At 62.9% G+C, this 112,295-nt stretch carries 104 protein-coding genes, 1 tRNA gene and 2 riboswitches (1 of these 107 running past the window's edge); of the genes, 58 read left to right on the top strand and 47 right to left on the bottom strand.

The genetic code is table 11. The features are described from left to right. Both AC1DX6_RS06940 and AC1DX6_RS06935 read right to left on the bottom strand, forming a co-directional pair. Nucleotides 1–283 carry the 5' portion of a DUF1636 family protein gene (locus AC1DX6_RS06940; protein WP_477312002.1) on the bottom strand. The gene continues 146 nt to the left of window position 1, outside the view, so 283 of the gene's 429 nt are visible here — the first part of the coding sequence; its start codon is at nt 281–283; its stop codon lies beyond the left edge, outside the window. A 39-nt stretch (nt 284–322) separates the two neighbouring features. Next, a riboswitch (cobalamin riboswitch) is annotated at nt 323–526 on the bottom strand. Between the two features lie 29 nt (nt 527–555). Then, nucleotides 556–1,755 (bottom strand): winged helix-turn-helix domain-containing protein, encoded by a 1,200-nt coding sequence (locus AC1DX6_RS06935; protein ID WP_477312001.1) that lies wholly within the window; start codon nt 1,753–1,755, stop codon nt 556–558. 332 nt (nt 1,756–2,087) lie between these two features. Between AC1DX6_RS06935 and AC1DX6_RS06930 the strand changes: the two genes are divergently transcribed. The 17 genes from AC1DX6_RS06930 to AC1DX6_RS06850 all read left to right on the top strand — a co-directional run bounded on the left by AC1DX6_RS06930 (nt 2,088) and on the right by AC1DX6_RS06850 (nt 20,733). Beyond that, entirely contained in the window at nt 2,088–2,453 is a 366-nt protein-coding gene (locus tag AC1DX6_RS06930) for an NADH-quinone oxidoreductase subunit A (protein ID WP_477274832.1), read from the top strand. Then, on the top strand, nt 2,444–3,025 hold the full coding sequence (locus tag AC1DX6_RS06925) for a NuoB/complex I 20 kDa subunit family protein (RefSeq protein ID WP_027025969.1): 582 nt from the start codon (nt 2,444–2,446) through the stop codon (nt 3,023–3,025). The genes AC1DX6_RS06930 and AC1DX6_RS06925 overlap by 10 nt, the downstream gene beginning before the upstream one ends. Before the next feature lie 5 nt (nt 3,026–3,030). Next, nucleotides 3,031–3,636, top strand: a complete 606-nt coding sequence (locus AC1DX6_RS06920) for an NADH-quinone oxidoreductase subunit C (protein WP_477312000.1) — start codon at nt 3,031–3,033, stop codon at nt 3,634–3,636. Between the two features lie 9 nt (nt 3,637–3,645). Next, nucleotides 3,646–4,836 (top strand): NADH-quinone oxidoreductase subunit D, encoded by a 1,191-nt coding sequence (locus AC1DX6_RS06915; RefSeq protein WP_477311999.1) that lies wholly within the window; start codon nt 3,646–3,648, stop codon nt 4,834–4,836. Continuing rightward, nucleotides 4,837–6,129: an NADH-quinone oxidoreductase subunit E gene (locus AC1DX6_RS06910; RefSeq protein ID WP_477311998.1), complete on the top strand. Its 1,293-nt coding sequence runs from the start codon at nt 4,837–4,839 to the stop codon at nt 6,127–6,129. A 10-nt stretch (nt 6,130–6,139) separates the two neighbouring features. Further along, on the top strand, nt 6,140–7,444 hold the full coding sequence (gene nuoF / locus AC1DX6_RS06905) for an NADH-quinone oxidoreductase subunit NuoF (RefSeq protein WP_477311997.1): 1,305 nt from the start codon (nt 6,140–6,142) through the stop codon (nt 7,442–7,444). Nucleotides 7,445–7,526: 82 nt separating this feature from the next. Next, nucleotides 7,527–8,237 (top strand): NADH-ubiquinone dehydrogenase, encoded by a 711-nt coding sequence (locus tag AC1DX6_RS06900; protein ID WP_477311996.1) that lies wholly within the window; start codon nt 7,527–7,529, stop codon nt 8,235–8,237. Nucleotides 8,238–8,354: 117 nt separating this feature from the next. Further along, entirely contained in the window at nt 8,355–10,436 is a 2,082-nt protein-coding gene (nuoG, locus tag AC1DX6_RS06895) for an NADH-quinone oxidoreductase subunit NuoG (protein ID WP_477311995.1), read from the top strand. 2 nt (nt 10,437–10,438) lie between these two features. After that, entirely contained in the window at nt 10,439–11,482 is a 1,044-nt protein-coding gene (nuoH, locus tag AC1DX6_RS06890; RefSeq protein WP_477311994.1) for an NADH-quinone oxidoreductase subunit NuoH, read from the top strand. 244 nt (nt 11,483–11,726) lie between these two features. Beyond that, nucleotides 11,727–12,218: an NADH-quinone oxidoreductase subunit NuoI gene (gene nuoI / locus AC1DX6_RS06885; protein ID WP_292638722.1), complete on the top strand. Its 492-nt coding sequence runs from the start codon at nt 11,727–11,729 to the stop codon at nt 12,216–12,218. Between the two features lie 122 nt (nt 12,219–12,340). Further along, nucleotides 12,341–12,961, top strand: coding sequence for an NADH-quinone oxidoreductase subunit J (locus AC1DX6_RS06880; RefSeq protein WP_127267204.1), 621 nt, complete (start codon nt 12,341–12,343; stop codon nt 12,959–12,961). A gap of 1 nt (nt 12,962) precedes the next feature. Then, entirely contained in the window at nt 12,963–13,271 is a 309-nt protein-coding gene (gene nuoK, locus AC1DX6_RS06875) for an NADH-quinone oxidoreductase subunit NuoK (RefSeq protein ID WP_477244897.1), read from the top strand. 11 nt (nt 13,272–13,282) lie between these two features. Next, the gene (gene nuoL, locus AC1DX6_RS06870; RefSeq protein WP_477311993.1) at nt 13,283–15,256 is read left to right on the top strand and encodes an NADH-quinone oxidoreductase subunit L; all 1,974 of its coding nucleotides are present in this window, start codon (nt 13,283–13,285) and stop codon (nt 15,254–15,256) included. Continuing rightward, complete coding sequence (locus tag AC1DX6_RS06865; protein ID WP_477311992.1) at nt 15,256–16,761, top strand: NADH-quinone oxidoreductase subunit M; 1,506 nt, start codon at nt 15,256–15,258, stop codon at nt 16,759–16,761. Before nuoL ends, AC1DX6_RS06865 begins: the two co-directional genes overlap by 1 nt. A 19-nt stretch (nt 16,762–16,780) precedes the next feature. Next, entirely contained in the window at nt 16,781–18,217 is a 1,437-nt protein-coding gene (gene nuoN / locus AC1DX6_RS06860) for an NADH-quinone oxidoreductase subunit NuoN (RefSeq protein ID WP_477311991.1), read from the top strand. A 2-nt stretch (nt 18,218–18,219) separates the two neighbouring features. Continuing rightward, the gene (locus AC1DX6_RS06855) at nt 18,220–19,041 is read left to right on the top strand and encodes a biotin--[acetyl-CoA-carboxylase] ligase (RefSeq protein ID WP_477311990.1); all 822 of its coding nucleotides are present in this window, start codon (nt 18,220–18,222) and stop codon (nt 19,039–19,041) included. Nucleotides 19,042–19,062: 21 nt separating this feature from the next. Beyond that, on the top strand, nt 19,063–20,733 hold the full coding sequence (locus AC1DX6_RS06850) for a ribonuclease J (RefSeq protein WP_477311989.1): 1,671 nt from the start codon (nt 19,063–19,065) through the stop codon (nt 20,731–20,733). A 13-nt stretch (nt 20,734–20,746) separates the two neighbouring features. Here AC1DX6_RS06850 and AC1DX6_RS06845 read toward each other — a convergent pair whose 3' ends face one another. Further along, nucleotides 20,747–21,721, bottom strand: coding sequence for an MBL fold metallo-hydrolase (locus AC1DX6_RS06845; RefSeq protein ID WP_477311988.1), 975 nt, complete (start codon nt 21,719–21,721; stop codon nt 20,747–20,749). Between the two features lie 16 nt (nt 21,722–21,737). On the opposite strand from AC1DX6_RS06845, the gene mce reads away from it, so the two are divergent. The 6 genes from mce to AC1DX6_RS06815 all read left to right on the top strand — a co-directional run bounded on the left by mce (nt 21,738) and on the right by AC1DX6_RS06815 (nt 28,081). After that, nucleotides 21,738–22,142: a methylmalonyl-CoA epimerase gene (gene mce, locus AC1DX6_RS06840; RefSeq protein WP_112618677.1), complete on the top strand. Its 405-nt coding sequence runs from the start codon at nt 21,738–21,740 to the stop codon at nt 22,140–22,142. After that, nucleotides 22,139–22,423, top strand: coding sequence for a DUF1467 family protein (locus tag AC1DX6_RS06835; protein WP_477311987.1), 285 nt, complete (start codon nt 22,139–22,141; stop codon nt 22,421–22,423). The genes mce and AC1DX6_RS06835 overlap by 4 nt, the downstream gene beginning before the upstream one ends. Nucleotides 22,424–23,030: 607 nt before the next feature. Beyond that, nucleotides 23,031–24,359 (top strand): proline--tRNA ligase, encoded by a 1,329-nt coding sequence (gene proS, locus AC1DX6_RS06830; RefSeq protein ID WP_477311986.1) that lies wholly within the window; start codon nt 23,031–23,033, stop codon nt 24,357–24,359. Further along, nucleotides 24,356–25,657: a lipoprotein-releasing ABC transporter permease subunit gene (locus AC1DX6_RS06825; protein WP_477311985.1), complete on the top strand. Its 1,302-nt coding sequence runs from the start codon at nt 24,356–24,358 to the stop codon at nt 25,655–25,657. Before proS ends, AC1DX6_RS06825 begins: the two co-directional genes overlap by 4 nt. Further along, complete coding sequence (locus AC1DX6_RS06820; RefSeq protein ID WP_477311984.1) at nt 25,654–26,337, top strand: ABC transporter ATP-binding protein; 684 nt, start codon at nt 25,654–25,656, stop codon at nt 26,335–26,337. The genes AC1DX6_RS06825 and AC1DX6_RS06820 overlap by 4 nt, the downstream gene beginning before the upstream one ends. A gap of 493 nt (nt 26,338–26,830) precedes the next feature. Further along, a complete protein-coding gene (locus AC1DX6_RS06815; protein ID WP_477311983.1) occupies nt 26,831–28,081 on the top strand; it encodes a site-2 protease family protein in 1,251 nt (416 codons plus the stop codon). A 9-nt stretch (nt 28,082–28,090) separates the two neighbouring features. Here the strand turns inward: AC1DX6_RS06815 and lipB are convergent, their stop codons facing one another. Together lipB and AC1DX6_RS06805 are read right to left on the bottom strand one after the other, a co-directional pair. Then, nucleotides 28,091–28,834, bottom strand: coding sequence for a lipoyl(octanoyl) transferase LipB (gene lipB, locus AC1DX6_RS06810; RefSeq protein WP_477311982.1), 744 nt, complete (start codon nt 28,832–28,834; stop codon nt 28,091–28,093). 231 nt (nt 28,835–29,065) lie between these two features. Next, nucleotides 29,066–29,150 (bottom strand) — tRNA-Leu (locus AC1DX6_RS06805). A gap of 358 nt (nt 29,151–29,508) precedes the next feature. On the opposite strand from AC1DX6_RS06805, the gene AC1DX6_RS06800 reads away from it, so the two are divergent. Next, nucleotides 29,509–30,435 (top strand): TauD/TfdA dioxygenase family protein, encoded by a 927-nt coding sequence (locus AC1DX6_RS06800; RefSeq protein WP_477311981.1) that lies wholly within the window; start codon nt 29,509–29,511, stop codon nt 30,433–30,435. 60 nt (nt 30,436–30,495) lie between these two features. Here AC1DX6_RS06800 and AC1DX6_RS06795 read toward each other — a convergent pair whose 3' ends face one another. The 7 genes from AC1DX6_RS06795 to AC1DX6_RS06765 form a co-directional block, all read right to left on the bottom strand. Then, nucleotides 30,496–33,180, bottom strand: a complete 2,685-nt coding sequence (locus AC1DX6_RS06795) for a phosphoenolpyruvate carboxylase (RefSeq protein ID WP_477311980.1) — start codon at nt 33,178–33,180, stop codon at nt 30,496–30,498. Nucleotides 33,181–33,243: 63 nt separating this feature from the next. Beyond that, complete coding sequence (locus AC1DX6_RS06790) at nt 33,244–34,212, bottom strand: 2-hydroxyacid dehydrogenase (protein ID WP_477311979.1); 969 nt, start codon at nt 34,210–34,212, stop codon at nt 33,244–33,246. Between the two features lie 86 nt (nt 34,213–34,298). Continuing rightward, nucleotides 34,299–35,198 carry a succinate--CoA ligase subunit alpha gene (gene sucD / locus AC1DX6_RS06785; protein ID WP_477311978.1) on the bottom strand — a complete coding sequence of 300 codons (900 nt, stop codon included), beginning with the start codon at nt 35,196–35,198 and terminating at the stop codon, nt 34,299–34,301. A 13-nt stretch (nt 35,199–35,211) separates the two neighbouring features. Beyond that, a complete protein-coding gene (locus AC1DX6_RS06780; RefSeq protein WP_477311977.1) occupies nt 35,212–36,396 on the bottom strand; it encodes a malate--CoA ligase subunit beta in 1,185 nt (394 codons plus the stop codon). 18 nt (nt 36,397–36,414) lie between these two features. Beyond that, the gene (locus tag AC1DX6_RS06775) at nt 36,415–37,377 is read right to left on the bottom strand and encodes an HpcH/HpaI aldolase/citrate lyase family protein (RefSeq protein WP_477311976.1); all 963 of its coding nucleotides are present in this window, start codon (nt 37,375–37,377) and stop codon (nt 36,415–36,417) included. Nucleotides 37,378–37,388: 11 nt separating this feature from the next. Then, on the bottom strand, nt 37,389–38,579 hold the full coding sequence (locus tag AC1DX6_RS06770) for an aminotransferase class V-fold PLP-dependent enzyme (protein ID WP_477311975.1): 1,191 nt from the start codon (nt 38,577–38,579) through the stop codon (nt 37,389–37,391). A gap of 134 nt (nt 38,580–38,713) precedes the next feature. Continuing rightward, the gene (locus AC1DX6_RS06765; RefSeq protein WP_477311974.1) at nt 38,714–39,388 is read right to left on the bottom strand and encodes a LuxR C-terminal-related transcriptional regulator; all 675 of its coding nucleotides are present in this window, start codon (nt 39,386–39,388) and stop codon (nt 38,714–38,716) included. Between the two features lie 274 nt (nt 39,389–39,662). Here AC1DX6_RS06765 and mgtE point away from each other — a divergent pair, with 274 nt between their 5' ends. The 3 genes from mgtE to AC1DX6_RS06750 all read left to right on the top strand — a co-directional run bounded on the left by mgtE (nt 39,663) and on the right by AC1DX6_RS06750 (nt 42,137). Next, nucleotides 39,663–41,081: a magnesium transporter gene (gene mgtE / locus AC1DX6_RS06760; RefSeq protein ID WP_477311973.1), complete on the top strand. Its 1,419-nt coding sequence runs from the start codon at nt 39,663–39,665 to the stop codon at nt 41,079–41,081. A 75-nt stretch (nt 41,082–41,156) separates the two neighbouring features. Further along, on the top strand, nt 41,157–41,594 hold the full coding sequence (locus tag AC1DX6_RS06755; protein ID WP_477311972.1) for a hypothetical protein: 438 nt from the start codon (nt 41,157–41,159) through the stop codon (nt 41,592–41,594). Nucleotides 41,595–41,750: 156 nt separating this feature from the next. Further along, nucleotides 41,751–42,137 carry a MerR family transcriptional regulator gene (locus AC1DX6_RS06750; RefSeq protein WP_006335629.1) on the top strand — a complete coding sequence of 129 codons (387 nt, stop codon included), beginning with the start codon at nt 41,751–41,753 and terminating at the stop codon, nt 42,135–42,137. A 27-nt stretch (nt 42,138–42,164) separates the two neighbouring features. Here the strand turns inward: AC1DX6_RS06750 and AC1DX6_RS06745 are convergent, their stop codons facing one another. The 5 genes from AC1DX6_RS06745 to AC1DX6_RS06725 form a co-directional block, all read right to left on the bottom strand. Then, a complete protein-coding gene (locus AC1DX6_RS06745; RefSeq protein WP_477311971.1) occupies nt 42,165–44,309 on the bottom strand; it encodes a beta-galactosidase in 2,145 nt (714 codons plus the stop codon). A gap of 26 nt (nt 44,310–44,335) precedes the next feature. Continuing rightward, nucleotides 44,336–45,481: an ABC transporter ATP-binding protein gene (locus AC1DX6_RS06740; protein ID WP_477311970.1), complete on the bottom strand. Its 1,146-nt coding sequence runs from the start codon at nt 45,479–45,481 to the stop codon at nt 44,336–44,338. 73 nt (nt 45,482–45,554) lie between these two features. Beyond that, on the bottom strand, nt 45,555–46,406 hold the full coding sequence (locus AC1DX6_RS06735) for a carbohydrate ABC transporter permease (protein WP_477311969.1): 852 nt from the start codon (nt 46,404–46,406) through the stop codon (nt 45,555–45,557). Beyond that, nucleotides 46,406–47,290: a carbohydrate ABC transporter permease gene (locus AC1DX6_RS06730; RefSeq protein ID WP_477311968.1), complete on the bottom strand. Its 885-nt coding sequence runs from the start codon at nt 47,288–47,290 to the stop codon at nt 46,406–46,408. Before AC1DX6_RS06730 ends, AC1DX6_RS06735 begins: the two co-directional genes overlap by 1 nt. Nucleotides 47,291–47,454: 164 nt before the next feature. Beyond that, nucleotides 47,455–48,726: an ABC transporter substrate-binding protein gene (locus AC1DX6_RS06725; RefSeq protein ID WP_477311967.1), complete on the bottom strand. Its 1,272-nt coding sequence runs from the start codon at nt 48,724–48,726 to the stop codon at nt 47,455–47,457. A 114-nt stretch (nt 48,727–48,840) separates the two neighbouring features. On the opposite strand from AC1DX6_RS06725, the gene AC1DX6_RS06720 reads away from it, so the two are divergent. After that, nucleotides 48,841–50,019 (top strand): ROK family protein, encoded by a 1,179-nt coding sequence (locus tag AC1DX6_RS06720; protein WP_477311966.1) that lies wholly within the window; start codon nt 48,841–48,843, stop codon nt 50,017–50,019. Between the two features lie 42 nt (nt 50,020–50,061). Here the strand turns inward: AC1DX6_RS06720 and AC1DX6_RS06715 are convergent, their stop codons facing one another. Then, complete coding sequence (locus AC1DX6_RS06715; protein WP_477311965.1) at nt 50,062–50,538, bottom strand: methyltransferase family protein; 477 nt, start codon at nt 50,536–50,538, stop codon at nt 50,062–50,064. Continuing rightward, a complete protein-coding gene (locus tag AC1DX6_RS06710) occupies nt 50,535–51,533 on the bottom strand; it encodes an acetyltransferase domain-containing protein (protein WP_477311964.1) in 999 nt (332 codons plus the stop codon). Before AC1DX6_RS06710 ends, AC1DX6_RS06715 begins: the two co-directional genes overlap by 4 nt. Before the next feature lie 214 nt (nt 51,534–51,747). Here AC1DX6_RS06710 and AC1DX6_RS06705 point away from each other — a divergent pair, with 214 nt between their 5' ends. Further along, nucleotides 51,748–52,947 carry an MFS transporter gene (locus tag AC1DX6_RS06705; protein ID WP_477311963.1) on the top strand — a complete coding sequence of 400 codons (1,200 nt, stop codon included), beginning with the start codon at nt 51,748–51,750 and terminating at the stop codon, nt 52,945–52,947. A gap of 139 nt (nt 52,948–53,086) precedes the next feature. Here AC1DX6_RS06705 and AC1DX6_RS06700 read toward each other — a convergent pair whose 3' ends face one another. Next, on the bottom strand, nt 53,087–54,268 hold the full coding sequence (locus tag AC1DX6_RS06700; protein ID WP_477311962.1) for an aromatic ring-hydroxylating oxygenase subunit alpha: 1,182 nt from the start codon (nt 54,266–54,268) through the stop codon (nt 53,087–53,089). A 151-nt stretch (nt 54,269–54,419) separates the two neighbouring features. On the opposite strand from AC1DX6_RS06700, the gene AC1DX6_RS06695 reads away from it, so the two are divergent. The 5 genes from AC1DX6_RS06695 (at nt 54,420) to cobO (ending at nt 57,546) form a co-directional block, all read left to right on the top strand. Then, nucleotides 54,420–55,097, top strand: a complete 678-nt coding sequence (locus AC1DX6_RS06695; protein ID WP_477311961.1) for a gamma-glutamylcyclotransferase — start codon at nt 54,420–54,422, stop codon at nt 55,095–55,097. A 68-nt stretch (nt 55,098–55,165) separates the two neighbouring features. Further along, a riboswitch (cobalamin riboswitch) is annotated at nt 55,166–55,362 on the top strand. A gap of 37 nt (nt 55,363–55,399) precedes the next feature. After that, the gene (locus AC1DX6_RS06690; RefSeq protein ID WP_477231387.1) at nt 55,400–55,579 is read left to right on the top strand and encodes a CbtB domain-containing protein; all 180 of its coding nucleotides are present in this window, start codon (nt 55,400–55,402) and stop codon (nt 55,577–55,579) included. A 15-nt stretch (nt 55,580–55,594) separates the two neighbouring features. Then, complete coding sequence (locus AC1DX6_RS06685; RefSeq protein ID WP_477311960.1) at nt 55,595–56,395, top strand: CbtA family protein; 801 nt, start codon at nt 55,595–55,597, stop codon at nt 56,393–56,395. A 22-nt stretch (nt 56,396–56,417) separates the two neighbouring features. Beyond that, nucleotides 56,418–56,915 (top strand): bifunctional adenosylcobinamide kinase/adenosylcobinamide-phosphate guanylyltransferase, encoded by a 498-nt coding sequence (gene cobU / locus AC1DX6_RS06680; protein WP_477313619.1) that lies wholly within the window; start codon nt 56,418–56,420, stop codon nt 56,913–56,915. Between the two features lies 1 nt (nt 56,916). Further along, nucleotides 56,917–57,546 carry a cob(I)yrinic acid a,c-diamide adenosyltransferase gene (gene cobO, locus AC1DX6_RS06675; RefSeq protein ID WP_477311959.1) on the top strand — a complete coding sequence of 210 codons (630 nt, stop codon included), beginning with the start codon at nt 56,917–56,919 and terminating at the stop codon, nt 57,544–57,546. Between the two features lie 12 nt (nt 57,547–57,558). On the opposite strand, the gene cbiB is transcribed toward cobO, so the two are convergent. Then, a complete protein-coding gene (gene cbiB / locus AC1DX6_RS06670) occupies nt 57,559–58,536 on the bottom strand; it encodes an adenosylcobinamide-phosphate synthase CbiB (protein ID WP_477311958.1) in 978 nt (325 codons plus the stop codon). On the opposite strand from cbiB, the gene cobD reads away from it, so the two are divergent. Then, on the top strand, nt 58,535–59,590 hold the full coding sequence (gene cobD, locus AC1DX6_RS06665) for a threonine-phosphate decarboxylase CobD (RefSeq protein WP_477311957.1): 1,056 nt from the start codon (nt 58,535–58,537) through the stop codon (nt 59,588–59,590). The genes cbiB and cobD overlap by 2 nt on opposite strands. Next, on the top strand, nt 59,590–60,099 hold the full coding sequence (locus tag AC1DX6_RS06660) for a tyrosine phosphatase family protein (protein WP_477313617.1): 510 nt from the start codon (nt 59,590–59,592) through the stop codon (nt 60,097–60,099). The genes cobD and AC1DX6_RS06660 overlap by 1 nt, the downstream gene beginning before the upstream one ends. 1 nt (nt 60,100) lies before the next feature. Here AC1DX6_RS06660 and AC1DX6_RS06655 read toward each other — a convergent pair whose 3' ends face one another. Continuing rightward, nucleotides 60,101–60,904: a creatininase family protein gene (locus AC1DX6_RS06655; protein ID WP_477311956.1), complete on the bottom strand. Its 804-nt coding sequence runs from the start codon at nt 60,902–60,904 to the stop codon at nt 60,101–60,103. 53 nt (nt 60,905–60,957) lie between these two features. Then, nucleotides 60,958–61,341 (bottom strand): RidA family protein, encoded by a 384-nt coding sequence (locus AC1DX6_RS06650; RefSeq protein ID WP_477311955.1) that lies wholly within the window; start codon nt 61,339–61,341, stop codon nt 60,958–60,960. A gap of 254 nt (nt 61,342–61,595) precedes the next feature. Between AC1DX6_RS06650 and AC1DX6_RS06645 the strand changes: the two genes are divergently transcribed. From AC1DX6_RS06645 to AC1DX6_RS06615, 7 genes are read left to right on the top strand one after another with little or no spacing between them, the layout of a single operon-like run. Next, on the top strand, nt 61,596–62,600 hold the full coding sequence (locus tag AC1DX6_RS06645) for an ABC transporter substrate-binding protein (RefSeq protein WP_477311954.1): 1,005 nt from the start codon (nt 61,596–61,598) through the stop codon (nt 62,598–62,600). Between the two features lie 15 nt (nt 62,601–62,615). Then, a complete protein-coding gene (locus AC1DX6_RS06640) occupies nt 62,616–63,446 on the top strand; it encodes an ABC transporter ATP-binding protein (RefSeq protein WP_477311953.1) in 831 nt (276 codons plus the stop codon). Next, complete coding sequence (locus AC1DX6_RS06635; protein WP_477311952.1) at nt 63,433–64,284, top strand: ABC transporter permease; 852 nt, start codon at nt 63,433–63,435, stop codon at nt 64,282–64,284. The genes AC1DX6_RS06640 and AC1DX6_RS06635 overlap by 14 nt, the downstream gene beginning before the upstream one ends. A 1-nt stretch (nt 64,285) precedes the next feature. Beyond that, complete coding sequence (locus AC1DX6_RS06630; protein ID WP_477311951.1) at nt 64,286–65,599, top strand: cytosine deaminase; 1,314 nt, start codon at nt 64,286–64,288, stop codon at nt 65,597–65,599. Next, on the top strand, nt 65,599–66,996 hold the full coding sequence (locus AC1DX6_RS06625) for an FAD-binding oxidoreductase (RefSeq protein WP_477313615.1): 1,398 nt from the start codon (nt 65,599–65,601) through the stop codon (nt 66,994–66,996). Before AC1DX6_RS06630 ends, AC1DX6_RS06625 begins: the two co-directional genes overlap by 1 nt. Then, on the top strand, nt 66,996–67,577 hold the full coding sequence (locus tag AC1DX6_RS06620; protein WP_477311950.1) for an NAD(P)H-dependent oxidoreductase: 582 nt from the start codon (nt 66,996–66,998) through the stop codon (nt 67,575–67,577). Before AC1DX6_RS06625 ends, AC1DX6_RS06620 begins: the two co-directional genes overlap by 1 nt. Then, nucleotides 67,577–68,164, top strand: coding sequence for an NAD(P)H-dependent oxidoreductase (locus tag AC1DX6_RS06615; RefSeq protein WP_477311949.1), 588 nt, complete (start codon nt 67,577–67,579; stop codon nt 68,162–68,164). The genes AC1DX6_RS06620 and AC1DX6_RS06615 overlap by 1 nt, the downstream gene beginning before the upstream one ends. 177 nt (nt 68,165–68,341) lie before the next feature. Here the strand turns inward: AC1DX6_RS06615 and AC1DX6_RS06610 are convergent, their stop codons facing one another. The 5 genes from AC1DX6_RS06610 to AC1DX6_RS06590 are packed head-to-tail and all read right to left on the bottom strand — an operon-like array spanning nt 68,342 to nt 75,878. Beyond that, a complete protein-coding gene (locus AC1DX6_RS06610) occupies nt 68,342–70,792 on the bottom strand; it encodes a GcvT family protein (RefSeq protein WP_477311948.1) in 2,451 nt (816 codons plus the stop codon). Then, complete coding sequence (locus AC1DX6_RS06605) at nt 70,789–71,970, bottom strand: pyridoxal phosphate-dependent aminotransferase (RefSeq protein WP_477311947.1); 1,182 nt, start codon at nt 71,968–71,970, stop codon at nt 70,789–70,791. Before AC1DX6_RS06605 ends, AC1DX6_RS06610 begins: the two co-directional genes overlap by 4 nt. Continuing rightward, the gene (locus AC1DX6_RS06600; protein ID WP_477311946.1) at nt 71,970–72,869 is read right to left on the bottom strand and encodes a homocysteine S-methyltransferase family protein; all 900 of its coding nucleotides are present in this window, start codon (nt 72,867–72,869) and stop codon (nt 71,970–71,972) included. Before AC1DX6_RS06600 ends, AC1DX6_RS06605 begins: the two co-directional genes overlap by 1 nt. Then, entirely contained in the window at nt 72,866–75,319 is a 2,454-nt protein-coding gene (locus tag AC1DX6_RS06595; protein ID WP_477311945.1) for a GcvT family protein, read from the bottom strand. Before AC1DX6_RS06595 ends, AC1DX6_RS06600 begins: the two co-directional genes overlap by 4 nt. Nucleotides 75,320–75,335: 16 nt before the next feature. Beyond that, nucleotides 75,336–75,878: a helix-turn-helix domain-containing protein gene (locus AC1DX6_RS06590; RefSeq protein WP_477313613.1), complete on the bottom strand. Its 543-nt coding sequence runs from the start codon at nt 75,876–75,878 to the stop codon at nt 75,336–75,338. 287 nt (nt 75,879–76,165) lie between these two features. On the opposite strand from AC1DX6_RS06590, the gene AC1DX6_RS06585 reads away from it, so the two are divergent. After that, complete coding sequence (locus AC1DX6_RS06585) at nt 76,166–76,870, top strand: nitroreductase (protein WP_477311944.1); 705 nt, start codon at nt 76,166–76,168, stop codon at nt 76,868–76,870. Nucleotides 76,871–76,891: 21 nt separating this feature from the next. Here the strand turns inward: AC1DX6_RS06585 and AC1DX6_RS06580 are convergent, their stop codons facing one another. The 5 genes from AC1DX6_RS06580 to AC1DX6_RS06560 all read right to left on the bottom strand — a co-directional run bounded on the left by AC1DX6_RS06580 (nt 76,892) and on the right by AC1DX6_RS06560 (nt 83,681). Next, the gene (locus AC1DX6_RS06580; RefSeq protein WP_477311943.1) at nt 76,892–78,334 is read right to left on the bottom strand and encodes an MFS transporter; all 1,443 of its coding nucleotides are present in this window, start codon (nt 78,332–78,334) and stop codon (nt 76,892–76,894) included. Nucleotides 78,335–78,543: 209 nt separating this feature from the next. After that, the gene (locus AC1DX6_RS06575; protein ID WP_477311942.1) at nt 78,544–79,131 is read right to left on the bottom strand and encodes a sarcosine oxidase subunit gamma; all 588 of its coding nucleotides are present in this window, start codon (nt 79,129–79,131) and stop codon (nt 78,544–78,546) included. Then, entirely contained in the window at nt 79,124–82,117 is a 2,994-nt protein-coding gene (locus AC1DX6_RS06570; protein WP_477311941.1) for a sarcosine oxidase subunit alpha, read from the bottom strand. Before AC1DX6_RS06570 ends, AC1DX6_RS06575 begins: the two co-directional genes overlap by 8 nt. Continuing rightward, entirely contained in the window at nt 82,114–82,410 is a 297-nt protein-coding gene (locus AC1DX6_RS06565; RefSeq protein ID WP_477311940.1) for a sarcosine oxidase subunit delta, read from the bottom strand. The genes AC1DX6_RS06570 and AC1DX6_RS06565 overlap by 4 nt, the downstream gene beginning before the upstream one ends. A gap of 11 nt (nt 82,411–82,421) precedes the next feature. Then, complete coding sequence (locus AC1DX6_RS06560) at nt 82,422–83,681, bottom strand: sarcosine oxidase subunit beta (RefSeq protein WP_477311939.1); 1,260 nt, start codon at nt 83,679–83,681, stop codon at nt 82,422–82,424. A 198-nt stretch (nt 83,682–83,879) separates the two neighbouring features. Here AC1DX6_RS06560 and AC1DX6_RS06555 point away from each other — a divergent pair, with 198 nt between their 5' ends. From AC1DX6_RS06555 to AC1DX6_RS06500, 12 genes are all read left to right on the top strand, one after another. Further along, complete coding sequence (locus tag AC1DX6_RS06555; protein ID WP_477311938.1) at nt 83,880–86,369, top strand: mechanosensitive ion channel domain-containing protein; 2,490 nt, start codon at nt 83,880–83,882, stop codon at nt 86,367–86,369. A gap of 156 nt (nt 86,370–86,525) precedes the next feature. Continuing rightward, nucleotides 86,526–86,789, top strand: a complete 264-nt coding sequence (locus AC1DX6_RS06550) for a hypothetical protein (RefSeq protein WP_477231363.1) — start codon at nt 86,526–86,528, stop codon at nt 86,787–86,789. Nucleotides 86,790–86,989: 200 nt separating this feature from the next. After that, nucleotides 86,990–88,423: a UbiA family prenyltransferase gene (locus tag AC1DX6_RS06545; RefSeq protein ID WP_477311937.1), complete on the top strand. Its 1,434-nt coding sequence runs from the start codon at nt 86,990–86,992 to the stop codon at nt 88,421–88,423. A gap of 2 nt (nt 88,424–88,425) precedes the next feature. Further along, nucleotides 88,426–89,775, top strand: a complete 1,350-nt coding sequence (locus AC1DX6_RS06540; RefSeq protein WP_477311936.1) for an FAD-binding oxidoreductase — start codon at nt 88,426–88,428, stop codon at nt 89,773–89,775. Between the two features lie 122 nt (nt 89,776–89,897). Continuing rightward, nucleotides 89,898–90,332 carry an EamA family transporter gene (locus tag AC1DX6_RS06535; protein WP_477311935.1) on the top strand — a complete coding sequence of 145 codons (435 nt, stop codon included), beginning with the start codon at nt 89,898–89,900 and terminating at the stop codon, nt 90,330–90,332. Continuing rightward, a complete protein-coding gene (locus AC1DX6_RS06530) occupies nt 90,329–91,336 on the top strand; it encodes an NAD-dependent epimerase/dehydratase family protein (RefSeq protein WP_477311934.1) in 1,008 nt (335 codons plus the stop codon). Before AC1DX6_RS06535 ends, AC1DX6_RS06530 begins: the two co-directional genes overlap by 4 nt. A gap of 105 nt (nt 91,337–91,441) precedes the next feature. Beyond that, on the top strand, nt 91,442–92,872 hold the full coding sequence (locus AC1DX6_RS06525) for an aspartate aminotransferase family protein (protein ID WP_477313611.1): 1,431 nt from the start codon (nt 91,442–91,444) through the stop codon (nt 92,870–92,872). A gap of 8 nt (nt 92,873–92,880) precedes the next feature. After that, nucleotides 92,881–94,110 carry a hypothetical protein gene (locus tag AC1DX6_RS06520; protein WP_477311933.1) on the top strand — a complete coding sequence of 410 codons (1,230 nt, stop codon included), beginning with the start codon at nt 92,881–92,883 and terminating at the stop codon, nt 94,108–94,110. Then, nucleotides 94,107–94,865, top strand: coding sequence for an FkbM family methyltransferase (locus AC1DX6_RS06515; RefSeq protein WP_477311932.1), 759 nt, complete (start codon nt 94,107–94,109; stop codon nt 94,863–94,865). The genes AC1DX6_RS06520 and AC1DX6_RS06515 overlap by 4 nt, the downstream gene beginning before the upstream one ends. 137 nt (nt 94,866–95,002) lie before the next feature. Continuing rightward, the gene (locus AC1DX6_RS06510; RefSeq protein ID WP_477311931.1) at nt 95,003–97,564 is read left to right on the top strand and encodes a GcvT family protein; all 2,562 of its coding nucleotides are present in this window, start codon (nt 95,003–95,005) and stop codon (nt 97,562–97,564) included. 101 nt (nt 97,565–97,665) lie between these two features. Next, nucleotides 97,666–98,514: a DUF1194 domain-containing protein gene (locus AC1DX6_RS06505; RefSeq protein ID WP_477311930.1), complete on the top strand. Its 849-nt coding sequence runs from the start codon at nt 97,666–97,668 to the stop codon at nt 98,512–98,514. A gap of 145 nt (nt 98,515–98,659) precedes the next feature. Next, complete coding sequence (locus AC1DX6_RS06500) at nt 98,660–99,001, top strand: peptidase inhibitor family I36 protein (protein WP_477311929.1); 342 nt, start codon at nt 98,660–98,662, stop codon at nt 98,999–99,001. A 74-nt stretch (nt 99,002–99,075) separates the two neighbouring features. On the opposite strand, the gene AC1DX6_RS06495 is transcribed toward AC1DX6_RS06500, so the two are convergent. The 3 genes from AC1DX6_RS06495 to AC1DX6_RS06485 all read right to left on the bottom strand — a co-directional run bounded on the left by AC1DX6_RS06495 (nt 99,076) and on the right by AC1DX6_RS06485 (nt 101,030). Then, on the bottom strand, nt 99,076–100,014 hold the full coding sequence (locus AC1DX6_RS06495; RefSeq protein WP_477313609.1) for a GlxA family transcriptional regulator: 939 nt from the start codon (nt 100,012–100,014) through the stop codon (nt 99,076–99,078). A 354-nt stretch (nt 100,015–100,368) separates the two neighbouring features. Beyond that, a complete protein-coding gene (locus AC1DX6_RS06490) occupies nt 100,369–100,503 on the bottom strand; it encodes a hypothetical protein (protein WP_013531161.1) in 135 nt (44 codons plus the stop codon). Between the two features lie 341 nt (nt 100,504–100,844). Further along, nucleotides 100,845–101,030, bottom strand: coding sequence for a hypothetical protein (locus tag AC1DX6_RS06485; protein WP_477248053.1), 186 nt, complete (start codon nt 101,028–101,030; stop codon nt 100,845–100,847). Between the two features lie 216 nt (nt 101,031–101,246). Here AC1DX6_RS06485 and AC1DX6_RS06480 point away from each other — a divergent pair, with 216 nt between their 5' ends. Then, on the top strand, nt 101,247–102,146 hold the full coding sequence (locus AC1DX6_RS06480; RefSeq protein ID WP_097576400.1) for a LysR substrate-binding domain-containing protein: 900 nt from the start codon (nt 101,247–101,249) through the stop codon (nt 102,144–102,146). A gap of 76 nt (nt 102,147–102,222) precedes the next feature. Here the strand turns inward: AC1DX6_RS06480 and AC1DX6_RS06475 are convergent, their stop codons facing one another. The 10 genes from AC1DX6_RS06475 to AC1DX6_RS06430 all read right to left on the bottom strand — a co-directional run bounded on the left by AC1DX6_RS06475 (nt 102,223) and on the right by AC1DX6_RS06430 (nt 111,322). Further along, entirely contained in the window at nt 102,223–103,170 is a 948-nt protein-coding gene (locus AC1DX6_RS06475; RefSeq protein WP_477311928.1) for an alpha/beta hydrolase, read from the bottom strand. A 277-nt stretch (nt 103,171–103,447) separates the two neighbouring features. Further along, nucleotides 103,448–103,633, bottom strand: coding sequence for a hypothetical protein (locus tag AC1DX6_RS06470; RefSeq protein WP_477311927.1), 186 nt, complete (start codon nt 103,631–103,633; stop codon nt 103,448–103,450). Nucleotides 103,634–103,822: 189 nt separating this feature from the next. Beyond that, a complete protein-coding gene (locus AC1DX6_RS06465; RefSeq protein WP_477311926.1) occupies nt 103,823–105,952 on the bottom strand; it encodes an ASKHA domain-containing protein in 2,130 nt (709 codons plus the stop codon). Continuing rightward, a complete protein-coding gene (locus AC1DX6_RS06460) occupies nt 105,903–106,877 on the bottom strand; it encodes a methyltetrahydrofolate cobalamin methyltransferase (protein ID WP_477311925.1) in 975 nt (324 codons plus the stop codon). The genes AC1DX6_RS06465 and AC1DX6_RS06460 overlap by 50 nt, the downstream gene beginning before the upstream one ends. Nucleotides 106,878–106,957: 80 nt before the next feature. After that, on the bottom strand, nt 106,958–108,049 hold the full coding sequence (locus tag AC1DX6_RS06455) for a methylenetetrahydrofolate reductase (RefSeq protein ID WP_477311924.1): 1,092 nt from the start codon (nt 108,047–108,049) through the stop codon (nt 106,958–106,960). Then, a complete protein-coding gene (locus AC1DX6_RS06450; protein WP_477311923.1) occupies nt 108,046–108,672 on the bottom strand; it encodes a methylenetetrahydrofolate reductase C-terminal domain-containing protein in 627 nt (208 codons plus the stop codon). Before AC1DX6_RS06450 ends, AC1DX6_RS06455 begins: the two co-directional genes overlap by 4 nt. Further along, nucleotides 108,665–108,967, bottom strand: coding sequence for a virulence factor (locus AC1DX6_RS06445; protein WP_477311922.1), 303 nt, complete (start codon nt 108,965–108,967; stop codon nt 108,665–108,667). The genes AC1DX6_RS06450 and AC1DX6_RS06445 overlap by 8 nt, the downstream gene beginning before the upstream one ends. 137 nt (nt 108,968–109,104) lie before the next feature. Further along, on the bottom strand, nt 109,105–109,887 hold the full coding sequence (locus tag AC1DX6_RS06440) for a formyl transferase (RefSeq protein WP_477311921.1): 783 nt from the start codon (nt 109,885–109,887) through the stop codon (nt 109,105–109,107). 113 nt (nt 109,888–110,000) lie between these two features. Beyond that, nucleotides 110,001–110,576, bottom strand: coding sequence for a DUF4893 domain-containing protein (locus AC1DX6_RS06435; protein WP_477311920.1), 576 nt, complete (start codon nt 110,574–110,576; stop codon nt 110,001–110,003). A gap of 116 nt (nt 110,577–110,692) precedes the next feature. Beyond that, nucleotides 110,693–111,322: a DUF1638 domain-containing protein gene (locus AC1DX6_RS06430; protein WP_477311919.1), complete on the bottom strand. Its 630-nt coding sequence runs from the start codon at nt 111,320–111,322 to the stop codon at nt 110,693–110,695. A 64-nt stretch (nt 111,323–111,386) separates the two neighbouring features. Between AC1DX6_RS06430 and AC1DX6_RS06425 the strand changes: the two genes are divergently transcribed. After that, entirely contained in the window at nt 111,387–111,527 is a 141-nt protein-coding gene (locus tag AC1DX6_RS06425) for an EncA/B family entericidin (protein ID WP_477276873.1), read from the top strand. A gap of 89 nt (nt 111,528–111,616) precedes the next feature. On the opposite strand, the gene AC1DX6_RS06420 is transcribed toward AC1DX6_RS06425, so the two are convergent. After that, nucleotides 111,617–112,295 (bottom strand): corrinoid protein (locus tag AC1DX6_RS06420; RefSeq protein WP_477311918.1); only part of this gene is annotated, 679 nt, incomplete at its 5' end.

Here is a 112,295-nt window from a genome sequence, read left to right as displayed (position 1 = left end):
TCAGGTCGCCGAAGACATAGCTCCAACAGCCGTCACGCAGGATGGCGGCGCTGAGGCGCCGCTTGCAATTGCCGAGGCATTCGACGGTGTGGATGCGGATATCTTCGCCCGATGCGGCGCGGCGCGTGTCTTGCGCGAGCAGTTCGCCGGCGCGGGGATGGGCGTCGGAGCCGGTCTCGTCGCGGCACGAGGCGCAGACGATGACAGTGACGCCGGCCAAGGCATCACTGTCGCCGGACAAAATATCCGCTGTTTCAGCCGAAAAACTGCTGTCGCGTTCCAAATCAGGCTCCTTGCCCGGAAAACCCGCCAGGCGATCGGATACTTTATGTCCTAGACGGCAGGTCTCCTGGCTCGCGGGTCATCGCCTTGGGTGCCGCCTTCCCGGTGTTACCCAGTGGTTTTCGGCCCAGGCTCTTCGCTTACAGTTGCGGGGACAGCCGCGGATTTGAGATTTTCATCCCGCACCGCATTCCCTCTTGGCTCCTCCCTTTGAAGAGAAGAGACCGTCTGGACCGGATTTAGGCTTGTGTATGCAGGCGTGTCAACGCACGTCTACGACGCGGCGATGTCGGCGAGCGGCTGCCCGAGATCGCCGGCGGGTGTCACTTCGATACGCTCAAGGCCGAGCCAGCCCTGCATCAGCTTCAATTCTTCGAACAGTTCTGCTGCGGTTTCGGCCTGTGCGCCGGGTTCGGCGTAAGTGGCATGGACGCGCAGCACGCTGGCGGGGCGGTCGGCTTTGAGGTCGACGCGGGCGACGATCCTGTCGCCAAGCAGGAACGGCAGCACGTAGTAGCCGTACTGGCGTTTTTCGGCCGGCGTGTAGATCTCGATGCGGTAGCGGAAGTTGAACAGGTTTTCGGTGCGCGTCCGCTCGAAGACGACCGGATCGAAGGGCGCCAGCAAGGCACGTGCCTCGATCCGGCGCGGCAAACGGGCGTCCCTATGGAGATAGGCTGGTTTGTCCCAGCCCTCGACGCGCATGGGCAAAAGTTCGCCGGTCTCGACCAGTTCCTCGAGGCGGCCCTTCATATCGGCGGGGGAAAGGCGGAAGTAGTCGCGCAGGTCGCCTGATGTCGCGATGCCATGGGCGCGGGCGGAAATGCGCAGCAATTCGCGGTGTGCGTCCTCGGCGGCGGGAACGGCCAAGTCGAGGATTGCTTGTGGCAGCACGCGTTCGGGCAGATCATAGAACCGTTCGAAACCGCGCCGCGACGCCGTGGTGATGCGGCCTGCCCAGAACAGCCATTCGAAGGCGTGTTTGGCGTGGCTCCAGCCCCACCAGCCGCCAGAGCCTTTCTGGCCCTCGAGCGCCGAGGCAGCAATCGGACCCCGGTCAACGACCTGGCGATAGATCTCTTCGATATAGGCGGCGTGTTCGCGACCCCATTTGGCCAGGCCCAGATACATCTCGCCGCCGCTCTCGGCTCGCTGCATGCGCCAGCGCATCAGCGGGTATGTCTCGACCGGCAGGAAGGAGGCCTCGTGCGCCCAATACTCGAAGACCGTGCGCTTGCGGGTCATGGCGGCGTTGTCGAGCAAAGCCAGCGGGTAGGGGCCGAGGCGGGAATAGAGCGGCATGTAGTGGGCACGCACCACGGCGCTGACGGAATCGATCTGCAGCAGGCCAATGCGGGAAAGCACGCGGGCGAAGTGGCGGCGGTCGGGTGTGCCGGCGGGGCGGGCATCGTTGAAGCCTTGAGCCGCCAGCGCGATGCGGCGGGCCATGGCGAGCGAGATCTTTTCCTTCATGGGAGACAGGACTCTGATGATTTTCGAGCAAAAGGAGCCGGTGATTCCGCCTCATGCTAACAGGGTTTTGGCGAGATCGATGTCAGGAGAGAAAAGTGGAGTAGAAAGTGAAGGAAATCAAACAGGAGCGGAACGGACCAGTTTCTTCCTAAGTGCCGTCCAGCACCGTGTTTTGAACAAGGTTTGACTTGCTTCGCCGAAAGCGCTGCGCTAACCCTCGCCGCGTTGCAGCATAGGCACTTAAAACGGTTCAGCGGTTAAACTGTCACGCTTCCGCATTAGGGTTCGTTGCTGTAATCAGAGTGGATTGGCCGCCAACGGAAAGCTGCTGCATGACCGCACTTTTGAGTTCGTATCTGCCCATCGTCCTGTTCATCGGCGTGGCGCTGGTCGTAGGCCTGGCGCTGCTTGTGGCGCCGTTCCTGGTGGCCTACCGCAATCCCGATCCGGAAAAGCTTTCCGCCTATGAGTGCGGCTTCAACTCGTTCGACGATGCCCGCATGAAATTCGACATCCGCTTCTACCTGGTGTCGATCCTGTTCATCATCTTCGATCTGGAAGTGGCCTTCCTGTTTCCGTGGGCGGTGTCGTTCTCGAAAATCGGCATGCTCGGTTTCTGGTCGATGATGGTGTTTTTGGCGGTGCTGACCATCGGCTTTGCCTATGAATGGAAAAAAGGAGCTCTGGAATGGGATTGAGCGACAGTTCCGGTACGCTCGTCGCGCCGAAGCCCAAGGGCCTGATTGATCCTAACACCGGCCGGCCGGTGGGGTCTGACGATCCGTTCTTCCTCGAAATCAACAACGAGCTGGCCGACAAGGGCTTTCTGGTCACCTCGACCGAGGCGTTGATCACCTGGGCGCGAAGCGGCTCGCTGATGTTCATGACCTTCGGTCTTGCCTGCTGCGCGGTCGAGATGATCCACACCTCGATGCCGCGCTACGACTCGGAGCGCTTCGGGGTTGCGCCGCGTGCGTCTCCGCGCCAGTCCGACATCATGATCGTCGCGGGAACGCTGACCAACAAGATGGCGCCGGCGCTGCGCAAGGTCTATGACCAGATGCCGGAGCCGCGCTACGTCATCTCGATGGGCTCCTGCGCCAATGGCGGCGGCTATTATCACTATTCCTATTCGGTGGTGCGCGGCTGCGACCGCGTCGTGCCGGTCGACATCTATGTGCCCGGCTGCCCGCCAAGCGCGGAAGCGCTGCTCTACGGCATTCTTCTCCTGCAGAAGAAGATCCGCCGCACCGGCACGATCGAACGGTAGGCCCAATGAGTGCATCCCTGAGCGAACTGTCGACTTATCTGAGTGAAAAGCTGACCGGCCGGATCGGCGAAGCGGTTTTTGCCTATGGCGAACTCACCGTTGCTGTCGAGCCGGGCAATCTGATCGAGGTGGTGACCTTCCTGCGCGACGATGCGCGCTGCCAGTTCATCTCGATCATCGATGTCTGCGGTGCCGACTATCCGTCGCGCGCCAAGCGCTTCGATGTCGTCTATCACCTCTTGTCGCCGAAGCAGAATGTGCGCATCCGCCTGAAAGTTCAGGCCGACGAGGAAACGGTGGTGCCGTCGCTCACCGGCGTGTTTCCCGGCGCCGACTGGTTCGAGCGCGAGACCTACGATCTCTATGGCGTTTTGTTCTCAGGCCATCCCGACCTGCGCCGCATCCTCACCGACTACGGTTTCGAAGGCCATCCGTTGCGCAAGGATTTCCCGCTGACCGGTTTCGTCGAAGTGCGCTACGACGACGAGGCCAAGCGCGTCATCTACGAGCCGGTGGAATTGAAGCAAGAATTCCGCAATTTCGATTTTCTTTCCCCGTGGGAAGGCACCGACTACGTGCTGCCTGGGGATGAAAAAGCCAAGACGAATTGAGGCGCCAGAATGGCTGAAACCTCTGTCCGCAATTTCAACATCAATTTTGGACCGCAGCATCCCGCCGCGCATGGCGTTTTGCGGTTGGTTCTTGAGTTGGACGGCGAAGTCGTCGACCGCGTCGATCCGCATATCGGGCTGTTGCATCGCGGCACCGAAAAGCTGATCGAGCACAAGACCTATCTGCAGGCGGTGCCCTATCTCGACCGGCTCGACTATTGCGCGCCGATGAATCAGGAGCATGCCTTTGCACTCGCCACCGAGCGGCTGCTCGGCATCGAGGTGCCGAAGCGCGGCCAGCTCATCCGGGTCCTCTATTCGGAGATGGGGCGCATCATGTCGCACATCCTGAATGTCACGACGCAGGCGATGGACGTAGGCGCACTAACGCCGCCGCTTTGGGGCTTCGTCGAACGCGAAAAGCTGATGGTGTTTTATGAGCGCGCCTCCGGCTCGCGCATGCACGCGGCCTATTTCCGGCCCGGCGGCGTGCACCAGGACCTGCCGCAGAAGCTTGTCGAGGATATCGGCAAGTGGATCGATCCGTTCCTCAAGTCGATCGATGACCTTGACCAACTGCTGACCCCCAACCGCATCTTCAAGCAGCGCAATGTCGATATCGCCACTGTGTCGCTGGCCGATGCCTGGGCCTGGGGTTTCTCGGGCGTCATGGTGCGCGGCTCGGGCGCTGCCTGGGATCTGCGCAAGTCGCAGCCCTATGAATGTTATTCGGAGATGGATTTCGACATCCCGATCGGCAAGAACGGCGACTGCTACGACCGTTACCTTGTGCGCATGGAAGAGATGCGCCAGTCGGCGAAGATCATGCGCCAGTGCGTCGACCTTTTGCTCGGCAAGGAACTCACCGGCCCGGTGTCGAACCTCGACGGCAAGGTTGTGCCGCCGAAGCGCCAGGCGATGAAGCGCTCGATGGAAGCGCTGATCCATCACTTCAAGCTCTACACCGAGGGCTACCGCGTGCCCGCCGGCGAGGTCTATGCGGCCGTCGAGGCGCCGAAAGGCGAATTCGGCGTCTATCTGGTCTCCGACGGCTCCAACAAGCCCTATCGCTGCAAGCTGCGCGCGCCAGGTTTCGCGCATCTGCAAGCCATGGACTTTTTGTGCCGCGGCCACATGCTGGCCGACGTCACGGCCATCCTCGGCTCCCTCGACATCGTGTTTGGTGAGGTCGATCGCTAAATGTCAGTCCGCCGTCTCGCAGAAGCCAGCGTCCAGCCAGCCTCCTTCGCCTTCAACCGGGCGAATGCGGCAGCGGCCAAGCAATGGATCAAGAAATATCCGAAGGGCCGCGAACAGTCGGCGATCATCCCGCTGCTGATGATAGCGCAGGAGCAGGAAGGCTGGGTTACCAAGGCGGCGATCGAGACCATCTCCGACATGCTCGGCATGCCCTATATCCGAGGGCTCGAAGTCGCGACTTTCTACACGCAGTACCAGCTGAACCCGGTCGGCACGCGCGCCCATATCCAGGTCTGCGGCACCACGCCTTGCATGCTGCGCGGCTCGGAAGCGCTGATGGATGTGTGCCGGTCGAAAATCCATCACGACCAGTTCCACACCAACGACAAGGGTACGCTGTCGTGGGAAGAGGTCGAGTGCCTCGGCGCCTGCGTCAACGCACCGATGGTGATGATCTTCAAGGATACGTTTGAAGACCTGACGCCGGAACGTCTTGCCGAAATCATCGACCTGTACGGCGCCGGCAAGGGCGCTTCGGTGACGCCGGGACCGCAGAACGGCCGCACCACGTCGGAGCCGATTACCGGTCTGACGACGCTGAAGAGCGAAAAGGCAATCCTCAAGACGACCCGCGACAAGGAAGACAGGGCAGCCGCGAAGGCAGCCCAGGATGCGGCGTCGGCTGCTGCACCGGCAGCCCCGGCGCCTGCTGCACCCGTGGCACCGTCGAATGCCGGCAAGCCGAAGACCGATGCCCCTGAAACGAGCCCGGCGCTGAAATCGCCTTCGGCAACGAAGGTTGCCCCGGCTGTGGAAAAGGCGGCGAGCGTTTCGGCCCCGCTGCATTCGGCCGCCAACGCCAATAAGGCAGCACCCGAGGTCGAAAAGGTCACTAAGCAGCGCAATGGTCCGAAGGCCAAGGCCGAGCCGGCTGCCGCCTTCAAGGCGCCGGAGGCCAAGGCTGCACCGGCGAAAGCTGGCGCCAGCGCCAAGCCGGCAAAGCCGTCGCTCGAGGACAAGAACCGCCCGGCCGGAATCGAAAAGCCGGCGCTGGTCGACGATCTCAAGCTGATCTCCGGTGTCGGGCCGAAGATCGAGGGTATCCTGCATACGCTCGGCATCTTCACTTTCGCGCAGGTCGCTTCCTGGAAGAAGGGCGAGCGCGAGTGGATGGACGGCTATCTCGCCTTCCACGGCCGCATCGAGCGCGACGACTGGGTCAAGCAGGCCAAGGCGCTCGCCAAGGGCGGCGTCGCCGAATACATCCGCGTCTTCGGCAAGAAGCCGGTCTGAGGGACGAACAATGCTTCAGGACAGAGACCGTATCTTCAACAACATCTACGGCCGGTTCGACAAGTCGCTGGCCGGCGCGATTTCGCGCGGCGCCTGGGACAACACGCCCGGCATCATCGCCAAAGGGCGCGAGTGGATCGTCAACGAGATGAAGGCCTCGGGCTTGCGCGGCCGCGGCGGCGCCGGCTTTCCGACCGGGTTGAAATGGTCGTTCATGCCCAAGCAGAGCGACGGCCGGCCGAGCTATCTCGTCGTCAATGCCGACGAATCCGAGCCCGGCACCTGCAAAGACCGCGATATCCTGCGCCACGACCCGCACACGCTGGTCGAGGGCTGCCTGATCGCCGGCTTCGCCATGGGTGCGATCGCCGCCTACATCTATGTGCGCGGCGAGTTCATCCGCGAGCGCGAGGCGCTGCAGCGCGCCATCGACGAGGCCTATGCGGCGAAGCTGATCGGCAAGAACAACACGTCCGGCTATGACTTTGATATCTATATGCATCACGGCGCCGGAGCCTATATTTGCGGCGAGGAAACGGCGCTGCTCGAAAGCCTCGAAGGCAAGAAGGGCCAGCCACGGCTGAAGCCGCCATTCCCGGCCAATGTCGGCCTCTATGGCTGCCCGACGACGGTCAACAATGTCGAATCGATCGCTGTCGCGCCGACCATTCTGCGCCGCGGCGCGTCGTGGTTCTCGTCCTTTGGCCGGCCCAACAATGTCGGCACCAAGCTGTTTTGCATCTCCGGCCACGTCAACAATCCGTGCACCGTCGAAGAGGCGATGTCGATCCCGTTCCGCGAGCTGATCGAGACGCATTGCGGCGGCATCCGTGGCGGCTGGGACAATCTTTTGGCGGTCATTCCGGGCGGCGCTTCTGTGCCGCTGGTGCCGGCAGAGCAGATCATCGACGCGCCGATGGATTTCGATGCGCTGCGCGATCTGAAGTCGGGCCTCGGCACGGCGGCAGTCATCGTCATGGACAAGTCGACGGACATCGTGAAGGCGATCGCGCGGCTTTCCTACTTCTACAAGCACGAAAGCTGTGGCCAGTGCACGCCGTGCCGCGAAGGCACCGGCTGGATGTGGCGGGTGATGGAGCGGCTGGTGCGCGGCGAGGCGCAAAAGCGCGAGATCGACATGCTGCTCGACGTCACCAAGCAGGTCGAAGGCCACACGATCTGCGCGCTGGGCGACGCGGCGGCATGGCCGATCCAGGGCCTGATGCGGCATTTCCGCGGCGAGGTGGAGCGGCGCATCGACGAGTTTTCACGCAACGCACATCGGGCCGAACCGGTGATGGTGGCGGCGGAGTAGTCGAAGAAGTTGCAATGCGGGCCAAAGCCCGAAACTGACATACCGGGGGCGGGGCATACGAAGAAACGACCAGGAGATACCGATGGCGCCGTATTCGATACCCTACCCGTTGATGCCCGACATGGACCAGTTCGAGAAGATGAACCAGGATTTGACCAGGATGATGCCGAAGGAGATGGCCAGCGCCGTCAACCTTTTGGCGCATCCTGTCGCGGGTGCCGCCGCAATGTCGGCGCTCGGCATCGGGCTGGCCAACCATGCCTTTGGCGTATGGATGGGCGCGCTTTCAGGTGCTGCCGAGGCCTCGCAGCGGCTTTTCCAGCCGATCGTCGATGATTTCGAGGCAAGAAGTGAACACTTTTCGGAAGCCACGACGAGCTCTTCCACCAAGGCGCGCGCGGCGACCAAGACCTTGATTGCCGAGGCGCAGACCTTCGCCCAGGATGTGACCGATATTGCTGCCCGCACCGTGAGCGAGGCGCCGGTAGCACCCGATACGAGCGCTGTTGTCGGCAATGCTGCGAACGGGCTGCTGCCTGAGGATTTCAGGCAGCCCAAGGCTATGGACCGGCCGGCCAAGCCGTCGGATCTCAAGGCGATAACGGGCGTCGGACCGAAACTGGAAAAGGTCCTGAACGGCCTCGGCATCTGGACATTTTCCCAGGTCGCCGCCTGGACGCCGGAAGAGATCGCCTGGGTCGAGGATTATTTGTCGCTCAACGGCCGCATCGGCCGCGATGAGTGGGCCCGTCAGGCGGCGGCACTTGTGCTGGCCGCCAAGGCCAAGAAGTAAGGGGCGGGGCAAATTGAAGATAGAAAACGCTGAGATCGCCGGCATGATGATCAATGGCATCGGGTTGAGCGATCTTTTTCAGGCATATGAGACGGCGAAAACCGCCGGGGGCAATTGATGGCAAAGCTCAAGGTCGACGGGAAAGAGATCACTGTACCCGACCACTATACGCTGCTGCAGGCGGCCGAGGACGCTGGCGCGGAAGTGCCGCGCTTCTGCTTCCATGAGCGGCTGTCGATCGCCGGCAATTGCCGCATGTGCCTGATCGAGGTGAAGGGCGGGCCGCCCAAGCCGCAGGCTTCCTGCGCCATGGGCGTGCGCGATTTGCGCCCCGGTCCGAACGGCGAGGCACCGGAAATCTTCACCAACACGCCGATGGTCAAGAAGGCCCGCGAAGGCGTCATGGAATTCCTTTTGATCAACCATCCGCTCGATTGCCCGATCTGCGACCAGGGTGGCGAGTGCGACCTGCAGGACCAGGCGATGGCCTTCGGCGTCGATTCCTCGCGCTACAAAGAGAACAAGCGGGCGGTCGAGGACAAATATATCGGGCCGCTGGTCAAGACGGTGATGAACCGCTGCATCCACTGCACGCGCTGCGTCCGCTTCACCACCGAGGTTGCCGGCATTTCCGAGCTCGGCCTGATCGGCCGCGGCGAGGATGCCGAAATCACCACCTATCTCGAAAGCGCGATGACCTCGGAACTGCAGGGCAATGTCATCGACCTTTGCCCGGTCGGCGCGCTGACCTCGAAGCCCTTTGCCTTCCAGGCACGGCCGTGGGAGCTGACCAAGACCGAATCCATCGACGTGATGGACGCCGTCGGCTCGGCGATCCGCGTCGATTCGAGAGGCCGCGAAGTGATGCGCATCCTGCCGCGCGTCAACGAGGCGGTGAACGAGGAGTGGATTTCCGACAAGACCCGCTTCATCTGGGACGGTTTGCGCACGCAGCGTCTCGACCGCCCCTATGTGCGCAAGGACGGCAAGCTCGTTCCGGCGAACTGGGCCGAGGCATTTGCGGCGATCAAAAACGCGGTGTCGAAGGCGGCGCCCGAGAAGATCGGCGCCATATCAGGCGATCTTGCCGCTGTTGAAGAAATCTATGCGCTGAAGCAGCTTATGGCCGCGCTCGGCTCGAAGAACACCGATTGCCGTCAGGACGGAGCAGCACTCGATCCGTCGCTCGGCCGCGCCAGCTACATCTTCAACCCGACCATCGAAGGCATCGAGCAGGCCGACGCGGTGCTGATCATCGGCGCCAATCCGCGCTTCGAGGCGTCCGTGCTCAACACCCGCATCCGCAAGCGTTGGCGCATCGGCAATCTGCCGGTCGGCGTCATCGGCGAGATCGGCGACACCCGCTACGATTACGAACAGCTGGGTGCCGGACCGGAATCGCTTAAGGATTTGGCTGACGGCAATGGCAAGTTCTTCCAGGTGCTGAAGAAGGCGACGCATCCGCTGATCATCGTCGGCCAGGGCGCGCTGGCGCGCTCGGATGGCGCGGCCGTGCTTGGCCAGGCGGCCAGGCTCGCTGCCGCCGTCAACGCTGCTCGTGCCGACTGGAACGGCTTTGCCGTGCTGCACAATGCGGCCGGACGCGTCGGCGGCCTCGATCTCGGCTTCGTCCCGGGCGAGGGCGGCAAGAATGTCGCCGGCATGCTGGGCGAGATGGACGTGCTGTTCCTGCTCGGCGCCGACGAGATCGACATGGCCAAGACCGGCGGCGCTTTCGTCGTCTATGTCGGCACGCATGGCGATCAGGGCGCGCACCGCGCCAACGTCATCCTGCCGGGTGCTGCCTACACCGAGAAGTCGGGCACCTATGTCAACACCGAGGGACGCGTGCAGCAGACCAACCGCGCCGGCTTCGCGCCGGGCGATGCGCGCGAGGACTGGGCTATCCTCAGGGCACTGTCGGATGTGCTGGGCAAGAAGCTGCCGTTCGATTCGCTGCCGCAATTGCGCGCCAAGCTCTATGGCGACCACCCGCATCTCGCCCGCATCGACCAGGTCGCGGCCGGAAACGCTGACGACATCGCCAAAGTGGCGAAGCTCGGCGGGCGGCTGAACAAGGGTACGTTCACCTCGCCGGTCAAGGATTTCTACCTGACCAACCCGATCGCGCGGGCCTCGGCCGTGATGGCGGAATGCTCGGCGCTGGCGAAAAACGGCTTCAGGCAGGCGGCGGAATAGACATGGACACCTTCTTCTCCATCTACGTGCTGCCGGCGCTGATCATCCTGCTGAAGTCGGTCGTGCTGATCGTCGTGCTTTTGATCTTCGTCGCCTACATCCTCTACGCCGACCGCAAGATCTGGGCGGCGGTGCAGTTGCGCCGCGGACCGAACGTGGTCGGCCCGTGGGGCACGCTGCAGGCTTTCGCCGACCTGTTGAAATTCGTCTTCAAGGAGCCGGTTATACCGTCCGGCGCCAACAAGGGCGTCTTCCTGCTGGCGCCATTGGTTTCCGCTGTGCTGGCGATCTCGGCCTGGGCGGTCATCCCGGTTAATGATGGCTGGGCCATCGCCAACGTCAATGTCGGCATCCTCTATGTCTTCGCCATCTCCTCGCTCGAGGTCTATGGCGTGATCATGGGCGGCTGGGCGTCCAATTCGAAGTATCCGTTCCTCGGCGCGTTGCGCTCGGCGGCGCAGATGGTGTCCTACGAAGTCTCGATCGGTTTCGTCATCGTCACCGTGCTGCTTACCGCAGGCTCGCTCAACCTCACCGATATCGTGCTGTCGCAGCATGACGGGCTTGGCACGCGGCTTGGCCTGCCCAACACGTTCCTCGACTGGAACTGGCTAGCGCTGTTCCCGATGTTCATCATCTTCTTCATCTCGGCGCTGGCCGAGACGAACCGGCCGCCTTTCGATCTGGTGGAAGCCGAATCGGAACTGGTCGCCGGCCACATGGTCGAATATTCGTCGACGCCGTTCCTGCTGTTTTTCCTCGGCGAATATGTCGCCATCGTGCTGATGTGCGCGCTGGCCACCATTCTCTTCCTCGGCGGCTGGCTGCCGCCCTTCGATTTCGCGCCGTTCACGTGGGTGCCGGGCGTCATCTGGTTCGTGCTGAAGGTCTGCTTTGTGTTCTTCGGCATCTCGATGGTGAAGGCGTTCGTACCGCGCTACCGCTACGACCAGTTGATGCGGCTGGGGTGGAAGGTCTTCCTGCCGATCTCGCTGTTCATGGTGGTCGCCACCGCAGCCTTCCTCAAGATCACGGGGTTTGCGTGATGGGCGATTTGGTAGTCTTGCTGTTAGGCGGCGGTTTTGGAGTCCTAGTGGGGTGGCTTCTGTCGCGCTCTGGGGCCCCACTTGAGCAATACCGGAAAAGGCAAACTAGTTTTTTTGGCGTTCCCCTATCCGTTGAGGAGAAGCAAATGGACGAGCATTTCGTCAAGCGCTTCGTTGTGGCTTACCCGCTCATATTGGGCGTCATGTTCGCGGTCGTTGCGTTGGTGGTGTTTGGGAGCGGCAAATGGGTGCACTAACTCAAGCCGCAAAATCGCTGCTGCTGCAGGATTTCGTCAGCGCCTTCTTCCTGTCGATGCGCCAGTTCTTCGCGCCGAAGGAGACGATCAACTATCCGCACGAGAAGGGGCCGACCAGCCCGCGCTTCCGTGGCGAGCACGCGCTGCGCCGTTATCCCAATGGCGAGGAACGCTGCATCGCCTGCAAATTGTGCGAGGCGATCTGCCCGGCGCAGGCCATCACCATCGAGGCCGGCCCGCGCCGCAATGACGGCACGCGCCGCACCGTGCGCTACGACATCGATATGGTGAAGTGCATCTATTGCGGCTTCTGCCAGGAAGCCTGCCCGGTCGATGCCATCGTCGAGGGGCCGAATTTCGAGTTCGCGACGGAGACGCGCGAGGAGCTCTATTACGACAAGGACAAGCTTTTGGCGAACGGCGACCGGTGGGAGCGCGAACTGGCGCGCAACATCTCGCTGGACTCGCCCTATCGCTGACATTTGACGCATGGACGGGGCGAGGGGCCTCGTCTAAGGAACACGCAACTTGCCGACCGGAGGCGGTCGCAAATATCGAACAGGACGAGCGTCCTGTTTCGGACAGGAACCCGGGGGAACCCATGCTGAGTGGACTAGAGGCGGCCTTTTTCTACCTCTTCGCCTTTGTCGCGGTGGCGTCGGCGTTCATGGTCATTTCGTCGCGCAACCCCGTGCATTCGGTGCTGTTCCTGATCCTGACCTTCTTCAATGCCGCCGGCCTGTTCATGCTGACCGGGGCCGAGTTCCTGGCGATGATCCTGCTCGTCGTCTATGTCGGCGCGGTGATGGTGCTGTTCCTGTTCGTCGTCATGATGCTCGACGTCGACTTCGCTGAGATGAAGGAAGGCGCTTTGCAATATGCGCCGATCGGGGCGCTGGTCGGGCTGATCCTGGCGGCAGAGCTGATCGTCGTGCTCGGCGGCTATACATTTGCGCCGCAGCTGGCGTCGACGGTTTCGAAACCGATTCCCGATCTTGCCACGCGGACAAACACGGCCGCGCTCGGCGACATCCTCTATACCGACTATCTCTACTACTTCCAGATTTCAGGCCTCGTGCTGCTGGTCGCCATGATCGGCGCCATCGTGCTGACGCTGCGCCACAAGCCGGGCGTCAAGCGGCAGTCGATCGCAGCCCAGGTCGGCCGCACGCCGGCGACCGGCATGGAAATCCGCAAGGTCAAGACAGGCGAGGGACTCTGAGATGGTCGTCGGCATCGCACATTATCTGACCGTATCGGCGATCCTGTTCACGCTCGGCGTGTTCGGTATCTTCCTCAACCGCAAGAACATCATCGTCATCCTGATGTCGATCGAGCTGATCCTGCTTGCGGTCAACATCAATTTCGTCGCCTTCTCGGCGGCACTCGGCGATCTCGTCGGGCAGGTGTTCGCGCTGTTCGTGCTGACGGTCGCGGCGGCTGAAGCGGCAATCGGTCTTGCCATTCTCGTCGTCTTCTTCCGCAACCGCGGCTCGATCGCGGTCGAAGACGTGAACATGATGAAGGGTTGACGGGAACCACCATGTATCAGGTCATCGTCTTCCTTCCACTGCTCGGCTTCCTGATCGTCGGCCTGTTCGGCTCGTCGCTCGGCGCCAAGGCGTCGGAATACATCACCTCCGGTTTCCTGGTGATATCTGCCGTGCTGTCGTGGGTCGCCTTCTTCTCCGTCGGCTTCGGCGACGGAGAGGTGTTCACCGTGCCGGTGATGCGCTGGATCCAGTCCGGCGGGCTTGAAGCCTCATGGGCGCTTCGGATCGACACGCTGACAGTGGTCATGCTGGTGGTGGTCAACACGGTGTCGGCGCTGGTCCACATCTATTCGATCGGCTACATGCACCATGACCCGAACCGGCCGCGCTTCTTCGCCTATCTGTCGCTGTTCACCTTCGCCATGCTGATGCTGGTGACGGCCGACAATCTGGTGCAGATGTTCTTCGGCTGGGAAGGCGTCGGTCTCGCCTCCTATCTGCTGATCGGCTTCTGGTACAAGAAGCCGTCGGCCAATGCCGCTGCGATCAAGGCCTTCGTCGTCAACCGCGTCGGCGACTTCGGCTTCGCGCTCGGCATTTTCGGCGTCTTCGTGCTGTTCGGCTCGGTCAATCTCGGCACCATCTTCGCCAATGCGGCGACGTTCATCCCCGCCGAAGGCGCACCGGAAGGGGCCGCCGTGCTGACCTTCCTCGGCTATGCGCTCGACAAGCAGTCGGCGATGACCATCGTCTGCCTGCTGCTGTTCATGGGCGCCATGGGCAAGTCGGCGCAGGTGCCACTGCACACCTGGCTTCCGGACGCCATGGAAGGCCCGACGCCGGTCTCGGCACTCATCCATGCCGCCACCATGGTGACGGCCGGCGTGTTCATGCTGGCGCGGCTGTCGCCGCTGTTTGAGCTGTCGCATTCGGCGCTGACGGTGGTCACCTTCATCGGCGCCTTCACCGCCTTCTTCGCGGCGACGGTCGGCCTCGTCCAGAACGACATCAAGCGCGTCATCGCCTATTCGACCTGTTCGCAGCTCGGCTACATGTTCGTGGCGCTCGGCCTCGGCGCCTATGGCGCGGCGATCTTCCATCTGTTCACGCATGCTTTCTTCAAGGCGCTGCTGTTCCTAGGCTCCGGCTCCGTCATCCATGCCGTCTCCGACGAGCAGGACATGCGCAATATGGGCGGCCTCAAGGCGCTCATTCCGAAGACCTACTGGATGATGGTGATCGGCACGCTGGCGCTGACCGGCGTCGGCATACCGGTGACGGTCATCGGCACCGCCGGCTTCTTCTCCAAGGACGCCATCATCGAGGCTGCCTTTGCCGGGCACAATTCGGTCGCCGGCCTCGCCTTCATTCTGCTGGTCATCGCCGCCTGCTTCACCAGCTTCTATTCCTGGCGTCTGATCTTCATGACCTTCCACGGCGAGCCGCGGGCGAGCCACGAGGTCATGCATCATGTCCATGAATCGCCGCCGGTGATGCTGGTGCCGCTGTTCTTCCTGGCGGCAGGCGCGCTGTTTGCCGGCGTGATCTTCCATGGCGCCTTCATCGGCGAGGGCTATGCCGAGTTCTGGAAGGCGTCGCTGTTCACGCTGCCGGACAACCACATCCTGCACGAAATCCATGAATTGCCGCTGTGGGTGGAACTGGCGCCGTTCGTCGCCATGCTGATCGGCTTTGCGATGGCGTGGAAATTCTACATCCGCTCGCCGGAATTGCCCCGGAGCGTCGCCGCCAACCATCGCCTGCTCTACGCCTTCCTGCTCAACAAATGGTATTTCGACGAGCTCTACGACTTCCTGTTCGTGCGGCCGGCAAAGGCGCTCGGTCACTTCCTGTGGAAGACCGGCGACGGAACGATCATTGATGGCCTTGGTCCCGATGGCGTTTCAGCGCGTGTCGTCGATGTCACCAACCGCGTCGTCAAGCTGCAGACCGGCTACCTCTATCACTATGCCTTCGCCATGCTGATTGGCGTTGCCGCACTCGTCACCTGGATGATGCTCTGATGACCAGCTGGCCAATCCTCTCGCTCGTTACCTTCCTGCCGCTGGTTGGTGTGCTGTTCATCCTGCCGATCAATGACGACAGCCCGAATGCGCGCCGCAACATCCGCGCCATCGCGCTATGGACGACGAGCATCACCTTCCTGGTCTCGCTCTCCATCTGGGCCGGCTTCGACAATTCGCAGGCCGGCTTCCAGTTCGTCGAGAAGTTCGCCTGGCTGGATTCCGGCATCTCCTACCATATGGGCGTCGACGGCATCTCGATGCTGTTCGTCATCCTGACCACCTTCCTGATGCCGCTCTGCATCCTGGCCTCGTGGGAATCGATCGAGAAGCGGGTCAAGGCCTATATGATCGCCTTCCTGCTGCTCGAAACGCTGATGATAGGCGTGTTCTGCGCGCTTGATATCGTGCTGTTCTACGTCTTCTTCGAAGCCGGTCTGATCCCGATGTTCATCATCATCGGCGTCTGGGGCGGTAAAAGGCGCGTCTACGCCTCGTTCAAGTTCTTCCTCTATACGCTGGCCGGCTCGGTGCTGATGCTGCTCGCCATCATGGCGATGTTCTACCAGTCCGGCACCACCGACATCCCGACGCTGCTGACCCACCAATTCCCGGCCAGCATGCAGACCTGGCTGTGGCTGGCCTTCTTCGCCTCCTTCGCGGTGAAGATGCCGATGTGGCCGGTGCACACCTGGCTGCCGGACGCCCACGTGGAGGCGCCGACCGCCGGTTCGGTGATCCTGGCTGCCATCCTGCTGAAAATGGGCGGGTACGGCTTCCTGCGCTTCTCGCTGCCGATGTTCCCGCTCGCGTCGGAAATGTTCGCGCCGCTCGTCTTCACGCTGTCCGTCGTCGCCATCATCTACACCTCGCTTGTGGCGCTGATGCAGGAGGACATGAAGAAGCTGATCGCCTATTCGTCGGTCGCCCATATGGGCTTTGTCACCATGGGCATCTTCGCGATGAACCAGGAAGGCGTGCAGGGCGCGATCTTCCAGATGCTGTCGCACGGCCTCGTCTCCGGCGCGCTGTTCCTGTGCGTCGGCGTCATCTACGACCGCATGCACACGCGCGAGATCGACGCCTATGGCGGGCTGGTCAACAACATGCCGAAATACGCCACCGTGCTGATGGTCTTCACCATGGCCAATGTCGGCCTGCCCGGCACCAGCGGCTTTGTCGGCGAGTTCCTGACCATGCTGGGCGTGTTCCGGGTCAACACCTGGGTGGCGTTCTTCGCGGCCACCGGCGTCGTCCTGTCGGCGGCCTATGCGCTCTGGCTCTACCGCCGGGTGATCTTCGGCGCGCTGACCAAGGAAAGCCTGAAGGGCCTGCTTGACCTGTCGACGCGCGAGAAGGTGATCATCTACCCACTGGTCGTGCTGGTCATCTTCTTCGGCGTCTACCCGGCGCCGGTCTTCGACGCGACGGCCGAATCGGTCAAGACGCTCGTCACCAATGTCACCGCATCCATCGGCTCCGCGCAGACCGCGGCAGCGAATTAACCCAAGGGTTTTGCGAACCATGACGCCAGACCTTCTCTCCAGCCTGTCGCTCTCGACGCCAGAGCTGATCCTCGCCATCGGCGCTTTGGCGCTGTTGATGGTGGGTGCCTATTCGCGCGCCAACACCACCACGACGGTGACCGCTCTTGCCGTCGTCATCCTGGTGGTCGCCTGCGCCTGGATGGTGTTTTCCACCGGGCAGGGCAGTGCCTATGGCAACGCCTTCGTCCAGGACTCCTTCGCCCGCTTCATGAAGGTGCTGTCGCTGGTCGGCTCGGCAGTGACGCTGATCATGTCGATACGCTTCGCCAAGGCGGAGCATTTCGACAAATTCGAGTATCCGGTGCTGATCCTGCTCTCAACGCTCGGCATGATGCTGATGATCTCGGCCAACAGCATGATCGGGCTCTATCTCGGCCTCGAACTGCAATCACTGGCGATCTACGTGCTGGCGGCGATCAACCGCGACAATCTGCGCTCGACCGAGGCCGGCCTGAAGTACTTCGTGCTGGGCGCGCTGTCGTCGGGCATGCTGCTCTACGGCATCAGCCTCGTCTACGGCTACACCGGCAACACCGGCTTCCAGGAGATCGCCACGGCACTTGGCAGCGGCGAGCGCCAGCTTGGCCTCGTCTTCGGCCTGGTCTTCGTGCTGGCCGGCCTTGCCTTCAAGATCTCGGCGGTACCGTTCCACATGTGGACGCCCGACGTCTATGAAGGCGCGCCGACGCCGGTGACGGCTTTCCTGGCGGCAGCGCCGAAAATGGCGGCGATGGCGCTTCTGGTGCGTGTCACCATGGGCGCGTTCAAGCCGATCGCTTCCGACTGGCAGCAGATCATCGTCTTCATCTCGATCGCCTCGATGGCGCTCGGCGCCTTCGCCGCAATCGGCCAGACCAACATCAAGCGGCTGATGGCCTATTCCTCCATCGGCCATATGGGCTATGCGCTGGTCGGCCTTGCCGCCAACAGCCAGGCCGGCGTGCGCGGCGTCGCCATCTACATGCTGATCTACCTGGTGATGACGCTCGGCACCTTCGCCTTCATCCTCGCCATGCGGCGCAAGGAAGGAAATGTCGAACAGATCAGCGATCTTGCCGGCCTGTCTTCGACCAATCCTGTCATGGCGACGATCCTCACCATCCTGATGTTCTCGCTGGCCGGCATTCCGCCGCTCGCCGGCTTCTGGGGGAAGTGGTACGTGTTCCTCGCCGCCATCAACGCCAATCTCTACACGCTGGCGATCATCGGCGTGCTGGCCTCGGTGGTGGGCGCCTATTACTACCTGCGCATCATCAAGATCATGTGGTTCGATGAGCCGGTCGGTGGCTTCGTGCCGATGGCGACGGAACTGCGTGTCGTGCTCGGCGTCTGTGGCGCCTTCGTGCTGTTCTATGTGCTGATCGGCGGGCCGATAGGCACCTATGCCGAAGCCGCCGCCAAGACCTTCTTCTGACGGTGACGTTCAGGCTGGCTCCAACCGCTGAGACGGAAGGGTTCCGGCTCGAGTCCCATGACACGGTCGGCTCAACCAATGCGCTGGCGCTGGAGCATGCGCGGAAAGGCGATCCGGGAAAACTCTGGGTCGTTTCCAAAAAACAGGAAAGCGGGCGGGGCCGGCGCGGCCGGGTCTGGGCGACGCCCGAAGGCAATCTGGCGGCGACGCTGCTGGTCATTACCACCGCCGAACTTCGGCTTGCCGCCACGCTCGGCTTCGTTGCCGGACTGGCGCTGGCCGACGCGCTCGACGCCGTCGTGCCGAACGGCAAGGTGGCCATCGGCCTCGACGGCGCAAGCCAGGGCAAGAACCGCTTCGAGCTGAAATGGCCGAACGACGTGCTGGCCTCCGGCGCCAAGCTTGCCGGCATCCTGCTGGAATCGGCAATCCTCGACGGCGGCCGTTTCGCGGTGGCAGTCGGCATCGGCGTCAATGTGGTGGCTTATCCCGAGGATTTGCCTTATCCGGCAACATCATTGCGCGCGCTGGGCGCCACATGCGATGCGGAAACGCTGTTTCTGGCGCTGTCGGATGCCTGGAGCGACAATGCGCGGCTGTGGAACGACGGGCGCGGATTGTCGGCCGTCAGGCAGCGCTGGCTGGCGCGCGCGGCGGGACTTGGCGGCGAGGTTGCTGTCAGGATTGACGGTAATGTGGTGCGCGGTACCTTCGAGACCATTGACGAGGACTGCCGTTTCGTGATCCGCGACGATAAAGGCTCGGTTCTGACGATCGCCGCCGGCGATGTACATTTCGGCGCGGTTGCGTCCGCCAGGGTTTGACCGGGCAGGAGAGGGAATATCATGGCGAAAGCTGACAACGCCGAACTCGTGTTCGTGCCGCTGGGTGGTGTCGGCGAGATCGGCATGAACTTCGCCCTCTACGGCTATGGGCCGGCCAGTGCGCGCGAATGGATCATCATCGATGTCGGCGTCACCTTTCCCGACGCGGCGCATCCGGGCGTCGACCTCATCTTGCCCGACACGCGCTTCATCGAGGAGAACCTCGCCAATCTGCGCGGCATCATCATCACCCATGCCCATGAAGACCATTATGGCGCGCTGCTCGACCTCTGGCCGAGGCTGAAGGCGCCGGTCTGGATGACGCCGTTTAGCGCAGGCTTGCTGGAGGCCAAGCGGCAGGGCGAGCAAGGCGCGCCAAAGATCCCGCTGACGATCTACCGGGCTGGCGAGAAATTCACCGTCGGTCCCTTCGAGATCGAGGCCATTCCGGTGGCGCACTCGATCCCCGAGCCGATGTCGCTGGCGATCACTTCGCCGGCCGGCACCGTCATCCATACCGGAGACTGGAAGATCGATCCGGAGCCGACGATCGGGCCGAAGACCGACGAGGCGCGCTTTCGCTGGTATGGCGACAAGGGCGTGCTGGCACTGATCTGCGATTCGACCAATGCGCTCAGGGAAGGCGAGTCGCCTTCGGAAGTGGCCGTGGGCGAGGGGCTCAAGGGCGTCATCCAGAGCGCCAAGGGCCGTGTCGCCGTCACCACATTCTCCTCCAATGTCGGACGCATCGTTTCCATCGCCAGGGCTGCGCGCGATGCCGGCCGCCAGTGCCTGGTGCTCGGCCGCTCGCTGAAGCGCGTCATCGATGTGGCGGGCGAGCTCGGCTATATGGACGGGCTGCCGGAATTCATCGCCGAGGAAGACTTTGGTTTCATCCCGCGCGAAAACCTGGTCATCATCTGCACCGGCAGCCAGGGTGAGCCGCTGGCGGCATTGGCCAAGCTGTCGCGCGAGGAGATGAAATCGGTGTCGCTGACGGCCGGCGACACGGTGGTGTTTTCCTCGCGCACCATTCCCGGCAACGAGAAGGCGATCCTCGAGATCAAGAACCGCCTCATCGATCTCGGCATCAAGATCATCGAGGACGGCGATGCGCTGGTGCACGTTTCCGGCCATCCGCGGCGCAGCGAATTGCGCAAGATGTATGAATGGGTGCGGCCGCAGATCGGCGTTCCCGTGCATGGCGAGGCGGCGCATCTGGTGGCGCAGGGCTCGCTGATGTCGACGTCCGGCATCGGCCAGGTGGCGCAGGTGCGGGACGGCGACATGCTGCGGCTTGCTCCAGGTGCTGCCACCATCATCGACCAGGTGCCGTTCGGCCGCATCTACAAGGACGGCCGGCTGATCGGCAGCGACCAGGCGATGGGCATACGCGACCGGCGCAAGCTGTCCTTTGCCGGCCATGTCGCTGTCAATGTCGTGCTCGACGACAAATATGAGCTGGCCGGCGATCCTGATCTGGTCGCCATCGGCGTTGCCGAGGCCGATGCCAGCGGCGAGAACCTTGAGGATTTGATGATCGACGCGGCAGTCGGCGCGGTCGACTCGATCCCGCGCCAGCGCCGGAAGGACCTCGACCTCGTGCAGGAAGCGGTGCGGCGTGCCGTGCGCGGCGCCGCCAACGAGGCCTGGGGCAAGAAGCCACTGGTGACGGTTTTCGTCACCAGATAGAGGGCGGGAATAGCTAGAAATTCAGCTGGTAGCTGGCGGGGAGCCAGCGAAAGCTCCCGTCCAGCCGCTCGACGTGCTCGAGACCCGGAAACGGCATGTGATAGCCGGCGACCAACAGCCGGTGGTCGGCAGCCATTGTCAGCAGACGCTTGCGGGTCTCGACGGCCTGCTCCTTCTCGTCGTCGAGATCTGCATGCCATTCCGGGTGCTGGATCGACACGACGGAGTGCAGGAAGGCGTCCGACCAGACGAGCAATTGCTGGCCGTCGCTTTCGACGTGGAAGGCCAGCAGCCCTGGAGAATGACCGGCGGCATCGATGGCGGTGATGCCCGGCACGATTTCGTCTCCCGGCGCCACGAATGTCGTCCGGTCGGCAAGGGGCGTGCAGACGCGGCGGAACAGGTCGCGGTTGCTCAATCTGGCTTCGCGCACCGCATCCGCCTCGGTCCAGAAGACGAATTCGGCGGCGCCGAAGACATAGCGCGCCCGGCTGAAAACGGCTTTGCCATTGTTCATAAGGCCGCCGATGTGGTCGGGGTGCCCATGCGTGACAACAACCATGTCGATGTCGGCGGGCTGGAGCCCGAGGTCCTGTAAGCAGTGCAGAAGCGAACTGTCGGCGTCGCCGAATCCGGTGTCGAAGAGGATTTTTTCCACGCCGGTGTCGATCAGCGTCGGGATGAAGCAATGCTCGTATCGATCGGGATCGATAAAGTTCGAGATGGCGAGTTCCTGTACGGCGCCCGGCGATTTTCCGGGCGCGAAAGCCGCCGCGAGATTGTCTCTGATATCGACGGCGTCGAGCAGGGCGGCGACCTTGAATGAGCCAAGATCGAAGCTGAAAACGCGAGGGCGGGAAGGATCGGGCATTGCCGTTTGTACTTCGCTGTTATCGATTGGAACAGGCCGGCGGTTCACCGGAGTGCGACCTTGCGCGCCTCGCGAGAGGCTATTGGTATCGGCCGATTTGACGTAAGACGCCAGCATCGAAGCTGGAGGTTTCATGCTGGGACGCCTGAACCATGTCGCGCTTGCCGTGCCGGATCTGGCTGCGGCGATCGCCGCCTATCGCGATACGCTTGGCGCCCGGGTGACCGCGCCGCAAGCGTTGCCCGAGCATGGCGTCACCGTGGTGTTCGTCGATGTCGGCAACACCAAGATCGAGTTGCTGGAGCCGCTGGGCGAGGGCTCGCCAATCGCGGCATTCCTGGAGAAGAACCCCTCGGGCGGCATGCATCATGTCTGCTATGAGGTCGACGATATTCTTGCCGCGCGCGATCATCTCAAGGCGAGCGGGGCGCGTGTGCTGGGCGACGGCAATCCCAAAACCGGCGCCCACGGCAAGCCGGTGCTGTTCCTGCATCCCAAGGATTTCTTCGGCACGCTGGTCGAACTGGAGCAGGCATGAGCTGGATTTCGTTTGCGGCGCTGTTCTTCATCACATGGTGGCTGGTGCTGTTTATCGTGCTGCCGTTCAGCGTACACACGCAGGATGACGATCACGACGTGACGCTGGGCACCGTTCCCAGCGCACCGCGCGGGCCGCATATGTTGCGCGCCGTGATCCGCACCACCATCGCTACGGCTGTCGTCATGGGCGTTTTCTATGGCTTGACGCGGGGGCTCGGTCTCAGCCTCAACGAAGTCCCGCACATCATACCCGAGTTCAACCAGACACCGGCGCAATAGCACCTGATTCGTCCCGATAGAAACGGGCTCCCACAGGCTGACGCAAGGTCATGTGGTTTGGTAATCTTTGGCGCTAAGCAGGTGATTGCACAAAAAAAATGCAAGGCACAAGGCCTTGCAATTTAAACGCGTCCGATCTGTTTCCGGTTTCCGGCGGCAGCGAGTAACCGCGCCTAGATCGCATCCTCCCAAGACTTTGACCGCGTAGGAGAGCAGATTTTTCTCTACCCTCTCGGTTATCGGGGCACACTAGCCTAAGCCAGATGAAATTGTCACGCAGAATTTTGCCCGGAAACAGGCATTCTCGTGCTGCAGTGCACAATAGTACGGCAGGCTTTGCTTGTGAAACGATCAACGGGCCGGATGCGGCATTGTCGTGGCCTCGAATGCCGCCCATCCCCGGATGTGCAAAGGACGCTGCAGCACTTTGAAGCCAAGCATCGTGGTGGTCCAAACCGAGGGTCAGCAAAGTAAAATCGATTTTTCCGATTTCGGGCCGATGCGGCAGGTCGGGTTTCCATTCCGCCATGAAATGGCTATGAAGCCGGGGCAAGCAGCCAGTGACGCGCCGATTCCGGTGCGGCTATCCTCTCTCACGGACCAGTCCATGCGTTTGTCGCGCTATTTCCTGCCTATCCTCAAAGAAAATCCGCGCGAGGCCGAAATCGTCTCTCACCGGCTGATGCTGCGCGCCGGCATGATCCGCCAGCAAGGGCAAGGCAGCTTTTCCTGGCTGCCATTGGGCAAGCGGGTGCTGGACAAGGTCTGCCGGATCATTCGGGAAGAACAGGACCGCGCCGGTGCGCTGGAGATTCTGATGCCGACCATCCAGTCGGCCGAGCTGTGGCGCGAAAGCGGCCGCTACGACGACTACGGCAAGGAGATGCTGCGCATCAAGGACCGGCAGGACCGCGACATGCTCTACGGTCCGACCAACGAGGAAATGGTCACCGAGATCTTCCGCTCCTACGTGCGCTCCTACAAGGATCTGCCGCTCAATCTCTACCACATCCAGTGGAAATTCCGCGACGAGGTGCGGCCGCGTTTTGGCGTCATGCGTTCGCGCGAATTCCTGATGAAGGACGCCTATTCCTTCGACCTCGATTATGAAGGCGCCAAGGCGGCGTACAACCGCATGTTCGTGTCCTATCTCAGGACGTTCACGCGCATGGGGCTGCAGGCGATCCCGATGCGGGCCGACACCGGACCGATCGGTGGCGATCTCAGCCATGAATTCATCATCCTGGCCGATACCGGCGAGAGCCAGGTTTTCTGCCATCGCGACTATCTTTCGCTTGCCGTGCCGGGAGCAAGCACCGACTTCGCCAACGGCGCCGAGATCGCCGACATCGTCAAGACATGGACGACGCCTTACGCCGCCACCGATGAGATGCATGACGAAGCGGCGTGGGAAAAGGTCGGCGAGGGGGACAAAGTCTCTGCGCGCGGCATCGAGGTTGGCCATATCTTCCATTTCGGCGACAAATATTCCAAACCGATGGGCGCCAAGGTGACCGGACCCGACGGCAAGGACAGTTTTGTCTCGATGGGCTCCTATGGCATTGGGCCGTCGCGGCTGGTCGCGGCGATCATCGAGGCCAGCCATGACGACAACGGCATCATCTGGCCGGAATCGGTGGCGCCGTTCGACATCGGTCTGATCAACATGAAGGCCGGCGACGCCGACTGCGACCGCGTCTGCGGCGAACTCTATGACGCACTCTCCGCCGCCGGCAAGGATGTGCTCTATGACGACACCGACCAGAGGCCGGGCGGCAAGTTCGCCACCGCCGACCTGATCGGCCTGCCGTGGCAGATCATCGTCGGGCCGCGCGGCGTCGCCGCCGGCGAGATCGAGATCAAGAATCGCAAGACCGGCGAGCGCGAGACGCTACCGATCGCGGACGTCAGGAAACGCTTCGGGATTGCCGCATGAGCGAAGCGGCTGCAGCCAAGCGCACGGTCGCCAAACCCTTGGTCGCTGGGCCATTTTCCATGTTCGAGCGCATGGTTGCGTGGCGCTATCTGCGCTCGCGGCGCAAGGAGACGGTGATCTCGGTCATCGCCTCGATCTCCTTCCTCGGCATCATGCTGGGCGTCGCCACGCTGATCGTCGTCATGGCTGTGATGAACGGGTTTCGCGCCGAGCTTCTGACGCGCATCCTCGGCGTCAACGGCCATCTGATCGTGCAGCCGCTCGATTCGCCGCTGGAGGACTATGCGCAGGTCGCCAGCCGCATCAACGGTGTGGCAGGCGTCAAATACGCCATTCCGCTGATCGACGGTCAGGTGCTGGCGCAAGGCAATGTCGGCGGCGGCACCGGTGCGCTGGTGCGCGGTATCAGGGGGGATGATCTCGGCAAGATCGCCATTGTCGCCAACAACATCAGGCAAGGCTCGATTGCCGGCTTCGACACAGGCGAGGGCGTTGCTATCGGCAAGCGCATGGCCGAGAATCTCGGCCTTGTACTAGGCGACACCATCACGCTGATCTCGCCGGATGGCGACGTGACGCCAATCGGCACGACGCCGCGGATGAAGGGCTACCCGATCACGGCGATCTTCGAGGTCGGCATGTCGGAATATGACACGTCGATCGTCTACATGCCGTTTTCCGAAGCGCAGCTCTATTTCAACATGGACGGACGGGCGCAGACGATCGAGATCTATGTCGACAATCCCGACGATGTCGACGCGCTGAAACCGAAGATCGAGGAAGCGGCGCAGCGGCCGATCGACATGGTCGACTGGCGCCAGCGCAACGAGACATTCTTCTCCGCCCTGCAGGTGGAGCGCAACGTCATGTTCATGATCCTGACGCTGATCGTGCTGGTGGCGGCGCTCAACATCATTTCGGGCCTGATCATGCTGGTGAAGGACAAGGGCCACGACATCGCCATCCTGCGCACCATGGGCGCCTCGCGCGGCGCCATCTTGCGCATCTTCCTGATGACTGGGGCGGCGATCGGCGTCACCGGAACGCTGGCCGGCGTGCTGCTCGGCGTTCTCATCTGCTTCAACATCGAATCGATCCGCCAGTTCTTCTCCTGGATGACCGGCAAGGTGCTGTTCAATCCGGAGCTTTACTTCCTCAGCCAGCTGCCGGCGAAGATGGATCCGCGCGAAACGACCTATGTCGTCATCATGGCGCTCGGGCTTTCCTTCCTGGCAACGGTGTTTCCGGCATGGCGGGCCGCCCGCCTCGATCCGGTCGAAGCCTTGAGGTACGAATGATGGCCGAGGCCATTATCGAGCTGAAGAGCGTCGAGCGGCACTATGTGCAAGGGCCGCGCAAGCTCACCATTCTGAACGGCGCCGATTTCTCGCTGAAGCGCGGCGAGATGGTGGCGCTGGTAGCGCCGTCAGGTACCGGCAAGTCGACGCTGCTGCACACCGCCGGCCTGCTCGAGCGGCCCGATGCCGGTGACGTGATCCTGGCCGGGCGCGCCTGCGGGCGGCTTTCCGACGAGGAACGCACGGCGATCCGCCGCAACGATGTCGGCTTCGTCTATCAGTTCCATCATCTGCTGCCGGAATTCTCGGCGCTGGAAAACATCATGATGCCGCAGCTGATCAAAGGGCTGTCCCGCAAGGAGGCATCTGAGCGCGCGGCGCAACTGCTCGACTATATGCAGATCGGCAAGCGCGCGTCGCACCGTCCGTCCGAACTGTCCGGTGGCGAACAGCAGCGCGTCGCCATTGCACGCGCCGTCGCCAATGCGCCGCTGGTGCTGCTGGCCGACGAGCCGACCGGCAACCTCGATCCGGTGACCGCCTCCTACGTCTTCGAAGCACTGGAGGCGCTGGTCAGGCAATCGGGCCTGGCGGCACTGATCGCCACCCACAACCATGAGCTCGCATCGCGCATGGATCGGCGCGTGACGTTGCACGAGGGTAAGGTCGTGCCGCTTTAGGGCACGGCGATACTCAGGTGAGGCCGGCCTGCGAAAGGCGGCTTCCTGCGCTTCCGGTGCTCACGTACCCAAAAGTACGCTCCGCTCCGGTTCTCGGAATCCACCTTTCTCGACTCGGCCTGACCTGAGTCTCGACATGCCCTGCGTCGGCGCCGGACGACGGGCATCGCGCCTGCTAACCTTTCCTTAACCCTGCCCAAACCGGCTGTCAGGATTCGTCGGCATGCCGCTTTCCGATCGTTGACATTCGAACAAAATTAGCACAAATTATGAACATAGCAACAACAGGAGTGAGTTATGACCGATCTGGTTCAGGACGTCGTTTCGCTGGTGTGCATGAGTGCGTTTCTCGTTTCCATGGCGATGTGGATCGGCGCCATGTGAGGATCTGCGGTTTCGCCGCAGTGTTTTGAGGCGGGCAAGAGGGCGTTGTGCCGTTAAGCTTTTCTTGCCGCCATGACGCTAGGGTGCCCTGAAGACAGGAGCAACACCGGTGTCGCCGATCGTGACGGCCATCCTCGTGGCCAGCAATCTCGGGCTGATCTTTCTGCTGATGACCGCGCCGCTCGGTCCGCGCACGATCAAGCTCAGCCGGCTGGTGTCAGCGGACCGTCAGCGTCTCTGGCAGGCGCTGTGGCCACTTGGCAGCGATGCCGGCTGGTCGGGCGAGATCCTCTCCGCCGAGGCGCTCGACGATCAGGGCATGGCTCGCATCATGCTGTCCTGGGAAGGCCGCGACGGCCAGCCAATCGAGCGCAGGTCACGGTTCGAAGATGTTGTCGAAGGCAGTCGTTTTTCGATGCGCGTCATCGAAGATACCGCGCTTGATGCTTCGTTCTGGAAAGACTTTTGCGAGACCACCGAGCTTGTCTCGGAAGGCAGTGGGACGCGGGTGAGTCTCAGCCAGACAGATCGTTATCGTGGCGTCGCCTTCCTGGTTTTCCGCTACTTCGCCATGCGTCGCGAACTCGGCAAGCTGGAGATCTGGGCCAGGACCGGACAGTACCGCAAGGGCGGCTGGTTCGAGCACCCGCTCAGCCAGATCGGCTTTGCCGTTCTTTCGGCGTTCCTCCTGTGGCCGTTCTTCGGGCTCAACCTTGGCGGCCTGGCGCTGGCGTCGATCCTGACCTCGGTGGTGGCCCTGCATGAGCTCGGCCACATGGCGGCCTTCCGGCTGGCCGGGCATCGCCAGGCGCGGATGATCTTCATTCCGCTGCTCGGCGGCATCGCCATTGGCGGGCGGCCCTATGACAGCCGTTTCGAAGTGGCCTTCGTGGCGCTGATGGGCGCCGGCTTTTCCGCCTTCCTGGTGCCGCTGCTGATCGCTGCCAGTGTGTTTGCCGGCGGCGAGGGGCATCGACTCGCCGCTGGTTTGCTGGCGACGCTTGCCGGCTGCTCTGCCCTCTTCAACATCGCCAACCTGGTGCCTGTGTGGAAGTTCGATGGCGGTCAGGTGCTGCGCCAGATCTGTCCCGGCCCGATCGCGCTGGCGCTGGCGTCGTTTTCCCTGCTCTCCGCCTTGCTGGCGCTTGGCTGGCTGGCCGGCTTTTCTCAAAACTTTCTGCTGGTGGCCGGGGCGGTCTTTTCGATCCTCAGCCTGCTGACCATGGGCAGCGCGGTAAAGCCGCGCCACGAACTGAAGCCGATCCGCACCCTCGACCGTTTCGCCATGGGCGGCGCACTGCTGGCGGTCTTTTCAATTCACGGATACGGCCTGTTGTGGGCCTCCGCACGCCTACTCTGAAGCAGCGTGTCAGCCGGCCTTGCGGGTTGCCTCGACCGGCGGAGCTGCAGCCGGACCGAACGCCTCCTCAAAGGCGGACTTCAGCGCCAGGTCGAGATCGGCCATGGTCACGGGCAGGCCAAGATCGACAAGGCTGGTGACGCCGTGATCCGAAACACCGCAGGGCACGATGCCGCTGAAATGACCGAGATCCGGCTCGACATTGATGGCGATGCCGTGAAAGCTCACCCAACGCCTCAGGCGGATGCCGATGGCGGCGATCTTGTCTTCGGCGGGAGATCCGTCGGGTAGGGAAGGGCGATCCGGCCGCACGACCCAGACGCCGACACGATCCTCGCGGCGTTCGCCGCGCACATTGAAGGCGGCGAGCGTGTCGATGATCCATTGTTCGAGCGCCGCGACGAAAGCGCGGACGTCCTCGCGCCGCCGCTTGAGGTCGAGCATCACATAGGCGACCCGCTGGCCAGGCCCGTGATAGGTGTATTCACCGCCGCGCCCGGCAGCAAACACCGGGAAGCGGTCGGGCTCGATCAGGTCCTCGACGTGGGCACTGGTGCCGGCGGTGTAGAGCGGCGGATGCTCGACCAGCCAGACCATTTCGCCGGCGGCGCCGGTTCTGATCGCATCGGCGCGCGCCTCCATCACGGCGAGCGCGTCGGGGTAGGTGGTCAAGCCGGGCTCGATCCGCCATTCGACCGGCGCGGAACCGGGCAAGGGCAGGAACGACGTGGCGATCTGGCTGCGTTCTGGCATGGTGTATCTCTTGCTGCCCCTCATATGGCGGCAATCTATCAAAACGTCCAGTTCCGGGCGCGTTCCAGGCCTTTGCAGCCTTTTCAAACAGGGTGAGAAGCCGTTTCAGGACAGATGAGCTGCGCTGGTGCGATAATGCATCGCCCGCCGGGATGATGCCGGTTGCGGGCTCTGGAGGGCGGCGGTCTCGATCGCCTTGTCGCTAAAAAACGACAGATCAAGAGCGGCTTTTGGTGCGGTCGAGAAGACTCGAACTTCCACGGGTTGCCCCACAGCGACCTCAACGCTGCGCGTCTACCAATTCCGCCACGACCGCACGTGGTAGGAGCCGGAACGAACCGGCTCGCGGCGTGTAGCAAATCGTTTCCGGCGAAACAAGGGCGCGGCGCGCAATAATCTCCGGCGATTTGGCATAAGGCTTCCCATAGCCCTCGCTGGCAAAGTCCGTACGAATTGGTATCGGCCATCGCTGGCGCTGCATGCCACCGCTAGCTGCGAGAAGGCGCTTGGGCAGATGGCATTTTTCTCCGAGCGGCCGAACTTTGAAAGACTGTTTCTATGGAATTTGTAGAATTATGTTTGGATGTGGCCTCGGTACTGGTCGCCAAGTTCTGACGAGGCTTTCGCCTCCTCGGCAAAGTTGCGCCAGCGATTTTGAAGAATGGAGGCTCCCCATGACCAAACTCGTAGATCAGATCATCCCGGAAGCCGATATTGTCCCGCTTACGGGACGTGTCGGTGCGGAGATCAGGAACATACGGCTTTCTGGCGACCTGCCGCAGCAGACGGTGGCGGCGATCAACCAGGCCCTGTTGCGGCACAAGGTGGTGTTCTTCCGCGATCAGGCGCATCTCGACGATGTCGAGCAGGAGCGCTTCGCCCATCGTCTCGGCGACCTGGTGCCGCATCCGACCCAAGGTCCCATCAAGGGAACGGCGTCCATTCTCGAGCTCGATTCGAGCCGTGGCGGCGGTCGTGCCGATCAATGGCATACCGACGTCACCTTCGTTGACGCCTATCCGAAATTCTCCGTTCTTCGCGGCGTCGTCATACCGCCGGCCGGCGGCGACACCATCTGGTCGAACACCGCCGCGGCCTACCAGGACCTGCCCGCGCCGTTGAAGCTGCTGGCGGACAATCTCTGGGCGGTTCACAGCAACGCCTACGACTACGCCGCGGTCCGGCCGCGGGCGAGCGCTGCGGAAAAGAAGCATTTCGAGGAGGTCTTCACCTCGACGGTCTACGAGACCGAGCATCCCGTCGTTCGCATCCATCCCGAAACAGGCGAACGCACGCTGCTGCTCGGCAATTTCGTGCAACGGCTGGTCGGTCTTTCCAAAAGCGATTCAGCGCGGCTCTACGAGGTGTTCCAGTCCTATGTCACCGCGCCGGAGAACACCGTCCGCTGGCGCTGGAAAGCCGGCGACGTGGCGATCTGGGACAACAGGGCCACGCAGCACTACGCAGTCAACGACTATGGCGATCAGCACCGGGTCGTCCGTCGCGCCACGGTCGACGGCGATGTTCCGGTCAGCGTCGACGGTCGCCGCAGCGCCACCCGCACCAAGGTCCCGAAGCCCGCGACCGACAAGGCCGCCTGAGCGCGGTCGAACCTAGGGAGCCGCTGTAGCCCTGGGACGGGGTAGCTGGGCAAAACCGGCCTATCCCGTCCACCCAAGGCCAGCCGAGATGCAATTGATCGATACGAGCAAAGCGTCGGTCGCCCGCTTTTGATCCACTGTCCCGGCATTTGCGCGGACCTCACGCAGCAGGTCGACCTGCAGCCGGTGAATGTCGTCCATCTGCCGCCGCAGATTGTCGAAACGCCGCTTGAACATCGGAAAGCGTGCGGAGAGATCGCCTCCCGTGAGGTCTCCAATCAGGCGTCGCGTCAGCTCGTATTCGGCGCCGATGCGGGCGTAGATTCTTGCCGCGGCATCGCTGTCGGACACCAGCCCGGCATAGAGCCGCGCGATCTCCATGTCGGACTGGTAAAGTGTCTTCTCAGCCTCGTCGACGATCAGGCGGAAGAAACGCGAGTGCTCGAACATGCGGGCCAGAAGGTCGCGCCCGGCCTCGCCGCGCACCGTGACGAAAGAGCTGAGCGCGCTGCCGATGCCATACCAGCCGGTCAACAGGTGACGGTTCTGGCTCCAGGCGAACACCCACGGAATGGCGCGCAGGTCGGCAATGCCGCTGGCTCCGAAACGGCGATCCGGTCGTGAGCCCATTTTCAGGAGCGCCAGTTCCGCCACCGGGCTCGCCTGGTTGAAATAATCGAGGAAGCCGGGCTCGGCCATCAACCTGGCGTAGGAGGCCTGCGACATGCCTGCCAGCGCTTCCAGCGCTTCGTCGAACTCGGGTGTCTGCGTCGTTTCGGCGTCGCCGGGCGATGCGGCGCTGTGGCCCAGCACGGCTGCAGCGAGAATCTCGAGCTGGTTGAGGCCGGTGCCGCGATTGGCGAATTTCGACGATACGACCTCGCCCTGTTCGGTCACCCGCATGGTTCCGGCGACAGTGCCTTGCGGCTGTGCCGCGATCGCCCGGCCGGTCGGCGCGCCGCCGCGGCTGACCGAGCCGCCGCGACCGTGAAAGAAACTGATCCTGACCTTATGCTTGCGTCCGACGGCAGCGAGGCGCTTTTGCGCTTTTGCCAGTTCCCAATTGGAAGCCAGGAAACCGCCGTCCTTGTTGGAATCCGAATAGCCGAGCATGATCTCCTGGCGCGCGCGAAAATCCCGCACCGTGCGCCTCACCAGCGAAATGCCGAGCAGTTCATTCAGGATGGCAGGGGCGGCCTGCAGATCGGCGATGGTCTCGAACAAGGGCACGATCCGCAGCCTGATTGTGCCGCCGCCACCGGGCGCGGTTGAAAGTCCGCAATATTGTGCCAGCAGATAGACCGCGAGCAGGTCGTCGACCGAGCGGGTCATGCTGAGAACGAAAGAGCCGATAGCGTTGGCATCCAAAGTGGAGATGTGCCTGGCGATGACGGAGAATGTCGAAAGCAGTTCACCGGCTTCAGGCGAGAGCCGCCCTGCGTCGATCTCCAGCCGCTCGCCCTGGCTGAGGCCCAAGCGAATGCGCGCCGACCATTGCGGGGTGCCGGCCGTGACCGGCTCGGCGGGATTTGTCAGCGCAAACAGCTCGGCCAGCACCCGGTTGACGACCGTGGAGTTCTGCCTGACGTCGAGCGAGACGGTGCGGAAGCCGAAGCTTCCGACTTGCCAAAGCAGAGGCTTGACGAAACGCCTGGCGACGGCGCGCCCTCCGATCGCTTCGAGAACGCAAGACAGCCCATTCAGATCGGCACGAAACGCCTCCGCCGAGAGATACGCTGCCGTACCGCCGTCTCGCGTGGCCACCAGCCGGGCATACAGGGCCGATGCGAATTGGCGCAGCGGTTCGTCAGGGTTGCGGGCGGCGATCAATTGCGCCTCTCCGCTTCTATCAAGTGCTGCTTGCAGCACCGGCTTGAAGCTGGCCGGCAGGTCGATGACGTTCGAACTGGCGCTGAGCACCGTCACCAGCCGCTGCAGCTGCGTCAGATACCAGCCTATGGCGGTGTTGCGGTATTCGGCCATGGCATGGTCGGTGACGGCGGCCGTCACATTTGGATTGCCATCGCGGTCGCCGCCGATCCACGAGGCATAGCGCATGAAGGGGGGAATTCTGATCGGCTTTCCCGGATAATGACGCTCGAAGGCGCCTTCAAGCTTGCCATAGAGCTGCGGCGTTGCCTCGAAGAGGACCTCGCGAAAGAAATGCAGGCCCCAGGCGATTTCACGTTCGACCGTCGGGCGTTCCAACCGCAGTTCGCCCGTCATCCATAGAAGCTCGATCTCGCTTTCCAGATCGGCGACCAACAGGTCGCGTTCGCGCGGCGCCCAGCGCGGCTGGTCGAGCTCGGTCAGCTTGCGATAGATGCGGCGGTGGATCTCCAGCACCGTGACGCGTTTGGCCTCCGTCGGATGGGCGGTCATGGTCGGACCGACACAAAGCTCGTCGAGCGTCGCCTGGACTTCCTCCGCCGACTGGCCGTTCGCCGCCATCTGCGCGACCACGCTGGCGAAAGATCCGGGCACTTCGTCGACGCCCGCGCCTTGTTCGAGTTCGCGACGCGCCCGCATGGCAAGCAACTCGTCGGCAATCGCCAGCAACTGGAACCACACGCCGCTCGCCTGAAGCGCCGGGATGCGCTGCTCCTGGGCAAGCGAGACAAGCGACCTGCGTCCGCTCAGAACGGCGGCGATCTCGGGCTCACGCGCGCTTGCGACCTGAAGCAGCAGGCGCAACAACATGCTGCGCTCGTCCTCGCGAAACTTGATGCGTCTGCTCTGTTCCAAAGCCGCTTCCTCGTCCGCCTCGATTGCAATTGTAGCCGCGCCTTGAATTGCTAGCGCAGGCTGTCAGGCAACCCGGTTGGGAACCGGACGACCCTCGAAGAAGGCGGTCAGGTTCTCCACCACCTTCATGCCCATCGCCACCCGCGTTTCCTCGGTCGCACTGCCGAGATGCGGCAACAGCACGACGTTTTCCAACCGCTTCAGCGCCTCCGGAACGGCCGGCTCCTCGGCAAAGACGTCGAGACCTGCGCCTGCGATCTCGCGCCTTTCCAGCGCACCGATCAGGGCATCCTGGTCGACGACGTCGCCGCGCGCCGTGTTGATCAGGAACGCGCCGCCTTTCATCAGCCGCAGGCTGCGGGCATCGATGAGATGGCGGTTTTCCGCGCCGCCCGGACAGTGCAGTGAGACGAAGTCGGATGCCGTGAGCAGCCCTTCCAGGGTCTGCATCTGCACCGCGCCCATGGCGCGCGTTTCGTCATCATCGACCGGCGACCGGTTGAAGAACACGATCTTCATGCCGAAGCCGAAATGCGCGCGCCTGGCTGTTGCCTTGCCGATGCGCCCCATACCGACAATGCCCAGGGTCTTGCCCGATACTTTCGCGCCGGCCATGTGGGTCGGCGACCAGCCACGCCACTCTCCGGCCCGCAATTGCCGCTCGCCTTCACCGGTCCGGCGCGCGACAGCCAACAGCAGGCTGAGCGCGAGGTCGGCGGTGCAATCGGTCAGCACGCCCGGCGTGTTGGTCACCACGATGTCGCGGTCGCGCGCCGCCGCGACATCGATATGGCTGAAGCCGACGCCGAAATTGGCGATGATCCGGGTGCGGGCGTCGCTGTCGGGAAACACCAGGGAAGGCAAGCGGTCGCTGACCGTTGCCAGGATCGCGTCGAAATCCGCGAAGGCGGACGTCATGGCGGCTGGGCTCAGCGGCGTATCGCTGGCGTTGAGCGTCGTGTCGAAGCGCTCGGCAAGGATCGCTTCAACGGCGGCCGGCCATCTGCGGGTGACAATCAAGCGCGGTTTCATCTGATATCCTGCCAATGAAGGGCCGCGGTGCTTCCGCCGACCCCGAAACAGACTTCACATTCTGCGCTATGCGGCCGGCGGCCGGATCACGCCGCCTTCTTCGCCTGCGCCAGCGTGTCGGCCACGACTTCGCCGAAAGACGACGGCGTCGGCACGATGACGACGCCGGCCTCTTTCAGGATTTCGACCTTCTCCTGCGCCGACTCGCCAAAGGCCGAGATGATCGCGCCGGCATGGCCCATGCGGCGGCCTTTCGGGGCGGAAAGGCCGGCGATATAGGCGATCAGCGGCTTGCGCATGTTGTCGCGCGCCCAGAGTGCCGCCTCGGCTTCCTGCGGTCCGCCGATCTCGCCGATCATGACCACGGCGTCGGTGTCGTCGTCCTGCTCGAACAGCTTCAGAATGTCCTTGAAGGACGAACCGTTGATCGGATCGCCACCGATGCCGACACTGGTGGAAACGCCGATGCCGAGCGCTTTCATCTGCGACGCGGCCTCGTAGCCGAGCGTGCCCGAACGCCCGACAATGCCGACGCGGCCTGGCAGGTAAATGCTGCCGGGCATGATGCCCATCAGCGCCTGTCCGGGCGTGATCATGCCGGCGCAGTTCGGCCCGATCAGCCGCATGCGGTCCTCGAAGCGGTAGCGCAGCATGTAGCGCTTGACCTGCATCATGTCCTGCGAAGGAATGCCGTCGGTGATGCAGATGCAGAGTTTTATGCCGGCGTCCGCCGCTTCCATGATCGAGTCGGCGGCAAAGGGCGGCGGCACGAAGACGATGCTGGCTTCGGCGCGGGTTTCGCGCACCGCACCCTTGACGGTGTTGAAGACGGGCAGGCCGAGATGTGTCTGGCCGCCCTTGCCGGGCGTCACGCCGCCGACAAGTTTGGTGCCGTAGCGTTTCATGTCCTCGGCATGAAAACTGCCGATCTTGCCGGTGAAGCCCTGGACGATGACGCGGGTGCTGCGATTGAGCAGGATTGCCATTTTTCGACCTCCCTCAGGCTGCTTTTTTCTTGGTGGCGGCGCGCCAGGCGGCGACGGCTTTTTCGGCGGCTTCGGCCAGCGTGTCGGCAACGATCACCGCCTCGCCGGAATCGGCCAGGATGCGGCGCCCTTCCTCGACCTTGGTGCCGGCGAGCCGCACCACCAATGGCACGTTGACGCCAACTTCGCGGATCGCCTTGATGACCCCCTCGGCAACCCAGTCGCAGCGGTTGATACCGGCGAAGATGTTGACGAGGATGGTCTCGACATTCTTGTCGCCAAGCACGGCGCGGAACGATTTCGCAACCCGCTCGGGCGAGGCGCCACCGCCGATGTCGAGGAAGTTGGCGGGCTCGCCGCCGGCGATCTTGATCATGTCCATCGTCGCCATCGCGAGGCCGGCGCCATTGATGATGCAGCCGATATTGCCGTCGAGGCCGACATAGGAAAGGCCACGGTCGCTGGCAAAGGTTTCGCGCGCGTCTTCCTGGCTCTTGTCGCGCAGTTCGGAGATTTCGGGCCGGCGAAACAGCGCGTTCTCGTCGAACGACATCTTGGCGTCGAGCGCGACGAGGTTGCCGTCGCGGGTCACCACCAGCGGATTGATCTCCAGCATCGAGGCGTCGTAGTCGCGGAACACCTGGTAGCAGCCAAGGATGGTTTCGGTCGCCTTGCCGATCAGGTTCTGGTCGAGGCCGAGCCCGAACGCGATCTCGCGCGCCTGAAACCGCTGCATGCCGACACCGGGATCGACCGTGGTGCGGATGATGGAATCCGGCGCCCGTTCGACGATGTCCTCGATCTCGATGCCGCCGGCGGCCGACGCGACGATCATGACGCGCTCCTCCTTGCGGTCGAGCACGAAGCCGACATAGAGCTCCTGCGCGATGTCGACGGCTTCCTCGAGATAGAGCCGCGAAATCAGCTTGCCGCGCGGGCCGGTCTGATGGGTCACCAGCTTGCGGCCGAGCATGGCCTCGGCGGCTTCCGCGATTTCCTCGTCATTGACGCACAGCTTGATGCCGCCGGCCTTGCCGCGCGCGCCGGAGTGAACCTGCGCCTTGACGACCCATTTGCCGCCGCCGATCTCGCGGGCGCGGTAGGTCGCCTGCTCGGGGCTGTAGGCGAGGCCGCCGCGCGGGATGTGGACTCCGTGCCGGGCGAGCAGTTCCTTGGCCTGATATTCGTGAATGTCCATTTTGTCCTCCCGGGATCCTCAATGCGCAGCAGCGCGCGGCTGACCGGCGCGTTCGATTGCCTCGTTGACCACCAACACGTTGCGCGCCATGCGTTCCGACGCCGCGTCGATCATCTTGCCGTCAAGTGCGGCGGCTCCCTTGCCCTGCGCCTCCGCTTCCTTCAGCACTTCAAGGATGCGCCTGGCCCGCGTCACTTCTTTTTCCGGTGGCGAGAAGACCTCGTTGGCAAGCGCGATCTGCGAGGGATGGATTGCCCATTTGCCTTCGATGCCCAGTGCCGCCGCACGCCTGGCGCCGGCGAGGTAGCCTTCCGGATCGGAGAAATCGCCAAACGGTCCATCGATGGCGCGCAGGCCGTAGGCCCGGCAGGCGACGGTCATCCGCGACAAAGCAAAATGCCACTGGTCGCCGGGGTAGTCGGGATTGAGGCCGCCAATGTTGACGGTGCGCGCCTTGTTGCTGGCGGCATAGTCGGCGACGCCGAAATGCATGGCTTCCAACCGTCCCGGGAAAGCCGCGATCGCCTCGACATTGGCCATGCCGAGCGCGGTCTCGATCAGCGCTTCCAGCCCGACGCGGGTCTTGAAACCCTTGGCCATCTCGATCTGGTTGACCATGGCTTCGACCATGTAGAGATCGGCCGGGACGCCGACCTTCGGCACCAGGATGGTGTCGAGCCGGTCGCCGGCCTGTTCCATCACGTCGACCACGTCGCGATACATGTAATGCGTATCAAGGCCATTGATGCGCACCGACACGGTCTTGCCCTTGGCGTGCCAGTCGATGTCGTTGAGCGCCTGGATAATGTTCTTGCGGGCCCGCTCCTTGTCCGGCGGGGCGACCGCGTCCTCGATGTCGAGAAAGATGAAGTCGGCGGCGCTGTTCGCCGCCTTGTCGATCATCTCCGGGCTCGAGCCTGGAACGGCCAGTTCGCTGCGCTGCAGCCTGAGTTTCCTGAGATGGTTGATTGTGTGGCTCATGGTCGTTCTCCTCAGGCGGCTTCGGCCACCGGCACTTCGGCCGAGGCGCGGAAGTGCTGGATGGCCGCACCGACACCGGAGCCCGGCGCCAGCCGCACGCCGCAATCGAGCAGCGCCATTTCGGCGGCCGACAGCGAGGCCAGCACCATCACCTCGTTCAGCCAGCCGAGATGGCCGATGCGGAACACCTTGCCCATCACCTTGTTGAGGCCGCCGCCCAGCGACGTCTGGTAGGTGCGGTAGGCGCGCTTGACGACGTCGCCGCTGTCTATCCCTTCCGGCACCAGGATGGCGCTGACCGTGTCGGAGTGCCATTTCGGCGCCTTGGCGCAGAGTTTCAGGCCCCAGGCGTCGACCGCCTTGCGCACGCCTTCGGCGAGGCGATGGTGGCGGGCGAAGATGTTCTCCAGCCCTTCCTCGGCGATGAGGTCGAGCGAGGCGCGCAGGCCGCGCAGCAATTGCGTCGCCGGCGTGTAGGGGAAATAGCCGGCATCGTTGGCGCGGATCATGTCCTCGAAGGAGAAGAAGCAGCGCCGATGGGTAGCAACCCGCGAGGCGACGAGCGCCTTCTTGCTGACGGAGAGGAAACCGAGGCCGGCGGGCAGCATGAAACCCTTTTGCGAGCCGCTGACCGCGCAGTCGACACCCCATTCCTCCTGGCGGAAATCGATCGAGCCGATCGATGATACGCCGTCGACGAACAGCAGGGCAGGGTGGTTTGCGTCATCGAGTATGGCGCGGCAGCCGGCGACGTCACTGGTGACGCCGGTTGCGGTCTCGTTCTGGGTGCAGAACACCGCCTTGATGCGATGCGCCGTGTCCGCCTTCAGTTTTTCCGCATAAAGCTCGAGTGGAACACCGGTTCCCCACTCGCAGTCGATTGCATCGACCTCGAAGCCGAGGCGCTCGGCCATGTCGATCCACAGATGCGAGAACTGGCCAAAGCGCGACATCAGCACCCGGTCGCCGGGGCTGAGCACGTTGGTCATCGCCGCTTCCCACGCGCCGGTGCCCGATGACGGGTAGATGAAGACGCGGCCGGTTTCGTTCTTGAAGACTCGTTTGATGTCTTCGAACAGCGGCAAGGTGAAATCGGGGAATGAGCCTGCGCGCATGTCCTCCATCGGCAGGTTCATTGCCTGCCGGACCCGCTCGGGAATGTTGGTGGGTCCTGGGATGAAAAGGTGGGTGAACCCAGCCATGTGCGAACTCCTCCGATGCTTCGACATTGTGGAGGGAGTGTCGTTTGGACCGCGTGGTGCAACAACACCTTGCCGGGTAAGTAATCGCGGCGCGCGGGTAGGACGAACCTACCCACTTGGCCTACCCACTTGGCCTACCCGGTCGGCCTACCCGAAAGGGTGCGACGCTTCTCGTTCGAATAGAGCGCCACCGCCATCGCCCGGTTGCGGACGTCGAGCTTGTCGTAGAGATTCTTGAGGTGGTATTTCACCGTATTCTCGGAGATCCCGGTGCGGGTCGCGATCTGAAGGTTGGTCCAGCCGTCGGAAAGCACCGCCAGCAGTTCCCGTTCGCGGACGGTGAGCTGCGACAGCGGCGTGTCGTTGACCTTGTTGATGTCGATATAAGGGATGCAGATACGGCCATGCGCGACCGCCAGGATGGTCTCAAAAATAACCGGCGGGTCGTCGAACTGAAAGCAATATCCCTGCGCGCCGAGGCGCACGCACTGCTTCAGGATGCCGATATCGTGGTCGTTGGAAAAGACGGTGACGCGCACGTCGAGCTTGCGGTTCTGGATCTCGGCCAGGACATCGGCGCCGTCCATGTCGACCAGCTTCCAGCCGATGACGGCGACGTCGAATTCGCCCGCCATTGCCAACTCGAGGAAATGCTTGCCGCTTCGCACGGAGCCGAAAAACTCGAAACGCCCGTCGCACTGCAGCATTTCACGCAGTGCCGACACAACGAGCGGATTGCGCTCGGCGACGAGGACGCGAACGCGTTGCCCTGCGATTGCCTCGTTTGTTCTCTCTGACGTTGTGTTCAAGGGCTTCCGGTTATCTTGGCCACTTTACGGGGCACAGGCGGATGCGGTTTTTTCTGCAACTTACATGACGGCAATTCTGCCCTAACCGCGAATGCGTGCTCTTTCCCCAGCGACATGCGCTGTCGCGCCGTCTGAAGCCTGGGCAGCGTCGTTCTTTGATAAAATCGCCCCGGTGCCGCAAGCAGGGCAGGGCGCATTTCGTTTGATATTCCCGTGCGTTGCGCGCTAGACCTGACAGGCACCTTTTCCGGAATTCCGATGGCGGGAGGCGCTGGTGGAACGCCAGGGCGAACAGACGACCGGCGCCAGAGCCGCTGAAGACAGCCACGCCGATATCTATGGCGAGGACGGCGTCATTCTGTCGTCATTCCTGGCCCAGATCGGTGCTGCGATCGCCGATCGCGACACGCTGACGCTGAAGCGCGAAGTCGACGACCTGCACCAGTCGGAACTGGGCGACCTGCTCGAAGCGCTCCACCCCGAACAGCGCCGCGTGCTGGTCGACCTCCTGGGCGCCGACTTCGACTTCTCCTCGCTGACCGAGGTCGACGAGGCGATCCGCATGGAGATCGTCGACAATCTGCCCAATGCGCAGATCGCCCAGGCGGTGCAGGAACTCGATTCCGACGACGCGGTCTACATTCTCGAAGATCTCGAAAAGGAAGACCAGGACGAGATCCTGTCGCAACTGCCGTTCACCGAACGGATCAGGCTGCGTCGCTCGCTGGACTATCCCGAAGAGACTGCTGGCCGCCGCATGCAGACGGAGTTCGTCGCCGTGCCGCCGTTCTGGACCATCGGCCAGACCATCGACTACATGCGCGAGGACAAGAACCTTCCCGACCGCTTCAGCCAGATCTTTGTCATCGATCCGAGCTTCAAGCTGCTTGGCGCCATCGATCTCGACCAGATCCTACGCACCAAGCGGTCGGTGAAGGTCGAAGAGGTCATGCATGAGACAAGGCACGCCATTCCGGCCACCATGGACCAGGAAGAGGCGGCGCGCGATTTCGAGCAATACGATCTTCTCTCCGCCGCCGTCGTCGACGAGAACGAACGGCTGGTCGGCGTGCTGACCATCGATGACATGGTCGACGTCATCCAGCAGGAGGCCGAAGAGGACCTTTTGCGCATGGGCGGCGTCGGCGACGAAGAGCTGTCGGACAGCATTGTCTCGACCTCGCGGTCGCGTGTTCCCTGGCTGCTCATCAATCTTCTGACGGCTTTCCTGGCGGCGTCGGTGATTAGCCTGTTCGACCATACGATCGAGCATATCGTGGCACTTGCTGTGCTGATGCCGATCGTGGCCGGCATGGGCGGCAATGCCGGTTCGCAGACCATGACCGTTACCGTGCGGGCGCTGGCGACCAAGGACCTCGACATCTACAATGCCGGTCGCATCATCCGCCGCGAGATGGGGGTGGGCTTCATCAACGGCATCATCTTCGCGATCCTGATCGGCATCGCCGCGGCGGCGTGGTTCTGGGACCCAAATCTCGGCGGCATCATTGCGGCGGCGATGATCATCAACATGTTCGTGGCCGCCCTTGCCGGTATCCTGATCCCGCTGCTGCTCGACCGGTTCAAGGTCGATCCGGCGGTGGCCTCGGCGGTGTTCGTCACCACGGTCACTGACGTCGTCGGCTTCTTTGCCTTTCTGGGGCTGGCGACATGGTGGTTCGCAGTGCCCTAGGGACAGGCTGATACGGTAGTGGGTCACTATGCGCGGGCCTTACAAGAAGCGGGCCGCGATCTAGGAGAAAATGTGTTGCAGAATAGGCTCTCGCAGTTTCCCAGCTTTCATGACGGCTATCTAACAGGCATCGAACTTGCTGAGGAAAGCGCTGTAGTCGGCCTTCAACATTACGACGGCACTAGATATCGGCTTCACCTGTCAGGCATCAAGGCACTGCTTGCGAACGAGTTTCGGCAAGGCAATATCATTTCTTCCCTAAAGCTCACGACCGGCACAAGCCCCGACATCGGCGATCTTAGGTTGCTATGGCCCGTACCCCATCCCGAAGTAGCGGATGAATACCACCAGAAGCACGAGATTTTCGTTGAGGATCAACGGAGCAAGATTGAGTGTGGCGAAGGAGTTTGGCTCAATTTGACCGCTTCCTACGGCTGCGATCTCGTAGCTGTTTGTAAGTCAGTCGAACTGGTCGCTTTGGACATTAACGCGAATAGCCAGATTTCAGGCTGACCCACTACCGCTGATGCGCTTCAATTGACTTTTACGTAAGTGCCGTGCGAGGCTCGCGCGGGGCGCCGTGTCGATTCCGGCATGGCATGGGTTGGTTCGGGACGAAAGGGCGACGCCGCTTGGCGATCGCCCGGGATTCCGGCATCTGGAGTGACAATGCGGGAATATTACTCGATCACCGAACTGACGCGCGAATTCGAGGTGTCGACGCGGACGCTGCGCTTTTACGAGGATGAAGGGCTGGTGCAGCCGGTGCGGCGCGGCCGCACAAGGCTGTTTCGCCCGTCCGACCGGCATCTCATTCGCCAGATCATGCGCGGAAAGCGGCTCGGCTTTTCGATCAACGAAATCCGCGAAATCATCCAGATGTACAAGGAGCCGCCCGGCGAGGTCGGTCAACTCAAGCTGATGATCAAGCGCATCGAGGAAAAGCGCGAGGATCTCAGGCAGAAGCGACGCGACCTCGAAGAGACTTTGGCCGAACTCGACCAGGCCGAGGAATCCTGCGTAGAGCGATTGGTGGAGCTCGGCGTCAACACCTGAACGCCGTCGCCCCTTTCCACGGTCTTCTCAAGGGCTGAGGTGAATCACCGCGCAACCATAGGCTTCGAGCTGCAGGGACCCTGCAGTCGGGTGACCGGTCAGCAGGTCGGTACCAGAGGGGACGCCCGGCACGGCGACCGGAATCTCCGTGGTGTTTTGGATGAACATCAGCTGGCGGTCTTCAGCCTCGCGGATCGACACCTCCACTCCGGCGGGCAATTCAGGCAGCAAGGGCGCGACACCGGCCTGGGCAAGAACGACATCGGCAATGGCTTCGGCAAGCTCTGAAGTAAGATAGGTGCCGACATAGACGACGCGGCCTTTGCCGAGTTGCCGGGAGGTGATCGCCGGCTGTCCGGCGCAAAAACGACCTGACCACGCGCCGAGCACCTCGGTGTCCGGCTCGATCTCGAGAAGTTCGTAGAGATGCGCGGCCTCGAACTGCCTGTTGCCGAAGGTGAAGTGATACTTGCGCTCCGCCGATGAGGCCGGCAGAGGCGTTGGCGGCACATGAGCGCCCATCGCGGCCTGGCGGAACAAGGGAAACAGTCCCATGCCGCCCGTCGGGACGAGGCGGCCGAATTCGGCGACCCTGACGCCGCTGAGCACCGAAAGATCGTGCCCGGGTGCCTGTTCTCGAACGATGTGGTTGTTGTCGTCCCTTGTGCCGGTCAACGCCGACAGGATCAGCGTGCCGCCATTGCGGACGAAGGTCTCGACCGCAGCATTCCATTCCTGCTTCCACATCACCCAATGCGGAACATAGAGTGCTTTTAGTCGGGACAAGTCGTCTTCGGGGTGGATGAAGCCGCAGGCTATGCCGTTCTGGTAGCAGTACCGGTGCATAAGCGTGGCGTCTTCGAGCGGGCTCGGCAATCCCATCGGATAGGTCTTGTGCGCCTCCTGGTTGTCGAAGTCGGCGCCGGCGATGCCGATGTCCATCCGAACGACCGTCCCCAGGATCTGGTCCTTTATGCTAGCGATCTCGTGGAAGAAGCGGCTTGCCTCGTCATAGCGGCGGCGCGGCACATCGTCGTGATCGATGACGCCCATCCAGTAGATCTCGGCACCGAAATGCGCCGGGCGCCAGCGGAAGAACATGATGCCGTCGGCGCCGCGCGCCACCGACGTCATCGCCATACGGCGCATCTCGCCCGGCTCTGGGGTCATGGTTGAAAAGCCCGGCTGACTGCCGAAGCCAGAGGCCTGCTCCGGCACGATGTAGTTGCCGGTATAGGAGCGGCAGACGTCCAGATGCAGCGCCTGTGTGGCCGCATGTCCGCCGGTGCGCCGCATTTCATCGTATAGCATCGGGTAGATGTCGAAGCCGATGAAATCGAGGTCTTGTCCGAACTGGCCGCGGAAATCGATGTCGACGAGCTGGCCGAGATTGTGGAAGACGAACCAGTCCGGATTGGTGGCACGCAGGATCTCGACCTGATCGTGCTGGAAGGCAGCCGTCGCCGCAGCCAGGAAGCGGTGGTAGTCCTGCACATGGCCGGGGCTCGGATAGGACGGCATCAGCGGCCGCGGCAGCTCGATCTGGGAGAAATCGTCATAGGCCGTCGCCCAGAAATGGCCGCCCCAGGCGAAGTTCAGGGCGCCGATCGCATCATATTTCTGCTGCAGGAATTTCTGGAACTCCAGCCGTGTGGCGCCCGAATAGGATTCCGAGACAGTGGTGTTGAGCTCATTGTCGGTCTGCCAGCCGATGACGCGAGGATTGTTCTTGTAGTGCTCGGCCATGGCGCGCGTGATGCGGCGGCTGTGGGCGCGGAATACCGGGCTGGTGGTGTCGGCGTGCTGACGCGATCCGTGGCTTGTCGGGTGGCCGTTGACGTCGACCCGCAACACCTCGGGATAGTTGACGGTCAGCCAGCGCGGCGGCGTCGCGGTTGGCGTGCACATGATCGTGTCGATGCCTGCGGCGCTTAAAACCTCGATTGCCCGGTCAAACAGCCCGAAGTCGAACTTGCCCTCGCGGGGCTCGAAAATATGCCAGGCGAATTCGCCCATGCGGACCGTGTTGACGCCGGCTGCAGCCATGCGCTCGGCGTCGCGTTGCCACGAGCTTTCGTCGACATGTTCTGGGTAGTGCGGCGCTCCCAGCAAGAAGCGGTCGAGATTGAGTGGTCGCCAAACGGAAAGCGGGGCCGGTTTCTTGCGATGCATAGTCGATAGGCTTTCAAATTCAGGGGTCAGGCTGTCGGTAGAGGTTTGCGCGGCGTGAGCGTGCGGCCATCGGGACCGAACAGATATGCGTCGCCGATCGCGAAGCCGATCTTCAATGGAGCTCCGATGCTCACCGGGGAGACCTTGTTGAGCTGGACTGTAAAATTCCCGGTGCCGCTGTCCGAGTTGACCGTCTCAAGCGGAGAGGCGTCGAGATAGAGAACGGTTTCTCGACCCAGATGTTCGGCCAGCCGCACCTCGCCGCCAAATATGGCCGCTTCCCCCGCCGAGTGCTCGACGATCCGCAGATGCTCGGGTCGAACGCCAACGGTTGTTCCGGCGCCGACGGAGAGACCTGTCGTGTCAGCGCTTTCGAAGGAGATTGTCGAGGCGCCCTCCAACGTCACCTTGACGCTGCTCCCGCGAATGTCGGCCACCCGGGCTTCCACGAAGTTCATGCGCGGGGCACCGAGAAAGCCGGCGACAAAGATGTTCGCTGGGTTGGCATAGAGTTCGAGAGGCGAGCCGACCTGCTCAATCTGTCCTTTGTTCAGCACCACGATCCTGTCGGCCATGGTCATGGCCTCGACCTGGTCATGGGTGACGTAGATCATGGTGGAACCGAGCTGGCTGTGCAGCGTCGACAGTTCGACGCGCATCTGGGTGCGCAGTGCCGCGTCAAGGTTCGACAAAGGTTCGTCGAACAAGAAGACCTCCGGCGAACGCGTGATCGCACGGCCGATTGCAACGCGCTGGCGTTGTCCGCCAGACAGTTGCTTCGGGCGCTTGTCGAGCTGTTCTTCCAGACGAAGGATCTGGGCCGCGCGATTGACGGCGGCGTCGATCTCCGGCTTCGGCCGCTTGGCCATCCTGAGGCCGAAACCCATGTTCTCGGCCACCGTCATGTGCGGGTAGAGCGCATAGGACTGGAACACCATCGCGATGCCGCGATCGCCGGGTTCTTCCTTGGTGACATCGCGGCCGTTGATGACAATCTGGCCAGTGTTGATGGTCTCAAGTCCGGCGATTGTCTTCAGCAAGGTCGACTTTCCGCAACCGGACGGTCCGACCATGACGACGAATTCGCCCTTTTCGATCTTCAGGTCGATGGTCTTCAGAGCGTGATAGCCGACATAGTGCTTGTCGACCTTGCGCAATTCCACGCTGCTCATTGCCAGGCGCCTTTCCGTGTTTGCGGGTTGCGTCCCATGCCACCCGATGTGGATTTCCGGCCGTTTCCAAACATCACCCCTTCACCGCCCCCATGGTCAGGCCGCTGATGAAGTGTTTTTGCATCAGGAAGAACATCACGACCGGCGGCAGGGCGACGAAGATCGTTGCCGCCGACACGATGTTCCAGGCGGATGTCCATTCGCCGCGCAGATTGTTCAGCCCGGCCGTGACGGGTTTGACCGCGTCGCTCTGGGTCAGAACAATCGCCCAGAAATAGTCGTTCCAGACGAAGGTGAAGGTGAGGATGGCGAGCGCGGCCAGCGCCGGCCGTACCAGGGGAACCACCACATGGCGCAGCACCTGGTATGGCGACGCACCCTCGGCGCGTGCCGCCTGGAACAATTCGCCCGGCAAGGCGGCGATGAAGTTGCGCATGAACAGCGTCGCAAAGCCGGTCTGGAAGGCGACGTGGAATATGATCAACGCGTAGATGGTGTCATAGAGACCGAGCCTCACCATCAGGTCGCGCACAGGGATCATCATGACCTGGGCCGGCAGGAAATTGCCGCCGACGAACAGCGCGAAAATGAGATTTGACCCGCGGAACGGATAGCGGGACAGAACGAAGCCGGTCAATGTCGACAGGATCAGGACGCCGATCACTGCGGGAATGGTGATCAGCAGGCTGTTGAGAAAGAAGCGCAGCATTGCGGTCTGCTCGAACACCGCGGTGTAGTTCTCGACCAGGCTGAATTTCTGCGGCCAGCCCCAGTAATTGCCCGCCATCAGCTCCTCGTTGGAGCGGATCGACGTCAGCATGACGGCAAGCAGCGGCACCAGCCAAAGCGCGACGACGAGGGTTACGCCACCGACGTAAAGCGCACGCTGGATTTTGGCGTCTTCGGGAATGGGGCGCGGATACATCAGGCGTTACTCCGTTCGGCCTTGATGAGGCCGTGAAGGTACCAGGCGATGAAGGCGGTCATGATCACGAAGAGAACGGTGGCGATCGCCGCGCCGTAGCCGAAGCGATAGGAAAAGATCGATTCCTCGTACATCTGGTAGGCGAGCACCGTCGAGGAACCGTAAGGGCCGCCACTGGTCATGACGGCGACCATGTCGAAGGAGCGCAGGGCGCCGATGACCGTCACCGCGATGGCGATGAAGCCGACCTGCGACAGTTGCGGCAGCACCACATGGCGCAGCATGGGCCAGCCGCGTGCGCCGTCGACGCGTCCGGCGCCGATCAGGTCATCGTTGAGATTGTTCAGCCCGGCCAGGAACAGCACCATGCAGAAGGCGATCTGCGGCCAGAGGCCCGCGGCGGCAACCGCGAAGGTGGCGAAGTTTTCGTCGGACAAGAGCGCCGGCGCGGTGCCGCCGAACAGACCGAAGATCAACTGCAGCAGTCCATAGGTGGGATCATAGACCCAGCCGAAAACGACGCCCACGGTCACCGTAGCCAGTACCAGCGGGACAAAGAACAGCGACTTCAAGATGCGCATGCCGCCAATCTGCTGGTTGACGATCAACGCCAGCGCCAGGCCGATCGGTGGCGCCAGCATGAAGATCACCAGCCAGATGACGTTGTTCTTCAGCGAGACGTAAAATTGCGGGTCGTCTGCCAGCTCGACATAGTTGGCGACACCAACCCAGTTCTTCGGGCCGATGCCGTCCCATTCATGCAGGGAGATCCAGATCGTCTCCAGTGAGGCGGCGAGGATCACCGCACTGAACAAGGCGAGGCCTGGCAGGAGGAACAAAGCCGGCGTCAACCAATGACGATTTCGGCGCCAAAAGTGTTGCATTGGATTCATCCAAAAAAGGGGCGGGAACAGCCCTAAAGCGCGTCGCGTTTAAGCGGCTTCAGCCGACGCGCTTAAGTCTTTGCTTTGTGCATGTCGTTGTCCCAAAACCGCCGCGCACTTTTGGGCGACATGCACTGGACTGCTCCCGCCATGCCCCGGGAGGACTAGCCGAAAATTCTCTTGCGGGTCTTTTCCAGCCGCGCGAGAATCTGGTCGCGCCGTTCAGGCTTGACCATGAACTCCTGAAGCCCCGTCATGCCTTCCTGCGCCATATCAGGATCGGTATCGCGATCGTAGTATTGTGACGTGCCGACCACTTTCTTCAGTTCCTCGACGGCGGCGTTTACCAGCGGATCCTTGCTGGGTGGGCAGTCGTTGCGCGGCGGGATGGCGCCCTCGGCGGCGAGGAAAGCCGCCAGATTTTCCGCCTTGTAGAAATAGGCGAGGAATTCGCGCGCGCCTTGCTTGTTCTTGGCATTGGCAGGGACATGCACGGAGTTGACCGAAAAATCCTCATACCTGGCGACGCCGGGGACGATTTCGGGAAATGGCGCGTAGGCGAGTTGCGGGATGTCCGCCTCTGGGAAGGCGGACCTGACGAAACCACCGAGATCCATCATGGCGGCTTTCTTCTGCGCCAGCGCAGCACCTGCCTGTTCCCAACCGAAGGAACTGTGGTTGGGCGAGAAGAAACCGGCCTTGAGCAGGTCGTTCCATTTGTCGAAGACCGGCGTCAGCATCGGATCGGTGTACTGGACCGTGCCGTCCATCAGGGCGATGTGCTTGTCGAGGCCATTGATGCGCAGGTTCATGTGGTCGAGCCAGCCGCCCGCCGGCCACAGTTCTTTCGTGCCCATGCTCATCGGGATCATGCTTGCGGATTTCGCCGCCTCGCCAAGGGCGAGAAATTCGTTCCAGGTCTTCGGTGGCGTCCAATTGTGTTCGGCAAAGACGTCCTTGCGGTAGAACAGGCCCCAAAGCAGGCCGCCCATGGGCAGACCGTACTGCTTGCCATCGACGGTGACCGCATTCGTCGTGGCGCCAAGCACGTCTTTGTAGTTCTCGTGGGCGAACAGGTCGGAGATGTCGTCGAACAGGCCTTTCTTGACGAAGGCCTTCATGCGGTTTCCCGAGAACCAGAAGCAAATGTCGGGGGCACCAACGACGAGATAGCTGCGGATTGCAGTCTTGTGCGCCTCATGGTCCATGTTGTTGATGGTAACCTTGGCGCCAGACGCCTTCTCGTATTCGCCTGCCAGCCGCAGCAGCACATCGCGCTGAGCCGCATTGCCAATGTTGGAGATGATGGTGATTTCCTGCGACTGCGCCAGGGCCGGCAAGCAAAGGCCCCCGGTGGCAGATGCGGCGAGAGCGGCGCCGGTGCCCTTCAGGAAGCGGCGCCTTGTCGTGAACAGAGTCGTAGCGGTGATGGCCATGGCTTTTATCTCCTCCCTGAGAACAGCCGGATTCCAATTGAACCGAGGCCAGTCGTAGCGTATGCAGGCGAGGCAGGTCAATACTTAATTTACAAAATTAACAATGAGGCGGGAATGAAACTCAAAGGTGACCAGCAGACTTCGCGTTCGATCAATCGTCGACTGATCCTCAACCTGCTGCGAAGGGAAGGGGCGATCAGCCGCGCCGAGATCGCCGCCATCACCGGATTGAGCCCGGCGGCGGTGACGTTCGTCGTTTCCGACCTGTTGACCGAGAACATCCTGGTCGAGGGAGAAGCCAGCGTCGGAGCGCCGGGGCGGCGGCCCATCCCGATCAACATCAACTATGCGGGTCGCCTCGTTGTCGGGTTCAAGCTGATGGTCGGTGCGATCGATTGCGTGCTGACTGACCTCGCCACGACGCCTCTTGTCTCCAAGCAGGTCGCAGTACCAGATCAGTCACCGCAAGGCGTGGTCGATGCCTGTGCCGCTGCCGTCAAGCAATTGCTTACGGATCGCGGTGCGCCAATCGGCGCGCAACTCAGCGGCATCGGCATCGCGGTGCCCGGCGTCATCGACAATGGCGTCTGCCGGCTCAGTCACCGGTTCGGCTGGACCGACGTGCCGATTGCGGCCATGCTCGCCGACCTCGTGAATGTGCCTGTCTGGGCCGACGACGACACCAACGCATTCGCGCTGGCGCAGCAATTGTTCGGCCTCGGCCGACATCACCGCACTGTCGGCGCGCTGGCGATCGGCGCCGGCATCAGTTGCGCCGTGGTGGTCGACGGCGCCGTGCATCACGGCGCGAATGGGGCCGCGGGCAAGATGGGCCACTCCATCTACGATGCGAATGGCCCACTATGCGAGTGCGGCCGCCACGGATGCCTTCAGACGTTTTTCTCCGAGCCGGCATTGGTGAAGCGGTGGCGTGAGGCGAAAGGCCTGTCCCGCGACGTTGACCGCTACGATATGCTCGAAGCGGCCAAGGCCGGCGACGAGACGGCGGTGAATTTGTTGCGCGAAGCGGGCGAGGGCATCGGCAGGTTCCTGGGCGGCTTCTGCAACATCATCGATCCGGAGGTCATCGTCGGTGGCGGCGAAGCCGTCAGCTTCGGCGACTATCTCTTCGAGCCGATGCGCAACGCGCTGGGGCGTTACGCCATGTGGGCGCCGCCGCCGATCACGCCGGACTGGGCCGACGATTCCTGGGCGCGTGGCGCCGCTGCCCTTGCTACCCAGAGGCTTTTCGACTTCGAAAGCCGGCCAGGCGAAATCAGGGTCGTTGTTTAGGCGAGAAACCTGTTCAAGTCTGGCAGCGGTGGCCTGGGCTGTTCAAATCCAGCGCCGCACTCTTTTGGCGTAGTCGCGGTACTTCTTGCCGAATTTGGCCGCCAGCACCTTTTCCTCGCCCTCGATCGCGAGCTTTTGCGTTGCGAAGGCCGCGATCAGGGCCAGTGGCAGAAACCATGCGATGCCCGAGACGAAGGCGACGCCGATCAACAGCAGCGTGTTGGCGAGATACATCGGGTTGCGCGTGATGCCGAAAGGGCCTGACGTCACCAGATGGTCCGGCACGGCGTTCGGGTTGAACGTCGTCTTGGCTCGCATCATGCTGCGGATGGCGGTGAACCAGAGTGCGGCGACGCCGAACAGCGCCACCCAGCCGGCGGCAAAAAGCAGATCGCCCGCAATGTCGCCGATCCATGGCAGCGGGTAGAGCAGGCCGAGCGCGATGCTGATGGCGATGGCCGCGACATAGATCAGCGGCGGCCATGGTATGCGCCCGGGTTTCGGCTGACTGTCGGTCATTGCTGCCCTCCCTCTATCATCGAGCTCTCGGTCTTGGCGGTGCAGGTGCCGGCGAGATCGCTAAGATGCGCCTTGAACTCCGGGGTCTGGTCGCCATTGTAGAGCCGATCGAATGTTGCCTCGCCTTGCAGCGTATCCAGCATGCACACACAATAGCTGGCGCAGAACTCCGTGTCGCGCTGCTGCTCGCAGGATACCTGGCACTGTTTCAGGAAGATCACTTCCCTGGTTTCCACCGGCGCCGGCATGATCTGCGAGAACAGCCAGACACAGCCAAACAGCAGCGGCTGATGGATCAGATAGAAAGCCAGGCTGTGACGGCCGATGAAGATCAGCGGGTTGGCCCATCGTCCGGGCGTGAGCGTCGCCAGCCGCGCCAGCACGCCTGACGTGGAAGCGAGCTTTGTTGCGGCGATGCCGATAAGTACGGCGCCGAACCATGGCAAGACGGGCACATAGTCGTTGGAGCGCGGGTTGATCGCCGACAGGCCGACCCACCACAGAGCAGGGTGGTCGAACATTTCGAATCTGAGATAGACCGGTGCGGCGATCACGATCGCCGCCACGAGCAAGGTCAGCAATGACGGCAGGCGCAGGAACAAAAGGCCAAGCAGGCTGGCCAGCGCGATCTCGTGCAAGATGCCGAAGAAGATGAAGCTGTCCGGCGTGACGAAGTATGTAACCGCCGATATGGCGATCGCCGCAACGGCGACCATGGCAAAGCGTTTCCAGAAGCCGTTCCAGCGGATTTGCCGGCCATGGGCGAGAAACAGGCTGACGCCGACCAGGAACAGGAAGGTCGAGGCGATGCAGCGCGCGTAGATCTTCCACCAGCCGAAGGCGGTCAGGCCGGGATCGGTGTAGTGGAAGTTCTCCAGATCCCAGGTGAAGTGGTAGCTCGCCATGGCGATGAGCGCGATGCCGCGCACGATGTCGATGGCGACGATGCGCTTCGGTTGATCCGGGACGGCGGCGGTCGGCGTATCTGTGCTCATGGTCTCGTAATTCTGATTCAGCCCTCAAGACGACTAGCACGGTTGCCCCGGACAAAAGAAGGCAGGCCGCAACACCGCATCAGAGCCTGCTTTAGGCCAGCACCGGAAAGCCTTTGGCCGGCTTCGCTTTTTGCCGTGAACGGGTCGGTTTCCTGTTACCGACACGGGGATGGCCACGCCAGATTGGCCTCGCGAATCTGCTTCGGGGAAAGCAATGTCCACCCATGTGCGCCATCCGATCTGGCTTCCGGCCTTGCGGCCGGCGGATGCGCGCACCTTTGCCTCGCTCTATGCGGCCGAGTCTTTCGCCCGCGCCACGGTATCGAGCGTCATCCCGATCCAGGCCTATGAGATCCTGCACAATGAGCAGATCGTCTCGATCCTCTACACCGTCGTGGCGATGCTCGGCCTGTCGGTGACGCTGTTCATGCCGATGCTGATCCGCCGCTTTGCCCGGCGTTGGGTCTACACCGCCGGCGCCTGCCTGCTGGCCGTCGGCTCGCTGTTCTTCGTCACCCACACGTTGGCCGGGCAATTGGCGGGCATGCTGTGCCGCGTCATGGGCGCCAGCGCGCTGTCGATCACACTCAACCTCTACATCATGGACCACATCCGCAAGACCGACTTCATGCAGGCGGAATCGCTGCGCATGGCGTGGTCGATGTTTGCCTGGACCGGTGGGCCGACGCTCGGCATCTTTCTCTACACACGCTTCGGCATCTATGCCGCGCATGGCGCGGTTGCCGGTTTTGCCATGATCCTGCTGGCGCTGTTCTGGACCTACCGGCTGGGCGACAACCCGTCGATCCGCCCGGGCAAGACGCGACCGGCCAATCCGCTTGCCAATATCGGCCGCTTCGTCGCCCAGCCGCGGCTCAGACTGGCCTGGCTGATCGCCTTCGGCCGTTCCTGCTTCTGGACGACGTTCTTCGTCTACGGGCCACTGTTCATGGTCATCACCGGCGAGGGCAAGCTGGCCGGCGGCCTGCTGGTTTCGGCAGGCAATGCGCTTTTGTTCATGGCGATCTTCTGGGGCAAGGCGGGAAAACGCTTCGGTGGCCGGCGCACCATGACGTTCGCCTATTTCGCCATGTCGGCGATGCTGTTGGCGGCCGGTGCGGTCGGCGAAACGGTGCCGCTGCTCACCGGCGGGTTTTTACTCTGCGGCGCGTTTTTCACCATCGCGCTCGATGCACTGGGCTCGACCGCCTTCATGCGCTCGGTGCGCTCCTATGAGAGGGCGCAGATGGCGGCGGTCTATCGCACCTATCTCGATTTTTCCGAGCTGACGCCGCCGCTGGTCTATTCGGTGGTGCTGGCGTTCTTCGGCCTGGGTTCGGTGTTCGCGACGCTCGGCCTGCTGGCGGCGGTCTGCGGTTTTGTCACGTGGCGGTATCTGCCGAAATCGCTTTAGTCGGCCTTGATAATTCTACTCCGGCGGACATCTGTCGCGATTTTCTCCGCTTCCGGTGCTCACGGACCCAAAAGTCCGCTGCGCGCCGGTTCTCGAAAACCGCTCCATATGCCTCGCCGGAGCGAATTATGAAGGCTGACTAGGCGGTTGTTTCAACCGCCGCGTGCCGCTCACGCACCCAGTTGTGGAAGCGGTGCAGGTCGTATTCCTCGGGCATCAACACGCCGGTCTGGTGGCGCAGCGAGCGCAGGCCTTTCTGGTTGACCTCGCAGATCGCGGCGTCTTCCTCCAGCACCTGCCTGCCGAAGGCGACGATGTTGTCTATGTCGGCCTGGGGTGCCGCCAGCGCTTCGGGCGAAAAAAGCCATTCGGCGGTGAGTTCGGTCTGTTCGGGGCCAAGCGGCACCAGCCGCACCGTCCTGACATAGTCGACATGGCCGACGATGAACATCGACGGCAGTGACGTGGCGTAGGTCTGGCCGGCGGCGCGCTCGGCCGGCGTCAGCCCGGCAAACACCGGGCCATGCGCCTGCCCGTCGCGCGACCATGTCTCGGCGCCGGCGCGCAGGCCGCCGGAGAATTCCGGCGCGTCATTGTCGGCATGGCGAACCCAATCCGGATCGTCGTGCCGCCCCATCAGGCCGCGGCCATAGATCGGCACCAGCCGTGACAGGTCCTTGTGGACGCCGGGGCAATGCAGGCACTCGTTGAAGTTCTCCCAAAAGATCTTCCAGTTGCAGTTCATCACCTTCTTCAGCACGTGGCCGCTGACCAGCGTTTCCAGCGGCCAGTTGGCGAGATTGCCGGATGCAGGATCAAAGGATGTTTGCGCCGAACCGTCGGCGTCCTCCTGCAAATTGACGAAGACAAAACCGCGCCACACCGAGAGCGCCACGCGGTAGAGCGGATGATCGGCTTTGTCGAAACCTTCGGGCAGCGAATTCGAGGGTACGCGCACGAGATCGCCGCGCAGCGAATAGGACCAGGCGTGATAGGGGCAGGTGATCAGCCGCGCCTTCAGCCGGCCTTCGCTTTCCTGGCAAAGCTGCGAGCCGCGATGCCGGCAGGTGTTGTGGAAAGCGCGCAACACGCCGGTGTCGTCGCGCAGCACGACGATCTCCTGCGTTCCGACGCGGAACGTGCGGAACGCCAGCGGCTGGGCAAGGTCGGTCTCGCGGCAGACCAGCAGCCAGTTTTTGTACCAGATGGCCTCGAGATCGCGTTGATAGGCGTTTGCATCCCAATAGGCCGACGACGGCAGCGTCGATTCGGCCCGGGTCAGGCCGTTATAGGGATCGCGCTCGCCGGGGTCGGGTTGCATGGCTGGCTTCCTGTGATGCGCCAGCCGACACCCCGGCAAATCGTTTGTCAATTCTGGCGACGGCATTTGGCGCGCCACGGCATTGCCGGTTTCCAACGCGATGCCTAATCATGTCCTTGAACAAGAGGATTGAGAATTGGCTGCACGACAGATGTCGCTCACGCCGGAACTGGTCGCGCGCTGCTGGCGCGCGATCGAGGATACAGGTCCGGATCCGGATGCAGGGCACCTGGATGATGGCGACTATGACGCGTTGGTGGACGCATTGCAGGCGGAACTCCCTGACTCGGAACCGCTGTGGCTGTTCGGCTACGGCTCGCTGATCTGGAAACCCGAAATCGATCATATCGAGGAGCGGGTGGCCCTGGTGCGCGGTTGGCACCGGTCTTTTTGCATGAACATGACGCGCTGGCGCGGCACCAAGGATAGCCCCGGCCTGATGATGGCGCTGGACCGTGGCGGACAGTGCAAGGGCGTCGCCTTTCGGCTTAACGACGGTGATCGCCGCCAGCAGCTCGACAAGCTCTTGCGGCGCGAAGTGACACTAAAGCCGACAAGCTACCATCCCCGCCTGCTCAACCTGGGAAGCGACAACGGCCCGATAAAGGCGCTGGCGTTCGTCATCAACCGCAATGGCCTCACCTATTCCGGACCGCTCGCCGAAGAAAGGGTCGTCGAACGGCTGGCGACGTCCTGTGGACACTGGGGCTCAGGCGCCGACTATCTCTACAACACGGTGAAAAACCTGGAAGAACGCGGCATTCACGATCGCCATCTATGGCGGCTGCAGCGCCTCGTTGCCGAGCGGATCGCCGCGTCCGCAGCTTAACGCCAGGGTGGCGCATTCGCGCTGGTAACCGGCGGAATTTGGTTTGCCGGGCGCTGCGATTTTGCCTATAGTCGCCAGCTGTCGTCGGTTCCGTTTGGAGCCAAGAGGGAATGCGGTGCGGGCTGAGTTGTTGCCCAATGCCGTGGCTGCCCCCGCAACTGTGTGCGGTAGTCCTCTCCATATGCCACTGAAGATTTTTCTTCGGGAAGGTGGGGAAGGGCGCTGATCCGCGAGCCAGGAGACCTGCCGGCGACAGGGACACTGACTTCTATGCCCTCGGGTGGAGGGCGAAAGGACAAGACATGAATACCGCTTCCGTCTCTCTCGGCGCTTCCGTTTCCTCGCAGTCGCGCTTCATGCAGCTGGTGCTTACTGCATTTCTCGGCCTGTTCGTTGTCGGTGTTGTCGGCTTCTCGCATATCGATGTGGTCCACAACGCCGCGCACGATTATCGCCACTCGATGGCGTTTCCCTGCCACTGACGAGGAATTGACATCATGAACCTGTTTCGCAACGTCGTGTTCATCGCGGCGATCGCCGGGCTCGTGGCTGGCGTCGTTCTCGCCTGCATGCAGGCCTTTGCTACCGACCCCCTGATTTACCAGGCCGAAGTTTTTGAGAAGGCTGGCGGCCACCAGCACGATCATGCTGCGGCACCGGCCGCCAGCACCACCAATGCTATGAGCAGCGCCGCACCGGCGGAAAACACCATGAGCTCAGCCGCACCAGCGCCTGCTGAGGCGGCGGCTCCGATGGAAGACGAAGGCTGGGCACCGGCCGATGGCTTCGAGCGCTTCGCTTTCAGTGTCGTCGCCAATATCGTCACCGGCATCGGCTTCGCGCTGATTCTGGTCGCGGTTTCCGAGTTCGCTGGCGGTATCGGTAGCTGGCGCCAGGGCTTGTTCTGGGGCCTGGCCGGCTTTGCCGCGTTCACGCTGGCACCGGGCCTAGGCCTGCCGCCGGAACTGCCGGCAATGCCGGCAGCCGACCTCATGCAGCGCCAGATCTGGTGGTGGGCGACGGTGGCGGCGACAGCGGCTGGCCTGGGCCTTCTCGCCTTCCGCAAATCGCTGCCGTTGGCGATCCTTGCCGTGGCTTTGATCGTGGCGCCACATATTGTCGGTGCGCCGCAGCCGGACAGCTTCGTGACAGCAATCCCGGAAGGCCTGCACCATCAGTTCGTGGTGGCGGTTACGGTGACCAATCTGGTGTTCTGGCTGGTGCTTGGTGCTGCCGTTGGCGTGGTGCGCGGACGCTTCACGGGAACGGCAACTAGCCTGCGCGACAGCTTTGCCTGATCCTGCTGCCCTCCGTGCGGAACTGACCTTCATCATCGGCGGTGCGCGCTCCGGCAAGAGCGCGCACGCCGAAAGACTGGTGACGGCAGGCGCTGCGCCGTGGACCTATATTGCCACCGCAGAAGCCTATGACGAAGAAATGCGCCAGCGCATCGCTTTGCATCGCTCTCGGCGCGGCGAGGGCTGGACGACGGTCGACGCGCCACTCGATCTTGCCGGCGCGATCGGGGCGCTGCCCGACAATCAGCCGATCTTGATCGACTGCCTGACGCTGTGGCTGACCAACCATATGCTGGCCGAGCATGACCTTGACGCAGAATGCCGAGGGCTGGCGGAGGTGCTGTCGCGACCGCGCGGACCGTGGTTTGTTGTTTCCAACGAAGTCGGCCAGGGCATCGTGCCCGACAACGCGCTCGCGCGCCGGTTTCGCGATGCGGCCGGCCGCCTCAACCAGCAGGTCGCTTCGGTCGCCGATACGGTGCTGCTGATGGTGGCGGGACTGCCGCTCAAGGTGAAATGAGATGCCAGATATCAAGCACGATGGGATCGATGCCAAGGACGAAGAGCGCCACCGCGCCAAGATGGTCAAGCGCAAGGCGGTGCAGGATGCCGAGGTTGCCGCCAAGACGGTCGAGAAGGGGCTTTTGATCGTCAACACCGGTCCCGGCAAGGGCAAGACCACTGCCGCCTTCGGGCTGGCGCTGCGCATGCTCGGCTACGGCAAGCGCGTCGGTGTCGTCCAGTTCATCAAGGGCAAATGGCACACCGGCGAAAAGGACGCCTTTGCCACCTTCGGCGACCGCGTCGTCTGGCACGCGATGGGCGAGGGGTTTACCTGGGAGACGCAGGACCTGAAGCGCGACATCGCTGCCGCCGAGGCTGCCTGGGCCAAGGTGCTCGAGCTGATGGGCGACGCTTCCATCAGCCTGCTGGTGCTCGACGAGTTGAACATCGCGCTGCGCTACGACTATCTCGATCTCGACACGGTGGTCGCGGCACTGAAGGCGCGGCGCGAAGGCCTGCATGTCGTCGTCACCGGCCGCAACGCCAAGCCGGCGCTGGTCGAGGCCGCCGACCTGGTCACCGAGATGGGCGTGACCAAGCATCATTTCGCGGCGGGTGTGAAAGCGCAGCAGGGGATAGAGTTCTGAGGGTGACGCCGCTCAGAACGTCACCGCGATAAGGATCGCCGAGAGCAATCCGAACAACCCAATCAGCAGATAGTCGGCGATTTGATAAAGCCTCAGCGCCCGTCTGATATCCACGCTATCCGCCTCGCGCCGTCCGCCTTCGCCCATGAAGGCATCTTCAACGACGACACCGCCATAGCTGCGCGGCCCGGCCAGTGCCAGGCCGAGCGCACCGGCCATCGCCGCCTCCGGCCAGCCGGCATTGGGCGAGCGATGTTTTTTCGCGTCGCGCCGCATGGCTGTCCAGGCGTTGCGGGGATCGGCGCCGCTGACCAGAAATGCGGCGAGCACGATCAACAGCGCGGTCAGCCTGGAGGCCGGCAGGTTGATGAAATCGTCAAACCGGGCAGCCGCCCGGCCGAAGGCCTCGTGGCGCGGCGTGCGATGGCCGATCATCGAATCGGCAGTGTTGGCGGCCTTGTAGGCGACGCCGCCCGCCAGGCCGCAAACACCAGTCCAGAAGGCGGGTGCGACGATGCCGTCGGAAAAATTCTCAGCCAGGCTTTCGATTGCGGCACGGGCGACGCCGGGTTTGTCGAGCCTTTCCGGATCGCGGCCGACAATGCGCGCAACCGCGATACGACCCAAGGCCAGACCGCCGGTGTCGAGTGCATCGGCCACCGCCTCGACATGCTCGGTCAGGCTCTTCTGCGACAGCAGCGACGTTGCCAGAATGGCGGTGATGACCATGCCCGTGGGAAATATCTGCCAGAGTGCGATTTGCAGCACAAAGGCGATTGCCGCCGGCACCAGCACGATGACCAGCAACGCCAGGACGCCCCGCCGGCGACGCAGTGCGTCGGAATCAGTGGCGCGGTTGAGCCTGCGGTCGAGAAAGGATATCAGCCTGCCGAACCAGGTGACGGGATGGCCGATGGCGCGGAACAGCCAGTCCGGGTAGCCCAGGACACGTTCAATAGCCAATGACAGGAAGGCGATCAGGATCGACATGAAGCTTCTTGAAGGAGCGATTGCTGCCGTGGATCACGGCGGGAGCCTTGGCCGGGCGAGCGCGCTCTTCCCTCACGCGCCACAGCCTTTTGTCGACCTCTCGACAGGTATCAATCCGCACTCCTACCCGCTTTTCGAGCTGCCCGCCACCGCTCTGTCGCGATTGCCGGAAGCCGCGCGCGCCCATGAACTGGCCAGGATAGCGGCGAGTGCCTATGGCGCGCCGTCCGCAGCCAATATCGTGCTGGCCCCGGGCACGCAGATCCTGTTGCCGCGCGTCGCGTCGCTGGTCAGCGCCGGCAAGGCGCTGGTGCTCGGACCGACCTATGCCGAACATGCGCGGGCAGCCGCGATCGCCGGCCATTCGGTCGTGGAGGTCGAAGATTTCGAGGTGCTGGCAGGTGCCGACCTCGTCATCGTCGTCAACCCCAACAATCCGGACGGGCGCGTCATAGATCGCGAAAGGCTGCTGCAGCTTGCGGCAAGATTGCGCGCCAGGGGCGGGCTTCTGGTCGTCGACGAGGCCTTCATGGATGTCGGTCCGCGCGCCGAAAGCTTGGCGGGAGATGTCGACCAGGGCGGGATCGTCGTATTGCGCTCCTTCGGCAAGTTCTTCGGCCTGGCCGGCCTGCGGCTTGGCTTTGCATTGACTGATGTACGAACGGCCGAACGGCTGGACGCGCAATTCGGGCCGTGGGCGGTTGCCGGCCCGGCGCTCGAATATGGTATCCGGGCGTTGGCCGATAGCGGTTGGCAGGCCGCGATGCGCGCGACGCTGGAGACGGAGGCACAGCGGCTGGATGCCTTGTTCGGCCGTTTCGGCGTTCCGGTCGTCGGCGGCACTACGCTGTTCCGCTATCTCAGGCTGGTGGACGCCGCGGGCCTGTTTTCGGCGCTTGGCGCGCGCGGCATCCTGCTTCGCCATTTTGCCGACCGGCCGTATGTGCTGCGCGCCGGCCTGCCCGGAAGTCAGGAGGAATGGCAGCGGCTCGAATCGGCACTTGCCGATTGGGCGCACAAGCGCGACGCTGGCGCCAAGGAGATCGCGCGATGATGATCCATGTCTGTTCGCTGGCAAAAGTCGATGAAACCGTAGCCAGAACCGGCGCCGAGCGGCTGCTTTCCCTGCTGGCGGCGGGAACTGAGGTGGTGCGCCCGGCCGCTATCGCCAAGGAAAATCACCTGCATCTGGTCATGCATGACATTGCCGTGGCGCAGGAAGGCATGACCATGCCGGGCGAAGAGCACGTGCGCAATTTGCTCGGCTTCGCCCGCCAATGGGATCGCGTGAAGCCGATGGTCGTGCATTGCTATGCCGGCATCAGCCGGTCGACTGCCTCGGCCTACATCATCGCCGCGGCGTTGGCGCCGATGCGCGACGAGGTCGAGCTGGCGCAGACGCTGCGCGCACTGTCGCCGTCGGCGACACCCAATCCGCGATTGATAGCGGTCGCCGATGCGCTGCTCGAGCGCAACGGCCGCATGATCGAAGCGATCGAGGCGATCGGGCGCGGCGCTGACGCCTTTGAAGGCACACCCTTCGCGCTGAAGATCGACGGCTAGTTTACGCCAGCCAGTCGGAGAGCTTTGCCTTGCGCACATCGCGCAAGAGGCTGATGAAACCGTCAGCTTGATGCTCTGATGTCAGCCGGCCTTTTTCGGCGGTGGCAATGCTGGCGTCGCCGACAACGCCGTTCGGGTTGAGGTCGCTGGCGATCCAGGCGAAGGCATGCGTTCCGGTGTGGCGCAGCAGCGAAAATTCCTTTTCGGCGCGGGCGACATTGGAAACGAAATTGTCGGCCTTTGCCATGTCGACGAGGTCCGGCCGGAAATGCAGCATCAGCGAGGTCTCGACATCGCCGCCATGAATGCCGTGGCGGTCCTCAAGCTCGGTGTACATGCCGACCGGGCGGCCAAAGCGCTGCCAGCTCGTCTTCACCGCCAGCATCTTGGCGCGCACCCGCAATTCGCGGGTGATGATGCCCATGATCTCCTCATTGCCGCCATGCGAATTGACGACGATCAGTTTTCTCACGCCGGCGCGCGCGACGGACAGGCCAAGTTCGGTCCAGGCGTCGACCAAGGTCGTCGCCGGCAGCGTGAGGGTGCCTGGCGCATGCAGGTGCTCGTTCGATTTGCCCACCGCCTGGACCGGCAGGATGCGGATATCGAGATCGCCGGGCAGGCGGGCGATCACCGTCTCGATCATGCCGTTCATGATCGAGGTGTCGGTTGAAACAGGCAAATGCGGGCCGTGCTGCTCGATCGCCGCCACCGGCAGGACGGCAATCGTCGCCTCCGGGTCGATCGTGGCGTATTCGGTGGTTCGGTAGTCGCCCCACCACACGCGTCTTTTTGCAACGGTCATGTCATGCCTCTTTTATGTGACCGAGACCTAGCGCGCCAAACGCTGCCTGTCGATCACCCAGCCGCGATGACCTCGATCTCGACCTTGAATTCCGGCCGGGCGAAGCCGGAGACGATCATCAGCGTCGAAGCCGGCGCCGGGCTGGAAAACAGCCGGTCGCGAACGTCCATATAGGGCCGCAGGAACGCGCGGTCGGTGACATAGGCGTTGATGCGGACGACGTCCGATAGGCTGAGCTCGGCATCACCGAGAATCGCTTCGATATTCCTGAAGCAGAGTTCGGCCTGTGCGCCGGCATCCTCCGGAATCTGATCGTCTGCCGTGATGGCGACCTGGCCCGAACACAGCACCAGCCGCTTGCCAGGCGGCACCTCGACGCCGTGGCTGTAGCGGGCAAAAGGCGGCTTGATCGACTTCGGGGTGAGGAATTTGAACATGACAATCTCCGGTTTGTCGGCAGCCTAGGACTGAACCGCCGAGACCTTCAAGATGGCGGTGCATGTCATCAGGGCGATTGTGGACAGGCGTCCAAAAAATAGGCACGATGCCTTCCATGCAGCATGACCCGTCCGGCCTTCGCGCGCGACCTTGCGCAAGCGGGCGGTCCCGGCGGTGGCATGTGTCTTGCTTCTTGAACCAATGGTGTCGAGCCCGGCGCAGAGCGCGCCGGAGCAAACAGAGGGTGGTGTTGATGTACGGAAAATTGACGGTTTCGGCGGCGGCGATCGCCATGCTTGCTTCGAGCGCGCTGAGCGCGGCAGCAAACGAAAAGGTGACGTTCGGCACCAACTGGCTGGCCGAGCCAGAGCATGGCGGCTACTACCAGGCCGTGGCAGACGGCACCTATGCCGCCTGCGGTCTCGACGTGACCATCATGCAGGGCGGCCCGCAGGTCAGCGGGCGGCCGCTGCTGCTTGCCGGCAAGATCGATTTCTATATGGGCGGCAATCTTTTGTCGGCCTTCGATGCCGTCCAGCAGGACATTCCGATGCGCGTGGTGGCGGCGGATTTCCAGAAGGATCCACAGGTCATCATGTCCCAGCCCGGCCAAGGCCTGGACAAGTGGGAGGATTTGAAGACCGCCGACCAGTACATCCTCGGCGACGAGGGCGTGCAGACCTTCTTCCAGTGGATGGTGACGGAACTCGGCTTCGATGCCGCCAAGCGCGTGCCCTACACCTTCAACTCGGCACCCTTCATCGCCAACAAGAAGTCGATCCAGCAGGGCTACGTCACCTCGGAGCCGTTCGCGGTCCAGAAAGAGGGCGGTTTCCTGCCGAACCAGTTCCTGCTGGCCGACTATGGCTGGGACACCTACGCGACCACGGTCGAGACCATGCAGGCCACAATCGACAAGCGGCCGGAGGTGGTGCAGTGCTTCGTCGATGGTTCGGCCAAGGGCTGGTACAATTACCTCTATGGTGACAACAAGGCCGCCAACGAGATGATCAAGAAGGACAATCCGGACATGACGGATGCGCAGATAGCCTTCTCGATCGAGCAGCTGAAGAAATTCGGCGTCGTCGATTCCGGCGATTCGGAAAAGCTCGGCATCGGCGCCATGACCGATGCGCGCATCCAGAGCTTCTACGACAAGATGGTCAAGGCCAAGGTCACGCCGGCGGGCATCGACATCAAGAAGGCCTACACGCTTGCCTTCGTCAACAAGAGCGTCGGGCTGGAGTTGAAGAAGTAGGCCGGTCTGCCGGACATGATGCAGGAGAAAGTGGCGCAAACGCCCTCAAGCGCATCGGGCGAGAGCCCGATGCTGCTGGCTTTGCGCGGCGTCGGCAAGGTTTTTTCCAACGGCGTGACGGCGCTGAGCGACGTCAATCTGACGATACGGGAAGGCGATTTCCTCAGCCTTCTCGGGCCGTCCGGCTGCGGCAAGTCGACTGCCTTGCGCCTGATTGCCGGCCTGTCGACGCCGACTTCCGGCGTGCTGGATTGGCGCGGCAGCGGCTCGCTCGACCGCTCGAAAATCGGTTTCGTCTTCCAGGAGCCGACGCTGCTGCCGTGGGCCGATGTCTTCGACAATGTCTGGCTGCCGCTCAGGCTGAAGGGCGTGTCGCGGGCCAAGGCGGCACCGGCGGTGATGGAGATGCTGGCGCGGGTTCATCTGACCGGTTTTGAGAATGCCGTGCCGCGTGAGCTTTCCGGCGGCATGAAGATGCGCGTCTCGATCGCGCGCGCCATGGTCACCAAGCCACGCGTGCTGTTGATGGACGAGCCGTTCGCCGCGCTCGACGAAATCACCCGCTTCAAGCTCAACAACGACCTTTTGGAGCTGTGGCAGGACGAGCGCTTCACCGTCGTCTTCGTCACCCACAGCGTTTTTGAAAGCGTTTTCCTGTCCAACCGCGTCGTTGTCATGGCGGCGCGGCCGGGCCGGGTGTTCGGCGAGCTTGCCGTCGATGCGCCCTATCCGCGCGACGAGGCTTTTCGCACCTCGCCAGACTATGCCGCGCTCTGCCGCCAGGCTTCGGATGTCTTGGTCAACGCCATCAACTCAACCGCCGGACCGCATCATGACGGCCATTGACCAACCTGCCGTGAACCTCGATCCGGAGGAGGCGCGCCGCGTGCGCGAGGAGCGGCTGGAACGGATCGGCAAATGGCTGCTGCCGCTGGCGATCATGATCCTGGCGATCTGGCTGTGGGACCGTGTCTGTGTCTGGAACGAGATCCCGAAATACATCCTGCCGCGCCCGGGCGTGGTGCTGCAGACGCTCTATGACGATGCCGGGCTGCTGTTCTCCTCGCTGCTGGTGACGCTCAAGATCACCTTCCTCAGCTTGGCGCTCGCCGTCATCGGCGGGGTCGGGCTGGCGGTGCTGTTTGCGCAGTCGAAATGGGTGGAGATGTCGTTCTTCCCCTTTGCCATCGTGCTGCAGGTGACGCCGATCGTCGCCATCTTCCCGCTGATCAACATCTATGTCGACAACCAGACGACCAAGCTTCTGCTCTGCGCCTGGATCGTCGCCTTCTTCCCGATCCTGTCCAACACCACGCTCGGCCTCAATTCCGTCGACCGCAATCTGCGCGACATGTTCAAGCTCAACGGCGCGACCCACTGGCAGCAATTGCGCTATCTCAGGCTGCCGGCGGCAATGCCCTATTTCCTCGGCGGACTGAAGATCGCCGGCGGCCTGTCATTGATCGGCGCTGTCGTGGCCGAGTTCGTCGCCGGCGCGCAAGGGCAGTCGTCGGGGCTGGCCTCGCGCATCATCGAGGCCGGCTACCGGCTCAACGCGCCGCGGCTGTTTGCGGCGCTGATCCTGATTTCGTTTACCGGCATTTTGATCTTCCTGGTGCTGTCGCTGATTTCGCATCTGATCCTGCGGCGTTGGCACGAAAGTGCATTGAAGCAGGAGCGGTAGCGTGCCGAAAGCCATCAGCATTCCCGAGGGCGGTTCCTATGTCCTCACCAACGTCCGGCTTCATGCATCGCTGACCCCAGGCTTTGCCGCACCCTTCGATTCCGATGGATTTGCGCTAGCCGACATTTCTGTCGCCGACGGCAATATCTCCAGCATCGTGGCGCACGGGCGCCCCAAAGCTCCGGCGGGCATCGACCTTGGCGGCCGTATCATCCTGCCGTGTTTCGTCGACTGTCACACGCATATCGACAAGGGCCATATCTGGCCGCGCAAACCCAATCCCGACGGCACCTTCATGGGCGCGCTGAACGCTACCGGTGCGGACCGCGTGGCGCGCTGGAGTGCCGAGGATGTTGCCCGCCGCATGGATTTCTCACTGCGCTGCGCCTACGCGCACGGCACCAGGGCGATGCGCACGCATCTCGACAGCGTGCCGCCGCAGGAGGAAATCTCCTGGCCGGTGTTCGAGACGATGCGGGAAAAATGGCGCGGCCGCATCGAGTTGCAGGCGGCCTGCCTGCTCGGCATCGAGGGCGTGCGCGACAAAAAGTGGTTCGAGAGGTTGGCCAAGCGGGTGGCCGCGGCCAAGGGCGTGCTCGGTGTCGTCACCTATATGGTGCCTGACCTCGAGGAGTTGCTCGACAAGGTGTTTTCCGAGGCGATCAAGCACGGGCTCGACCTCGATTTCCATGCCGACGAGACCGACGATGTCGCGGCGATCTCGCTGAAGAAGATCGCCGAGGCGGCGCTGTGGAACGGCTTTGAGGGCAAAATCCTGGTGGGGCATTGCTGCTCGCTGGCGCGCCAGCCCGACCTCGATGTGCTCGACACGCTGGACAAGGTGGCGAAGGCGGGGCTTGCCGTGGTGTCGCTGCCGATGTGCAATCTCTATCTGCAGGACCGGCGGGCCGACAACACCACGCCGCGTTGGCGCGGCGTGACGCTGCTGCATGAGATGAAGGCGAGGGGTATTTCGGTTGCGGTTGCCTCGGACAACACGCGTGATCCGTTCTACGCCTATGGCGATCTCGACATGCTGGAGGTCTACCGCATGGCGACGCGCATCCTGCATTTCGATCATCCTGTCGCCGACTGGCCGCAAGCGGTGACGGCGACGCCGGCCAAGGTGATGCGGCTCGACGGCTTCGGTACGCTTGCTTCTGGCGGTGCCGCCGATTTCGTCGTCTTTAGGGGACGGAGCTGGACGGAATTGCTGTCGCGGCCCGAATCGGATCGCATCGTCGTGCGCGACGGGCGGGCGATCGACCGCAAGCTGCCCGACTATGCCGAACTCGACGATTTGATGGTGAAGTGATGGATGTTTCGGCGCTCAAGCGTGACCTCGAAGGTCTCAAGCTCGACGACCATCCGGCGATCGTCCAGCAGAAAAGTCGCGATTTTTATTGGTACAGCCCGGTGCTGAAGCAACAGCTCGACCATGTCACCGGCGACCTGATCGTGACGCCGAAATCGGAAGACGAAGTCATCCGCGTGCTCGCCGCCTGCCATCGCCATGGCATTCCGGTGACGCCGCGCGGCAGCGGCACCGGCAATTACGGGCAGGCCATGCCTTTGTCCGGCGGCGTGGTGCTCAACCTCGCCGAGATGAATGCGGTCAAAACGATTGCGCCCGGCCGTGTCGTCACGGGGCCGGGTGCCGTCCTGGCCGACATCGACAAGGCGACGCGGGCACATTCGGGCCAGGAGCTGCGTATGTCGCCCTCGACCTACAACACGGCCTCGATCGGTGGGTTTGTTGCCGGCGGCTCCGGTGGCGTCGGCTCGATCCGCTGGGGCGGCTTGCGCGATCTCGGCAATGTCATCCGGCTCAGGACCGTGACGATGGAGGCGGAGCCGCGCGTCATGGACCTGACCGGCGAGGATGTGCTCAAGGTCATGCATGCCTATGGCACCAACGGCATCATCACCGAAGTCGAGATGCCGTTGACGGCCAGCTATGACTGGATCGACGTGATTGTCGGCTTCGACGATTTCATGGACGCGGCCGGTTTCGGCAACGATCTCGCCATCCAGGACGGCATTCTGGCGAAGCTGATCACGCCGATCGCGGCGCCCATCCCCTACGATTATTTCAAGCGGCATCAGAAATTCTTCCGGCGCGAGCAGAGCATTGTCGTGTGCATGATCGCGCCGCACGCGATGGACGCCTTTGTCGCCTTGACGGCGCACAGCAAGGGCCAGATCGTCTTTCGCGCCGACAAGGAGGCCGATCTCAAGGGCCTGCCGCCGGCCTATGAATTGACCTGGAACCACACGACGCTGCGCGCCATCCGGGTCGATCCCTCGATCACCTATCTGCAGACGCGCTATCCGTCGCCGGACCATCTCGCCCACGTCAAGGCGATGGTCGATCGTTTTGGCGACGAGGTGCCGGCGCATCTCGAATTCATCCGCTTCGACGGTGCGATCGGCGCCGCCGGACTGCCGCTGGTGCGCTTCACCACGGCGGAGCGGCTCGACGAGATCATCCGCATCCACGAGGACAATGGTTGCTGGATCTTCAACCCGCACCGCTACACGCTGGAGGAGGGCGGCATGAAGCAGACCGACGCGGTGCAGCTTGCCTTCAAGCGCGAGACCGATCCGCAAGGGCTGCTCAATCCCGGCAAGATGATAGCCTGGGAAAATCCTGACTACGACTATCGCTCGGGCAAGTCGTTCCTTTTCAAGGGTTTGCAAAAGGCGAGCTGATGAACATCCTCGTCCTCTACGCCCATCCGGTCGAGACCAGCTTCAATGCCGGCCTGCACCGGATGATCGTCGAGCGGCTGACGGCGGCCGGCCATGTCGTCGACGATTGTGATCTCTACGCCGAGGGCTTCGATCCGCGGCTGACGCGCACCGAGCGGCTCGGCTATCACAACGAGCGCGGCACCGGTGATCCGGCAGCGCCCTATGTCGAGCGCTTGCTGCAGGCCGAGGCGCTGGTGCTGTCATACCCGGTGTGGAATTTCGGTTTTCCGGCCATGCTGAAAGGCTTTCTCGACCGCGTCTTTCTGCCCGGCGTGTCGTTCAGGCTGGTCGACGGCAAGGTGCAGCCGTCGCTGCACAACATTCGCAAGCTGGCCGCGGTCACCACCTATGGCGGCAGCCGCTTCCGTGCCATGCTGATGGGCGATCCGCCACGCAAGCTGGTCAACCGCATGCTGCGCGCCACCATCAAGCCCGGTGCCTCCGTGTCCTATCTCGCGCATTATTCGATGAACCTGTCGACCGATGACACACGCAAGGCCTTCATGGCCAAGGTCGCAGCCAGGATGGATGCGTTCTGATGCGGGTGCTGGTGGTCTATTGCCATCCGGTGCCCGAGAGCTTTTGCGCGTCGATCCGCGACAGCGCCATCGAAGTGCTGACGCGAAGGGGCTGGGAGGTACGGCTGCTCGACCTCTATGCGGAAAACTTCAATCCGGTCATGGGCTGCGATGAGCGGCGCTTCTACAATGACCGCGCCCCTGAGGATCCGGCGCTGAAGCCGCATTTCGAGCATCTCGCCTGGGCGCAGGCGATCCTCTTCGTCTATCCGACATGGTGGTATGGACTGCCGGCGATGCTGAAAGGCTGGCTCGACCGAGTGTGGGCGACGGATGTCGCTTTCAAGCTGCCGGCAGGCAAGGGGCGGATCAAATCGCTGATGACGCATGTGACGAAGGTCGGCGTCATCACCACCTGCGGCGCACCGACCTGGTGGAGCGTCGTCGTCGGCCAACCCGGCCGCAAGACCTTGCTACGCGGCATGCGCGCGCTGTGCGCCACGCGCTGCCGGACATTCTTCCTGGCGCATTATTTGATGGATGCCTCGACGCCTCGGACAAGAGCTGTGTTTCTCGCGAAAGTGCGGGCGAAGCTGGAAAGGTTTTGAGGGGGCGCGACTTTCCCTTCTCCCCTTGTGGGAGAAGGTGGATCGGCGTGCAGCGCCGAGACGGATGAGGGGTGCTCCAGCGGAGTGAGATGTTGGCGTTCCCTGGAACACCCCTCATCCGTCTTGCCGCTTCGCGGCAATCCACCTTCCCCCACAAGGGGGGAAGGCAAAAGGGCGCTACATTCTCGTCCGTTCCGCCTTCGGGTCATACATCGGCTTCAGCGACGCTTCGGCGGCAAAGCGCTCGCCGGCGATCTCGATCTCGTAGGACGATCCCAGCACATCCGCCTCGCTCTCGCCCTTGCATGAGACGTAGCCGAGCCCGACGGCGCCGCCGAGATGATGGCCGTAATTGCCCGAGGTTATCGGGCCGACGATCTTGCCGTCGCGCAGGATGGCCTCGTTGTGGAAGAGCAGGGGGTGTGGGTCCTTCAGCCGGAACTGCACCAACCGCCGGTTCAACCCGGTTTCCTTCTTCTTCAGCACGGCATCGCGGCCGAGAAAATCGCCCTTGGCCGTCTTCACGGCGAAGCCAAGGCCGGCCTCCAGCACATGGTCCTCGTCGGTGATGTCGTGGCCGAAATGGCGAAAGGCCTTTTCGATGCGGCAGGAATCCAGTGTGTGCAGGCCGCAGAGTTTCAGGCCGACATCGGCGCCAGCCTCGTCGATTGCTTCGAAGACATGAGCGGCTTGGTCGGTCGAGACGTAGAGCTCCCAGCCAAGTTCGCCGACATAGGTGACGCGGTGGGCGCGGGCCAGACCCATGCCGATTTCTATCTCCTGAAATGTCCCGAACGGGTTGGTTTCGTTGCAAAAATCGTTCGGGCTCACCTTCTGAATCAGTTTCCTTGCGTCCGGGCCCATCAGGCAGAGCACGCTTTCCGCCGCCGTGACATCGGTGATGACGACGAATTCGCCAGCGAGATGTTTTCTCAACCAGGCGAGGTCGCGCTGCAGCGTGGCACCTGGCACGACGAGGAAGTAGGCGGTTTCCGATAGGCGGGAGACGGTGAGGTCGCTCTCGATGCCGCCGCGCTTGTTGAGCATCTGGGTGTAGACGATTTTACCCGGCGCCACGTCCATGTCGTTGGCGCAGAGCTTTTGCAGGAAGGCACAGGCGTCGCGGCCCTCGACCCGGATCTTGCCGAACGAGGTCATGTCGAACAGGCCGACACCGTTCCTCACCGCGAGATGTTCCTCGCGCTGGTTGTCGAACCAGTTCTGCCGTTTCCAGGAGTAGTGGTATTCGCGCTCCTGTCCTTCGCGGGCGAACCAATTGGGGCGCTCCCAGCCGGCGACTTCGCCGAACACGGCGCCGCGCGCCTTCAGATGTTCGTGTAGCGGCGAACGCCTGACATTGCGCGACGTCGCCATCTGGCGATAGGGGAAATGGTCGGCGTAGAGCAGACCGAGCGTTTCGGAGACGCGCTCCTTCAGATAGCTGCGGTTCTTCTGGAAGGGCTGGGCGCGGCGAATGTCGACTTCCCACAGGTCGAAGGGAGCTTCGCCGTCATTGATCCATTGCGCCAGCGCCATGCCGGCGCCGCCGGAAGAGACGATGCCGATCGAGTTATAGCCGGTCGCCATCCAGTAGCCGGACAGCTCCGGCGCCTCGCCGAGATAGTAGCGGTCATCGGGGGTAAAACTCTCGGGGCCGTTGAAGAAGGTGTGGATGCCGGCGGTGGCCAGCATCGGCATGCGGTTGACGCCCATTTCGAGGATCGGCTCGAAATGCTCCATGTCCTCGGGCAACTGGTCGAAGCAGAAATCCTCGCGAATGCCATCCATGCCCCAGGGCTTGGCCACCGGCTCGAAAGCGCCGAGCATCATCTTGCCGGCGTCTTCCTTGTAGTAGGCGCATTCGTCGGGCACGCGCAGCACCGGCAGGCGGGTTAGGCCGGGGATGGGCTCGGTGACGAGGTAAAAGTGCTCGCAAGCGTGCAGCGGGATGGTGACGCCGTTCTGGGCGCCGAGTTCGCGCGCCCACATGCCGGCGCAGTTGACGACTATGTCGGCCTCGATCGTGGCTTGCTCGTCGCCTTGCGCCCAGGAAACACCCGAAACGCGGCCGGCTTTGGTATGGACCTTGGTGACTTTCACATTCTCGACGATGGTGGCGCCGCGCTGGCGCGCGCCCTTGGCCAGAGCCATGGCGATGTTGGCGGGGTCGCACTGACCGTCGAGCGGCAGATGAACGGCGCCGACCACATCCGAAATGTTGAGATGCGGGTACATCTCCTTGACTTCCTTGGGTGAAATCTCGCGCACGTCGACATCGAAGGCGCGGGCCAGCGACGCCTGCCGATAAATCTCGTGCTTGCGTTCTTCGGTCAGCGCCACGGTGATCGAGCCGACCTGGCGCATGCCGGTGCCGACTTCGGTCTCGGCTTCCAGCTTGACGTAGAGGTCGGCCGAATATTTCGCCAGCCGGGTCATGTTCTGCGAACCGCGCAGCTGGCCGATCAGGCCGGCGGCGTGCCATGTCGTGCCTGATGTCAGCTGCTTGCGTTCGAGCAGGACGATGTCGGTCCAGCCGAGCTTGGCCAGATGATAGGCGACCGAGCAGCCGGAGACGCCGCCACCGATGATGACGGCGCGAGCTTTGGTCGGGATGGGTTTGGCGGTCATGCAGCCTCGCGGCGATAGCTGGAGGCAAAGCGGCGCAAGCGCAGCGCTGCTTCCTGCAAGACGGGCTCAGGCTGGCAGAGGCTGATGCGGATGTGGCCGGCGGCGGCCTCACCGAAGCTGGAGCCGGGCATGACGCCGACCTTTTCCGCATCGAGAAAAGCCCAGGCGAATTTCTCGTCGTCGGGTTCGACATCAGATATGTCGAGCATGACATACATGCCGCCTTCGGAGCCGCGCACGCTGACATTGTTCATGCCGCGCACGGCATCGAGCAGGATTGTGCGCCTGCCGGCATAGCGCTCGGCGATCTCCTTGACGCCATAGCCGTTTTCAAGCGCCTCGGCGCAAGCAAGGCTGATGAAAGCCGGCAGGCCGTAGGTCGTCACCAGATTGAGGTTGGTCAGCAACAGGATCATCTCTGCCGGGCCGGTCAGCCAGCCCATGCGCCAGCCGGTCATGCCGTGGCTCTTCGACATCGAATTGATGACCAGCGTGCGCTCCGCCATGCCGGGCAGCGAACGCGGCGAGATATGCTCGCCGCCGCCCAGAGTCCAGTAGACCTCGTCCGACAGCAGCCAGAGGTCATGCTCGCGGCAGATTTGCGCCAGCTCTTCCAGATGCTGGCGCGAATAGACGGCACCCGTCGGATTGTTCGGCGTGTTGATGAGGATGGCGCGGGTGTTGGGTCGCAGCGCTGCGCGGATGTCGGCGGCTCGCGGCTGGAAGCCGTCCTCGGCCGGTGTCTCGACCACGGTGAATTCCGCACCCGCCGCGCTGAAGGTGTTGGGGTAGGTGGCATAATAGGGCGCGACGACGATGGCATGGTCGCCCTGGTCGAGAACGGCCTGCACCGCTGCGTAGAGCGCTGCCTGCCCACCTGGCGTGCCGATGACCTGGTCGGAACTGGTCGCAATGCCGGTGCAAGCGGTCGAGGCCGCAGCCATGGCCTTGCGCAGGCGCGGAATGCCGGGAAGCGGGGTGTAATGGTGATTGCTGGCGCGAACCGCCGTCACGCAGGCCTCGATTGTCTGCGACGGCGTATCGAAATCATGGTCGCCGACCGACAGCATGATGATGTCCTCGCCGGCCGCTTTGCGTGCCCAGGCGGCGGTATGAACTTCCCAGCCGTCCTTGCCCGAAGGCACGATGCCGGAAATGCGCGATGAGGGTCTGGGCATCAGTGTACTCCCGAAATTTCGTAGCCGGCCTGTTCGAGCTGGTCGCGCAGGGCGGCGATGTGGGCGGGTCCGACTTCGCAGCAGCCACCGACGATGCCGGCGCCGGCTCTGACCCAGCCGAGCGCATGGTCGGCATAGGCATCCGGACCAAGGTCGTGGCGGGCATGCAACACATCGACGGTGCCGCCATGTTTGAGCGCTTCGGTGGAGGTGAAGCCGTTGGCATAGGCGCCGACCGGGCCGCCGAGATCGATCAGTTCGGGCAGGGCTGCGGCGATCGCTTCCGGCCGGCAGCAATTGACCAGCCGCGCCGCAACCCGCAGTCCGTCGAGCGCGCTCGAAGCGGCCGCTATCGTCTCACCGCTGCGCAGGCGCGGCGAGCCGTGATCGGCAAGCGTCCACGACACCCAGACAGGCTTGCCGCTTTCCGATGCGGCAGTAACGGCCGCACGGCCTTCCTCGGCCGACGCCATGGTCTCGCAGAGGAACAGGTCGACGCCGTCGGCCTGCTCGGCGACGATGCGGCGGTAGATGTCGAGCGTATCCTGATAGGAGATGGTCAGCGCCGGCGCATAGCTGCCGAACAGCGGCGACAGGCAGCCGGCGATCGCCGTATCACCGGCCTCGTCGCGGGCTTGCCTTGCCAGCTCGATGCCGCGCTTCTGCAACGGCTTGAACAGGTCTTCCGCACCCTCGCGCGCCAGACGTTCGGGTGTGGCCGAGTAGGTGTTGATGGTGATGACGCGGGCGCCGGCGCGGATGAATTCCGCATGCAGGTCGCGCACCAGATCCGGTTCGTCGATCAGCACCCTGGCCGACCATAGCGGCGTCGGTTCGGAGCTGCTGCGGCGCACCAGTTCCTGGCCCATGCCGCCATCGGTGAGGATCACTTTTTTCATGCTCTCAGTCTTTCGTTTTTTGGATCCCACAGCGGTTCGTCCTTCTGCACGATTGCTTTGAAGCGGTCGCCGAAGATTTCGATCTCGATGGCTGTTCCCGGTTCAGCCAGGTCGGCACGCAGCATGCCGAGTGCGATCGATTTGTCGATGCGATGACCCCAGCCGCCTGACGTTGTTTCACCGACGATCTTGCCGTCATGCCACAGCGTCGACACGGACGGCGCGTCACAATCGCCCGGGTCTTCGACGACCAGCGTGACGAAGCGCTTCTTCACGCCTTGCTGTTTCTCGTTCAGTAGCGCCGCTTTGCCTGGGAAATCGGCCTTTTCCCATTTGACGAAGCGCTCCAGCCCGCCCTGCAGGATCGAATAGTCGGTTGAAAGATCGCCCTTCCAGGTGCGGTAACCCTTTTCGAGCCGCAGCGAATCCAGCGCGTACATGCCGAACGGTCTTAGCCCATGCTTCTGGCCTGCGGCCCAGACGGCGTCGAAGACGGCTGATGTGTCGGCCACCTTGGTGTGGATTTCCCAGCCGAGTTCGCCAGCGAAGGAGACGCGCACCAGCTTTGCCCAGTGGCCGGCTATCGTCGTTTCCTGATGCGTCAGCCAGGGCAAAGCGAGGTCGGCGGCGCAGACATCTGCGAGGATTTCTCGCGAGTTGGGGCCGGCGAGGATCTGGGTGGAAAACTCTTCCGTGCGGTCGACCAGCTTGAACGACGCGTCCTTCGGCATGCGCGACTTCAGCCATTCGAAATCATGCCACTGCGCAACTGCGGCGGTGATCAGCGTCATCAGGTTTTCGTCGTGACGCACGACAGACATTTCGGTGACGATGCGGCCCTTGTCATCGGCAAAGTAGATAAGGCCGATGCGGCCGGGCTTCGGCACCAGACCGGTCACCTGCTGGCTCAGCCAGTCGGCAGCGCCGGGGCCGTCGAGATTGAACCGCGAGAATCCGGGCAGGTCCAAAATGCCGGCGGCGTCGCGCACCGCCAGGCACTCTTCGCGCACGCGATGCTGCCACGGCCCATCGCGGCGGAAGGTCAGTGTCGCTTCCTCGGAGACATCGTCGCCGTCTTGCGCGTACCAGGTGGCGCGCTCCCAGCCATTGTAGGCGTCAAAGCGGCCGCCGAGCGCCTTGATACGATCGTGGATCGGCGACAGTTTGCGGTCGCGCCCCGCCGGCCAGGCATGGCGCGGGAACTGGATGGCGTATTCGTTGCCGTAGATCTCCATACCCTTGGCGACGCAATAGTCGGGCGCGGCGGCAAAGGAGGTGAAGCGGCGTGGATCGCAGGACCACATGTCCCATTCCGTCTGGCCTTGCGTCACCCATTCGGCCAGCACCTTGCCGGCGCCGCCGCCTTGCGCGATGCCAAAAGTGAAGACGCTGGCCTCGAAGGCGTTCGGCACGCCCGGCATCGGACCGATCAGCGGATTGCCGTCCGGCGTGTAGGGGATCGGGCCGTTGATGACTTTGGACAGGCCAGCGGTGCCGAGGATCGGCACACGGGCGACGGCGTCGGCGAGATAATGCTCGAGACGGTCGAGATCGTCGGGGAACAGCTGGAAGGAAAAATCCTCCGGCATCGGGTCGTTGTGGCCAACCCAATGAGCGCGGCAATTGCGCTCGTAGGGGCCGAGATTCATGCCGTTCTTTTCCTGGCGCAGATAGTACGAGGTGTCGACGTCGCGCAGCAGCGGCAGTTTCTTGCCTTGCTCCTTCGACCATGCCGCCAGCTCAGGAATCTCCTCGAACAAAATATACTGATGGCTCATGACCATCATAGGCACGTCGCGGCCGAACATCTTGCCGACTTCCGCAGCGCGGTAGCCGGCGGCGTTGACGACGATTTCGCAGCGGATCTCGCCTTGCGCTGTTTCGACCACCCATTCGTCGTTCTCGCGGCGCACGCCTGACACCGGGCAGAAGCGGATGATTTTGGCGCCCATGTCGCGCGCGCCCTTGGCCAGCGCCTGGGTCAATTGCGCCGGGTCGATGTCACCGTCATTGGGGTCGTAGAGCGCGCCCTTCAACTCATGCGTTTCGAGAAAGGGGTAGCGGCGCTTGATCTCGTCGAGACCGACGACGTCGATGTCCATGCCCTGGTAGCGGCCCATGCCCTTGGCGCGCTGGAACTCCTGCATGCGCTCGGTCGTATGCGCCAGCCTGAGCGAGCCGGTGACGTGGTAGTTCATGGGATAGTCGACCGCGTCGGCGAGCCCCCGGTAAAGCTCGGTCGAATAGCGCTGCATGTTCATCAGCGACCATGACGAGGAGAAGGTCGGCACATTGCCGGCCGCGTGCCAGGTCGAGCCGGAGGTCAGCTCGTTCTTTTCCAGAAGCACGCAGTCGGTCCAGCCCGCCTTGGCGAGATGGTAGAGCGAGGAGGTGCCGACGGCACCGCCTCCGATGATCACCACGCGTGCCGTGGTCGGCAAACCGGCCATATCTAAAACCCCTCGTTCAATAGACAGGCGGCGAAACCACCCAGATGATCACTGCCGGCTCGGCGCCGGGATTGCGCCAGCGATACGGCTTGCGCTCGAAGCGAAAGGAGTCGCCTTCGACAAGCCGGTGCCAGATGCCCGCTATCTCGATCTCGAAAATGCCCGATGCGACATAGCCGGCCTCCTCGGTCGGCCGTAGCTGCTGGGTCTTGAGTTCCGCGCCCGGCGCGAAGATCGAGCGCACCATCTCGAAACTACCGCCGAGATCGGGTGACAGAAGCTCCTCCACCAGGCCGGATTCGCTTGTGCCAAGCGTGCGCCGGCTGCCGGCGCGCACGACAACGCCGCGCTCCTTCTCGACCGGCACGTCGTGGCTGAAGAACAGGCTGAGCGGCACGCCGAACAGGTCTGCGAAGGCCCTGAGATCGCCGAGCGAAGGGATCGACAAGCCGCGCTCGACCTGGCTGACCCAGCCGACGGAGCGGCCGAGCTTGAGGCCGATCTCGGCCAGCGTCAGCCCGCGCGCCTTGCGCAGCGCTCGAATATCGCTCGCCAGCAGGCGCTCGTCAGGTCCCTGCAATGTTCTGGCGGTAGCTGGGGGCAAAACGCTCACTTGGTGAAAATTCCGAGGTGAATTTCATGAGAAAGCACACTCGTGAAAAAATCAAGTGGATTTTCATGAGGCCACAAGATTTGCTTGCGCGATTTTGGCGGTTCATGCAAAGGCTCGGCCCGCGAACGGCGAGTGTGGGGTCGTCCGGTCGGCGGCCAATGTTTGGAATCTGCGCATGATCTCTTTCCGGAGGCCGGTTCGGTTTTCGGAGCACATGCGCAAAGGGACGGCCCATGCTGGAGAATGACACACGGATTGCTGACGATGCGGCGATCGTCGATGAGGCGATCATGTCGCGCCGTTCGGTACGCGCCTTCCTGCCCGACATGGTCGACGACGAGACGATCCGCGCCATTCTGGCCGTCGCCGCTCGCGCGCCTTCGGGCACCAACATGCAGCCCTGGCGGGTCTATGTCACCAAGGGCGATATCAAGCAGCAGATATCAGATGCCATCCTCAATTCCGGCATCCGCGCCGAGAAGGCCGATTGGGACGAGTATCGCTATTACCCGACCCAGTTCTTCGAGCCTTATCTCACCCGCCGTCGCGCCAATGGCTTTGGGCTCTATGGCGCGCTCGGCATCGGCCGCCGCGAGGTCGACAAGATGCGCGCCCAGCACGACCGCAACTTCGTCTTCTTCGATGCGCCGGTCGGCATGATCTTCACCATCGACCGTCGGCTGAACCAGGGCTCGTGGATCGACTACGGCATGTTCCTGCAAAACATCATGGTGGCGGCGCGGGGTAGGGGCCTGCACACCTGTCCGCAGGCGGCCTTTGCGCCCTATCACCGGCAGATCAGACCGGTGCTCAACATCCCCGACGAGGAGATCGTCGTCTGCGGCATGGCGCTCGGCCGTGAGGACACGTCTAAGCCCGAAAACGACTTTCGCACCGACCGCGTGCCGCTGGAAGAGTGGGTGACGTTCAGCGAGTAGGCCACCGCGGTTCGGCTCTGGCTAGTCTAAACTCACCTGCGATCCATGGCCGCTGATATGGGCGCCGTCCTGCGGCGTCAGCCTGAGATAGGCGAACAGCGCGCACAGCGTGATGACGCCTTCGATGACGAACAGGATGCGGAAGTCGTTGACGCTGGTATGGCCGCCGCCGGTCAGCAGCGACAGCAGTGCCGCCGCCAGGCCGACGCTGATCGCCACTGCCAGCTGCCACAGTATGTAATAGAGCGCGCTGAAGCGGGCGAGCTGCTCGGCTGCGATGTCGGAGTAGGACAGGTTGCCGGTCGAGGCCCACTGCGCTGAGCGGAAGACGCCGAAGATGAAGATATAGGCGAGCACGATCCAGATCGGCGTGGTGGCCTGCATCAGGGCAAAGCCGGCGACCAGGCAAGCGATGACAGGCGTGTTGAACACCAGCACGCGACGGAAGCCGAAGCGGTTGAGAACCCGCGGCATGACGAGGCGCGTCAGCAACGAGCCGACCGCGGCGACGAAAGTCAGCGATCCCGCCTGCACGGCGCTCATGCCGAAGCCGAGCTGGAACATCAGCGGCAGCAGGAAGACGACGGAGCTGAGGCCGATCGTATCCAGCCCGCCGCCGGTCAGGAAGCTGACGCGGAAGGTGCGGATGCGCAGGAGCTTGAGATCGAGCAGCGGATTGCGGGCTCGCAAGCAATAGAAAGAGGCGACGGCAAGGATGGCGATGGCCAGGCCGAGTTCAGCGGCGATCAGGCTGCCGCCCGCATCTTTCGCGGCGAGCGAATCCATGCCGAAGACGAGCAGCGCCATGCCGCTGCCGACAAGGGCAAAGCCTGGAAAATCGAAAGGTGTGCGAACCGCCTTGGTTGCCGAGGGAAACAGTGAGGCGGCAAGAAGTGCGGCAATGAGCGCGAACGGCACGTTGATGAAGAAGATCCAGCGCCACGAGATGTAGGTGGTCAGCGCGCCGCCGACGAGCGGACCGACCAGTGGTCCGGATTGGCCGGCCAGCGAAATGTACATGTTGATCTTCAGCGTGCGGCTGCGCGGAAAGCTCTGCAGGATCACGACCTGGCCGAGCGTGCCCATCAGCGCGCCGCCGAAGCCTTGCAGCGCGCGCGAGCCGACCAGCATCCAGATGTCTTCAGACAGGCCGCACAAAGCCGACGCCACGGCGAAGACGAGCAAGGCAAAACAGTAGACGTTGCGCAGGCCGAAGCGATCAGCGGCCCAGCCGCCGACCGGCATCGAGATGATCAGGCTGGCGACATAGACGGTGATCAGCAGGCCAAGCTGGCTGGGCGGGCGGGCGAGGCTTTCGCCAATGCCGGGGAGCGCTGTGACCACGACATTCTGGTCGAGGCTGGTCATGAACACACCGCAAGCGACTGTGAGCGGCAACAGCAGCGACACCTCGCCCGCCGTGCCGAAGCGCGTTGGGGCCGTCGCCGAAGTCTCTGCGGTCATGGAAGGATACGGTCGTGCTGGTTGCCTGAACGGGCGGCCGCTATGGCAAGAGCCCGTGATTGCTATCTATTGTTCGTGCAGGCCCAAGGCTCAAGCGACAGATGAGGCGGTCCGTAGTGCCAGGCAGATTCAAGGACCAATCGATTGGTCCTGGTTGCTTCTACGCGATACCAGACGGAAAAACGCTGCGCGCTTTTCCTGGAATTGCTCTACTGCACCTCGTAGCCGACTTCTTCGCTGGCATGGCAAAGCGCGTTCCAGAACGAGCGTGCAAACGAGCGGAACACATAGATGTCGAACTGGTCGGCGCCGGTGCGCTGGATCTGCGCGAAGACGTCGTGATGGGTGGTCGAACGGCCGGCGCCGATCGGGAAGGCCGGCAGCGCGAAATCGATGGCGAAGAATTTCGCCAGCACCCATTCCGCCTTCGGCCCGGCGATGCGGATCGCCGTGCGGCCGTGCGACAGGTCGGTGACCGTGCCGATTTCAGGGCTGACGACATGGGCAAAGGCTGCCGCCAGGTTCTCCGCTTCGTCGACCACGGTGAATTTGCCCGGCGCAAAGCCGAACACCGACCGGACGCCGTCGGTGCTGCCGCCGCCGGCGCCGTCAGCCAGCGCGAGGCCGGTGACGGTGCGGATGCCCGCCATCAGCTGCTTTTCTTCGCCCGGCCATGCGGCAAGCTGCAGGATCGAGCCGGGCCTGGTTTCGGAGAGGATGACCTCGACGCCGTGCTCGAAATTGCCATGCGAGCCGGCATGCAGCGTCGGCTCCAGCGGTGATTGACGCTCAACCATGCATGCGGCTCCCGTCCGGATCGAAGAAGTGGTTGGAGACGATCTCGACCGGCCCGAAGCGCTTACGCAAGGGATCGGAGACATAGGCGCGCGTGCCGTGCCGTGTCTTGCCGCCCTCGACCAAGGCCAGCGCGATGTGCTTGCCGAGTGCCGGCGAGTAGCAGCAGGCGGTGATGTGGCCGAGCGAACCGTGCGGGTTGGCTTCATCCAGTTCCGCGACGATGTGCGCGCCACCGTTAAGCGGCCGGTTGTCCAGCGCAATCAGGCCGACGAGTTGCAGGCGATCGGAAGCGATCAGGCCTTCGCGGTCCATCATCGCCGAGCCGATGAACGGCTTTTTCTTCGACAGCATCCAGTCGAGATGCAGGTCGCGCGCCGTGGTGCGGCCATCAATCTCGGCGCCGGTGACGTGGCCTTTCTCGATGCGCATCGTGCCGAGCGCCTCGAGCCCGTAGGTGACCAGTCCGAACGGCTTGCCGGCCTCGATCAAGGCTTCCCAGACATGGGTGCCGTAGCCGGCGCCGGAATAGACCTCGAAGGCCATTTCGCCGGAGAAGGAGAGCCGGCAGATCATCACCGGCACGCCCGATATCTCGCCGCGCACGATGCCCATGAAAGGCAAGGTTGTGTTGTCGACGGCGGTGCCGGTGACGCAAGCGGCGAGGATTGCGCGCGCCTTCGGGCCGCCGATCGCAGCGCCCGCCCATTCATCCGTCACCGAGGTGACATGCACCTTCAGCTCCGGCCAGATGACATCGAGGAAATATTCGAGATGCTGCATCACCTTGCCGGCATTGGCGGTGGTGGTGGTCATCAAAAAGTCCTGGTCGCCGAGCCGCCATGTCGTGCCGTCGTCAAAGGCGAGGCCATCCTCGCGCAGCATCAGCCCGTAGCGCGCCTTGCCGACGGCAAGCGTGGAAAACATGTTGGTGTAGACCCGGTCGAGGAACTCGGCGGCATCCGGACCTTGCACGGCGATCTTGCCCAGCGTCGAGACATCGACGATGCCGGCGCTCTCTCTGGTGGCCTTGGCTTCGCGGACATAGGCCTGCTCGATCGTCTCGCCCGAAAGCCCGTAGATCATCGGGCGGTACCAGAGGCCGGCCGAGTACATGGTTGCGCCATTGGCGAGGTGCCAGTCATGCATCGGCGTCAGCCGCTCTGGTTTCAAATCGCCGAAGCGTTCGGCGGCCAGCGAGCCGATCGACACCGCCGAGAAGGGCGGACGAAAGCGGGTCGTGCCGACTTCGGGGATCGGCTTGCCCAGCGCCTCGGCCATGATGGCGAGGCCGGGTATGTTGGAGCTCTTGCCCTGGTCGGTCGCCATGCCGAGCGTGGTGTAGCGCTTCAAGTGCTCGACCGAGACAAAACCTTCGCGATGCGCCAGCCGCACGTCTTCGGCGGTCACGTCGTGCTGGAAATCGACGAAGCTCTTGCCCTTGGCCCTGATCTCGAACACCGGTGCCGGATCGGGGTCGCCGGGGGCGGCTTCGACAGTCGGGAGCGCCGATGGTGTGCCTGATACACCCGCTGCCGAATGACCGGCGGCACGGCCCTCGGCGATGGCCTCGGCGGTGGAAAAACTGCCGGTGAAGGCGCCGGCGCCGATCCATTTCTGGGTCGGCTTGGGCGGCAGGAAGGCTTGCCGGGCGGCGTTCCATTCCGCCTTGGCACCGGCCTGGCTGGCGAGATGTATGGTCGGCGACCAGCCGCCCGACATCAGCAGGCAATCGGTGTGGATGCTACGCGCGTCGCCACTCAGCGCGCCGGTGATCATGTCGAAGCGCTGCACCTTGATGCCGGACAGTGCCTTGCCGCCTTCAGTGGCGACCACGGCGTGGCCGGAGAAAATCTCGGCCTCGGCTTCGTCGGCCAGTTTGCGCATCTCGCTCGACAGTTCAGGGCGCACGTCGACGATCGCGACAACTGCGGCACCAGCCCGCTTCAGCGCAATCGCCGAGCGATAGGCGCTGTCATTGTTGGTGAACAGCGCGATCCGCTCGCCCGGCAGCACGCCATATTCGTTGGCATAGCGCTCGGCGGCATGCGCCAGCATGACGCCCGGACGGTCATTGCCCGGGAACACCAGCGGCCGCTCGAAAGAGCCAGTGGCCAGCACCACCGATTTGGCGCGAATGGCCCAGTAGCGATGGCGCGGCTCGCCCTTGCCGGATGTTTCCTTGTGATCAGTGACCCGCTCAAGTGCTGCCAGCGTGTTGCCGTCATAATAGCCCCACACCGTGGTGCGCGGCAGCAGGCGGACGGTGTCAAAGCCTTCTAGCTGGCCGACAGCCCGCGCCGCCCAATCGGCAGCCGGCATGCCGTCGATCGTCTCGCCGGACCAGTTGGCCGAGCCTCCGAAATTCGGCTCGAGTTCGGCAAGGATGACGCGGGCGCCCTGGTCGGCGGCGGCCTTGGCGGCGGTCAGCCCGGCTGGTCCGGAGCCGACCACCAGCACGTCGCAAAACGCGTTCATGCGCTCGTAACGCTCGGTGCCGGCAACGATGCCGGCCTTGCCGAGGCCGGCGGCGCGGCGGATGAAGTGCTCGCAGAACATCCAGAAGCGGGTGCCCTTCAGCGGGCCGACCACCGGTCCCATGAAGGTCTTGTAGTAGAAGCCGGCCGACAGGAGCTTGCCGCCGAGCTGGTTGATGGCGTTGACGTCCCAGGCAAGCGAGGGGAAGCGGTTCTGGCTGACGGCCACCAGCCCGTCATAGATCTCGACCATGGTCGCGGCGATGTTGGGCTCGCGACCCTCGCCCCGCAGCACGGTCACCAGCGCGTTCGGCTCTTCGACGCCAGCGGTCAGCACGCCGCGCGGGCGGTGATATTTGAACGAGCGCCCGAACAGGCTGACGCCGTTGGCCAGCAGCGCCGAGGCCAGCGTGTCGCCGGCATGGCCGGTGTAGGGCATGCCGTCAAAGGTGAAGCGGATGGTGCGCAGCCGGTCGACACGGCCGCCGCTCTCGATGCGGCGCGGGCTCATGACTTGCCCCCCGCCTTGTGGCGGGCGGCGGCGTTGTGGTCGCCGCGCGCGAAACCGGTGCTGGAAATCTCATGTGTGACCGTGTTGCGCACCATTCTGAGATGGGTGCGGCAACCGCCGGAATGCTGCCAGATCTCATTGTGGTCGCCGGCCGGGTTCAGCCGGTCATAAACATAGGCGTTCCAGGCGTCGAGATTCTGCGAGGCCGGTTGCGGGCGCTGGCGGTTGCCGTCGCCCTGATAGGTGAACTCGATGACGTCGCGCGGGCCGCAATAGGGGCAAGTGATGAGCATTCTTTGTTACCCTAATGCAGCCGGGGCGTTGCGCCCTGGCCTTTATCATCGATCACCAGGCCGCGATAAAAGCGGTCGAGCGTGAACGGCGCGTTGAAGTCGTGCGGCTCGTCCTTGGCGATGGTCCAGGCAAAGCACCAGCCGGAGGCCGGCGTCGCCTTGAAGCCGCCGTAGCACCAGCCGCAGTTGAGATACATGCCGGGCAGCGGGCCGGTGGTGATGATCGGCGAACCATCCATCGACATGTCGCAGACGCCGCCCCAGGAACGCAGCATGCGAACACTTGCCAGACCCGGGAACAGTGCCAGCATCTCGCTCATCACCTCGTCGACGATGGGCAGATTGCCGCGCTGGGCGTAGCTGTTGTAGCCGTCGATGTCGCCGCCATAGACGAGACCGCCCTTGTCCGACTGCGACATGTAGAAATGGCCCATGCCGAAGGTCAGCACGGTGTCTATGAACGGTTTCAGCGATTCCGTCACGAAGGCCTGCAGCACATGGCTCTCGATCGGCATCGTTTCGACGCCGGCAAGCTGCATGACTCGTCCGGTGCTGCCGGCCACGGCCACGGCCACCTTCTTGCCACGGATTTCGCCGCGCGTCGTCGAGACGCCGGTGATGCGGTCGCCGTCGCGCAGGAAGCCGGTCACTTCGCAGTTCTCGATGATGTCGACGCCGCGACGGTCGGCGCCGCGCGCATAGCCCCAGGCGACGGCGTCATGGCGGGCGGTGCCTGCGCGTGGCTGCATCAGGCCGCCAACGATCGGGAAGCGTGCGCTGGACGACATGTCCAGCGCCGGCACCAGACGCGCGATCTCGGCTGTGCTCATCAGTTCAGCGTCGACGCCGAGATGGCGCATGGCGTTGCCGCGCCTTGCATAGTCGTCGAACTGGGCCGGCGTGTGCGCCAGATTCAGGCAGCCGCGCTGCGAGAACATGACGTTGTAGTTGAGCTCATGCGAGAGGTTCTCCCACATCTTCATCGAGTGTTCGTAAAAACGGGTGTTGGCCGGCAAAAGGTAGTTGGAGCGAACGGCCGTGGTGTTGCGGCCGACATTGCCTGACCCCAGCCAGCCCTTCTCCAACACCGCGACATTGGTGATGCCGTGTTCCTTGGCGAGATAATAGGCCGTCGACAGGCCATGGCCGCCACCGCCGATGATGATGACATCATAGGACGCCTTGGGCTCCGGCTTGCGCCAGGCCGGCTTCCAGTCCTGGTTTCCCCTGAGCGCGTTCGCGAGAAGCGAAAAGGCCGAATATTCCGCCATTCTTCATGCCATCCTTGGTGCGATGCGGCAGACTATAGAGCAGGGCGCCGACGCAAAGCCAATATTGCGCCATGGCTTTTCGACTGACCGACTCCCAAAAGATGGCCGGACCGCGACGGCTTGCCCCATGGTGGCAGCGTCTTTATCAAGGGCGGGTCCTAGAACCGGCCTTAGCCGTCCGCGAGTCGCCAACCGATTATGCTTTTTCGATTGCTCCGCCTGATCCTGATTCTTGCGCTTGTTGTCTCGGCGCCGCCTTCGTTCGACGCGATGGCGCAGGCGCTCGGCCAGGGTGCCGCCGGGCTGATCACCGACCAGCAGAAGGTGATCCAGGGCCTGACTGCCAAGACCGACGATCTCGAGAAGAAAATACAGCAAAGTGTCGAGGACGATGCAGCACTTGTGGATATTCGCCTGCAGTTGGAGGATTTGTCGCGCGCTGCGCTGAACAGTGCGCTGGCCTTCCGCTCGCGCGTCGGCGACATCAATGCGCGGGTGGAGATGCTGGGTCCGGCGCCGGCTGCCGGTCAGCCGCAAGAGCCGGACATCGTGACCGGCGAACGCCAGGCGCTGGCGTCCGAAAAGGCCGAAATCAACGCCGTCGTCGCCAGCGCGCAGAACCTGTCGATCCGCATCAATGGCCTGATCGACAAGATCGGCAACATGCGCAGCGACCTTTTCCGCAATGTGCTCACCAAGCGCTACGTGCTGACCGATGCGCTGAGCCCGCAGGTCTTCTCCGACGCGCATGATGAATACGCAAACTTTTACAGGGCAGTGTCGTCCTGGCTGAGCTTTGCCTTCAAATTCAAGTTCCAGGCGATGCTCGCGGCGACCTTCATGGCGCTTGTGCTTGCCGCGGTGCTGCTGGTCGGCGGCCGTCGTCTGTTCGGACGCGTGTTTGAAGCAGACGCTTCTGTCGAGGACCCGTCCTATCTCAGCCGGTTGTCGGTGGCGTTCTGGTCGACCCTGCTGCCGACATTGGCGGTCGGCGCCTTCCTCGCTTCGACGGTTTTCCTGTTCAACTATTACAATGTCCTGCGCGGCGATATCGGCGTCTTCCTCAACGCGCTGGCTGCCGTCATCGCCGTGGTGTTCTGCGTCAACCGGCTGACCAATGCGGCGCTCGAGCCGCGGCTGCCGAACTGGCGCCTGATATCGGTCGAGACAGGTCCGGCACGCTGGCTGGTGCGGCTGACCACCGCCATGGCGGTGGTCATCGGCGTCAACAATTTCCTGGCGGTGGTCAACGACAAGATGGGCTCGCCGCTGTCGCTGACCATCGCCAGAAGCTTTGTCGCCACCATCATCGTCGGCGTCATCCTCATCCTGATGGCGTTGCTGAAACCGTACAAGGCGGCCGACGGAAGCTGGCGGCCGTGGCCGGCCTGGCTGCGCCTCACCTCCATTGCGCTCGGCCTTTTCACCATCGCGGCGGCGCTGTTCGGCTATATCGGGCTGGCGATTTTCGTTTCGCTGCAGGTGGTGGTCACCGGCACCATCCTGGTCACCGCCTATATCGGCTTCCTGTCGGCACGCGAGATCGGCGAGGAGGGTGGCTTCGCCGATACGTCGATCGGGCGCTGGCTGTCGACGAATGCGAGCTATGAGGAGACCGCGCTCGACCAGCTTGGCCTAGCCGTCAGCGTTGCCATCAACGTCATGATCGTGCTGGTGTTCCTGCCGCTGATTCTGCTGATGTGGGGGTTTCAGCCCGGCGACATCCAGGCCTGGGGCTACAAGCTGGCGACGGGCCTGACCATCGGCTCGGTGACCATCTCAGTCACTGGCATCCTCTCCGGCATCCTCGTCTTCGTCATCGGCTATTTCCTGACGCGCTGGTTCCAGGGCTGGCTCGACGGCTCGGTGATGGCGCGCGGCCGTGTCGACACCGGTGTGCGCAACTCGATCCGGCTGGCGGTCGGCTATGCCGGCGTCGCACTCGCAGCACTCGTCGGCATCTCGGCTGCGGGCATCGACCTGTCCAGCCTGGCGCTCGTTGCCGGCGCCCTTTCTCTCGGTATCGGTTTTGGCCTGCAGAACGTCGTCTCCAACTTCGTCTCGGGCCTGATCCTGCTGGCCGAACGGCCGTTCAAGGTCGGCGACTGGATCGTCGCCGGCGACATCACCGGCACGGTCAAGAGGATCAGCGTGCGTGCCACCGAGGTAGAGACGTTCCAGCGGCAATCGGTGATCCTGCCCAACTCGAACCTGATCAACAACGCTGTCGGCAACTGGACGCACCGCAACAAGCTCGGCCGCATCGATATCAAGGTCGGTGTCGCCTATGGCAGCGACGTCAAGCGGGTGCATGCGATCCTGCTCGAAATCGCGCGCGGTCATCCGCTGGTGCTGAAGAACCCGGAACCCTTCGTGCTGTTCGGCAATTTCGGGCCGGCAGCACTCGAGTTCGAAATCCGCGTGTTCCTCGCCGACGTGCTGAACGGCAACATAGTGCAGAACGACATCCGTTTTGCCATTCTCGAAGCGTTCAGCGGCGAGCATATCGAGATTCCGTCGACGCCGCGCGCGGCGGTCGAGGTCAAGAAGTCCGCGGCATGGCCGATCGACGACGAACAGGCCGAAGTCGAATTCGCCGAGCGGGAGCAGGCGGAGGCTGAAGCCGCGGCCGAGAAGAAGCGCCTGGCCAAGACCGGGCGGAAGGCCCGCAAGCCTGACCCCGACTAGGGTCTATCCGTATGCTGCCGGTGCCCGAAAACCAATTGCGGCATGAATGCGGCATTCAGTTGCGGTTCAGCTTCCATCTCATATAAGCTCCCATGCAAAGGGCGAGAATGCCTTGCGAAATGCAACAAGAGGCGGTGGAAACACCGATATTGCAAAATGTGGAAGTCGCTCGTCGTCGCCATCGCTTTTACTGCAGCGAGTGGTTCGGCCTTCGCCGCCAGCGCGGTCAACAAGGATGCCGAAACGCGCACGCTGATCGTGACGGAAGGCGGTGGCAAGACGGAGCTGGCGCTGGCCGCCGGCGAAACCGTGGAATTCTGCCCGAATGGCTGTTTCGTCACCTTGCCTAATGGTGACCTCGAAGCCCTGACCGGCTCGGAAACGGTCGAGATTTCGGGTGGCGTCGCCCGCATCAAGTAAGGTCGGCGGCATCGTTTGAAGGCCGGGCACTGCCCGGCCTTTTATTGTTTGCGGTAATGGTTGCTTAACAATGACGCCGGAAATACCGCAGCGCCCGCCGCCTGCAACCAGACGTTTTAACGTTCGCTACGCCGTTCCCCGCTATAGCCATCCGAAGACGCCGTAACACGGCACGACGGATTCAGGCAGGGCAGCACGAAATGGACGCGCGGTCGGACAGGAACGCAATTCCACTTGCGGTCGATCTCGACGGCACGCTGATTGCAACGGACCTTCTGTGGGAAGGCCTGTTCATCCTCATCAAGAAGAATCCGCTGTATATTTTCCTGGTGCCGTTCTGGCTGGCCGGCGGGCCGGCGCGGCTGAAGCAGGCCATCGCTGACCGCATCGACATCGATCCCGCATCGCTGCCCTATCGCGAGGTGCTGCTCGATCGCATGCGCACCGAACATGGCGAAGGCCGCAAGATCGTGCTGGCGACCGGCACGCCGCGCAAATTCGCGGAGGCGATCGCCGCACATCTCAATATATTCGATCATGTGCTGGCAACCGATGGTCCCCACAACATGACCTCGGGCCGCAAGCGCGCCGCACTTGTCGCCGCCTATGGCGATGGCGGCTTCGACTATGCCGGCAACAGCCGGCACGATCTCAAGGTCTTCGATGCCGCGCGTACCGCGATCGTCGTGGCGCCCGACCGCCACGCGGCGCGCTGGCAGGTGGCACACGACGCTGAAATGGTGCCGGTGCCGAAGCCGACCTTCAGGACTTTCGTCAAGATGCTGCGCGTGCATCAATGGCTGAAGAATTCGCTGATCGCGGTGCCGATGGTGCTGTCGCACGAGTACTTCAACGTCAACATGATCTGGCAATGCCTGCTGGCATTCGTGTCCTTCAGCGCCGTGGCTTCCGCCATCTACATCCTCAACGATTTCTTCGATCTCGCTCTCGATCGCAAACATCCGACGAAGCGCAACCGGCCTTTCGCCAGTGGCGCATTGTCGATCCCGTTCGGCCTTGGCTCGATGGCAGCGTTGCTCGCCATTGGCATCGCTGCAGGGCTGTTGCTGCCGATCGAATTCCTCGGCGTGCTCGGCGGCTACATGGTGGTCACCACGGCCTATTCACTGTCGCTCAAGCGCATGCTTCTGGTCGACGTGCTGACGCTGGCCGGGCTCTACACGATCCGCGTGTTGGCCGGTGCGGCAGCGACCGGCGTCGACGTCTCGTTCTGGTTGCTGGCCTTCTCGATCTTCTTCTTCCTGTCGCTGGCGCTGGTGAAGCGCTATGTCGAGCTGCGCACCACAGCCATCCCGGCCGGCGAGCGCATTGCCGGTCGCGGCTACCGCACCGAAGACCAGGAGATCGTCGCCCAGGCCGGCATGGCCTCGGCCTTTTCCTCAGCCCTGGTGTTGGCGCTCTATATGGACAGCATGGCCGTGCGCGAACTCTATCCGCATCCCTGGCTGGTCTGGCCGCTGGCACCGATCGTGCTTTATCTCACCATGCGCGTCTGGATCCTCGCCCGCCGCGACGAGTTGCATGACGATCCCGTCGTCTTCATCATCCGCGACTGGCGCAGCCAGATCGTCGTGCTTATCGGCGCATTGCTGCTGGTTGCCGGGGGCTGGTAGGCATGGCCGAACGGTTCCAGAGTTTCGGTCTCGCCACGCCGCCGGCGCCGCGCAGCATCTCTGCGGATGACGCCATTGCGCTGATGAAGAGCGGCAAGGCAAAAAAGAACGCGTTGCTCGCCTATGGCAATGGCCGTTCCTATGGCGATTCCTGCCAGAACGAAGCCGGCACCGTCGTCGACATGCGGCCGCTGAACCGCATTCTCGCCTTAGATGCCGAGACCGGTCTTCTCGAGGCAGAAGCCGGCGTGCTTCTGTCCGACATCATTGCCCATGCCGCACCTTACAGTTTTTTCCCAGCGGTCGTGCCAGGCACGCAGTTCGTGACGCTTGGCGGCGCCATCGCCAACGACGTGCATGGCAAGAACCATCACCGGCGCGGCACCTTCGGTTGCCATGTCGCGTCCTTCACGCTGCTCAGATCAGACGGGCGGACCTATCATTGCTCGGCCACCGACAATGCCCGCCTGTTCCAGGCGACGATCGGCGGCATGGGGCTTACCGGCCTGATCCTGTCGGCGTCGATCCGGCTGATGCGGGTGTCTTCGCTCGACATCGTCGAGAAGGCGACGCCGTTTCGCGATCTCGGCGAATTCTTCGCGCTGGCCGAAGCCGCCGATCAGGCCAATGAATATGCGGTTGCCTGGATCGATCAGCTTGCCGGCGGCCACGGCCGTGGACGCGGGCTGCTGTTCACCGGCAACCATGCCGAGCATGGTTCGCATACGGCCGCTCGTTCTGGCGGACGTCTCTCAGTGCCTTTCCAGCCGCCGTTCAATGTGCTCAACCGGCCGTTCCTGACGGCATTCAATGCTGCCTATACGTGGAAGAAGGGACGCTCGTCAGCGCCGCGCCGTGTGGGTTACCAGGGCTTTTTCTTTCCGCTCGACGGCGTTGGTGACTGGAACCGGCTCTATGGGCCGAAGGGCTTGTTCCAGCACCAGAGCGTGGTGCCGGAACAGGCTGCATACCAAGCGGTGCCGGCGCTGCTCGAGGCGGCGAGACGGGCGGGGCAGGGGTCGTTCCTCACGGTGCTGAAGCGTTTCGGCTCGATCCCTTCGCCGGCGCTGCTGTCGTTCCCGCGGCCGGGATACACGCTGACGCTGGATTTCCCCAATCGCGGCGAGACGACGCTGCAGCTGCTGAACGAGCTTGACCGCATCACGGTCGAGGCCGGTGGCGCGGTCAATCCCTATAAGGATGCGCGCATGGGCGCGGCCACCTTCGCCGCGTCGTTTCCGGATTGGCAGCAGCTGGAGGCGCTGCGCGACCCCGCCCTGCTGTCGGACTTCTGGGCGCGGACGGCGAAAAAACTGGACGTGCGGCGCGGGACTGTCGAGGCGGCGGAATAGATAAAATCTGAGTAATTCGTGGTGAATGATCCGTTAACGCCGGGGTTTACTCAAAACGTTGTGGTGACTTCACGAAATCTTTGCAGGTCTGTAGTAGGACCGCTGCAGGGCGGGTGCGAAACATGAAATACATCGTCTTCATTCTGTTCACTGTCATGACCAATGCTGCCGCGCAGCTGATGCTGAAGCAAGGCATGATGTCGCTCGGGCCGATTTCGTTCGAGGGTACCAATCCCCTGGTGAAGCTGTTGCAGATCGTCTTCAGCCCGTGGGTGTTTCTTGGCCTCTGCACCTTCGTCATCTCGATGGCCTCGCACCTTTATGTGCTGTCCAAGGTCGAGCTCTCCTTTGCCTATCCGTTCCTCAGCCTCGCCTATGTCGCCGTTGCGATCTTCGCCTATTTCCTTTTCCGCGAGGACCTCAATGCCTGGCGCATCTCCGGTATTGCCTTCATCTGCGTCGGCACGGTGCTGATCGCCCAAAGCGGGCGCGGCCATGACGAGGAAACGGCTTCCCTTTCGCCCGACAAGATCCACACCAGCGAGACCGTTCGATGAGACATGTGATTTTCGGTGGCGACGGCTTCGTCGGCCGCCACCTTGCCCCGAAACTTGTGGCCGATGGCGAAGAGGTTGTCGTTGCCGACATCGTCAAGAGCGACCTGCCGCATTACCGCTCGGTCCGCTTTGCCACATGCGACGTGACTGATAAGGCCTCGGTTGCCTCAGTCGGGCTCAAGGCCGACGACATGGTCTACAATCTGTCGGCGAAGATGCTGTCGCCGATCCAGGTGCGCGCCAAGCGCCACGACTTCTTCTTTCCGGTGAATTTCCACGGCACCGAGCACATCATGCAGGCGATGGACAAGGCCGGCGCGCCAAAGCTCGTCCACTACACGACCGACATGATCTACGGCCATACGGTGACGCAGCCGATGACCGAGGAGCATCCGGTGGCGCCGCTTGGCGAATATGGCTGGTCGAAGCAGAAGACCGAGGAGCTGGCGGCCGAATGGCGCAAGCGCGGCATATCGATCTCGCTGTTTCGGCCACGCCTAATCATCGGTCCCGGCCGCCTCGGCATCCTGGAGAAGCTGTTCAAGCTGATCGACTGGAACTTTCCGGTGCCGATGATCGGTTCCGGCAAAAACCCCTATCAGTTCATTTCTGTTTTCGATTGCGCGGAAGCTGCCCGCGCGGCCTGGAAGGCTGGCGTGCCGAACGAGGCCTATAATCTCGGCTCGCTCAATCCGCCACCGGTGAAGAAATTGCTCGGCGACCTGATCAAGCATGCCGGGTCGAAATCGCTGCTGATCCCGACGCCGGGCTGGGCGGTCAAGCGCACGCTTGACCTGCTCGACCTCATGAACCTGCCGATCATGGATCCCGAGCAGTATCTGATCGCCGACGAGGAATGCGTGCTCGACGTGTCCAAGGCCGAGCGCCAGCTCGGCTGGGTGCCGCAATATCGCGACGAGGACATGCTGATCGCCGCCTACAGCGAATACCGCGCCAAGAAGGCCGGTCATGCCGTCGCCACCAAACATGTGCCTGCCGAATAGCCGGCTCGCCGAACAGTTTTCGTTGCGCACGACCCTGGTCATGCGCGCAGACAGGAGATTGAGATGACCGTCATGGCCAAGCCCGAGCAGACGAATACGCGTACCATGGTCAGCGCGCCGGCGCTGTCGCCCGCCAGCATCGCCAAGCCCAACCTGATCAGCGTCGAGCAGGCGAAGGCGATGGACGTGGCGCGGATGACCGACCTGTTCAAGGCGCATCTCAATCCCGGCCAGCTGCATTTCATGAAGCTGCTCGGCTTCCACAAGATCAAAATCGAACGTGCCGAAGGCATGTTCTACATCGACCAGAATGGCCGAAAGATCCTCGATTTCTTCGGCGGCTTCGGTTCGCTGGCTTTTGGCCACAACCATCCGCGCATTCTCGAAGCACGCCGCAAGTTCCAGGAGGAAAAGCGCCAGGAGATCGCCATCGCCTTCATGTCGCAATATGCGGCAGCTCTGGCGCACAACATCGCCAAATGCTCGCCCGGCGATCTCGACATGGTGTTTTTGGGCTCGTCCGGTTCGGAAGCCATGGAAGCGGCGGTCAAGCTTGCCGAGCGCGCTGCCGGCCCGAAGCGGCCGAAGATCGTCTATGCCGAGAATTCCTTCCACGGCAAGACCAAGGGCGTGCTGGGCATCACCGACGGCCAGCTCTACCGCGCCGACTTCAAGATGGCCGAGAATACGGTCCGCATTCCATTCGCCGACATCGAGGCCGTCGAGCGCCTGTTCCGCTCCGATCCCGAGGTTGGCGTCATCGTGCTCGAAACGATCCAGGGCGGCGGCGGCATCATCCAGGCGCCTGCCGAATACTGGCAGAAGCTGCGCGCGCTGTGCGACCAGTATGGCGTGCTGTGGGTCGCCGATGAAGTGCAGTGCGGCTATGGCCGCTCCGGCCGCTTCTATGCGTTCGAACACTATGGCGTTGTCCCTGATGTGACGGCGTTGGCCAAGTCGCTCGGCGCCGGCAAGGCGGCGGTCGGCGCCATGATCGCCCGGCGCGAGGTCTATATGAAGGCCTATGGCACGCCGAAGACGGCGATGATCCATGCCATGGCGACCTTCGGCGGCATGGGCGAGGCCTGCGTCACCGCGATCGAGGGCCTCAATGTACTCTATGACGAGGGGCTGATCGACAACGCCGCCTCGACCGGCGACTATCTGCTGCAGCGCCTGCAGGCGTTGAAGGAGAAATACCCGAAGATCATCAAGGATGTGCGCGGCAAGGGTTTTATGGTCGGGCTGGAGTTCCACGACTTCTCGCAGACCTTGCCGATGGTGCTGCGGCCGATCGTCAGCGTGCTCGACGACAAGCTCAAGGGATCGCTGTCCGGCTTCGTCGGCGCGCTGCTGTTGCGCGACTATGACGTGCTCGTCGCCTTCACCGAATACAACCGCAACGTCATCCGGCTGGAGCCGCCGCTGATCTGCCAGCGCGAGCATGTCGACCGCTTCGTCGATGCCTTCGACAGTCTGTTGTCGCGCGGCATCGTGTCGATCGTGAAGGATTTCGTCAAAAGCCAGGTTCGCTGAGCGCAACGATGCTGACCAGGTCGCCCGCTTCAAACACTCTGCTCGACCGGCTCACCGCGGCCGGTCTGGCATGGGGCGAGGGCACCTATGGGCGGCTGGCCGCGCCGATCGGTGCGGCGGCCTTTGCTCTCTACATCTTTCTGACGGCGGCGACGGCCTGGTTCATGCCCGACGCCAATTGGGACATGCTGCCCTATCTGGCTGTTGCCGAAGAAGGCACCTATCCCGATGCGCAGGCCTTGCATGACTATGCCTATGGTGCGGTCAAGGCCGGGGTGTCGGCCGGCGACTACAAGACGCTGACCGACGATGGTGACGGGTTCCGCAGCCACATGAGCGAAAATGCCGCCGATTTCCATTCGCTGCTCGGCATGTACCGGATCAAGTTCCTTTATGCCGAGATCCTGTCGACGATGAGTTCGGTGATATCGCCGGTCGAGGCGATGCGGCTGGTATCGGTGTTCTCGGTGCTGCTGTTTGGCGCGATCGCGCTGCTCTGGCTGCGGTCTCAAAATGCGCTGGCGCTGGCGCCGATTGTTGGCGCGGTGCTGATCATGGCCGATTTCGGCGAAGTGGCGCGGGCCTCGACGCCGGATCTGTTGTGCTCGGCGCTGTTTCTCGGCGGGCTGTTTGCCTATGTGCGCGGCCGTGATGTGGCGACGGCGCTCCTGCTCTTCCTCGCCTTCATGGCGCGACCCGACAACATCGTCTTCCTCACCATCTTCGCCGTACTGCTGGTCGTTTTCCGGCAGCGGGCGTGGGGCGCGCTGGCCGGCTTTGCCGCCTCCTTCGTCGCCTATTTCGCCATCTCGCACTGGGCCCACCATCCTGGCTGGTGGCCGCATCTGTGGTTTTCCAGCATCGAGCAGCACTACAATATGGACGGTTTCGATCCGCCGTTTTCGGTTGTTGCCTACCTCAAGGCGTTCGCCGCCTCGCTGGTTCGCGCCATCGCCCTGAACAGCTGGGTCGGCGTCTCGGTGCTGGCCCTGGCCGGCTGGTATGCGTTGAGCCGCGCCGGCTTTCGGCTCGACCGCCGCGCCGGCATCTTGCTTGCCGCACTTGTGCTTGGCGTGCTGGCGAAATTCACCGTCTTTCCGATCCACGACAGCCGCATCTATTTTCCCAATCTGATCCCGCCGTTCCTGCTGCTCGCCGGCCCGATGATGGCTCTCTGGGCATCGGCAAGCCTGAACGGGCGACGCGCCTTGCACGTCATATCTGGAGATAAGCCATGAGTTCCGTTTCCAGCCTGGCGCGCATGGCCCTGTCGCTCGGTCTTCCCACCGGCGTTCTCGACCGTAGCCCGTCGCTGCACGGCACGAAATTCCTGGCCAAGGCGGCGCTGAAGGCGCGCCTCAGTGGGGGCAGGCGACCGTTTCAGATGGTCAATGTCGGCGCCTGCGACGGCGCGCTGTTCGACGATGTGACGCCGTGGCTGCACCGTATTCCGCGCGCCCGCGCCGTGCTGGTCGAGCCGATCCCCTACAATCAGAAACGGCTGCGTGCCAACTATCCCGATACCGAGCGCTTCGTCATCGAACCCGTGGCGGTGACCAAGACCAAGGGCACGATCACCGTCCACACCTTCGATGCCGCCGCACTCGAGGCCGGCACGTTGCCGATCGAATTCATCGGCTGTTCGTCGGTCACCGACACCAATCTGATGTCGGGCAAGAATGCCTGGGGCGAGGCCGATGCCAATTTCAACAAGTTCGCGCCGCACCTCAGGGATATCGAGGTGCCGTCGGAGACGCTGCAGACGCTGCTCGACCGCAACGGCATCACCTACATCGACGCCTTCCTGGTCGACTGCGAGGGCGCCGACTGGATCGTCTTCGAACAGCTCGACCTCAAGCGCTACCGTCCCGGCATGATCAAGGTCGAGGTCGGCGCGCTGCCGGCGGCGGAAATCGGCCAGGTCGTGGTCAAGCTGAAGACATCAGGCTACCAGGTCGGTTTCCAGGCCGAGGACGTCTGGGCCTTCGCCTGAGCGTCTTTCCACGGGCCGACGCGAAGCCATTCTATCGTCTGGTCGCTCGGCTTTTTGCCAATGTCGCAAACAGGCTTCATCCGCGCCACCGCTCCGCCCTATAGTCCGCGCGCTTTATCACTTTGGAGTCGCGGGCAATGGCAGAGTTTCCGAAACAGGCGAAGGTCGTCATCGTCGGCCTTGGCGGTATTGTCGGCGCGTCGATCGCCCATCACCTGATCGAACGCGGCTGGACCGACATTGTCGGCATCGACAAATCGGGCATCCCGACCGATATCGGCTCGACCGCGCACGCCTCCGACTTCTGCTACACGACCAGCCATGACTTCCTGTCCTGCTGGACGACGATCTACTCGATCGATTTCTACGAGAAGATGGGTCACTACGCCCGCATCGGCGGCCTGGAAGTGGCGCGCGTCGGCGATGACGCCCGCATGGAAGAAATCAAGCGCAAGATCGCCTCGGCCAAGGCTTTCGGCACGCGCGCCCGCCTGATCGAACCGGCCGAGATCAAGGAAAAATTTCCGCTCATCGAAGAAGCGATGGTGCAGGGCGGCCTGTGGGACCCCGATGCCGGCCTCGTCATTCCGCGCTCGCAGACCGTCGCCGGCAAGCTGGTCGACCAGGCGGAAGCTTCGGGCAAGTTGAAATCTTTCGCCAACACGCCGGCCAAATCCCTCATCGTCGAGGACGGCCGCATCAAGGGCGTCGTCACCGACCGCGGCACGATCATGGCCGACTATGTCATCGTCTGCGCCGGCATATGGGGGCGGTTGATCGCGGAAATGGTCGGCGAAGACCTGCCGGTGATGCCGATAGACCATCCACTGACCTTCTTTGGCCCGTACAACGAGTTCGCCGGCACCGGCAAGGAGATCGGCTGGCCGCTGCTGCGCGATCAAGGCAATTCCGCCTATATGCGCGACACCGGCGACCCCAAGACCGCCGAGGGCGGGCAGATCGAATGGGGTTATTACGAAGAAAACAATCCGCGCCTTTGCCATCCGCGCGACCTCCTGGAGAAGGATCAGGCCCGGCTGTCACCCTCGCAGCGCGACCTCGACATGGAGCAGATTCTGGCACCGCTCGAGCGCGCGATGGAACTGACGCCGATCTTGGGCGAGCTCGGCTACAATGAAAGCCATTCCTTCAACGGGCTGCTGCAGGTAACCGCCGATGGCGGCCCGTCGATGGGCGAAAGCCAGAAGGTCAGGGGTCTTTGGTATGCCGTCGCCATCTGGGTCAAGGACGGCCCCGGCATGGGCAAGCTGATCGCCGACTGGATGACGGACGGCCGCACGGAAATCGACCACCACGCCATCGACTATGCGCGCTTCTATCCGCACCAGACGAAAGAGCAGTTCATCTGGGATCGCTGCACCGAGACGGCGATGAAGGTCTACAATCCGGCGGTGCATCCGCGCGAACCGTTCTCCAAGGCCCGCAACATAAGGCGCTCGCCGTTCTGGGAGCGCGAGAAGGAACTCGGCGGCTACTTCATGGAACTGGGCGGCTGGGAACGGGCGCACGGCTATGCCGCCAACGAGCATCTCTTGGAGAAATACGGCAATCGGGTGCCGGTGCGGGCAAACGAATGGGACAACCGCCATTTCTGGCGCGTCTCCAATGCCGAACATCTCGCCATGAGCGAGGATTGCGGCATCGTCAACCTGTCGCATTTCGCCATGTATGACATCGAAGGCCCGGACCATGTCGCGCTGCTGGAGTGGCTGTGCGCGGCCAAGATCGGCGGCGACAACAACATCGGCAAGGGCATCTACACCCACTTCCTCGATGAGGAAGGCATGGTGCGTGCCGACTTTACCGTCATCCGCATGGCCGACCGCTGCCGTTTGATCGACGGCGCCGACGCCGGCCCGCGCGACTTCCAGTACATGCGCCGTACCGCGCAGGACAAAGGCTTTGATGTCACCATCACCGATGTGACGGAGAAGTATGTGACTGTCGGCATCTGGGGCCCGAATGCGCGCGCGACCTTGCAGAAGGTGGTCGAGAATCCAGATGGGCTTTCGGTCGAGAATTTCCCCTTCGCAGCGATCAAGCAGGTTCGGATCGGCGGCAAGGATGTCACCGCGTTCCGCATCTCCTATGTCGGCGAGCAGGGTTGGGAACTGCATATGCGCTACGAGGACGGTCTCGCCGTTTGGGATGCGCTGCGTTCCACCGGCGTCATGCCCTTCGGCGTCGAGACCTACGCCAACACGCGGCGCATGGAAAAGAGCCTGCGCCTGCAGAACGCCGACCTTCTGACCGAGTACAATCTGTTGGAAGCCGATCTCGCGCGCCCGAAGGTCAAGGAGAACGATTTCTGCGGCAAGGCGAAGCACGTCGAGTATCGCGCCCGCGAACACCAGCCGGCCATGCTGTGCACGCTGGTGGTGACCGAGAACGTCGATGCAAAGGGCGTTGCCCGCTATCCCGTCGGCATCATGCCGGTGATGGATCCGAAGACCGGCGAAACGCTGGTCGATGAGCTCGGCCGCCGGTCGTTCACGACGTCGATGGCCTACGGTCCGACCATCGGCAAGAACATCGGTCTCGCCTATCTGCCCTGGGCGTATGCCGAGGAAGGTCGCAAGCTCACCATCGAGTATTTCGGCGAGACCTATCCGGTGGAAGTGGCCGCCGTCGGCTACAAGCCGCTCTACGACCCGGACAACCTCAAGCCGCGCAGCTGATAGCCCCGGTAGGCGGTTGACCCGCAAAGACGTCTGAAAAGCCCGGCGCAGCGCCGGGCTTTTCTCTTTGTCGATCCGTGATTCTCGCTTACCCTTGCGGCATGTCTGCTTTTGCCTGTGCAAGACATCTGCTTTCGGGCTGCGCCGCGCTGGCGCTGCTGCTCTGGCTGACGCCGGCCTCCCTCTCGGACGAGCCGGTCGACATCGAGCTGGTGCTGGCCGTCGATGTTTCCCTCTCCATGTCGCCCGACGAGCTTGAGATCCAGCGGCACGGCTATGCGGCGGCGCTGACGCACGATCATGTGCTGCAGGCGATTGCCGACGGAACTTACGGCAAGATCGCCGTCACCTATGTCGAATGGGCCGGAACGACCTGGCAGCATGTCATCGTGCCGTGGACGGTGATCGCCAACCGTGCCGATGCCGAACGGGTGGTGGCGCAGCTTTCCGCCCATCCGCCGGGCAGCGCGCGGCGCACCTCGATTTCCGGCGCGCTTGAATTCGGCGGCGATCTTTTCGCCGAAAGCGGCTTTCAGGGCGTCAAGCGGGTCATCGATATTTCGGGCGACGGCCCCAACAACCAGGGCGCCCCCGTCGACATCACCCGCGACGGTCTGGTGAAGCAAGGCATCATCATCAATGGGTTGCCGCTGATGACCCGCGGCGGTTTCACCGGTGCCTTCGACGTTAACAATCTCGACCGCTACTACAGCGACTGCGTGATCGGCGGGCCCGGCTCCTTTATGATCCCGGTCAACGACTGGACGCAATTTCCCGAAGCGATCCGCCGCAAGCTGGTGCTGGAACTTGCCGGCCCTGCCTCGCCGCAATGGGCAGCGGAAGAGGCCGATCACCCGCCGGTGGTGCTGGCGCAGGATGGCCCGCCCGTCGACTGCCTGGCCGGCGAGAAAATGTGGCGCGACCGCAGCTGGATGTTCGACAGCCGCTAGAGCGCAGTGTGTCGCCTGGATGCACAAAGTGCGACGCGCAGGTCTGCCCGACCTTGCCTCGTTGTCGCAAGCAATGGCAAACTCGCCCGCGCGATGCGGGATCAAGCTGCCGGTCGCGACTCGGTCAAAACGAGGGAAGTAGCATATGAGAAATCTTGTGATCCTGACGGCTCTCGCGTCGTCGCTTTGCGTCGGCAGCGCCAGCGCCTACGATGACGAACCCGCCTGCGTCATGTTCGAGCATGGAAATTTCCGCGGGCGATCGCTGGAGATGAGCGCCGACGATTCGGTGAATTTTCGCGCAGGCCAGTTCTGGAACGACCGCGTGTCTTCCGTGTTCGTGCGTCGCGGCTGCACCCTTGTCGCCTATGAAGATTCACGCCGGCGGGGCCGTTCGATCGAAATCACTCGCAGGATTCGCGATTTTCAGGGCAGCGGCTGGAACGACCGCATCTCGTCGGCCGAATGCTATTGCGACGGGTATTAAACCAGTCGCAGGCCGGGCGTTGCCCGGCGATTCCCGTCCGCAGCAATAGCGGCGCCAGGCATTTTTTTGAGAAATCAGGCCGCGAGCAACTGCTTGCGGTCGACGCGCTCCTGCTGCGGTGAGCGGGCGTAGAGCTCGCGGTAGCATTTGGAGAAATGCGAGGCCGAGACGAAGCCACAGGCGACCGCCACCTCGACCACCGGCATCGACGACTGGATCAGCAAGTGCCTGGCACGGTCGAGTCGGATTTCGAGATAGTAGCGGGCAGGGGACCTGCCCATTTCGGTGCGGAACAGCCGCTCGATCTGTCGGCGCGACAGGTCGACATGGTCGGCGATCTCGATCAGCGACAGCGGCTCGGACAGATTGCCTTCCATCAATTCGATGATGGTCAGGACCTTGGAGTTCTGCACGCCAAGGCGGGCGCGCAGGGGCAGGCGCTGGCGGTCGGTCGGGCTGCGGACGCGGTCGGTCAGCACCTGCTCGCACACCCGGTTGACCAGGTTTTCGTCGAAATCGTCGCCGATCAGCTTCAGCATCATGTCGAGCGCGGCGGTGCCGCCGGCGCAGGTGTAGATGTTCTGGTCGATCTCGAACAGGTCGGCGAAGACATTGGCCTTCGGAAAAGCCTCGGAAAAGCCCGGCAGGTTTTCCCAGTGGATGGCGCAGCGCTTGTTGGAGAGCAGGCCGGCGGCGGCAAGGATATGCGCGCCGGTGCACAGGCCGCCGACGGCGACGCCTCTGTTATACTCCTCGCGCAGCCAGGCGAAGGCGGATCGGTTCTGGTAGCGCTCGACATTGACGCCGCTGCAGACGATGGCCATGTTCGGCCGGTCCGGCCCGGCCATCTTCTTGCGTTCCTCCTCAAGCGAGGTGTTGACCGCGCATTCGACGCCGTTGGAGGCGCGCACCGGCTTGCCGTCGATGCTGGCGAGGCGCCAGCGATAGGCTTCGTAGCCAAGCATCCGGTTGGCCGAGCGCAGCGGGTCGAGCGCTGTCGCAAAGGCGATCATGGTGAAATCGGGGACGAGGAAGAAAACAAACGCTCGCTTGATCGGATGCTTTACAACGGCATTCACGGGGAAACCTCACGCGGCCATGACGCGAACAGGATGTCGCGAACAGCACAGCGTCATCAGGAAAAACCATTCCTGTCAATCGGGTAGAGGGCGTAGAGGCAACTATATTTGCGACATGGGTCGCAAATGGGCAATCGCCCATGCGATGGGCTCAAAATGCTGCTCGGTTAAGCAGACCTGGCCGGCGTGGCTACGGCACAGACGAAAACGCCGCCTCGGCAAACCGAAGCGACGCTGGGATCAACTTCGAAGCAGCGGCAGGGGACGCTGCCTTCGCAAGCTGTTGTCTCAGGCGACGAAGCCGAGGCGCGCTGCATTCATGGCGCCGGTCTGGCCGGGCATGGTGTTGGCGAGGCGCTGGCGCTCAAGAGCGGTCGTCAGGTTCATTTCGCGGCGGGCAAAGAGGCGGGCAAAAAGCTTCATGATCATCTCCATTCGGTTGCTCAGACGGGTCGCCTTCGCTTTATGGAGTGGGGCAGCTCGTTTGCTGACGCTGATATAGGCTTGTGCGAGGACAAACTAAATCGCAAATGCGAAGCGCTTGATATGAAATGCGACACCGATTGCGACATTATTGGGCAGACTGCCCAGAATTTACCATTATTTACAAGGCGTTAATTGGGAATTCGCGCCGCTATGCGGCTTGCTCATATGCGCCATGCAGCGGCGACATGGCTCCAAAATTCATTTGAGTGCAAATAAAACTGAGAAGGCCTGCCGGGCATGGTCTGCGCGGCAGGCCTTCATTCTTTGCTACACACGGTTTACTTCGCTCCAGCCCAGGATCCGACGCCGTGGCGTGCACCGGTCTTGGTGTCGGCAGCTTCAGGCCAGCCAATGTCCTTCTGCAATTCGATCGGCAGCGAGTGAATGGCACGTTCGGTCTGGTAGCGGGCGCGGGCCGCGCTGAATTCGGTCGCGAGGCGACCAATGGATGACAGGATAGACATTTTGTTCTCCTTCGTTTGCGGTGGGAGGATCCGCCGTTGAGGCGTTACATCCGGTTTCAGCTTCATTTCATGTCGATTGCAGGTTCTGTGTCGTGGTCGTTTGGTGGCTGCTTCGGTACGTCCTGCTTCGATGGAGTTGACTATCCTCCCATTCTGATGTTCAATCAAACGAAATGGAATGATGGTTTGCATCAGAAAAATTGAAGGTCGATCCCGATGAACGCCCCACTCAATCATCCGCTGCCGCTGCTCGATCTCGATGTCCTGCGTACTTTCGTAGCAATTGCCGAGACCGGCAGCTTCACCACCGCGGCCAATGCGGTCTTTCGCACGCCGTCTGCCGTCTCCATGCAAATCAAGAAGCTGGAGGACATTCTCGGCCGTTCCGTCTTCGCGCGCGACGCGCGTTCGGTAACGCTGACCACGGATGGCGAGATGCTGCTCGGCTACGCCCGCCGGCTGCTGTCGATCAACCGCGAGGTGGTGTCGAAGTTCATCATTCCCGACATTGTCGGCGTAGTGCGGCTCGGTTCACCGGACGACTACGGCGAACGCGTGCTGCCGCATGTGCTGAAGCGTTTTGCGCAGTCGCATCCGTCGATCGCCGTCGACGTCACCATCGATCAGAGCAGCAATCTGCGCCGGCGCATGGATGATCGCGCCCTCGACATTACGCTGCTCACCAACTCCTACAAGACCAGCGCGCTCGGCGCCGAAGTGCTGCTCACCGAACCGATCGTCTGGGCCGGCGCCAAGGGCGGCTGCGCGCATCTGCGTGAGCCGCTGCCAGTATCGCTGTGGGAAGAAGGCTGCGCCTGGCGGGCCGGGGCGCTCGAAGCGCTCGGCCGCGAAGGCCGCAACTACCGCATCGCCTATATGAGCGCGCACACGGCTGGCCAGCGCGCCGCCATCATGTCCGATCTCGCGGTGGCGCCGCTGCCGAAATCGTTCCTCGGCAACGACATGGTCGAGCTTTGCCCGAAGGACGGCATGCCCGACATCGGCACCTACAATCTGGCCATGGTGGTGGCGCCGGACGCCAGCGCGCCGGTCAAGGCGGTCGCCGACCACATTCGCGCGACCTTCGAAGTGTTCCGGGAAACCGGCAAGTTCTGAGCTTTGTGACGATCAGAGCCCGTCCCGACAGGATCGGGGCGGGCTTTTTTCGTCCGCAATGGCTGCCGGTAAGAAATCAGGTCGCGATCTGACCCTGCAGCGACCATCCGCTGGCCGCAGTGCGGCGTGGTTTGGCTTCACCGCTCAAGAAGGTCACGATGCTGTCGCGTGCGCGGCGCGCCTCGGGCATGTCAATCAGCGGCCAGACATGGAACATGCCTTCCTCGTAGACGACGTCAACCTCAACGCCGGCGGCACGCGCTTTCTCGGCGAAGATCAGATTGTCGGGGCTGAGCAGGTCGTGCGAGCCGGTCAGAAGCAGGGTCTTCGGCAACACCGACAGGTCGCCGTAGAGCGGGCTGATGTGCCAGTCGCTGCGAGCGAAGCCGGCGCTGTACATGCGGATTGCTTCCAGGCCGCCTGATATACCCAGCCACGGATCGTTGCGTTCCGCCTCGAACACTTCGGGGTTGGAGAGTGACATGTCGAGGCCAGGTGAAATCAGCACATGGCGCGACGGCAAGGGCAGGGCGTCTTCGGCGGCCATCATGGTCAGCACAACGGCCATGTTGCCACCGGCGGAATCGCCCATGAAGGTGATGTCGCCAGCTTCGGTCTCGTCGAGCATCTGGCGGTAGACCTCGCCGACCATGCCGAACATGGCGTGGAAATCGTGCTCGGGGGCGATCGGGTAGATCGGCACCGTGATGCCGAAGCCAAGTCGATCGGCCATTTCGGCGATCAGCCCCCAGTGATAGGACGTGATTTGAAAGACAAAGGCGCCGCCGTGCAGGTAGAGAATGCGCTTGCGCTCACCGGCCTTGGGCGCGATTTCGTAGACGGGAAAGCCCTCGACGCTGCGGGTCGTGATGTCGAGCCGCGATCGCAGCGACGCCGGCGGCTGATGGTCCTCGGTCTTGCGCGCATAGGCAATCCAGCGCTGCAGGTTTTCCGGACTGGAAAAAGCCTGCTTGCGGCTATGCCTGAGGACAAACGAAACGACGTGGCTTTTGAAGCTGGGCATGCGGATACACGAACTTCGGCTGGAGCCGACTAAGAGAATTCTCCCTGCCTTCGAAGATCGTGCCTCGGCCAGAAATGTCAAGTTTTGCGTGGTGGTCAACACGGTTGTGTGATCTGGGGCCGCAACCCCAAAGGCAGGTTTCCCAGCCTATTAGGACACCGCAACAGCGTTCAACGCCGAGGCAGAAGTGCTGCGCGCAGCTTTGTATCGGTTGTCGCCGGAGCCGTATCGCGGCTCCGGCGTTTGGCCAGCAGCTTGCATTTGTCGGCGAAGGTCATCAGCGCGCCGAGCCCAGGAGCAAAGCCGACAGGGCGGTCTGCGGGTCATTGCGCGGCGATACCGGCCAGCCGATATCCTTCTGGATGTCAGAAGGCAGGCTGTTCAGCGCGCGGACAGACCTGTTCCGATTGTGGGCATGCTTGATGGCCGCACCATAACGGCCGAGGCTTTCGAACATCGACATCTTGATCTCCCTTGAAGGATCGCGGCGGTTGGAAGCGATTTCCCGCCTGCCGCTTGATGCCGGTTAAATGCGCCGCGCATGTATCTGGCCGATTTCACGAAAGCAGCGGTTTCGTTTCCAGATCGGCCGATCTTGAAACATTTGCATACAAATGAAATTGGAGGCGTTTGCCGCTCTATTGCGGGCGGTCTATTCCCGCCCGCGCCTTGCCGCGTGGCCTTCTCGCGAACGCCGGCGCGGGGCGGCATCGCCGGCAACACCGTCCTCGCTGACAGTTTTGCGTGGCGGCAGTTTCACTGCGGCCGAGAGTTTCGGGAAGGGGTCGACCTTGTTCGGCAGCGCCATAGCGTAGACGAAATGCTCCTGGAATTTCGGCTCCAGCGCCGTCTCGATCTTCTCGATCTTGCTGACCGTGTCCTCGATCTCGCGGCGGTAGCCGCGATTGAGCAGCGCCATGCGCGCACCGGCGCCGGCGGCGTTGCCGACAGCGGAGACCTTGTCGAGGTCGCAATCCGGGATCAGGCCCAGCACCATGGCGTATTTCGGATCGATGAAAGAGCCGAAGGCGCCGGCGAAGTGGATGCGGTCGACATGCTCGGTGTGCTGCTTTTCCATCAACAGCTTGGTGCCGGCATAGAGCGCTGCCTTGGCGAGCTGGATGGCGCGCACGTCGGTCTGGGTGATGGTGATCTTCGGCTCGCCTTCCTTCAGCACATAGGAGAAGGTGCGGCCATTGGCGGTGACGCGCGGTGAGCGCATGCCGAGCGATCCGTCGATGACGCCATCTTCCGAGATGATGCCGGCGAGATACATTTCGGCGACCACCTCGATGATGCCGGAGCCGCAAATGCCGGTGACGCCGGTCGCCTGCACGCTGTCGGAAAAGCCGGGCTCATCGGACCACAGTTCCGAGCCGATGACGCGATACTTCGGCTCCAGCGTGTCGGCATCGATGCGCACGCGCTCGATGGCGCCGGGGGCGGCGCGCTGGCCGCCCGAGATTTCCGCGCCTTCGAAGGCCGGGCCGGTCGGAGACGACGCCGCCACGACGCGCTGGCGATTGCCGAGCACGATCTCGGCATTGGTTCCGACATCGACGATCAGCATCATCTCGTCCTGGCGGTGCGGACCTTCCGACAGCGTGACCGCCGCCGCATCGGCGCCGACATGGCCGGCGATGCAAGGCAGCATGTAGAGCCGGGCACCCTGGTTGAGCTTGAGGCCGATATCCGACGCCTTGATGTGCACCGCGCCCGAGATGGCCAGCGCGAAGGGGGCGCCGCCTAGCTCGGTCGGATCGATGCCGAGGAACAGATGGTGCATGATCGGATTGCCGACGAAGACGCTGTCCAGGATGTCGTTGCGCTGGACATTGCCTTCGGCGCACACCTTGTCGACGAGGCCGGAGATCGCCTCGCGCACGGCAACCGTCATGCCTTCGCGGCCGTCCGGGTTCATCATCACATAGGAGACGCGGCTCATCAGATCCTCGCCGAAGCGGATCTGCGGGTTGGAGGTGCCCGACGAAGCGGCGACGCGGCCCGACAGCAGCGACACCAGATGCATGGCGATGGTGGTCGAGCCGATATCGCAGGCGAGACCATAGGCCTCGTTCTTGAGGCCTGGCCACAAAGCGATGACGCGGGCGGTCTCGGTCTCGGCATCCTTGTAGATGGCGGCGGTCGCGGTCCAGTTGCCCTTGCGCAAGATGCCTTGCACCTGCGGCAACAGATGGAAATCAAAATCGAGGTTTTTCAGACCCCAGTCGTGCATCAGCGCGATCTTCAGGCGATCGAGATCGCCGAGCGGCTTATGCATGTCGGGCTCTTCGATCTCGACATAGCACATGCGGACCGCCGAATCGCGGGCGATGACCCTGGTGTCGGCATCCTTGCGGATGGTCTGCGCGTTGATGACGGTGTCTTGCGGCACGTCGATGACGAGGTCGCCGAGGATCTGCGCCGAGCAGGACAGGCGGCGCCGCTCAGGCAGGCCGCGGACGCGTTCGTAGCGCTCTTCCTTGGCGCCCTTGGGCGTGATGTGGTCGTTGGAGGAGATGATCTTGTGCTTGGCGAAATTGCCTTCCTGCACTTCGATCTGGCAGCGACCGCAGGTGGCGCGTCCGCCGCAGACGCTCTCGACATAGACGCCGAGCTGGCGCGCGGCGTCCAGCACCGGCGTGCCGACCGGAAACCGCCCGCGCTTGCCCGACGGCATGAACAGCACGAGCGGATCGGTGATGTTGGCAGGCGAGTTCACGATTGCGCGCTTATCCTCGGCCCATCCGGGCTTCACGGCCGCCACGACGGCGACCGCCATTGCCGGCACCATCGCCCGGCGCGTTGACCGCGGTCGGCGCGGCAACGGCCTGGCCGCCTTCGGCCGGCTTGTAGTCCTTGTAGGTCCTGATCCAGTTGGTGCAGTTCTCGTCGGTGCCGTTCAGCACGTTGGCGCCGCGCACGGCTTCCATTTCCTGCGGACGCACCGGGTTCATGATCGCCGAGGTCATGCCGGCGCCGATCACCATCGGAATGAAGGCGGCGTTGATGCCGTGGCGATGCGGCAGGCCGAACGAGATGTTGGAGAGGCCGCAAGTGGTGTTGACCTTCAACTCTTCGCGTAGGCGGCGCAGCAGCGCGAACACCTGGCGGCCGGCATCGCCCAGCGCGCCGATCGGCATGACCAGCGGGTCGACGACGACGTCATGCGCCGGAATGCCGAAATCGGCGCAGCGCTCGACGATCTTCTTGGCGACGGCGAAGCGCACGTCGGGGTCCATCGAAATGCCGGTCTCGTCGTTGGAGATGGCGACGACTGGAACGTTGTATTTCTTGACCAGCGGCAGGATGGCTTCGAGCTTTTCTTCCTCGCCGGTGACGGAGTTGACCAGTGGACGGCCCTTGGCGACCTTCAGCGCGGCTTCGATTGCCGCGGTCACCGAGCTATCGATCGATAGCGGCAGGTCAACCAGTCCCTGCACGATCTCCAGCGTCTGCACCAGAAGGCCGGGCTCGGTCTCGTTGGGGTTGACCGAGGTGACGCCGGCATTGACGTCGAGCATGGTGGCGCCGCAAGCGGCCTGTTCCAGCGCGTCGCGGATGACGGTCTCGAAATTGCCGGCGATCATCTCGGCGGCCAGTTTCTTGCGGCCGGTCGGATTGATGCGTTCGCCGATCACGCAGAACGGCTGGTCGAAGCCGATAATGATTTCTCGTGTCGCCGAGGCGACGATGGTACGGGTCATGAAATCTCTCCGTCGTGATATAAAGAGTTCTTTATATCGTTATCTGATTTCGATCAAGCGAATGGTGAGCAGCCGCGCCGTCAATGCGCGGTCTTCACCATGTCCACCTGCGTTTCGGTAATCTCGTCGTGCAGTATGTGGTCGAGCCGGTCGGCAACGAGCTGGTCGTCGCGGCGGATTTCGCGCTTCCACGGCTGGCGGCCCTTGAGCACGCCCGATTCATCGACGATCTCGGCGACATACTCTTCCTGGCGATAGGCCATCACATGGACGCCGGAAACGCCGGGAATTTCCTTCACCTCGTTGATGATGTCGATGCAGAGCTGCTTGCCTTCCTTCTTCTGGTCCTGCGCGCCTTCCAGCCGCTTGATGACCGAATCGGGAATATGGATGCCCGGCACGTTGGAGCGGATCCACTTGCCCGTCTTGGCCGAGGCCAGCGGTCCGACACCGCATAGGATGAAGCATTTTTCGTCGTAGCCGAGGTCGCGCACCTTCTGCATGTAGGCGCGGAACATAGGCACGTCGAAGCAGTACTGGCTCTGCACGAACTGCGCGCCGGAAGCGATCTTCTTGCCGAGGCGGTGCGGGCGGAAATCGATCGGCGGTGCGAAAGGGTTGATCGCCGCACCCAGGAACAGCTGCGGCGGCGTCGTCAGCTTGCGGCCGGAGAGGAATTTGCCGTTGTCGCGCATGATGCGGCACGTCTCCAACAGCGACATGCAGTCGAGGTCGAACACCGGCTTGGCGCCGGGCTGGTCGCCGGCCTGCACGCCGTCACCGGTGAGGCACAGCATGTTGGCAACGCCCATCGCGGCACCGCCCAGCACGTCGCCCTGGATGGCGATGCGGTTCTTGTCGCGGCAGGCAATCTGCATGATCGGGGCATAGCCCATGCGGGTCAAAAGCGCGCAAATACCGACCGACGACATGTGGCAATTGGCGCCCGACGCATCGACGGCATTGATGGCGTCGACCCAACCGTCGAAGATTTTCGCACGGTTGTAGACATCTTCCGGATCGGCGCTGTCGGGCGGGTTGAGTTCGGTGGTCACGGCGAATTCGCCGCGCCGCAAGACGCGCTCCAGCCGGCCGCGCGAGGTGTGGCCGGGCAGGGGATCGAGCGGCAGGTGGATGCCGGCCGGGTTCTCGTCGAGTTGGCGGCCGATCATGCCGATGCTCCGGTGTTTGCCGCACCATTCTTGGCGGCAGCGGCGGCTTCGCGCGCGGCTGCTGCCTGCGCCGTTACCCGCAGCCAGGCCGAGGTTTCGCGCAGCGACTGATCAACCGGCTTCTGCACGTCGAGGATCTTGTCGCCATGCACCATGTTCTGCGAGCCCTCCCAGGCCTTGACCCAGACGCAAGGCATGTCCGGCTCGACCTCGCAATTGCCGTTGGCGCGGACGCCGCCGCAGGGGCCGTTGCGCAATTGCTTGGGGCAGTTCATCGGGCATGACATGCCGGTGGACGAAAGCACGCACTGGCCGCACATGCGGCAGTCGAACATGAAGCCCTTGACGCGTTTTTCGACGAATTTGATCGGCCCTTCGACGCGGCCGTAGCCGATGCCTTTCCACAGGGGATGGAGGAGCAGGAACGCGTCGGCGAAGCGGGAATAGAACCATTCGAGCAATCGCGAATGGCGGATCGACCAAAGCCTGACCGCAAAGGAGCGCTGCACGCGCCGCTGCGGCGACACGTCGGCCGGCTTGTAGTCGGATTTCGGCGCTGCCTTCTTGTTGAGAGTGGCCTGCGTAACGGCCGGGCCACCTTTGGCAGGAGTTGTTTCAGACATTTTCTTTCCCGCCCGCCTTCACCAGAGCGACCAGCCGCTCGCGGTCGTATTTCGTGTCGAGATCCTGAAAGGCCCTTTCGACCTCGGCTTCGAGGTCGTCGCCAACCGGAATGGGGTCGGCCTTGCGCCATTCGGCGAGGTAATCGTCAGTGCCGCCGGCGCCGGTGCGCATGGCGCACATGTCGATCGCCTCGGTGAAGCGCAGCGGCAGTTCGCGCTTGGCGTTCTGCCGGCCCTTCTTGACGATGACCTGGGCGGGGATGTCGCGCCAGTAGACGACGATCAGATCGGCCATGAATTCCTACTCCTCGTGATTTCGAGCATTGCCGCAAGCGCAGTTGGGCCGCTTGTTATGGGACGACGCGCGCGCATTCAAAAGCGACGCAATTGGCGGTCGCAAAAATAAAGGCGAAAATCCTTGGGATGGCGGGTCTACCAGACGCCGCGTTTGACGCCGATCCAGAGGTAGAACCAGATCGTTGGATGATACCATTGCTTCGACGGCAGGCCGGGATCCGAGGTGGCAAGCTTTCCCGCCAGCGCGTCCCGAACCGCCTCGACGCAGACCTCGCGCGAGAACGCCGCCTGGCGTAGCGCATAGCTTGAAATGGTGTCGCCGGGTTCCGGCCGGCCGCGCGCCTGCCGCAACACACCGCCGGTGTCGACGCCGGCATCGACCAGATGCACCGTGGTGCCGAAATTTTGCGCGTCGCTAGAGGCCAGCGCCCAGTAGCCGCCATTCATGCCGCGATATTTCGGCGCGATGCCGGCATGGTAGTTGAGCACCGGGCACGGCATTTTTGCCAGCGTCTGCCGCGACAGCAGACGGCAGCCGGCGAGCAGCACGACGCCGGGCTGGATTTCCGCGATCGCCTGCAAACACTCCGGCGCGTTGGCCGAGGGGACATGGAAGATCGTTTGTCCCGGCTTCGGTTCAGTCTGCAGTTTCTGTTGCGCGATCAACCGCGCCGCGTGCCCGGCGAAAAACCGTTTGCCGAGCCGCGTCAGCACCATCGTGGCAAGCTGTCCGACAGCGGAGATCCAGCCTTGGCGGCGGGCGCGGCCGAGCAGCAATTGCTTTTTGGATTCAGGGCTTTCCAGGATGATGCTGACAGGACCGAGCTTATCGGCGAGGGCGTTGACGATGGCCCAGATATGCGGGCCGCCTTCGGTGACGACGACAATCGGCCGTGGATTTGAGCCCTGGGGTTCCATGCTTCGCGACGTGCCCGGAAGATGCGGCCGGATGTCGGCCAGAAGCTCGCGATGCTAGGCCGTTCGGGTTAATCCTTGGTGATCGGTGTGCCTGTCACCGGCTGCAACGCAACTCAGCGCTTGAATTCCATGATGTCGAGCTTCGATTCGTAATAGGGCGCCGGGAATTCGATGCGCCATTCGCTGGCGCTGTTGCGGAAGGCGTAGCCGACCTGGTCGCTTTGCGGGCCGCTGCCATAGGGCTTTGCCGGGTCGTCGTTGACCGAGAGCGAGCCTAGATAGATGGCGCGTTTTTCGCCATCGTCGAAGAAACGGCCCGTGGTGCGCTGCGAGCCGCTCACCTTTTGCAGCCGCCAGCCGGAGCCGTCGTCGGTCACCTTGCATTTGAACCAGCCATAGATGACGAGCGGGCCCAAGCCGCCAGCCTTGATGGTGCGGCACTTCCAGTTGCCGGTCAGATCCTTGTCGGAAAAGGCGACGAATGGCTTTGCCAGCAAGGCGTCGAGCTGCTTGACGTCAGCGGGATCGCCGGCCTTGGCTTCAGCAAGCGCTGCCTTGCGCGTCTCGCCATATTTGTCGAGCCGCACCTTGTCGGCGGGCGTGATCAATTTCTGCACCTCGCCGTCGGCGTAAGCGGGCAGGGCGAAGCAGAGAAGGCCGAGAACGGCAAGCAGGGGGCGGATGATCATCGGTGCGTTCCCGGTTTCTTGGCTGAGAGCAGCTTGTCTGCGCGTCTGGGGGCACAACTTACCCGATCGTGGCGGCCTGTCATCCGGGCTTGACGACGTTGAGGTGAAGAATTGCTTCAGGCGTGGGCGGCGGCTTGCGCCAGTTCGCTCGTCAGATCGCCATAGCCCGTAGAACGGCGCTCATAGGCAAGGCCGAGCATTTTCGCGGCTTTCTCGGCAACCTTGTCCAGTTCCGGGTCGTCGGTCTGGGCGATATAGACCAGTCGCTCGTAATTGCCGAAATAGTCCTTGATCAGCTCCGGGTGCTTGTCGAGGCCGAGCGGCTTCATGAAGAAGGCGTCGAACTGCCGGCACAGGAAATCGGTCATGTAGAACGACATCATGTCGTCGTCGGCGACCTTCGCATAGGCATCCATGCCCTGGTAGAAGGCAAAGCAGTGCGGCCCGGCCATCCGCTCGACGCCATGTTTCTCCAGCACGCGGTCGAGCAGGCCGCCCGTGCCGCAATCGCCATAGCCGACGAAGATGTTGCTGTAGCCTTCGGCCTTGCCCTTCTCGATCGCCTTGTCCATGGCCGGCGCAATGCGATCCGGATAGAAATGGAACTCCGCCGGCAGGCAGGTCAATTCGAGGTGATCGAGCCCCAGCTGTTCCTTGACGGCCAAAACCTCGCGCGCAATCATCCCGCAGGCGATGACAAGCAGCCTGTCGGTTTGATTCGGTTTGGTTTTTTGTACCTTGGCCATGGAACCTGTCGAACCGGCCTCCGTTGCTGTGGGGCGAATCTATCGAGAGAGGGATAAACCGTTCATGAAACTGTCAACCACTGTGCCGATTGCCATCCTTGCTTGCGCTCTGGCGCTTTCGGCCTGCGCCAACACGGTGCGCGGCGTCGGCAGGGATGTCAAATCGACAGCCAAGGCCGTTGAGGACACCGTCACCAAACCCTGATCCGCCGCGATCTGCTTCCAACATCTGGGAACAAAAAAGCCGCGCTGCAAGGCGCGGCTTTCATTGTTGGCCAAACGCCTTGCGTAAGATCAGGCTGAAGCGCGGACATTGTGCTTGCGCTTCATGTAGTCCTTGGCGGTTTCGACCGCCACGGCCGCGTCGCGGCAATAGGCATCGGCGCCGACGGCCTTGCCGAATTCCTCGTTGAGCGGCGCGCCGCCAACCAGCACGACATAGTCGTCGCGAATGCCCTTTTCCTTCATCGTGTCGATGACGACCTTCATGTAGGGCATGGTGGTGGTCAGCAGCGCCGACATGCCGATGATGTCGGGTTGATGCTGCTCGATGGCGTCGAGGTATTTTTCGACCGCATTGTTGATGCCGAGGTCGATGACGTCGAAGCCGGCGCCCTCCATCATCATGCCGACGAGGTTCTTGCCGATGTCGTGGATGTCGCCCTTGACGGTGCCGATCACCATCTTGCCCTGCTTCGGCGCTCCGGTGGCGGCGAGCAGCGGGCGCAGGATGAACATGCCGGCCTTCATCGCGTTGGCGGACAACAGCACTTCGGGGACGAACAGGATGCCGTCGCGAAAATCCTCGCCAACGATGCGCATGCCTTCGACCAGTGCCTCGGTCAGCACCTTGTAGGGCACCCAGCCGCGCTCGAGCAGGATGTTGGTGCCTTCCTCGATCTCTTCCTTCAACCCGTCATAGAGGTCGTCGTGCATCTGCTGCACCAACTCGTCGTCGGAAAGCTCGGAAAGG

The sequence above is a fragment of the Mesorhizobium sp. P2_C4 genome (assembly GCF_056404575.1).
The sequence above is the reverse complement of the archived record's forward strand: the minus strand, read 5'-3'. Positions and strand labels throughout refer to the sequence as shown.

What these genes read in the sequence shown, in the direction of transcription:
- AC1DX6_RS06935 (WP_477312001.1), bottom strand. Translation starts at nt 1,755, where the DNA reads ATGAAGGAAAAGATCTCGCTCGCCATGGCCCGCCGCATCGCGCTGGCG.
- AC1DX6_RS06930 (WP_477274832.1), top strand. Translation starts at nt 2,088, where the DNA reads ATGACCGCACTTTTGAGTTCGTATCTGCCCATCGTCCTGTTCATCGGC.
- AC1DX6_RS06925 (WP_027025969.1), top strand. Translation starts at nt 2,444, where the DNA reads ATGGGATTGAGCGACAGTTCCGGTACGCTCGTCGCGCCGAAGCCCAAG.
- AC1DX6_RS06920 (WP_477312000.1), top strand. Translation starts at nt 3,031, where the DNA reads ATGAGTGCATCCCTGAGCGAACTGTCGACTTATCTGAGTGAAAAGCTG.
- AC1DX6_RS06915 (WP_477311999.1), top strand. Translation starts at nt 3,646, where the DNA reads ATGGCTGAAACCTCTGTCCGCAATTTCAACATCAATTTTGGACCGCAG.
- AC1DX6_RS06910 (WP_477311998.1), top strand. Translation starts at nt 4,837, where the DNA reads ATGTCAGTCCGCCGTCTCGCAGAAGCCAGCGTCCAGCCAGCCTCCTTC.
- nuoF (WP_477311997.1), top strand. Translation starts at nt 6,140, where the DNA reads ATGCTTCAGGACAGAGACCGTATCTTCAACAACATCTACGGCCGGTTC.
- AC1DX6_RS06900 (WP_477311996.1), top strand. Translation starts at nt 7,527, where the DNA reads ATGGCGCCGTATTCGATACCCTACCCGTTGATGCCCGACATGGACCAG.
- nuoG (WP_477311995.1), top strand. Translation starts at nt 8,355, where the DNA reads ATGGCAAAGCTCAAGGTCGACGGGAAAGAGATCACTGTACCCGACCAC.
- nuoH (WP_477311994.1), top strand. Translation starts at nt 10,439, where the DNA reads ATGGACACCTTCTTCTCCATCTACGTGCTGCCGGCGCTGATCATCCTG.
- nuoI (WP_292638722.1), top strand. Translation starts at nt 11,727, where the DNA reads ATGGGTGCACTAACTCAAGCCGCAAAATCGCTGCTGCTGCAGGATTTC.
- AC1DX6_RS06880 (WP_127267204.1), top strand. Translation starts at nt 12,341, where the DNA reads ATGCTGAGTGGACTAGAGGCGGCCTTTTTCTACCTCTTCGCCTTTGTC.
- nuoK (WP_477244897.1), top strand. Translation starts at nt 12,963, where the DNA reads ATGGTCGTCGGCATCGCACATTATCTGACCGTATCGGCGATCCTGTTC.
- nuoL (WP_477311993.1), top strand. Translation starts at nt 13,283, where the DNA reads ATGTATCAGGTCATCGTCTTCCTTCCACTGCTCGGCTTCCTGATCGTC.
- AC1DX6_RS06865 (WP_477311992.1), top strand. Translation starts at nt 15,256, where the DNA reads ATGACCAGCTGGCCAATCCTCTCGCTCGTTACCTTCCTGCCGCTGGTT.
- nuoN (WP_477311991.1), top strand. Translation starts at nt 16,781, where the DNA reads ATGACGCCAGACCTTCTCTCCAGCCTGTCGCTCTCGACGCCAGAGCTG.
- AC1DX6_RS06850 (WP_477311989.1), top strand. Translation starts at nt 19,063, where the DNA reads ATGGCGAAAGCTGACAACGCCGAACTCGTGTTCGTGCCGCTGGGTGGT.
- AC1DX6_RS06845 (WP_477311988.1), bottom strand. Translation starts at nt 21,721, where the DNA reads ATGCTGGCGTCTTACGTCAAATCGGCCGATACCAATAGCCTCTCGCGA.
- mce (WP_112618677.1), top strand. Translation starts at nt 21,738, where the DNA reads ATGCTGGGACGCCTGAACCATGTCGCGCTTGCCGTGCCGGATCTGGCT.
- AC1DX6_RS06835 (WP_477311987.1), top strand. Translation starts at nt 22,139, where the DNA reads ATGAGCTGGATTTCGTTTGCGGCGCTGTTCTTCATCACATGGTGGCTG.
- proS (WP_477311986.1), top strand. Translation starts at nt 23,031, where the DNA reads ATGCGTTTGTCGCGCTATTTCCTGCCTATCCTCAAAGAAAATCCGCGC.
- AC1DX6_RS06825 (WP_477311985.1), top strand. Translation starts at nt 24,356, where the DNA reads ATGAGCGAAGCGGCTGCAGCCAAGCGCACGGTCGCCAAACCCTTGGTC.
- AC1DX6_RS06820 (WP_477311984.1), top strand. Translation starts at nt 25,654, where the DNA reads ATGATGGCCGAGGCCATTATCGAGCTGAAGAGCGTCGAGCGGCACTAT.
- lipB (WP_477311982.1), bottom strand. Translation starts at nt 28,834, where the DNA reads ATGCCAGAACGCAGCCAGATCGCCACGTCGTTCCTGCCCTTGCCCGGT.
- AC1DX6_RS06800 (WP_477311981.1), top strand. Translation starts at nt 29,509, where the DNA reads ATGACCAAACTCGTAGATCAGATCATCCCGGAAGCCGATATTGTCCCG.
- AC1DX6_RS06790 (WP_477311979.1), bottom strand. Translation starts at nt 34,212, where the DNA reads ATGAAACCGCGCTTGATTGTCACCCGCAGATGGCCGGCCGCCGTTGAA.
- sucD (WP_477311978.1), bottom strand. Translation starts at nt 35,198, where the DNA reads ATGGCAATCCTGCTCAATCGCAGCACCCGCGTCATCGTCCAGGGCTTC.
- AC1DX6_RS06780 (WP_477311977.1), bottom strand. Translation starts at nt 36,396, where the DNA reads ATGGACATTCACGAATATCAGGCCAAGGAACTGCTCGCCCGGCACGGA.
- AC1DX6_RS06775 (WP_477311976.1), bottom strand. Translation starts at nt 37,377, where the DNA reads ATGAGCCACACAATCAACCATCTCAGGAAACTCAGGCTGCAGCGCAGC.
- AC1DX6_RS06770 (WP_477311975.1), bottom strand. Translation starts at nt 38,579, where the DNA reads ATGGCTGGGTTCACCCACCTTTTCATCCCAGGACCCACCAACATTCCC.
- AC1DX6_RS06750 (WP_006335629.1), top strand. Translation starts at nt 41,751, where the DNA reads ATGCGGGAATATTACTCGATCACCGAACTGACGCGCGAATTCGAGGTG.
- AC1DX6_RS06745 (WP_477311971.1), bottom strand. Translation starts at nt 44,309, where the DNA reads ATGCATCGCAAGAAACCGGCCCCGCTTTCCGTTTGGCGACCACTCAAT.
- AC1DX6_RS06740 (WP_477311970.1), bottom strand. Translation starts at nt 45,481, where the DNA reads ATGAGCAGCGTGGAATTGCGCAAGGTCGACAAGCACTATGTCGGCTAT.
- AC1DX6_RS06735 (WP_477311969.1), bottom strand. Translation starts at nt 46,406, where the DNA reads ATGTATCCGCGCCCCATTCCCGAAGACGCCAAAATCCAGCGTGCGCTT.
- AC1DX6_RS06730 (WP_477311968.1), bottom strand. Translation starts at nt 47,290, where the DNA reads ATGCAACACTTTTGGCGCCGAAATCGTCATTGGTTGACGCCGGCTTTG.
- AC1DX6_RS06725 (WP_477311967.1), bottom strand. Translation starts at nt 48,726, where the DNA reads ATGGCCATCACCGCTACGACTCTGTTCACGACAAGGCGCCGCTTCCTG.
- AC1DX6_RS06720 (WP_477311966.1), top strand. Translation starts at nt 48,841, where the DNA reads ATGAAACTCAAAGGTGACCAGCAGACTTCGCGTTCGATCAATCGTCGA.
- AC1DX6_RS06715 (WP_477311965.1), bottom strand. Translation starts at nt 50,538, where the DNA reads ATGACCGACAGTCAGCCGAAACCCGGGCGCATACCATGGCCGCCGCTG.
- AC1DX6_RS06710 (WP_477311964.1), bottom strand. Translation starts at nt 51,533, where the DNA reads ATGAGCACAGATACGCCGACCGCCGCCGTCCCGGATCAACCGAAGCGC.
- AC1DX6_RS06705 (WP_477311963.1), top strand. Translation starts at nt 51,748, where the DNA reads ATGTCCACCCATGTGCGCCATCCGATCTGGCTTCCGGCCTTGCGGCCG.
- AC1DX6_RS06700 (WP_477311962.1), bottom strand. Translation starts at nt 54,268, where the DNA reads ATGCAACCCGACCCCGGCGAGCGCGATCCCTATAACGGCCTGACCCGG.
- AC1DX6_RS06695 (WP_477311961.1), top strand. Translation starts at nt 54,420, where the DNA reads ATGTCGCTCACGCCGGAACTGGTCGCGCGCTGCTGGCGCGCGATCGAG.
- AC1DX6_RS06690 (WP_477231387.1), top strand. Translation starts at nt 55,400, where the DNA reads ATGAATACCGCTTCCGTCTCTCTCGGCGCTTCCGTTTCCTCGCAGTCG.
- AC1DX6_RS06685 (WP_477311960.1), top strand. Translation starts at nt 55,595, where the DNA reads ATGAACCTGTTTCGCAACGTCGTGTTCATCGCGGCGATCGCCGGGCTC.
- cobO (WP_477311959.1), top strand. Translation starts at nt 56,917, where the DNA reads ATGCCAGATATCAAGCACGATGGGATCGATGCCAAGGACGAAGAGCGC.
- cobD (WP_477311957.1), top strand. Translation starts at nt 58,535, where the DNA reads ATGAAGCTTCTTGAAGGAGCGATTGCTGCCGTGGATCACGGCGGGAGC.
- cbiB (WP_477311958.1), bottom strand. Translation starts at nt 58,536, where the DNA reads ATGTCGATCCTGATCGCCTTCCTGTCATTGGCTATTGAACGTGTCCTG.
- AC1DX6_RS06660 (WP_477313617.1), top strand. Translation starts at nt 59,590, where the DNA reads ATGATCCATGTCTGTTCGCTGGCAAAAGTCGATGAAACCGTAGCCAGA.
- AC1DX6_RS06655 (WP_477311956.1), bottom strand. Translation starts at nt 60,904, where the DNA reads ATGACCGTTGCAAAAAGACGCGTGTGGTGGGGCGACTACCGAACCACC.
- AC1DX6_RS06650 (WP_477311955.1), bottom strand. Translation starts at nt 61,341, where the DNA reads ATGTTCAAATTCCTCACCCCGAAGTCGATCAAGCCGCCTTTTGCCCGC.
- AC1DX6_RS06645 (WP_477311954.1), top strand. Translation starts at nt 61,596, where the DNA reads ATGTACGGAAAATTGACGGTTTCGGCGGCGGCGATCGCCATGCTTGCT.
- AC1DX6_RS06640 (WP_477311953.1), top strand. Translation starts at nt 62,616, where the DNA reads ATGATGCAGGAGAAAGTGGCGCAAACGCCCTCAAGCGCATCGGGCGAG.
- AC1DX6_RS06635 (WP_477311952.1), top strand. Translation starts at nt 63,433, where the DNA reads ATGACGGCCATTGACCAACCTGCCGTGAACCTCGATCCGGAGGAGGCG.
- AC1DX6_RS06625 (WP_477313615.1), top strand. Translation starts at nt 65,599, where the DNA reads ATGGATGTTTCGGCGCTCAAGCGTGACCTCGAAGGTCTCAAGCTCGAC.
- AC1DX6_RS06620 (WP_477311950.1), top strand. Translation starts at nt 66,996, where the DNA reads ATGAACATCCTCGTCCTCTACGCCCATCCGGTCGAGACCAGCTTCAAT.
- AC1DX6_RS06615 (WP_477311949.1), top strand. Translation starts at nt 67,577, where the DNA reads ATGCGGGTGCTGGTGGTCTATTGCCATCCGGTGCCCGAGAGCTTTTGC.
- AC1DX6_RS06610 (WP_477311948.1), bottom strand. Translation starts at nt 70,792, where the DNA reads ATGACCGCCAAACCCATCCCGACCAAAGCTCGCGCCGTCATCATCGGT.
- AC1DX6_RS06605 (WP_477311947.1), bottom strand. Translation starts at nt 71,970, where the DNA reads ATGCCCAGACCCTCATCGCGCATTTCCGGCATCGTGCCTTCGGGCAAG.
- AC1DX6_RS06600 (WP_477311946.1), bottom strand. Translation starts at nt 72,869, where the DNA reads ATGAAAAAAGTGATCCTCACCGATGGCGGCATGGGCCAGGAACTGGTG.
- AC1DX6_RS06595 (WP_477311945.1), bottom strand. Translation starts at nt 75,319, where the DNA reads ATGGCCGGTTTGCCGACCACGGCACGCGTGGTGATCATCGGAGGCGGT.
- AC1DX6_RS06585 (WP_477311944.1), top strand. Translation starts at nt 76,166, where the DNA reads ATGCTGGAGAATGACACACGGATTGCTGACGATGCGGCGATCGTCGAT.
- AC1DX6_RS06580 (WP_477311943.1), bottom strand. Translation starts at nt 78,334, where the DNA reads ATGACCGCAGAGACTTCGGCGACGGCCCCAACGCGCTTCGGCACGGCG.
- AC1DX6_RS06575 (WP_477311942.1), bottom strand. Translation starts at nt 79,131, where the DNA reads ATGGTTGAGCGTCAATCACCGCTGGAGCCGACGCTGCATGCCGGCTCG.
- AC1DX6_RS06570 (WP_477311941.1), bottom strand. Translation starts at nt 82,117, where the DNA reads ATGAGCCCGCGCCGCATCGAGAGCGGCGGCCGTGTCGACCGGCTGCGC.
- AC1DX6_RS06565 (WP_477311940.1), bottom strand. Translation starts at nt 82,410, where the DNA reads ATGCTCATCACTTGCCCCTATTGCGGCCCGCGCGACGTCATCGAGTTC.
- AC1DX6_RS06560 (WP_477311939.1), bottom strand. Translation starts at nt 83,681, where the DNA reads ATGGCGGAATATTCGGCCTTTTCGCTTCTCGCGAACGCGCTCAGGGGA.
- AC1DX6_RS06555 (WP_477311938.1), top strand. Translation starts at nt 83,880, where the DNA reads ATGCTTTTTCGATTGCTCCGCCTGATCCTGATTCTTGCGCTTGTTGTC.
- AC1DX6_RS06550 (WP_477231363.1), top strand. Translation starts at nt 86,526, where the DNA reads ATGTGGAAGTCGCTCGTCGTCGCCATCGCTTTTACTGCAGCGAGTGGT.
- AC1DX6_RS06545 (WP_477311937.1), top strand. Translation starts at nt 86,990, where the DNA reads ATGGACGCGCGGTCGGACAGGAACGCAATTCCACTTGCGGTCGATCTC.
- AC1DX6_RS06540 (WP_477311936.1), top strand. Translation starts at nt 88,426, where the DNA reads ATGGCCGAACGGTTCCAGAGTTTCGGTCTCGCCACGCCGCCGGCGCCG.
- AC1DX6_RS06535 (WP_477311935.1), top strand. Translation starts at nt 89,898, where the DNA reads ATGAAATACATCGTCTTCATTCTGTTCACTGTCATGACCAATGCTGCC.
- AC1DX6_RS06530 (WP_477311934.1), top strand. Translation starts at nt 90,329, where the DNA reads ATGAGACATGTGATTTTCGGTGGCGACGGCTTCGTCGGCCGCCACCTT.
- AC1DX6_RS06525 (WP_477313611.1), top strand. Translation starts at nt 91,442, where the DNA reads ATGGTCAGCGCGCCGGCGCTGTCGCCCGCCAGCATCGCCAAGCCCAAC.
- AC1DX6_RS06520 (WP_477311933.1), top strand. Translation starts at nt 92,881, where the DNA reads ATGCTGACCAGGTCGCCCGCTTCAAACACTCTGCTCGACCGGCTCACC.
- AC1DX6_RS06515 (WP_477311932.1), top strand. Translation starts at nt 94,107, where the DNA reads ATGAGTTCCGTTTCCAGCCTGGCGCGCATGGCCCTGTCGCTCGGTCTT.
- AC1DX6_RS06510 (WP_477311931.1), top strand. Translation starts at nt 95,003, where the DNA reads ATGGCAGAGTTTCCGAAACAGGCGAAGGTCGTCATCGTCGGCCTTGGC.
- AC1DX6_RS06505 (WP_477311930.1), top strand. Translation starts at nt 97,666, where the DNA reads ATGTCTGCTTTTGCCTGTGCAAGACATCTGCTTTCGGGCTGCGCCGCG.
- AC1DX6_RS06500 (WP_477311929.1), top strand. Translation starts at nt 98,660, where the DNA reads ATGAGAAATCTTGTGATCCTGACGGCTCTCGCGTCGTCGCTTTGCGTC.
- AC1DX6_RS06495 (WP_477313609.1), bottom strand. Translation starts at nt 100,014, where the DNA reads ATGATCGCCTTTGCGACAGCGCTCGACCCGCTGCGCTCGGCCAACCGG.
- AC1DX6_RS06490 (WP_013531161.1), bottom strand. Translation starts at nt 100,503, where the DNA reads ATGAAGCTTTTTGCCCGCCTCTTTGCCCGCCGCGAAATGAACCTGACG.
- AC1DX6_RS06485 (WP_477248053.1), bottom strand. Translation starts at nt 101,030, where the DNA reads ATGTCTATCCTGTCATCCATTGGTCGCCTCGCGACCGAATTCAGCGCG.
- AC1DX6_RS06480 (WP_097576400.1), top strand. Translation starts at nt 101,247, where the DNA reads ATGAACGCCCCACTCAATCATCCGCTGCCGCTGCTCGATCTCGATGTC.
- AC1DX6_RS06475 (WP_477311928.1), bottom strand. Translation starts at nt 103,170, where the DNA reads ATGCCCAGCTTCAAAAGCCACGTCGTTTCGTTTGTCCTCAGGCATAGC.
- AC1DX6_RS06470 (WP_477311927.1), bottom strand. Translation starts at nt 103,633, where the DNA reads ATGTCGATGTTCGAAAGCCTCGGCCGTTATGGTGCGGCCATCAAGCAT.
- AC1DX6_RS06465 (WP_477311926.1), bottom strand. Translation starts at nt 105,952, where the DNA reads ATGGCGGTCGCCGTCGTGGCGGCCGTGAAGCCCGGATGGGCCGAGGAT.
- AC1DX6_RS06460 (WP_477311925.1), bottom strand. Translation starts at nt 106,877, where the DNA reads ATGACCCGTACCATCGTCGCCTCGGCGACACGAGAAATCATTATCGGC.
- AC1DX6_RS06455 (WP_477311924.1), bottom strand. Translation starts at nt 108,049, where the DNA reads ATGATCGGCCGCCAACTCGACGAGAACCCGGCCGGCATCCACCTGCCG.
- AC1DX6_RS06450 (WP_477311923.1), bottom strand. Translation starts at nt 108,672, where the DNA reads ATGTCTGAAACAACTCCTGCCAAAGGTGGCCCGGCCGTTACGCAGGCC.
- AC1DX6_RS06445 (WP_477311922.1), bottom strand. Translation starts at nt 108,967, where the DNA reads ATGGCCGATCTGATCGTCGTCTACTGGCGCGACATCCCCGCCCAGGTC.
- AC1DX6_RS06440 (WP_477311921.1), bottom strand. Translation starts at nt 109,887, where the DNA reads ATGGAACCCCAGGGCTCAAATCCACGGCCGATTGTCGTCGTCACCGAA.
- AC1DX6_RS06435 (WP_477311920.1), bottom strand. Translation starts at nt 110,576, where the DNA reads ATGATCATCCGCCCCCTGCTTGCCGTTCTCGGCCTTCTCTGCTTCGCC.
- AC1DX6_RS06430 (WP_477311919.1), bottom strand. Translation starts at nt 111,322, where the DNA reads ATGGCCAAGGTACAAAAAACCAAACCGAATCAAACCGACAGGCTGCTT.
- AC1DX6_RS06425 (WP_477276873.1), top strand. Translation starts at nt 111,387, where the DNA reads ATGAAACTGTCAACCACTGTGCCGATTGCCATCCTTGCTTGCGCTCTG.